We start from the raw sequence: 115,343 nt of genomic DNA, 5'->3' as shown, positions 1-115,343 counted from the left end.
ACAGCGGCGTCATGCCACAGTTGGTGCTTGGATAGAGTTTATCGGCATCTACAAACTGCAGCGCTTTACGCAGCGTGGCAGCCACTTCTTCCGGTGTTTCGATGGTGTTGGTGGCGACATCAATCGCGCCAACCATGACTTTTTTACCACGAATCAGTTCAATCAAATCCATCGGAACGCGTGAGTTCTGACACTCCAGCGAAACGATATCGATACCGGAACTCTGCAGTTTAGGGAAGATCTCCTCATACTGGCGCCACTCGGTACCCAGCGTTTTCTTCCAGTCGGTGTTGGCTTTGATGCCGTAGCCGTAGCAAATATGCACTGCGGTCTCACATTTAAGTCCTTCGATAGCGCGTTCTAAGGCGGCAATGCCCCAGTCATTCACCTCGTCGAAAAAGACGTTAAAGGCGGGTTCGTCAAACTGAATAATATCAACGCCAGCGGCTTCTAATTCGCGCGCTTCTTGGTTGAGAATTTTAGCGAATTCCCACGCCAGCTTCTCACGGCTTTTATAGTGATCATCATACAGCGTGTCGATCATGGTCATCGGGCCAGGCAACGCCCATTTAATTGGACGCTGCGTCAGCTGACGCAGGTATTTGGCATCATCGACAAAGACTGGTTTCTGCCGGCTCACTTCGCCCACCACGCCGGGTACGCTGGCATCATAACGATTACGGATACGCACCGTTTTGCGGTTTTCAAAGTCAACGCCGTTAAGGTGTTCGATAAAGGTGGTGACGAAGTGCTGGCGCGTTTGCTCGCCGTCGCTGACGATATCAATACCGGCCTGCTGCTGGTCGTCCAGACATAAACGCAGCGCATCCTGTTTGCCCTGAATCAGCTCATCGCCCTGCAATTTCCAAGGCGACCATAATGTCTCTGGCTGTGCCAGCCAGGAAGGTTTCGGTAAGCTGCCAGCCGTTGACGTCGGTAATAATGTTTTCATTAATCAATAACCTTATTTATTCGTTAATCAAAGAGCGAAATGATCAGACCACTGTTTCAGAATGCTGTGGTAAGGCTTAATAAACTGCTCTTCGGTAAATTTACCCTGCTCAATCGCCAGGCGGGTACGCTCTTCGCGATCGTAAACAATTTTGGTCAGCGAGTGATCCTGATGATACAGGTCTGGCTGATATTCAATGCCCGCCGGTGAGTTCGCATTGTAAATCTCCGGGCGGTAAATCTTCTGGAAGGTTTCCATGGTACTGATGGTGCTGATCAGCTCCAGGTTACTGTAATCACTGAGCAAATCACCGGCGAAGTAGAAGGCGAACGGCGCCACGCTGTTGGCCGGCATGAAATAGCGCGCCCTGAGTCCCATTTTGGCGAAATAGAGATCGGTCAATGAAGATTCATTTTGCTGATACTCAATGCCCAGCACCGGATGCTGGTTACCGGTACGACGGTAAATATTTTTGCTGGAGACGCTGAGGCAAATGACCGGCGCTTTGCGGAAGTTGGCTTTATACGTCTCTGAGTTGACAAAATGGCGGAAAATATTGCCGTGCAGCACGCCGAAGTCATCTGGAATACTGAAACCGGTACGGCCTTTATTATGCTCGGACAGCAAAACGCTGAAATCATAATCACGCACGTATGAAGAGAAGTTATTGCCGGTGATCCCTTCAATGCGCTCACTGGTTTTTTTATCAACGATGTTGGTCTTCAGGATCTCAATCGCCGGAAAGCTTTTGCCCTCGCCGCCTGCACCCAGATTCATTTCCACAGAAATGATATCCAGTTCAACCGCATAGCGATCGCCTTTCGGGTTGTCCCAGTTCGCCAGCGAATTGAAACGGTTATTCATCATGATCAGCGCATTGCGCAGATTCTCTTCACGATTGCTGCCGCGCGCCAGGTTGGCAAAATTGGTGGTAATGCGCGTATCTTTGGAGGGATTGTAATTCTCATCGAAGCGCGTGCTTTTTATACTAAAGGTAAAATCATTTTTCATCGCGAGCGGGCATCCTGATTTCTGCTTGCAACCTGACGCTGTTCTCTCCTTTACCGGAGTTCTCAAAACGTTTACAGGTTTGCAAATTCAGCAGTGGTCATATTGTCGAAAATATTTAACATGACCTTAGTTATGCCAGAGTCCCTGCGTGAGGAAAAGTGATTAAATTTCAAAGCAAGATGAGCTAACTTCATGTTGCCTGCACCAGGCTCGCGCTGAGGGTAAGTAAGCAAAGGTTGGGCAAAAAACCTGCAAAATCAGGCGCTAATCTGCGCTATCACACTGCCCATCCTTAGCCTGACAGCTGACGGCGCGATTGTCAGGTGAAAAAACTTCACCATCACCGTTTTCCATCCCCTTTACCGCTGTCCATCCAGATTTTCAGCGGTTAGAATAGCTGACTTCATATAATTGGCATTATATGAAGTCAGGATCCTCAGGATCATCACCTTTGGTTAACATGATGCAGTGTGTCTGCTCCATGCCGTGCATAAAAAAACCGGCACCGCTACGTTAAATCTGGCGGGTGATGACCCTGCTACATGCACAGAATTCACGTAGCGACGTCATAAATTAATGAGTAAAACGGACACCCTGCCCGGGATTACCGCCAGCCCGGCTCTGATGAACAGTATTGATGAGGATATTGCTGAACGCCTGAAAGCGTTTGTTAGTGATAAAGAAGCGTTTTCTGACAATACGTGGCGACAGTTGCTGAGCGTTATGCGGATCGGCAGCCGCTGGGCGACTAAACATGACCGGCAATTCTTGCCGATGGATCCTGCCGATCTGCGTGATTACCTGCTGTGGCTTCAGGCATCGGGACGCGCCTCTTCTACCATCGCGACCCATGCTGCATTAATTTCCATGTTACACCGTAACGCCGGTCTGGTGCCGCCCAATGTTTCGCCGCTGGTGTTTCGCGCAGTGAAAAAAATTAATCGCAGCGCGGTGATAGCCGGTGAACGTGCCGGTCAGGCCATCCCCTTTCGCATTCGGGATTTACTTAAGCTGGATCAGCGCTGGGCGGGCTCTTACCGCCTGCAACAGCAGCGCGATCTGGCATTTTTGCATGTGGCTTACGCCACGTTATTACGCATCAGTGAGCTGAGCCGCTTGCGGGTGCGTGACATTTCGCGCTCGGCCGATGGCCGTATCATTCTCGATGTTGCCTGGACCAAAACCATTGTGATGACCGGGGGACTGATTAAGGCACTCGGCGATCTCTCATCACAACGGCTGACCGAATGGCTGGTGGCATCCGGGTTGATCGCTGAACCCGACGCGTTCATTTTTGGCCCGGTGCACCGCGCTAACCAGGCGCAGATTGTCTGCGATAAACCGCTCTCGACTCGCGCGCTGGAGGATATTTTCGTCCGCGCCTGGCGTGAAGCAGGACCGGGCACCGGCGTGCAACCCAATAAGAATCGCTATCGCGGCTGGTCGGGACATAGCACCCGGGTCGGTGCCGCCATCGATATGGCCAGCAATAAGTACAGCACCGCGCAGATCATGCAGGAAGGCACCTGGAAGAAGCCGGAAACGGTGATGCGCTATATTCGCCACGTTGATGCCCATGCCGGGGCGATGATCGACCTGATGCAACAACATCTGTGAATTAATATCAGTAAGCCCTGGCGCTGGGAATTGCTGGCAGTGTGCTAAGTGGTGCTATCAGGTGCGCCCCAGACACCGGGACTGGAAGCCGGGACTGAAAGTGGTTATGAACGCAGTTATTGGGGGCTGACGCTCGGTGGAACGAAAACTCACGTTAAGCAATGTTTTCTTCCTCTGACGCCTCTTTTAATGGCCGCAGATGTCCTTTTGTCACCAGTTCTGCCTGTATGAAGGAATAATGGCCGAGCATATTGATATGCCCGTTGCAAAGCGGTGAGATGCGTGCGATATCTTCATCATTCAGCATTTCCCCCTGTGCCCGGAGATGATCCAGGGCTGCCTGCATATAAATAATATTCCCTAACACGACGGCGTTAGTGACCAGTCCCAGTGCGCCCAGTTGATCTTCCTGTCCGTGGGTATATCGCTTTCTTATCTCACCTTTCTGACCGTGATCCAGTTGATAAAAGAGTTCGACGCCCGGGGTGTATCCATTCGGTTTATTGACGACGGTATCAGTACCGATGCGGAAATGAGTAAAATGGTTATCACTATTCTTTCAGCTGTAACCCTGGCCGAGCGCAAGAGAATCCTTGAGCGTACAATTGAAGGGAGGCAATAGGCGAAGCTAAAAGGTATTAAATTCGGCCGCAAGCGCACTTTAGAAAGGCACGCCGTTATGGAACTTCATCAGAGAGGTATGGGTGCAACTAATATCTCTCATCAGCTCAGTATTGCACGCTCTATAGTCTATAAAATTCTCGAAGATCAAAAGTGCTTATGATGCTTTCTGTTTATCATTAAAATGATTGGTTTAAAACATCAAACTCGTCTTTAAGGCATTGAGCCATCGTAAAATGAAAATTTAAACAAGGTAATTAGTCTATAGATTTGAAAAACTTGATTATTTATAAGAAGAAACTTATCCCCGGTGACGAACGGGCTAAAACAGCACAATCCTCAGGCACTCCTTAACCGTTACATGTCCGACCAGATATGACCATCATCATTTTAGATGATTGAATTTAAAATTTTAATCTCAAAAAATCGTCAAAAGCCCCTTTCTTCTTCAAAAAAATTGCACAAAGGAAATATTCAGTTACATATATTTACTAAAAACAAGTTTAGGTTAGCATTACATTACACAAGACAAGAGCGTTCCTCTTATCGCTTTTGATGTATGTTCAGGGATTACGAAACTGGGTTCTGAATCATTCAAGGGTGTGAACGGAGTTAAAAGTAATGAAGCATGGACAGTTGAGAACTTATTTTAGAAGTGGTCCTTTCGTAATTACTTCATTAGCTATGTTTTTTTTAATATTTAATTCTTCGTCATGTGTGGCGTATGAGGAGATAGACCTCCCCGATGCCAGCGTTCTTTCTGACCCCCCCGATATCTATATTAAGGGGAGCGTTATTTATTATAATGGAAAAATCACAGGCACATCTTATTCTGAATTCCTAAGGCTTGCTAGAAATTCCCCAATCAATACGATATCTATAAATAGCATTGGCGGTGATATCAGGAACGCTTTAGCGATAGGTGATTATATATATAAAAATGGAATCAGTGTTGATGTGCGCAGCGTTTGCGCCTCTGCCTGTGCTAACTATATTTTTCCAGCCGGAAAGAAAAAACATCTGGGTAACGATTCGTACCTTCTATGGCATGGTGGTATCAACGGCCCTGAGAGAGAAATTGCAATATCTGGAAACATAACAAAGAGTGATTTTTTCTCGCTTCGGGAAATTAAAAAGTTACAAAAAGATGATATTGAGTTTTACAGAAAAATTGGTGTGGACAATAAGCTATCTTTTTGTCCTCAGTTAAACTCTGATTATAGATATAAGTTCCCGGAGAAATGGTTTTCATACACTCCGGCAGACATGAAAAAGTTTGGCATAACAAACATACACTATGCCAATTCATCTTCTCAATGGGTTGTTTCAATGAGAAAAAAGCACGTTATATTCGCAAGCTACTGTAATTAGGAGAAATAATAATGCGTGAACTTTCTTTAAATGAAATGAATGTAGTCGCAGGTGGGTTTTCAATTGGCAGCTGTTCTATTGGTGGTTCTTTTTCCACGTCTAAAGATGGACATGGCGGCTCAACTACCTCGGCTAGCTTTCACGCGGGCTGTGGTTTAAACGCACCGGATACCGGGTCCTCTGCATCCGGGAATAATAAAGGGAACAGTGGTAAATCCAGCAACAAGGGGAAAAGTGGTCAGATGGGTGGTGGTAAAAACCGCTGATTACAGAGAATCTGCTCTCCAGGCGGCCATTATGGCCGCCTTATTATGACAACTACTGGCTTTTATTTCTTCAGGATACTCATGGACTCCCTCTATCGTGCAGCGGCGCTCAGTCACCGGTCACGACTCTGGAATGGTCGGGCATTGCTGGCCCGCGGCCTTCCCGCTTGGGTGCATCTTGCCCTCACCGCGCTCTTTTTTATCGTGCTTGCAATGTTTCTCTGCATCGGCAGCTATACCCGTCGGGTGACCGTTAGCGGGGAGCTGGCCTCCCTGCCCGGCCCAGTCCGGGTCACCGCCCCCGGACAGGGGTTTATTATCAGCCGTCTGGTCAGTGCAGGTGACAAGGTAAAAAAAGGGCAGCCTCTTTATGAAATTGACGTCAGCCATACGACGCGATCCGGCGTGGTCAGCCTTCAGCAGCGGCAGAATACGCAGGCCCAGATAAAAAGCGTTGAGAGCATCATTAATCACCTGCGTGAAAACAAACGCGTCACGCTGGAAACCCTGGAGCAACAGAAAGCCAGTTATGCGGCGGCGCTGTCGCACTCGGCTGACGTACTGAACCAGGCCGAAGAGGGGCTGAAGGAAATGAAGCAGAATATGGACAGCTATCGCCGCTATCAGCGCGCGGGCCTCATCAACCGGGACCAGCTCTCCCAGCAGGCCGCTCTTTACTATCAGCAGCAGAACGACCTGCTGACGCTGAGCGGTCAGCGTGAACAGAATGCTCTGCAGCTGCTGGCTCTGACGGGCGACATCCGCACGCGCGCCGCTGATTTTGATAACGATATTTTCCGCATGGAGATGCAGCGCAGCGACCTGGTTCGCCAGGAGACCCTGGACGACGCGGCGGGAACGCTGGTCGTGACTTCGCCGGTGGACGGGCGGGTAGATATCGCCGGCCTGACATCTGGACAGTCGGTCAGCGTCGGCGACGCCCTGGCACAGGTTATTCCTTTCGCAACTCCCCGCTGGGAACTGGTCATGTGGGTGCCGGACAGCGCCGTGCCATTCATTAAGGCAGGCTCACCGGTCAACATACGGTATAACGCTTTTCCGGCAGAAAAGTTTGGTCAGTTTCCCGGACGGATCACGCAGATATCTTCAGCCCCGGCGACCCTACATGAAAGGGCATCCTGGTCCGGCGCGCCTGCCGTAAACGCCAGCACATCCGAGACCTGGTACCGACTGACCGTCACGCCTGATGTGACGCACTTTGTCTGGCAGGGACACCGCCTCCGGCCCGGAAACGGGCTGCGCGCGGAATGCACGCTGTTTCTAGAGAAACGAAAACTGTGGCAGTGGGTACTTGCGCCACTCTATGACATGCGGGACAGCACGCAGGAGGCGGTGAGTGAACAGTAACGGACCTGAAGGGCTATTACGCCGTCTCAATTTCTCACTGTACCGGCGTGTCCCCCTGATTCTGCAGACTGAAGCTGCCGAATGCGGGCTGGCCTGTATCGCGATGGTGGCAGGCTGGCACGGCCATCACGCAGATTTGTTTGCCCTGCGCAGCCGGGGTGGCATCTCGTCTCGCGGCGCCACGCTGAGCACTCTGTACACCATTGCCGGGGAGGTGGGACTGGCGGGCCGGGCTTTATCACTTGAGCTTGATGAGCTTTCGGACCTGAGGCTGCCCTGTATTCTGCACTGGAGCTTCAGCCATTTTGTGGTGCTGGTCAGCCTCAGTGGCGACCGGGCCGTGATCCACGATCCGGCCCGTGGACGGCTAAGCGTCAGCAGGAAAACGCTGTCGGAAAACTTTACCGGCGCGGCGCTGGAGCTCTGGCCCGGCCGCGGCTTCTGCCGGAAAAAAAAACTGCCCCGCGTCAGGCCTGCCGAACTGATGAGCGGTATACGCGGCTTCGGCACTGCCCTGGTCAAAATCTTCTGTTTGTCCGCGATGATCGAAAGCATCAGTCTGCTGTTGCCCGTGGGTACGCAGATTGCCCTGGATCACGTGGTTCCCGCCTCCGACCGGGGGCTGCTTGAACTGGTCTGCCTGTCTCTGGGAGCACTTATCCTGCTTCAGACCGGACTTAACCTCATCCGTGCGTGGACGGTGATGGTGACGGACACGCTCACCGACGTCCAGTGGAAGGAAGGCCTGCTCCGGCATCTTCTGGGACTTCCTCTTCCGTGGTTTGCCCAGCGTCGTACAGGCGACATCCAGTCACGTTTCGGCTCGCTGGATGTGCTGCGCGACACTTTTGTCCACGATGTCACCGGCTGCGTCATTGACGGCATCATGCTCCTCGGGTCTTGCGTACTGCTGGCAGGCTACGGAGGCCCGCTTCTGTGGGGTGTGGTTACGTGCTTTGTGTTGATCGCCATAACAATGCGGGTGGTTGCCTTTCCTCGCTACCGCCAGCTGACGGAGGAGCAACTGATAAAAAACGCGGCGGCCGGATCTCACTTTACCGAATCGCTGTGGGGTATCGCCACGCTACGCGCGCAGGGTCTGACATCGCAGCGCCGCCGGAACTGGCTGACACTTGAAGTAGACGCCGCAAACGCTGCCGTCAGCCGTCGGCGCTTTGACATTCTTTTCAGTACGGTCAGCGGTCTGACGAACGCGCTGGACAACGTGGTTATCCTCTGGCTTGGCATTGGGGCCGTAATGACTCATCAGCTCTCACTCGGGGCGTTTGTGGCCTTCGGGGTATTTCGTGAAATTTTCACCTCCCGGGCACTGTCGCTGACTGACATGTTCCTGCGTCTCGGCATGCTCTCCCTGCACGGAGAACGTATTGCAGACATCGCCCACACTGAGTCCGAGCCGGCCGCCCCCGCTGCAGACCTGTACCCTGCGGGTGTCGCCATCGCGCTGGAGGCAAAAGGACTCATGTTTCGTCATGATGCACAGTCACCGGCCATTTTCAGGGGGCTCAATATCACGGTGGCTGCCGGAGAAAGCGTGGCCATCACCGGCCCATCAGGGTGCGGAAAAACCACACTCATGAAAGTGCTGAGCGGCCTTATCCCGCCGGGTGAAGGCTGCGTGCTGGCCGGAGGACGGGATATCCACTCCGCCGGCGTGAACAACTACCGCCGCGCCGTGGCCTGCATACTGCAGGAGGACCGTCTGTTTGCCGGGTCATTACGCGAAAACATGACCGGTTTCAGCGACTCACCTGACGAGGCGTGGCTTCATACCTGCGCCCGCCTTGGCCATATCCATGACGATATCATGGCCCTGCCGATGGGCTATGACACCCTGACAGGCGAGCTGGGCGAGGGGCTCTCGGGCGGCCAGCGTCAGCGCATTTTCATCGTTCGCGCACTCTATCGCCGTCCCGCCATTCTTTTCATGGACGAGGCAACCAGCCATCTGGACGAACATAACGAGGCGCTAATAAACGAGGCCATACGCGGCCTGAGCATCACGCGGGTTATTATCGCTCACCGTTCATCCACAATTGCCTCGGCCGACCGGACAATTCACCTCGGCAGCATGCCGGAATAAAGGAGTATGCCCATGCGCGACACGCTGATTATCACGCTGATGCTGATTGTGATCCTGACCTTTATCCCCGTCAGTTGTTTCACTGGTGCCACCCTGCTGGCCCTGCGTCAGCGTAAAGGGTGGGGCTGGCTGATTGTGGCGGGCGTCCTGACGACTGTCGCCGTGGTGGACGCCGCCATCAGCAGCCTTGTGTTATAGAAATAACCGACGGAAAGGCAACGGGAAGTCGTGGTCAAACGCATTAGGCCATAAGCTTCGCCAGCTTGCCTTCGACGCTGCCTCATAGTTCATAGTTAGGCCCCTTAATTGCTTTTGTGATGGGGCTGATGACCAACTCCGTAGTGCTGTGGAACACAGTTTATATAATGGCTGCACTGGATCAGCATCGGGCATAAGGCGAAACGCTTAATAACAACGAGAATGGCAAAAATCGGTCAGTGGCCCTGGCGTTGACATGATGAATATATCGCACGGTTTCCCCGCTTTATTGTGGATAATTAATATGCTGGGTCATCATTCCTTTATGCAGGCAATATGAGTAAAAAAGGCCATTTAATGCTACTAAAAGGGGCAATCGAGGAAGACAATATTGCTTAACGTGAGTTTTCGTTCGACTGAGCGTCAGACCCCTCATTACTCACTTCACACTGGCTGAAGGTTTTTTCTTTAACATCATCCGTAAGGTCCGCTTCAAAAAAAATATTCAGGTAATATTGGTTGGCCTCAATCCCTCTCCGTTCTATACCCAATGCTCTTCTGACACTGCTTCTGGCTCCATCCGCAGCGAAAAGCCAGCTGGCAGAGATGACATGCAATACACCATGAGAATCTTTGGCTATGGCAGTAACGTTATTCTGATTTTCTGTTATTTCTATCAATTCCCAGCCTAAACGGAGATTTTGCTGCCGGGCCAATAAAGCCTCATATAATATTGGTTCAATCAGCGTTTGTGGACATGCCGTCAATTTACAGGGTGACGGATCTGCTTCCGAATGTAATCGCTTAACATCCGCTTCGACAAGCGGGGTTGATTCAAGCATTGAAACTCCGCGCCTGGCTCCGCCAAATTTGCCCTGCTTCCACGCGGATACTGATACTTTTTCAATTGCATCCTGAAGGCCCACACTACGAAACAGCTCCATCGTCCTTGCAGAAAAGCCTCTTGCTCGCGGTAACGCTGACAGTGATGAGCCTTTTTCTATCAGGATAAATGGGACATTGAATTGGGCGTTCTGATGCGCCAGGGCATTGCTGAGCAGGATGCGACGCTCGCCTTGATGACTGCGTCAAAATTTACCGTCGGTTTTGTCCTTGAAGAACAGCAGGAGAGCTCGCTATCTCAGTTAAATAAAAACAGTCCTTTCTTCATAACAGATAAAGATTATATGTACGAATGTGGGCTGGAAATGATAACAAGAAATTTATTCATGCACGGCCAGAATAACTCTGTGTAGGCTGGGATTTTTGTGCGTTAATTCGTTCCTGTTTCACGGGAAGGGTAATGCACAAATGGGCTTAATCTCGTCATCATTTGTAGCCTGCCTGGTTTTATGATTTCAGCATCATTTAGTTTAACAATTCGTTCACGAATCCAAAGACATGCCGTGGGGCAACAGAACGCTAAAGAATAACGATTTGCCTGGTTTACCCGTGGGCGGCCTTCTCAACTGCCCTGCCACCTAAAGGTGCTGTTAATGACGCGGTACCTTTGCCAGTTCCCTGACAAAGTACCGCGCCGCCTGCTTCACCTCACTGCCATACCTTTTAGGGTATCAAACAGGCCAATCTTAGTATTGGAATCAACGCTCACCCTGCTTCTAAGATAAATTCAGCCCGGAAACTGGCGGATTATTAACCGATAGTCAGAGGTGAACAACGATGAATAAACCCATTGCAAAATTAAACGACACCCCGGTACGCCGCGGTGGTGATGTCCTGCTGGAAGTGGTACAAAAACTCATTAGCTGATTCAGTGTTGGCTTCATGACTGCGCTTCTCACGCATAATCTGACAATAGACTACGTCAGTGAATCACAATTTAGCCGATATGGCATAGCAATTCGCCATATTGATCCCTATAACGCCGCTGAGGCTGGAATGCCCGCCTGATTACGCAGCGGGTTCCTCACCATAGTGTGACTGCGCGTACCCGGCAAAGCGCCGTATCTCCGGGTTAGCCGCGCCGGTTTTCCAGCACAGGTAGAGTGCCGTCGTGACATCCTGCTGCGCCAGCGGCAGCAGTGCCACATCCTGCCGCAAAAATCTATCCGGAGCGTGGGGGATGAAGGTCACGCCCAGGCCCAGCGCGGCGAGGTCAACGGCGGTGGCTACATCGCGCGCGCGGAGCACGCTGGCGGGAATCTGCCTGGCGGCCGCATAGAGATTAAGTACCGCGCCACCCAGCCCGATGCCTTCCGGATCTTCCTGCAAAATCAGCGGCTCCGCCGCTAAATCAGCCAGCGAGACGCAGGCCTGCTGCGCCAGCGGATGGTCGTCGGCCAGCACCGCACACAGCGAGGTTTGATGCAGAATTTGCCGGCTAATCTGGCGACGTTCCGGCAGTGGCCCGCGCAGGATGCCGATATCCAAATCGCTGCTCTCCAGCAGGCTTAGCTGTTGGTTGACGCTGTACTCCACGGGTTGCAGCGCGATCTGGGGAAAATCACGTCTGAAGGCACGGATAATTTTGACCAGCGCCGGCTCCAGCATGGACGTGCCCACATAGCCAATGCGTAACATGCCGCGTCGTCCGGCGGCCACCTGCTTAATCGTGTCCTGCAGATGCTCCACACGCTGCACCGTTTGCTGGACTTCCCCGAGCAGCAATGCGCCTTCGCGCGTCAGACTCACCTTACGCTTGTCGCGCGCAAATAACTTCACGCCCCACTGCTGCTCCAGTGCCTGAATATGCTGAGACAACGCCGGTTGCGTCAGGTTAACCGCCGCCGCTGCCCGTGCAAAATGCAGCGTATCGGCGAGTGCCAGAAAAGAACGCAGCTTACGGTAATCCATGCCACACCTGATAAGGATTCGTTATTAATAAAAGCATAATACCAATTAGACCCTGATTAGCGAGCGCATTATCTTTGCCAGCAGGACGGCGACGGCAGGAACGCGCCGGAAAATTTTTGCCTTTCACAGGAGGCCTTATGCGCATCATTGTCGGCGTAACCGGTGCCACCGGTGCCCCACTCGCGCTGCGATTACTGCGGCAGCTGGCGGACATTCCGCACATCGAAACGCATCTCATTTTGTCACGCTGGGGAAAAGTGACGCTGGAACATGAAACCAACTATTCTCTCAACGAAATCAAACAGCTGGCCGATGTGTTTCATCCGGCCGGTGACCAGGCCGCGACTATCTCTTCGGGCTCATTTGTCACCGACGGGATGGTGATTATTCCCTGCAGCATGAAAACGCTGGCCGGTATCCGCAGCGGGTATGCGGAAGGGCTGATTGGCCGCGCGGCGGATGTCGTCCTGAAAGAGCAGCGCAAACTGATTCTGGTACCGCGCGAAACCCCGCTCAACACCATTCATCTGGAAAACATGCTGGCGCTGTCACGCATGGGCGTCAGCCTGATTCCCCCTGTGCCGGCCTGGTACAACCATCCGGCCACGATCGCCGATGTGGAAAATCATATCGTGGGTCGCGTGCTGGATCAGCTTGGTATCGACACTGCTGGCGCCACGCGCTGGCAGGGTTTGCATCCCGCCAGTGATGACCTGACACTCTCAAACTAAGGAACAGCCTATGTCAAACACATCTCCCTCTTCGCACAGCAGTGAGGTTTACGATCTGCGTTCTGCCATCGAACTGCTGAAGCAATTTGATGGTGAGTATATTGAGACCGATGAACCGGTGAATCCCGAAGCGGAACTGTCCGGTGTCTATCGTTACGTTGGCGCGGGCGGCACCGTGATGCGTCCCACACAGACCGGACCGGCGATGGTGTTTAATCACATCAAAGGTTACGCCAACTTTCGCGTACTGATTGGCTTGCTGGCTTCACGGCAGCGCGTGGCGCGCCTGTTAGGGGTGCCGAAAGAAAAGCTGGCGCATTTGCTGCGTTCATCGGTACACAACGCCATTGCACCGGTGGAAATAAGCCAGCAGCAGGCGGTTTGTCAGGAAGTGGTGCACCTCGCCACGGACGACGGTTTTGATATCCGCCGCCTGCTGCCCGCGCCAACCAACACGCCTGAAGATGCCGGCCCCTATTTCACCATGGGGATGTGTTATGCCGCCGATCCGGAAACCGGCGAACACGACGTCACTATTCACCGCTTGTGCGTGCAGGGCAAAGATGAGATCTCGATGTACTTTGTACCGGGCCGCCATCTTGATCAGTTCCGCATCAAGGCTGAGCAGGCGGGCAAAGCGTTGCCGATCACCATCAGTATTGGCGTCGATCCGGCCATCGAAATTGGTGCCTGCTTTGAGCCGCCGACCACGCCGCTCGGTTTTGATGAGCTGGCGATAGCCGGGGGTTTGCGCGGTCGGGCGGTTGAGCTGGTTAAGGGTGTCGCCGTAGAGGCACGCGCCATTGCCCATGCAGAGATCGTGATTGAGGGTGAACTGGTGCCGGATTATCGCGTACAGGAAGATCAGCATACCCATAGCGGTAAAGCGATGCCGGAATTCCCGGGTTATACCGGTGAAGCGCAGGCGGCAGTGCCGGTGATTAAAGTCAAAGCCGTGACGCACCGCAAAAATCCCATCCTGCAAACCTGCATCGGACCGAGCGACGAGCACACCAATCTGGCCGGAATCCCGACCGAAGCCAGCATTCTCGATATGGTTGAGCGTGCGTTACCGGGTCTGGTGAAGAATGTACATTGCCCTTCGCCAGGCACCGGGAAATATGTTGCGGTGCTGCAAATCAATAAGCGCGGCCCGCAGGATGAGGGACGCCAGCGTCAGGCTGCCCTGCTGGCTTTCTCGGCCTTTTCAGAGCTGAAGCACGTGTTCCTGGTCGATGAGGATGTTGATGTGTTCGACTTAAATGACGTGATTTGGGCGATGACCACGCGTTATCAGGGCGACGCAGATACTATCTTTATTCCGGGCGTGCGCTGTCACCCGCTCGATCCGTCACAGGATCCGGCCTTCAGCAACTCGATTCGCGCCCATGGCATTACCTGTAAAACCATTTTTGACTGTACGGTACCGTATGACCTGAAACACAACTTCCAGCGCTCGCAGTTTATGGAAGTTGATGTTTCACGCTTCATTCCAGGTTTTAACCGTTAATCACTCACCGCCCGCCAGGCCTGCGCCTGATTGCGTCCGCTATGCTTGGCCTGGTAGAGCGCCGCATCAGCATGCTCGATCAGGTTGCCGGCCTGATCGTCATGCCAGGTGGTCGCACAGCCCGCGCTGAGCGTCACCTGCGCGTCGGGCAGTGCGGAAGCGGCGTGAGGCAGATGCAGGTCAGCAATCGCCTGTACTGCCTGACGCGCAATATTCAGCGCCGCATGCTGATCGGCACCGGCGAGGATAATGGCAAACTCCTCGCCGCCATAGCGCGCGACCATGTCGCTCTGCCGCAGCTTGAGGCGTTTGAGCGCGTCGGCCACCTGGCGTAAACAGTGATCGCCTGCCACGTGCCCGTAGCGATCGTTGTAGTGTTGAAGTAGTCAATATCCATTAATATCAGTGACACCGGTGCTGATTTTTCCCGCAGATTATGCAAAGCATTCTGCAAAAAGCGGTCAAACTGTCTGCGGTTAGCCAGACCGGTCAGCCCATCGAAAAACGCCAGCTGATCAAGATGATGATTGGCATCGGCGAGGTCGTTTTTTAGTTTGAGCAGCGCTTCCTGATAATGCTGGCTATGCCGAGCCTGACGAATGACAAACAGTCCCAGCAGGATAATCGCGACCAGCAGCGCCACGTTCAGGGAAATATCCTGCAGTCTTCCTTTCACCCAGCGCAGATATAGATTGCGCTTGTCGTAACCGGCCGCGACCACCAGCGGATAGCGTTCTGAGCTGGCGAAGCCGAAGATGCGCACCTGGCCATCCAGCGCCGCGTTCCACTCGCCGCTGCCGCGATCGGCTTTCACCAGCATCTGCTGGAACAGATGGCTGGCGGAGAGACTTTTGCCGATATAGCTGTCGGGCATCGGACGGGCATAAAGCACCGTGCTGTCTGCCAGCATCAGTACCAGCACGTCGCGCGGCCCCAGTTCGTAGTAACTGTAAAAACGGCGGAAATAATCCACTTTAATGGTGGCTAACAGGATGCCTTTGAAATCACGCGCGGCATCGCTGACGCGCAGGGAAACCGGAATAACCAGATCGCCAGTGCTGCGGCTGCGGATCACCGGGCCAATGTGCAAACTGTCACGGCTGTTGTTGCGGTGATAGCGGAAATATTCACGATCAGAGTTGTTGGTGCCCACCGGCACGCTGCGCGTGGAGGTGGCGATCCAGCGGCCCTGCTCATCATAGTAAAACAGCCCATGCAGCTGCGGCAGACGGCTTTGCAGATCGCGCATAATCTGGCTCAGATTGGCGGCGTTGAGTTTTTCCAGCGGCTGCGCCTGCAGGTCGCGCTGCACTTCACGCAGGGCCAGTTCGGTCTGGAGCACGGTATCTTCCGCCTGACGTGACTGTGACAGGGAAAGATTGACCGCCATCTCTTCCGTCTGGCGCACCGCGCCGTGCCAGTCTTCGCGCAGCGTCCACAGGGTGAGCGCAATGATCGCGCATATCAGCAATCCGCCGGACAGCAAAATACTGCGCAGCAGCGAGGAACCTGAAATGATTGCCGCTTCATTTTTCCTTTTAAACGTCATGTTTCACCCTGTTGCCGTGTCAACGCTAAGTTAAGCACATAATCAGCGACGGGATTTTCAGGATTAAAGGCGGTAATGATGTCATGCGTGGTGATGGCCGCTGGACGACGGGTGGATGCTGCACAAATCGCCAGCGATCAGCCCGTTTCTCACTCGCTGCTCAGAGTGATGACTACCTTACCAAAAGGCCCGCGGTCCAGATGGTCCAGCGCTGATGGCAGGTCAGAAAATGCGTACACTGAGTCGATCACCGGCTTTATGCCGGTCCGATCAACTGCACGAATCAGGCGCGTGAGTGCGCGGCGGCTACCGGTGCCGATACCATGAAGGGTCACGTCTTTCATCATCAGCGGCATTGCCGGTGAGCTGAAGTCAAAGCCCTCAAGCGCACCGATCTGGCAGATGTGCCCACCGACCGCCGCCAGCTGCACGGATTTCCCCAGGTGATCGCCACCGATGACTTCAAGGATATGATCGGCGCCGTGATTGGCGGTGATGCGGTAAATTTCTTCCACCCAGTCTTCCCGGTGGCGATCCACATAATGGTCGGCACCCAGCGCTTTCGTCCGGTCGGCGTTGCTGGCTCTGCCGGAGACAATCACCTGCGCGCCATGCGCTTTGGCAATCTGCAAACCAAACAGGGCAACCCCGCCGGTACTGGGAATCAGTACAATATCGCCAGCCTGCACGCCGGCACGTTCGACCAGCGCAAACCAGGCGGTGAGACCGGCACAGGGCAATGTGGCAGCCTGAATCGGGTTAAGCGTCGCAGGGGCGGTAACCAGCCACGCTTCCGGCATAACCACATATTGAGCCAGCACGCCGGGATAATAGCCGCCCAGCGTTTTATAGGCCGGCGTGCGCGCATCGCCGGGACGCACACCGTCGATCCAGTCGGGCGTAAACGTTGAAATAACCCGGTCACCGATGCTGAAGCGGCTGACACCTTCCCCCTGGCCAACAACGACGCCGGCCAGATCGGACCCCGGTGTAAAAGGAAACGCAAGCGGCAGGCCCCGGCCATTCTCAATTACCATCTTGTCCCGGTGATTCAGGGCGACGGCTTCAACCTTCACCAGCACCTGCTGCGGGCCCGGAACCGGCATTGCGACCGTTCTCAGTTCGAGGTTATCGCGCCCGATGGCGTCTGTTTCCCAGCGCCGCATGTGTTTTGTCATCGTTAAGCCCTTCCAGGTAATTAATTTTGTTGGTGTTGTTAGTCTCCGGCTTCTGATTATGAATAACAATACTCTATAATCGACACAGGTTGTTGAGCCGGGAAGCAACAATGAAAGGCAGCGAATATAGCGAACTCCGGGCATTTGTTTGTGTCGCGGAGGAACGCAGTTTCAGACGGGCGGCGCAGCGCCTGAGTGTATCGCCCTCCGCGCTGAGTCATACCATCCGCGCGCTTGAAGAGCGTTTAGGTAGCCGGTTATTGAACCGGACCACCCGCAGCGTGGCGCCGACGGAAGCAGGACAGGCTCTGCTCAATCGCCTGATGCCGGCGATGGCGGAGATCGCCTCGGCCGTCAGGGACGTCGGTGCCTGTCAGGACGAGCCGCGTGGACGGGTTCGCATCAATCTGCCGCGTATTGCTGCCCGCATGTTGATTGCGCCCATGCTGCCGTTATTCAGGGAGAACTATCCGCATGTCTCTCTTGATGTGGTCATTGATGACAGCCTCACAGACATTGTCGGCAAGGGATTCGATGCCGGCATCAGATCGGGACAACTCGTGCAGCAGGATATGATTGCCGTGCGGCTGACGCCCGACATGCGGATGATTGTGGTCGGTTCCCCGGACTACTTTTCACGCCATCCCGAGCCACAACATCCGCAGGATCTGCGCCAGCATCAATGCCTGACCTATCGCTGGGCCGATACCGGGGTGCTGCAACGTTGGGAATTTCATGGGCCGGCAGGCGCGCACAGCGTGAATGTTGAAAGCATTGTCACCGCCAACGAAACGGATTTTGTGCTCGACGCGGCGTTAAAAGGAACCGGGCTGGCCTATATCAGCGATCAGTTCGCACAACCCTGGATTGAACGCGGCGAACTCAGGCAGGTGCTGAGCGAGTGGTCTGCGGTATTTTCAGGACTTCATCTCTATTACGTTAACAATCCCCATATGTCGGCCTCGCTGAGAGCGTTTATTGACCAGTTAAAATCCTTTGTCGCGACGAGGCGTTGAATCAGCAAGCGCCATGCTGCTCGTCCCGCTACAAATATTAAATCATGCTAATCATTATCCTTGCTTTCGTTCCGGTTGTTACCGCCGGTACTTTCTCCCCTGTAACGCGCCTTATCCCCTGCCGCCACGCTTTTCTGAAGATCTAAATTTGTAGCAAAAATTTATTCAATCATTAAATTATATTTATTATATTAGCAAAACTTTAATGTGGACTGGTTGAGGATTACAGTGCATTTAACAAGGAAATCAGTGATTAGCAGCGCTATCTCTGATGGCGTTCTGACAAAAAGAACCCACAGAATGTGCAGGATACTTAATGGTATCGATCAGCGCATCAGCATTACACCAGCAAGCGGATTGATTGACTTCCTTAAAGGGATGGAGGTGACCAACGAACAGTACCGGCGCAGTGGAATCGTTAAGGAAAAACGCTCAATTTTTCTCTATAACGAAGGGCTGCTGAATCCGGAAAGCACGCTGTTTCTCGCCCGCAAAGACCAGGATATCCTCGGCACGCTAAGCGTCATCGCCAATCACAATAACCGTCTGCCGTGCAGCAAACTTTTTCGTGAAGAGATGGCCGCCCTGCAGCTGGAAAAGCGCAAAGTGGTAGAGCTTGGCACGCTGTCGGTACGCTATCAGGCAGACAGTGAAAACATCGTGTTTATGCTGTACCTGAAAATCATGATCTACACCATTTTCATTGAACAGGTGGATGACATCTTTATTCAGGTTAAAGAGAAGGTTGCTGCGTTTTACGAGCGCAATTTCCTGTTCAAACAGGTCGGCGGCACCAAAAAGCACCCGGATTACAGTGACCTTAACGCCACGCTGCTGCGCGTGGACGTGAAAAGTATCCGCGACAAAATTTATGAGCAGCAATGTTATGGCCCGATGGGCTGGCTGCGCATGCTGCGTGAACTTGGTTTACTGCAGCACTACCGCACGCTGAGCCAGCAGTGCCACAGCTGCCCGCGCTTTACGCCAGATCAGCGGGACGCGGAGCTCTATCAATATCTGTGTAATCTGTGACGGCGCCAGCCGTCTCTGCACCGTTTTCGATTTTCACACAGATCACTTGCCGGCATTGCTATCCAGGTCGTGCTGCAGGAAGAGTTCTTTTAGCCATTCGATGAAGACCCTGACTCTGGGTGATAGCTGTCGGTTACGCGGATACAGGACAGAGACGGGAGACGGTTCAGGTGGAAAGGCTTTGAGCAATTCGACGAGCGTCCCCGTCTTCAGATCATCTTCCACGTGATAACGCGGCACCTGGATGATGCCGAGTCCCATGCGCGCCACGGATACAAAGGTATCAGCCGCATTAACCGTAATTGAAGTTTTGATCGTCGTGGTGATGCGCTTGCCGTCCACCCTGAATACCAGCGGCAGGATGCCGCTACTGCCCGTGGTGCGGAATCCGATCATCCTGTGGCCGGAATGCAGTTCATCCGGATCCGACGGAAGTCCGAACCGGGAGACATAACCGGGCGAAGCGACCGTGACCTCTTCCAGCGTGGCGACGCACCGTGCGATCATATCGCTGTCCTGCGGCGTTCCGACACGCAAAACACAATCAATTCCCTCACGCACCAGATCGACCAGCCGGTCACCCTCGCTCAGATAGATTTCGATATCAGGATAAGCTTCGAGGAAACAAGGTAGCTGCGGCAGAACAAAATGTCTTGCCAGCGAGCCATGAACATCGACACGCAGCAATCCCTTCGGCCGGGCGCCGGCAAACGCGCCCTCGGCATCCTCGATATCGTCCAGTATAGAAACGCAGCGCTTGTAGTAGGCTTCACCGTCCAGCGTCGGGCTGACGTGACGCGTGGTGCGTTCCAGTAGCTTAATGCCCAGGCGCGACTCAAGTTGCTTAATCGCGTCCGTTACGGTCGAGCGTGGCAGGCCGAGGTCTTCCGCCGCCCTTGTGAAGCTGCGGCGCGCTACCACACGCGTGAAAACTCGCATCGTATCAATTCTGTCCATGATATTGTTCGTCACTATCGGATTCTGATGCCAGATAATGACTGATTATCCGGAAATGATACAGTGCTAGATTTTCTCCGTGTTCAGGCGCGATACCGCGCGAAAATCGGAGAATATCTATGTCCACTTCAGAGAAAGTAGCAATCGTAACCGGTGCATCCCGCGGAATTGGTGCCGCCATTGCCAGGCAGCTTGCTGCGGACGGCTTTGCCATCGTGGTGAACTATGCCGGCAACGCAGAGGCCGCTGCCGCCGTGGTTGAGGAGATCGAAGTCGCCGGTGGCAGAGCTATCACCGCGCAGGCGGACGTTGCTGATGCCATCCAGGTCAAACGCATGTTCGATTTAGCCGAATCTGCGTTTGGCGCTATTGATGTGCTCGTCAATAATGCCGGCGTAATGATGCTGTCTCCGCTGGCCAGCGCCGACGATCAGAGTTTTAGCAAGCAGATCGACATCAATCTGAAGGGAACGTTTAACACCCTGCGCGAAGCGGCAAACCGCCTGCGTTCTGGCGGGCGCATCATCAACTTCTCCACATCGGTTGTCGGGCTTAAGCTTGAGAATTATGGCGTCTATGCCGCGACCAAGGCGGCCGTCGAAACACTGACAACCATCATGTCCAAAGAGATGCGCGGACGCAGCATCACCGTCAATGCCGTCGCGCCCGGTCCGACTGCGACCGACCTCTTCCTCAACGGGAAAAGCGATGAACTGATCGCGCGCATGTCCAAAATGAATCCGCTGGAACGCCTCGGCACGCCTGAGGATATCGCTAATGTCGTTTCTTTCCTCGCCGGACCACAGGGCAGCTGGATGAACGGACAGATCCTGCGCGCCAATGGCGGAATGGTCTGAGCCGCAAACTGCAGAATTAGTCAAAGGAGTACTGTTATGTCTCAGAAGATTATCCTTGTGACCGGATCGTCAAGCGGCTTCGGTCGCCTGACTGCCGAAGCGCTGGCTCGTGCTGGCCATACCGTTTATGCATCGATGCGGGATATTGCGGGCCGTAATGCCGCAAATGTCCGCCAGTTAAGCGAACTTTCCACGCGGGAAGGAATTGACCTGCGGCCGCTGGAACTTGATGTTCAGTGCGACATATCGGTTGATGCTGCCATTGAAACGGTAATATCCGCCGCCGGGAAGCTTGATGTGGTGGTACACAATGCTGGCCACATGATGTTCGGCCCGGCCGAAGCCTTCACGCCAGAGCAGTTCGCCCAGCAATATGACGTTAACGTGCTGGGAACGCAGCGCGTTAACCGGGCCATACTGCCGCATATGCGCTCCCGCCGTGAAGGCCTGCTGGTCTGGATTTCCAGTTCCAGCGTGACCGGCGGCACACCGCCCTATCTGGCCCCTTATTTTGCCGCCAAAGCGGCGATGGATACGCTTGCCGTTCAGTATGCGCGCGAGCTCAGCCGATTCGGCATTGAGACGACAATCATTGTGCCGGGAGCCTTTACCAAAGGGACCAACCATTTTGCCCATTCAGGAAGTCCTGCCGACACCGGGCGTGTCGCGGAGTATGAAGCAGGTCCTTATGCCGGTTTCGGCGATGTTGTGCAAAAGGCCTTTGCGGAGATAGTGCCGGAAGATGCCGATCCCGCGCGCGTTGCAGCACAGATTGCCGATGTTGTCGGTATGCCGTTTGGTACGCGTCCATTTCGTGTGCATAACGATCCGTCCGAAGACGGCGCGAATATCGGCTTTGCGGTCATCGACCGTTTGCGCGCCGAAATGCTACATCGGGTTGGATTGTCCGATCTTCTGACGCCAGCGAAAGCACCGTCGTGTGAAGGGTAACAGTCGTGACCGGCGGGATCGCTCGCCGGTTGCTTTACCATGCAAACAGGAGCGCCGGAAATGCACACCGTTGTCATCCTTATCTGTGGCTTTGCTTTATTAAATATCCTTGCTCGTACACCCTACCAACAATTCAGAATCCCTTAGCCTTAGCTTGCATTCTGTTGAGCCTCAGCCCCTGGTTTGAATAAATGGCGCTAGTCAGCCTTACCGGCACGTTAGCCGAACCCGGTGCCATTACATCAATCATTAATAGTATGTTGTAATTAATGTGTGTCATTGCCGCTTACATCTGGCATTGCTGCAAATCCGGCTGCAGCTCCTATGCTGTAGGGAGTCATTAACGTGCGGATATGAGGTATGCATGAGTTTACTGTTTAGCGCGACGCAGCTTGGCGAGTTGTCGCTGGAAAATCGCATTGTGATTGCACCGATGTGCCAATACTCAGCGGAAGAAGGTCAGGCAACGGCCTGGCACCGCATTCATCTCGGCCAGCTGGCGCTCTCCGGCGCGGGACTGCTGATTATCGAGGCGACGGCGGTGGAAGCCATTGGCCGTATCACGCCGGGCGACCTGGGGTTATGGGACGACGCGACAGAAGCCGCGCTGGCCAGCGTGCTGCAGGACGTGCGGCGCTACGCTACCCTGCCGATTGGCATTCAGTTGGGTCACGCCGGGCGCAAAGCGTCCTGTGCTGCGCCATGGCAAGGTGGTGCGCAGCTCTCTGAGGAACACGGCGGCTGGCAGACCGTCGCGCCGTCTGCGCAGCCGTTTGGACAGGATGAGCGTCCGCCGGCCGCACTCAGCAAACAGGATCTGGCGCATCTGAAACAGGCCTTTGTTGATAGCGCCCTGCGCGCGGTACGCATCGGCATTCAGCTGGTCGAACTGCATGCTGCGCACGGCTATTTGCTGCACCAGTTTCTGTCGCCGCTCAGCAACCAGCGTGACGATGAATACGGCGGCTCATTAGAGAACCGTCTGCGTTTCCCGCTTGAGGTGTTCAAGGCGCTGCGCGCTGCGCTGCCGGCGGAAATACCGGTTGGCGTGCGGCTTTCGGCCACCGACTGGATCGAAGGCGGCTGGGATAATCAGCAATCGATTGTTTTCAGCCAGCAGCTCGAAGCTGCAGGTTGTGCCTACATCCACGTTTCCAGCGGTGGCCTGGCGCCACAGCAGCAAATCAGCGTCGGCCCTGGTTATCAGTTGCCGTTTGCCCGAGAGATTCGCCAGCAGGTCTCGATTCCGGTAATTGGCGTGGGGCTGATTACCGAACCGAAACAGGCCGAGCAGGCGCTGCAGGAGCAGGATGCCGATTTGATCGCGCTGGCACGCGCGGTGCTGTATGACCCACGCTGGCCATGGCACGCCGCCGCCGAACTGGGCGCGCAGGCCAAAGCGCCGCCTCAGTATCTGCGTTCCGAACCGCACGGCCTGAAAGGCACCCTGATCAGCAACCAGTAGCTTCCCTGACCGGCAGCCGCCCGGTTGCCGGTTCTGCTCTGGGAAATTTCACAGATTTCAGCCCATTGTGCGCGACTGCACTGTTTTCGTCTTATGCTTTCCCGGCCAATTAACCAAAAGGAAGATGAGATGAAATTGCAGCATTATTTACTGGGCGGCGCGCTCTGTGCTTTCAGCGTGAGCGGCCTGGCCGCTGAGATGAAAAATCCACTGAGCGTGCATGTGCTGAATCTGCAAACCGGCGTACCGACCGCAGGTATTGAGGTCGAGCTGGATAAGAAACAGGGTGACGAGTGGGTGAAACTGGCGCAGGGCACCACCAACGAACAGGGGCGTATTCCGGCGCTTTACCCGGCGGGCCAGAAGGCGCAGACCGGGATTTACCGCGTCATTTTTAAAACCGGTGACTATTACAAAAAAAACGCTCAGCCGACCTTCTTCCCGGAAATTCCGGTGATGTTCAACCTGGATAATGCCGATCAGCACTACCATATTCCACTGCTGCTCAGCCAGTACGGCTACTCCACCTATCGCGGCAACTAAGCAAAAAAGGCGCTGCGGACGGTATATTTATACCAGTACGTTTTGTTGAACCGTTGCCTCGTTAAGCGATTGAATCAGGCAGGAGAATCTCTATTCCGTTGCTCCTGCCTATTACAGGGTAAGCCTGTTTTTTCGGCTGGTGTGATTGCTATAGCGTGCTGGCTGACGCATTAAAAACTGCCTGACTCAGCTTTCGCGCTGAGCTGGGTTCTGTGAAATCCAGCGCTCTGTTTTCGCTCTGCTTTCATCGGTTGCCGGATTAAAGAGCATCATCGTTAAATCCGGCCTGCCTTCAACAGAAAAGGTCGAGAACTCCAGGGCAATCGTCCCCATTTGCGGATGATGCAGCACCTTAAACCCTTCGCCATGCCCGGCCACATCGTTGTTACGCCACAGGCGGGCGAAGTCAGCGCTTTGAGCGGATAGCTCCTCAACCAGTCGATCGATTTCCTCTGAAGCACCCAGGCGCGCGGCATCCGCCCGAAAGGCGTTGACGATGAGACGGGCCACGCCCTCCCAGTCGTCTTGCATCCCCCGCGCTTCCTGGTCGGTAAACAGCAGGCGCAGAATATTGCGCCGCGCGGGCGGAAGTTGCCCGTAATCCTTCAGCACAACCGTCGCCGGGTGATTCCATGCCACCACGTCCCAGGTGGCGGTTTTGATAATCGCCGGAATCGTCAGGCTTTCCAGTACGCGTTGCAGCCGTGGGGTTATGCTGTCGCACCGACTTACCCGGTTTTCTGGCGGATGCCCAAACGCGAGGATAAACAGATGATCGCGTTCGGGAGACGTAAGCCGCAGCCCGGCAGCAATGCGGTTAAGTACCTCACGCGAGGGCGCTCCCCCGCGGCCCTGCTCAAGCCAGGTGTACCAGGTCGGGCTGATATTCGCGAGCTGGGCAACCTCTTCGCGGCGCAGGCCCGGCGTACGGCGGCGGCCGGGCAAAAAACCAAACGAAGCCGGGTCAATTGCCAGACGGCGTGCCCTTAAAAACTCACCCAGCGGATTTTCAGAAAGCAGCGTCATAAATCACCCTGTTAATGTTTATACCCTGATAACTTCACTACTTTAATAGTAAAAGATCCGCGCTTACGCTGTCGCACTAAATCACTCAGGAGACAGGCTATGCGTATTTTTATAACGGGTGCGACGGGCTTTATCGGCTCACGCGTTGTATCGGCCCTGCTGGCTCGCGGCCATCAGGTGACCGGTCTTGTACGTTCAGAAGAAGCAGCTCAGCAGTTAAACGATAAGGGCGCGACAGCCCAGCGCGGTACGCTGGAAGATCCCCAGGCATGGATTGCCGGCATTGACCAATGTGATGCGGTGATTCACACCGCTTTCGATCATGATTTCAGTCGTTTTGTCGATAATTGCGAAAAAGACCGCCGCGTTATTCGCGCGATTGGCTCTGTGTTGCAGGGCAGTCAGCGTCCGCTGCTCATCACTTCTGGTACCGGAATGGGTGATGACGGCAGCGGCCAGCCCGCTCTTGAGCAGAATTTCAACCCGGCACACCCTAACCCACGCGTCGCCTCGGAGCTGGAAGGCACTAAGCTCCTTGAATCGGGAATCGATCTACGTGTGGTGCGTTTACCTCAGGTTCACAACACCGAACGTCAGGGATTAATCAGCTATTACATCGCTCTTGCCAGGGAGAAAGGCGCGGCAGCTTATATCGGCGGAGGTGAAAACGCCTGGTGTGCGGCACACGTTGATGACGTGGCCGGGCTGTACGTAAAAGTGCTTGAGCAAGGCGAACGCGGCAAACGGTATCATGCGGTAGCAGAGGAAAGTATTGCCTCACGGCTGATTGCTGAAACCGTGGCAGCAGGGCTGGGTATTCCTGCCGTTTCGCTGAAAGCCGATCAGGCCGCGGAGCATTTCGGCTGGTTCGCCGCTTTCGCCAGGCTGGATCTGCGTGCCAGCGGTGCCTGGACGCGGCAGCAGCTCAACTGGCAGCCCAAAGGACCGGGTCTTATCGCTGATTTAAGCAGAGTGAATTATTCAACCCAGTCGTAGCCCCAGCGCCGGGTAGCGGCGCAATTCAACGCGCAATTTACAACGGCGCGGTGGCCAGATTCGCGCGATAAATCGCGCCGCTACGAATACATCTGAACCTCACGACTCTCGCCACTCAGGCCGCAGCAAATTGCGGTAACACACCCAGCCAGCTCAGCGTCCATGCCAGCACATTCAGCGCGCCGAAAAGCAGCACCAGACCAATCGCCAGTGACGTACGCGGCCGATCGGCGAAACGCTGTTGCGCACGCCGCGCCAGCAGCGCCGGAATAATCACCGCCCACAGCGTGGCAAACAGACCGGCAAAACCGATGGCCGCGACGAAGCCATGTGGCCACCATAGCGAAGCGAGCAGCGGCGGCAAAAATGTCAGGCAGGCGGTTTGCAGCCGCGCGCGCGGGGAATGCCCCCAGCCGAGGCGGTCGGCGATGAAATCAAAAAGGCCTGCCGTCACGCCGAGAAACGAGGCTATCACCGCAAAATGTGAGAACACCGACATCATCAGCGACAACGCGCGCACGTGCAGATGATCGCGCAGCGCGGCCATCAGCGCGGCAATATCTCCACCCTGCTGCACGATGTCAGGAAACACAGCGCGCGGCAAATTCCCCATGGTGCAGACAATCCAGAACAGGTAAAGCGCCAGCGACATCAGCGTGCCCAGCACCAGCGCGCGTGTCACCGGCGACTCGCGGCGCTGATAATAACTCACCAGTCCGGTGATGTTACCGTGATAGCCAAAAGAGGCCAGACAGAACGGCAGCACGCCCAGCGCGTAAGGCCAGTAGCTGTCTCCCGGCGCGGCGGCAGCGAACAGCGAGGGCACGTCTACCTGGGTTAACAGCCCGCCGAACAGCAAAATCAATAGCAGGATTTTTGCCAGCACGCAGAACGTCATCAAACGACTGACGCCGGTGGTGCCGAGCCACACCACGGCGGCGACACACAACGTCAGCGCGATTTTGGCCCCGGCGGTTGAGAGCGGCACGCCAAGCTGATTCAGCGAGTGCTGGTAAACCGGACCGCTGGCTGAGATATAGGCGTAGGTGAGAATGCCCAGCACAAACAGGATGCTAAGGCCATTGATGCTGGCCCAGCCGCGCCCAAGCAAATCGCGCGTCAGCGTATCGTAGCCCGCGCCTGGCGGATAATGCAGGCTGACACGCATAAACAGCAGCCCGGAGAGCAGCATTGCGCCCCAGCTTATGCCCAGCAGCAGCAGCGCCCAGCCAAACCACGCCCCGGCCATCACGATCGGCAACGTAAACATACCGGCGCCCACTACCGTCCCACAGATGATCATGGCGCCCCACCATACCGAGGGCTGGCGGCGCGCCATTACGCTCTCCGTCATCACACTTTTCCTTGCACAACATAAAGGCGGCGATGATACACGGGATCGCTAACAAATGTGAGGCGCGGGCGGTGACTGACGGGAAGACAGCTGTCAACAGGTGACAATGTCACACAAAAGCGCACCGGTCAGGGTGCGCCAGCCGTGATTTTGCGGAATTAACGATAGAAAGCCGGACGTGGTGGCATGGTAATCGGGACAATGTCACCGTTGTTCTGTGCCGCGACACAGGCATCGGCCGCCACGGCGGCGGCATAGCCGTCCCACGCCGACGGGCCTGTCATATTGCCCGACAGCACGTTGTTGATGAAATCCTGCAGCTCAACGTCATACGCAGCGATAAAACGCTTTTTCCAGTCGGTCAGAATGCCAGTGGATAGCTGCGCCGCGTGGCGGGTCTGTACCGACATTGGTTCAGGCAGGCGGGCAATGCCGCTCTCGCCAACCACCTCACACTGAATGTCGTAACCATAGGCACAGTTCACGAAGATCTCGACATCAATGCGGATGCCCTTGGCGGTTTCCAGCAGCACAATCTGCGGATCTTTCAGGTGCGATGACGCGTGGCGGGTCTTGCGTGGGTAAATCACCTGCGCGCTGACGTAATCATCGTTCAGCAGCCAGCGCAGCACGTCGAGTTCATGGATCAGCGTATCGGTGATCGCCATATCGGTGGTATAAGCATCGCCGACCGCCGGATTGCGGTGCGCGCAGTGTAGCATCAGCGGCTCACCCAGGGTGCCGCCGTCGATAACCGCTTTCAGCGCCCGATAGCCGCTGTCGTAGGGGCGCATAAAACCCACCTGCACCCGCTTTTTGCCCGCGGCAATTTCCGCTTCGACAATATTCATACAGCCCTGCGCGGTCACCGCCAGTGGCTTCTCGCAGAATACCGCTTTGCCGGCTTTGATGGCTGCCAGCACAAACTCTTCATGCGTCGGGCCCCACGAGGTAACCAGAATGGCCTGCACCTCCGGCGCGGCGATCAGATCGTGCGCGTTGTCGTAAATCTCTGCCCGCAAGCCGAGCTCGCTAATCACCTGCTCACAGTTGCTGCGATTGATATCATTAAGCGCGACCACGCGCGCATGCTGCAGCACCTGGCTGCAACGACGAATGTGTTCACGGCCGATAGCGCCAGTGCCGATTACACCAATATTGAGTGTCATGCGAGGTTCCTTCAGCAAAATGCCGGATTGGTTAGTGGTTGAGATAATCAATGCTGCTGCGGATTTCTCGCGCAATATCCTCAGCGCTCCAGCTCTCCATCACCGAAGAAAACGGCTCGAAAGCATAAACACCGCGATAGCCCATCTCTTCCAGGCGCTGCACCTGCTCGCGGGATTTCAGCAGGTCATCCGCGCTCAGCATGATGCGCTCTTCGTCGGTGAGTTGATGAGTCGGGCGCGCATCCGTTACGCCAGAGAGATGCACCAGGCCGATGTGATTCACGTCTACGCCACCGGCGAAATCATGTTCGGCGCCTTCGTACAGGTGATGATGGAAGGTATCCAGCACGATGTTAAACGGCACGCCGGCCTGAGCGATAAGCTGCTGCGCCAGCGCGGCGGAGCGCAGTGAGCTCTGCGGAAAACCGAGTGGTTCAACCAGCCCGGCAACACCATATTCGGCAAACAGCGGCGCCAGGGTTTGCAGTGCCTGTACGGTTTGCTCATTACTCACCGGCGTCCCATCATTGAGCGGACAGAGCACCAGCGCTTTCGCCCCGGTGGCGCGCGCATCGGCTAACAGCGCGCGCGTTTTTTCCAGCACCGCATCATCTAACTGATTGAAGGGATACACCGCGTTGATGGTTTCGATCTCAAGCTGATGCTGCGCAGCCAGGCGACGCACTTCCTCACCGCCTGCGCCGTCGGTCACGCTGCCGCTTTTCATATCGTTGCGTATTTCAACTTTATTTAATCCCAGCTGTTCCACCAGCGCGAAGAATTCCGCCATGCTGAGATGAGGGGCAATTTTACGGTTAACACAGAATCGGTCACTGCTTATTTTGTAGGTCATGATCTTTCCTGGATAATAATCACTGGGTAAGGTTCTGTTTGCTGCAGGGTACTGACATGCCCTGATAGTAAGTTATCTTTTTTGCCCGCTCTGCGGCTTCTTTGAGTGATTTACATCAGCCTGAGCGCCCTCACATTTAGTCTTTACCGTCATACAGTTCATAGAAATAGTGTTCGACCTGTTCCAGGCTGCGCCCTTTGGTTTCCGGGATAGCGCGCAGTACAAACAGGGCGCCGCCGATCCCGATCACAGCGAAAGTCAGGAAAGCGCCAGCCAGGCCAAAGGCGGCCAGCAACAGCGGGAAGGCCATGGAAATGGCGAAGTTGGCAATCCACAAGGCAAAAACGGCACCGCCCATGCAAATGCCGCGCATGCGCGCCGGGAAGATTTCCGACAGCAGCAACCAGGTGACCGGTGACAGCGCGCCCTGCTGAAAACATAAAAACATCAGCATTCCGGCCAGTACCAGATAGGCACGCAGCAGATTAACCGCACCACCGGCGTGATACTCCGGCATTAGCAGGCACACCGTGGCGATAAAGAACAGGCAGGCGGTACAGCCCATCTGCCCTATCAGCACCAGCGGACGACGACCAACCTTACCGATTATCACGATCCCCACCAGCGTCATGATTACCGAGATCACGCCGTTGGCGATGGTGGCGAACAACGCCGCATCGTTGCTCAGGCCGGTAGCAGTGAGCATGGTTGGCGCGTAGTACATGATGGTGTTCACACCGGTCAGCTGCTGGATGGCGGCAATGCCAATTCCCAGTAAAAACACTTTGCGCAGCCATGGCGTGCGCAGATCACGCAGGCGACCTTTGCCTTGCTGGCGATGCTCTTCGATGGTCTCTTCAATCTCCTCCAGTTCCCACTCTACGTCCTCCGCCGCCCGGGTTTTCTCCAGCACCCTGCGCGCGCCAGCGGTGTTGCCGCGCATGACGTGCCAGCGTGGACTTTCCGGCATAAAGATCATCCCGATCCACAACAGCACGGCGGGTACGGTGGAGATGGCCAGCATCCAGCGCCAGGTGTGTTCGCCGCCCCAGATTTCATTGAAGGTGGCATTGGAGACATAGGCCAGCAGCTGGCCAGAGACAATCATCAGCTCCTGCAGCGTCACCAGTTGACCGCGTTTATTCGCCGGGGCAATTTCCGCGATATACACCGGCACGGTGGCAGCCGCCCCGCCAACGGCAATACCGAGAAACAGGCGTGACGCAATCATCGTCACCACATCAGGTGCGAAGGCAGAGCCGACCGCGCCGAGGGCAAAAATAAAGGCCAGCGTGATGATGATTTTGCGGCGCCCGAGGGCATCCGCGAAGTGCCCTGCCAGCAGTGCGCCAAAGGCAGCGCCGAACAACAGCGAACTGGTCACCAGCCCGGTAGTGAACGGCGTGAGATGCAAATCACTGCGCATGAACAGCAGCGCACCGGATACCACGCCGGTATCGTAACCAAACAGCAGCCCGCCGAGTGTCGCCACCAGCGCGATGATTTTTACGAAGGGTTCGGTTTTTGTTGTGCTGTTGGGGCCGGACGCGGTGTTGGTGGAGAGATAAAGTTCTTTTTCCATAATACCTCCTGGTAAAAAATGCGTTAGGAAAAGCATCAGAACAGAGCAGCGCGTCCAGGCTATCGGCATTTTTATTTCATGTTAATTTATATTTGAAACCTGCTTTTCAAATTGTGAGTTCAAGCCTTTTGACTGGTTTATTTTGATGGATTTACATCAGCCTAAATAAGGAGAATGGAGATTGGGCGAGGTGGTTATTGAAGCGCAGCAGATCGGCCCCTTTACGCCGAGAGTCGCCACGCTTTGTGATCAATCGCGCAACAACTGCACAAACCTTCTTGTATGGTAGTCGCTCTTTAACCTCTTCGGGATTTGTCATGGCCTCTTCAACTGTTGCTCAATCTGATACCGCTGAAGCTCACCCTAAATCAGTGATCCGCCGCGTCGCCAGCGCCTCGGCGATAGGCACGGCGGCAGAGTATTACGACTTTTTCGCTTACGGTACGGCAGCGGTACTGTTCTTTGGCCATCTGTTCTTTCCCAGCCACGATCCGCTGGTCAGCACACTCGCTGCCTTCGCCACTTATGCGGTTGGCTTCCTCGCTCGTCCCATTGGCGGCATGGTGTTTGGGCACATCGGCGACAAAGTGGGACGCAAAAAAGCGCTGGTGGCGACCATCCTGATCGTGGGCCTTGGCACGTTCTGCATTGGTCTGCTGCCAACCTACGAAAAAATTGGCGTCTGGGCCCCGGTATTACTGATTGCCATCCGCTTGCTGCAGGGGTTTGGCGTCGGCGGCGAACAGGCGGGCGCGGTATTAATGACGGCCGAATATGCGCAGCCTTCCCGGCGTGGTTTCTTTGCCAGCTGGGTGCAGATTGGTGCTCCGGTCGGGTTTCTGCTGCCGCTGGCGCTGTTCGCTGTGCTTAATGCCGCGCTGAGCGCGGAGCAGATGATGGACTGGGGCTGGCGCGTACCTTTTCTGCTCAGCGCGCTGCTGGTGATTGTCGGCCTGTTTATTCGCCTGCGCATTGATGAATCGCCGGTCTTCGCCGCCATTCGTGAAACCAAAGCGGCAGAATCCAGGCCGTTAAAAGAGGTGCTGCGTGGTAATCCGCGGCTGGTGGTCAGCGGTGTGGCAGCGAAACTGATCGAAGCCTGCGCCTTCGCCCTGTTTACCGTCATCATCCTTGCCTGGGGTAAGGCTAATCAGCTTGATGCCGGCATTTTGATGAACAGCATGATCGTCGCGGTGATCCTCGAAGTACTGGCGATTCCGCTGATGGGTGCCCTTTCCGACCGCATCGGTCGTAAGCCGGTTTACCTGATCGGCACGCTGCTGATCATGTTCTCGATCGTGCCCTTTTTTCTCGCGCTGGCGCACAACAGCTACTGGCTCACGCAGCTGGCGATGATCGTGGCGCTGACGCTGGGTCACAGCATGTGTTATGCCCCGCAGGCGTCATGGTTCCCCGAACTGTTTCCCACGCACATTCGCTGCAGCGGTATCGCGGTGATCTGGCAGATCGGTTCGCTGATCGGCAGCGGCGTACTCGGACTGGTGGCGGTGAAAATTCTGCAGGTGACCCACGGCCATTGGTATGGTCTGGCGCTGTATGTTGCAGTGCTGGGTGTGATTTCTTTGTTCGGCCTGCTGCGTTTGCCGGAAACGGCGCCAGCCCGCCGCCAGGGTGAATATCACCCGTGGCAGCAGCATTAACGGTTAACGGCGCGGCAGCGCCACGCACAGCAGGCCGCAGACGATCAATATGACGCCAGCGAGACTGCTCCAGCGGAAGGTTTCATGCAAGGCTGGCAGGGAAATGGCGGCCAGCCACACCAGCACATAGCTCAGACTGAGCAGCGGATAGAGCCGGTTGAGCGGCAGCAGCCGCAGCGCCAGCAGCCAGCACAGCATTGAGCAGCCGTAGGCGGCCAGTCCGCCGATTAACGGTATCAGGCCGTGCTGCCACGGTAGCGCGGTCCATGTATCCAGCGGTGGCAGCACGAGCATCGCCGTGCGCAGCAGCAACTGCGCCAGCGACACCAGCAGCACGCTGGCCAGCGCCAGCAGCCAGCCCTTCACAGATGGCTCCCCATCAGCGCAACCCCGGCAACGATCGCCAGCGTACCCAGCCACTGCCGCCGCGTGTAGGTCTCACGCCAGATGACGCGCGCCGCCACCGCCACCAGCACAAAATTCAGGCTCAGCATCGGGTAAGCCACGCTGACCGGCACGGTGCGCAGCACCACCAGCCACAGCAGCATCGCCGTCCCCAGCAGCAGCAGGCTGAGCCCCAGCCAGCCGAACAGGCGGTGCCCGCCGCAGTGGGCCGCCTGTTTCTGGCACAGCTGGGCGGCACAACTGAGCAGGCTTACCAGCAGGATCAGCAGCAGATTCATGGTGTCGCGTTGTAGCCGTAGTAGACCAGCCGTCCCTGCTGATAGACATCGTCCGGCACCGGCAGATGCGCATCCGCTTGCTTTTCGTCAGAATTCAGCAGCAGCACCAGCGCTACCGGACCTTTTCGGCGATGCAGGCGCAGCCAGTCGGCGAAGGCTTCCCCGTCGACGTAGCGCGTTTTTGCATCGGGATAACCCAGTCCGTACTCCAGCTCACCTTTTTCATCGAAGAAAGTGATATCGCTGCGGCGCAATTCCCATGCGACCGCAGAAGCGATGCCGGAATTGTCCACCACCAGATAGCGGCTCTGCGCCAGCTGTGGCCGCACGGCACTGACGAAGCTCTGCGGCTGTTTGTTATCACGCACCTTTTGCGGGATAGCCAACCCGACCAGCAGCGCCAATGCCAGCGGGCAAAGCGCAGCAAGTTGCCAGCGGCCTGTTTTCAGGCTTAACCAGCCCATCACCGCCCAGCCGGCAAATGCCAGCGCAGCGCACAGTACCCGCAGCAACTCATCGCGCGCGTACACCGGATGGTGCGCCAGCCCCCAGGGTGCCAGCACCACTACGACCAGCAGCGTGGCGCCCAGACCAAACAGCAGGTTAATCCAGCCATTTACCGCCAACGCCTGTTTCAGGCGTGCGGTGTTACCGTGCGCATAATGCGCCATCAACAACGCCAGCGGCGCAAAGCACGGCAGGATATAGGTCGGCAGTTTGCCTTTGGCGATGCTAAAGAACAGCAGCGGCAGCACAACCCAGCTAAGCAAATAGATCGCGGCAGCGTGCTGTTGACGCTGTCGCCATGCGCCGCTCAGCGCGCCCGGCAACAGGCCGAGCCATGGCAAACAGCCTGCCAGCAGCACCGGCAGGTAATACCAGAACGGGGCTTTGTGCTGCGCATCGCTCTCCGCGAAGCGCTGAATATGTTCGACCCAGAAGAAGTAGTGCCAGAAATCGCCTTCCTGATGCTGAATGAACAGCGCCCAGGGCGCGCTGATCGCGGCCGCCACCAGCACAGTAAGCGGGCCCCAGCGCAGCAGTTCGCCAAAACGTCGCTGCCAGAGCACCCAGGGCACAATCGCGAGCACCGGCACTGCCAGCGCCAGAAAGCCCTTGGTCATGAAACCCATGGCACAGGCCGCGCCGAGCAGCACATACCCCGTCAGCCGCTGTGAGGTACTGTGCGCCTGCGCAGCAAACCAAAAGCTGCACATTGCCGCCACCAGCCACAGCAGCAGAATCGGATCGAGCACGGCGTAAGTGCCGATGCCGTAAACCAGCAGCGAGGTAAGAAAGATCACGCTGGCGGTGAGCGCTATTTTGCGGCTGGCGAACATCCGTTTGCCCAGCCAGTAGATCAGCAGCGCACTCAGCGTGGTACAGATAATCGCACCGGCGCGCACGCCAAAATTATTATGCCCAAATATCAGCTGGCCAAAATTATTGATCCAGTAACCGGCAATCGGCTTCTCGAAGTAGCGCAAATCAAAAAAATGCGGCACCACCCAGTTACCGCTCAGCAGCATCTCGCGGCTGATTTCGGCATAGCGGGTTTCATCCGGCTGCCAGAGATCACGGAATGGCACCGGGATCAGATAATAGAGAGCAAAAAGCGCTATCAGCAGCACTATGCGGGTGCGGCTGCGCATCGGTGTTTCCATACTCAGGTCCTGTAAAATGTTAACTCTGGCAACCCAGCCAGCCTTCCCGGCCGGCAATGTGCCCGCGCACCACATGGCCCTGCGGCAGCGTACTGAGATCGTCCGGCAGTAGCTCGCTCAGCGGACAAAACCGGATGCCCTGCTGCTGCGCGCGCGTCAGCAGATCGGCAAAGGCGGGCAAACCGACGATGCCTTCGACCTCTGCATGAATGGTATAGACCGGCGTACCGCTGGCGGCATGCATCTGCGCGAGAATAAAGTCGTTAAAACCCTCTGCGCTGACCTGCTGGCCCACCACTTCATCCCACGTCGGCAAGGTTACCGGAATTTGCACCGTGCCGAGGCTGCCATCGTTGAGGCGCGGAATGAACGGCCCGCTGCCGCGGCAGTCGCTGTTATAGCGAAAGCCAAACGGCTGCTTGGCATCCAGTACCCGGCTGTCGGCGCGCCAGCCTGCCACCGCAGAGCAGGTGACACTGTCACCCAAAATGGCTTCCAGCGCCGCTTTACCGCGCGCAATCTGCGCATTCAGCTGTTGTGGTGACCAGACGCCAGCCCAGGTCTGCCAGGCAAAGTGATCCCACGCATGTAACCCCACTTCATGGTGATCTGCCGTGGCACGAATAATCGAAGCCAGCCCTTTACCTATTTCGCGGCCCGGCCAGGCGGTACCGGCCAGTAAAATATCCCAGCCGTACAGCGAGGCCGCGCGCGAACGCAGCATTTTCCACAGAAAGCGCGGCTTCATCAGGCGCCACAGATGGCGCCCCATGTTGTCCGGCCCGACGCTGAAGAAGAAGCTGGCCTGCAGCTGATGCAGGCTGAACTGCTGCAGCAGCGCCGGTACGCCCAGTTGCGTGCCGCGCCAGGTATCGACATCAACACGCAAACCCACTCGCTTCATGGCTTTTCCTGTAGCTCAACGGTGCGCAGGAAGAAGTCCAGCGTGTTGTCGATGGTGGTATCCATCGCCACGGTTGGCGTCCAGTCGAGCAGTCGGCGGGCATTCTTAATCGACGGCTTGCGGTGCTCCACGTCCTGATAGCCTTTGCCGTAATAGCTGCTGCTCTCTACCTCACGGAAACCGGCAAACGGCGGGAAACGATCGCGCAGCGGGTGGCGCTCAAAGCTGGCCAGCAGGTGTTCCGCCAGCTCTTTAATACTGGCTTCGTTCTCCGGGTTACCAATGTTAACGATTTGGCCATCGCAGTTGTTGTGTTTGTTCTCGATAATGCGGAACAGCGCTTCGATGCCGTCGCGAATATCGGTGAAACAGCGCTTCTGCGCGCCACCGTCGATCAGCTTGATCGGCGAGCCTTCCACCAGATTAAGGATCAGCTGGGTGATGGCGCGAGAACTGCCGATACGCGCGGCGTTGAGGTTATCCAGACGTGGTCCCATCCAGTTAAACGGACGGAACAGCGTAAAGCGCAGCCCTTCTTTTTCGCCATAGGCCCACAGCACCCGGTCCAGCAGCTGTTTCGATACCGAATAGATCCAGCGCTGTTTATTGATCGGTCCGACCACCAGGTTGGAGTGATCCTCGTCGAAATGCTGATCGGTGCACATACCGTACACTTCGGAGGTCGACGGGAAAATGATGCGCTTTTTATACTTCACGCAGTCACGAATAATCTTCAGGTTCTCTTCGAAATCCAGCTCGAACACGCGCAATGGATTACGGGTATATTCGATCGGCGTGGCGATCGCCACCAGCGGCAGCACCACGTCACATTTCTTGATGTGATACTCAATCCATTCAGAGTGGATGCTGATATCCCCTTCGACGAAGTGGAAGCGCGGTTCATCCAGGAAGCGGCTGATGGCATCGGAACCGATGTCCAGGCCATAAACCTCAAAGTTATCATCCTGCAGCAGGCGTTCGGTGAGATGGTTGCCGATAAAGCCGTTTACGCCGAGGATCAGCACCCGCGTGCGGCGTTTCACCGCAGCAACCGGCTGCGAATAAAGCAGCGCACCCGGCACCATGCCCAGACTCTGCGCCAGCTGGCTGCCGTTCATGTAAACACCGTTGTCGCTCTGCCCGGTGACCACTTCGAGCGCGCCCTCGCCGCAGGCAATCAGGAACGGCTCAACTGACAGCACCGTGCCCGGTTTGGCGCTGGGCGCATCCTGGTGAACCCGCCCTTTCCACACCACGAATTTCACCGTGCCGGCATACGCAAACGCACCAGGCCAGGGATCGGTGACTGCACGCACCAGGTTATTCACTTTAGCCGCCGGCAGCTCCCAGTTGATGCGGCCATCCTCCGGCGTGCGGCGACCAACCACGGTCGCTTCCGCGTCGTTCTGCGGCGTGGCGGCAATCTCACCGCGCTTCATCGGCGGCAGCGCGCCTTCCAGCAGCTGGCCGGCGCAGGCCACCAGCTTACGGTGCAGCGTCAGCGCATTATCCTGCGGGTCAATCGCCACGCGCTGCTGCGCCACAATGTCGCCGGCATCGGCACGTTTCACCATGCGGTGCAGCGTTACGCCAGTCTCCGTCTCGCCGTTGACCAGCACCCAGTTAAGCGGCGCACGACCACGGTATTTAGGCAGTAGCGAACCGTGCAGGTTAAACGCGCCGACCCGCGCGCAGTTCAGGATCGTGTCGCTCAGCAATGCGCGATAATAAAACGAGAAGATAAAGTCCGGCTGCATGGTGCGGATGCGATCCACCCACAGCGGATGGTTAGCATCTTCCGGCGCATAAACCGGAATGCCCTGCTCAGCCGCGAGGCGTGCCACCGAAGGAAACGCATGGCTCTCCGGCGAGGTGTCCGCATGGGTGAAGATGGCACTGATTTCATAGCCTGCGTTCAGCAGCGCAGTGATGCCTGCACAGCCCATTTCGGCATAGGCGAAGACGATAGTTTTCATTGCTTAATTTCCTGTACAGAAGGGGCATCTTGTTGCGGATGGATAACACGTTGAATGAAGTAGCGCGGACGGGCGCGTACGTCGTTATAAATACGACCGATGTATTCGCCCAGCAGGCCCATGCCGACAAACTGCGCGCCGACAAAAATAAACAGCACGGCAAATAGCATGAACACACCGTCGCCGGCCCAGCTGGCACCGAGGAACAGGCGCAGCACAATCAGGATCAGAGAAAAGGCGAAACCGGCCAGCGCGATTAAGCTGCCGACAATACTCAGCAGACGCAGCGGCGTGGTGGTCAGGCAGGTTACCAGGTCATACATCAGGTTGATCAGCTTCATGAAGCTGTATTTGGAGTCGCCAAACTCACGCTCGGCATGCGTAACCGGCAGTTCAATGGTGCGGCGCGCGAAGGTGTTCGCCAGAATCGGGATAAAGGTGCTGCGTTCGTGGCAGTTGAGCATCGCATCAACAATGTGACGGCGATAGGCGCGCAGCATGCAGCCATAATCGCCCATGGCTTTGCCGGTCACTCGCTGAATCAGGTGGTTAATGGTGCGTGAAGCGCGGCGTCGGAACCAGCTGTCCTGACGGTTCTGACGCACGGTGCCGACCACGTCATAGCCCTGCTGCGCGGCTTTGACCAGATTGGGGATCTCTTCCGGCGGGTTTTGCAGATCGGCATCCAGCGTAATGATCACATCACCGGAAACATGGCTGAAACCGGCCATAATCGCCGAGTGTTGTCCGTAGTTGCGATTCAGCAGCACGCCGACCACGTGACTGCCCGGCATATCCGCCGCATCGGCGATCATCTGCGCGGAGCGGTCGGCGCTGCCGTCATCCACCAGTAAGATTTCATAGTCAAGGCCAAGCGTGCGGCAGGCAGCGTCGGTACGGCGCACCAGCTCCGGCAGGCTCTGTTCTTCGTTGTACACCGGGATCACCACGGAGACTTTGCGAATCGGTTTTTCTTCCAGCATCTCAGGCTCCCGCAAGGTGGCGTAAGGCAGCAATCACACGCGTTACATCGTCATCGTGCATGTCGGGGAACAGGGGCAGCGAGCAGATACGTTCACTGTTCCATTCGGTGGCAGGCAGCGAGAGCTGCGGATAGCGTTCACGGTAATATTTGTGCGTATGCGCGGCGCGGAAATGCAGGCCGGTGCCGATGTCATGGATTTTCAACTGCTCCATTAGCGCATCGCGGCTAATACCGCAGCGCGCTTCGTCCACGCGAATGATAAACAGATGCCACGCATGCTGATGCGGCCACGCCGGCTGCACCAGCGGCAGCAACGGCGTATCTGCCAGCTCGTGCAAATAGCGCGCGGCGATGGCCTCGCGACGTGCATTGATGGCCGGCAACTTTTGCAGCTGCACCAGCGCAATCGCGGCGTTGATGTCTGGCAGGTTGTATTTAAAACCGGGCATGATCACTTCGGCCTGCGGTTTGCGGCCATGGGTATGGCGATCGTAGGCATCGACGCCGAGGCCGTGGAATTTCAGGCTGCGCAGGCGGTCAGCCAGCTGCGCATCATCGGTCACCACGATGCCGCCTTCGGCGCAGGTGATGTTTTTGATGGCGTGCAGCGAAAAGATTGCGGTGCCCTGCTGCCCGACGTGCCGGCCTTTGTAGTAACAACCTACCGCGTGGGCCGCATCTTCAATGAGCGGGATATTGTGGCGCGCGCTGACGGCGCGAATGGCGTCGATATCCGCCGGCGCACCGGCATAGTGAACCGGCACGATGGCGCGGGTGCGCGGCGTAATGGCCGCTTCGATCTGTTCTGCGCTCACCATCAGGTTATCGCGATCCACATCGATCATCACCGGCGTGGCGCCCAGCAGCGTAATGATATTGAGCGTGGAAACCCAGGTCAGCGACGGGGTGATCACCTCGTCGCCGGGCTGGATACCCAGCGCCATCAACGTAACGTGCATGCCTGCTGTGGCGGAGCTGACGGCAATAGCGTGCTGGTTGCCGGTGAGCTGGCAAAACGCCTGCTCCAGCGCAGCATTCTGCGGTCCGGTGGTAATCCAGCCCGATGCAAATACCGCCTGCACCGCGGCCAGTTCTTCCTCACCCAATGCCGGGCGCGAAAACGGAAGGAAACTCATAAGATAACCTTACTGTTGTGCCTGAAAACATGCTGAAAAATAAAACAAGCGTTATTACCGCGCATGACAACCTGATGAAACACGCTGTAACCTTTTGTTTAAACGTTACTTAAACGAGTGTGTTCGCAGGGCGGCTGTCATCTGCGCGCAATAAAACTTAAGCAGGTCTGTTTTATCGCTATAAGAAACCAAAATACGGGGGAAAACTTAACTGAACATTAAATGGCAAAGCGGCACGCTGACTTTTTTACGTGATGTTGAAGATTGGTAGAAGATTGCGCGCCGGGGCCGGAAATCAGCATCGGGTCAGACATCATTGGTCTGCTGGTCGACACACGGCAATTAAAATCGCCATTTTTCAAAGCATTAACTAAGAGACTATACTGTTCTTAAGGTTATCCTAAGGTTGGCTGCTTATTCTTCCCTGGGATAGTGACGCCAAAGGCTGTACAGGAGAATGATGATGAGAACCGCGACTGACAGACTTTCACAAGCAGCACTGCGCCGGCATCACATTGGCGTGAAAACAAAAGGATTGCGTTTCCGCGGTGAGCTGTATGTGTTTCGCTATAACGCCGGGCATTATGACGTGTTTCGCAACAGCGAATGGGTGATGTCGCTCGCCACCAGCAATGTGCTGGAAGCCATGCAGCAGTTCAAACAGAGCCAGTAAACTCGCTGGCGCATAGATAAGGTTATTATCTGTCTCCGCTGGCGTATTGATTAGATTGTTGCCCGCCTCAGCTGGTCCATCGATTGGATTTTTGCCTGTCTTCGCATCGATTTGGTCATTGCCAGCTCACAGCATTCAGGCATCCCCCGCTTATATCTCCTCTGTTCTCTGGAACCCGCTCGTAAATCCTGCTGCAAATCGCTGCAACGCCGCTTTGCTGCTCGCCACGCCGTCTCCGCCGGCGTATTGTGCCTCTCGCACACCGGCCAGGGTTGGCGACAGATCGCGGTGCGCATCAATGCGCACCTTACAAAACCTGTAGGGTCGCCATTCATGGCGACCTGTCGTCAAACAGCACAGAACTGGTAGCGGCGCGATTTCGCGGTGCGCATCAATGCGCACGCTGTGAAACCTGTAGGGTCGCCATTTATGGTGACCTGCCGTCAAACCGCACAAATCCGTAGCGGCGCGATTTCACGGTGCGCGTCAATGCGCACCCTGCCAAACCTGTAGGGTCGCCATTTATGGCGACCTGTCGTCAAACAGCACAGAACTGGTAGCGGCGCGATTTCGCGGTGCGCATAAATGCGCACGCTGTGAAACCTGTAGGGTCGCCATTTATGGTGACCTGCCGTCAAACCGCACAAATCCGTAGCGGCGCGATTTATCGCGCAAACAGGTTACGCGGCACCTTTATGGCATCCTGCCGTGCAACCGGGCAAAAAATCGCCCCCACGGTAACCGCGCCATGATCTGCACGGTCGCCATTGATGGCAACCGAGAAACCCAACGCTGCATGGACAGCAGGAGAAAACCTCATGGAAATCGCCTACTGGCTGATCGGTACACTGCTGGCGCTCTGTGTCGGCAGCTTTCTCAACGTAGTCATTTATCGCCTGCCACAGCAGGTAATGAACCCGCAACCCGGCATTACCCTGCTGCTGCGGCGCTCGCACTGTCCACACTGCCAGACCACGCTGCGCGCGATCGATATGCTGCCGCTGCTCAGCTGGCTGCTATTGCGCGGACGCTGTCGCTACTGCCACCACCCGGTGAGCCTGCGCTACCCGCTGACGGAGCTGCTCACCGCCGCGATCAGCCTGGCGCTGGCCTGGCTGCTGCCGCCCGATAGCCGCCTGCCTGCCGCCCTGCTGCTCGCCTGGATTCTGCTGGCGCTAACCCTCATCGACATTGAGCATCTGCTGTTGCCGGACGCTATCACCCTTTCACTGCTGTGGCTTGGCCTGCTGTTCAAAGCGCTGCACTGGCTGCCCGGAACGCTGCATGACGCGGTGTTCGGCGCAGTTGCGGGATACAGCGCACTGCGGCTAATGGGTGGACTCTACCAGCTGATAAAAAAGCGCCCCGGTCTCGGTGGCGGAGACGCCAAACTGCTGGCTGCGCTGGGTGCCTGGCTTGGCTGGGCGCTTTTACCCTTTGTGCTGTTACTGGCTTGCACAGGCGCAATTTTGTTTGTTCTGCTGGCCCGATTAGGCTGGCAACGCGAGCTGTATCACGTGCTGCCCTTTGGTCCGTGGCTGGCACTGGCGGGCATAAGTCTTTTTATTCACACGATTATTTAATCGCCTGTTCATATCGCGGCGCTAAAATAAGTGGCCAGTTTCTGTCCAACGTCCTGATTCCTATATGAAAAGAATAAACAATTCTAAACAAAATTAATCATTGTGATGTGCGTCAAAAGGCTCTATATTGGCCGCGTTTTTTGAGCCACTGATACTTTTTTGTTCAACTAGTCAATCGGCCAGCCTGTTCGAGCCCCGGTTGAAGGAGAGATATGATGACGGATAAAGTCCGTATTGATACTTTTGGTGCCAACTCATTCAACGGAAACAACGACGCATTCTTAGCCCGTCAGGCTGAGTTTGAATCAAACGTCAGGAGTTACCCGCGCAAGTTGCCTTTAGCGATTGCCAAAGCCAATGGCGTGTGGATTACGGATGTTGAAAACAAACAATATCTTGACTGTCTGGCTGGCGCAGGGACGCTGGCACTTGGTCATAACCATCCTGATGTTCTGCAGAGCATCCAAAATGTCATTACCAGCGGCTTGCCGTTACATACTCTTGATCTGACGACGCCTCTGAAAGATCAGTTCTCCGAATCTCTGCTCTCGCTGCTGCCAGGTCAGGGTAAAGAGTACTGCCTGCAGTTCACCGGTCCATCCGGTGCTGATGCCGTTGAAGCGGCGCTGAAGCTGGCGAAAAAAGTCACCGGCCGCAGCGGCGTAATCAGCTTCTCTGGCGGTTACCACGGGATGACGCACGGCGCGCTGTCCGTGACCGGCAACCTGTCGCCGAAAGAAGCGGTTGACGGCATGATGCCAGAAGTGCAGTTCATGCCTTACCCGCACCTGTACCGTTGCCCGCTGGGCCTCGGCGGGGAAGCTGGCGTGAAAGCCCTGACCTACTACTTCGAAAACCTGATCAACGACGTTGAAAGCGGCGTGCGTAAACCTGCGGCCGTGATCCTCGAAGCAGTTCAGGGTGAAGGCGGCGTGAACCCGGCGCCAGCTGAGTGGCTGCAGCGCATCCGCAAAGTGACCCAGGAACACGGCATTCTGCTGATCCTTGACGAAGTCCAGGCTGGCTTTGCCCGTACCGGTAAGTTCTTTGCCTTCGAACACGCGGGCATTGAGCCAGACATCATCGTGATGTCTAAAGCGGTGGGTGGCGGTCTGCCTCTGGCCGTGCTGGGTATTAAAAAGCAGTTTGACGCCTGGTCACCTGGCCACCACACCGGTACCTTCCGCGGCAACCAGCTGGCGATGGCAACCGGTCTGGCGACGCTGAAGATCCTGACCGAGCAGAACATCGCCGGCAAAGTGGCAGAACAGGGTGAATGGCTGAAAGCCCAGCTGAACGCGATGGCGAAACGCTTCCCGGTTATTGGTCACGTACGCGGCCTCGGGATGATGATCGGTATCGAAATCGTTAAGCCACACGAGCCAGCTGACCACATGGGCAGCTTCCCGGCCGACGGCGAACTCTCTGCACTGCTGCAGAAAAAATGCTTCGAAGCCGGTTTGATTCTGGAGCGTGGCGGTCGTCATGGTGCGGTACTGCGCCTGCTGCCATCACTGCTGATCAGCAACGAAGAGCTGGCCGTGTTCCTGGATAAATTTGAGCAGGCGCTGCTGGGCGCTGGCGTCAAACCTGTTTGACTGGAAGAGTAAATGTCTGAAGTAAACCCGATTCTGGCCGCCTCGGCCCCGAGCATTGAGGCGTACCAGCAGGCGATTGCCCAGAGCAGCGCCGCGGTTGTGCAGTGGCTGCAACAGCCTGAGATGTACCAGGGCAAAACGGTTGCCGAACTGCGCGAGCGTATCACGCTCGACTTCAATCCAAACGGCCTGGGCAACCAGGCCGCGATTGAACGTGCGATTGAATATTTCCTCAAAGACAGTCTGGCGGTGCACCATCCGCAGTGCGTTGCGCACCTGCACTGTCCGAGCCTGGTGGTAAGCCAGGCGGCTGAAGTGCTGATCAACGCCACTAACCAGAGCATGGATTCGTGGGATCAGAGCCCTTCTGCCACCATTATTGAAATTAAACTGATTGAGTGGCTGCGTGCGCAGGTTGGCTATCCGGCCGGTGATGCGGGCGTGTTCACCAGCGGCGGTACGCAGAGCAACCTGATGGGCCTGATGCTGGCACGTGACGCTTTCTATGCACGTCAGGGCCATTCCGTGCAGCAGCACGGCATCACTGGCGATCTGCGCAAGATTAAAGTGCTGTGCTCAGAAAACGCCCACTTCTCCGTGCAGAAGAATATGGCGCTGCTGGGCCACGGCTATCAATCTGTGGTGCAGGTGAAATCGGATCAGTTCGCCCGTATGGACGTGAATGACCTGAAAGCCAAACTGGCGCAGGCTGAAGCCAACGGTGAACAAATCCTGGCGATCGTCGCGACGGCAGGCACCACCGATGCCGGCGCCATCGATCCGCTGCGTGAAATCGCAGCCATCGCCGCTGAGCACAACATCTGGGTGCACGTGGACGCGGCCTGGGGCGGTGCGCTGCTGCTGTCTGAAAAGTATCGTCATTACCTGGATGGTCTGGAGCTGGTGGATTCCGTCACCCTCGACTTCCACAAACAATACTTCCAGACCATCAGCTGCGGCGCGTTCCTGCTGAAAGACGCGCGTCACTATGAGCTGATGCGTTATCAGGCGGCTTACCTGAACTCCGAGTTCGATGAAGAAGCCGGCGTGCCGAACCTGGTGTCCAAATCACTGCAGACCACGCGTCGTTTCGATGCGCTGAAACTGTGGATGGGTCTGGAAGCGCTGGGTCAGAAGCAGTACGCCGCGATTATCGACCACGGTGTGAGCCTGGCACAGGACGTTGCGCAGTTCGTTGAATCTGAGCCGCGTCTGGAGCTGGTAATGCAGCCACAGCTGGCCAGCGTGCTGTTCCGCTATCGTCCAGCCCAGCTGAGCGACAGCGCGCAGATCGCCCTGTTCAACCAGCGTATCGGCGATGCGCTGCTGGAGTCTGGCCGCGCTAACGTCGGTGTGACCGAGCACGCAGGCATGACCTGCCTAAAGCTGACGCTGCTGAACCCGACCGTCACGCTGGAAGACATCAAGCTGCTGCTGGTGCTGGTAGAAAAAACCGCTGATCAACTGCTGAGCGCCTGATTAGGCGTGAAGTGAACAAGCCGCTAACCGGCAACAGTTAGCGGCTTTTTTTATAGCTTAAAAACAGATCGCCGCACGCTGGCTCACTGCGGAATGCGCGCAATCACCTTGATTTCAAAATCATAGCCCGCCAGCCAGTTAACGCCCACCGCCGTCCAGTTGGGATAAGGCTCATCGCCGAAGAAGCGCAGCCGTACTTCGTTCACCGTGACGAACTGCGCTTCCGGATCGGTATGAAACGTAGTGACATCAACCACGTCATCGAAACTGCAACCGGCGGCCTTCAGCACCGCCGCGAGATTGGTGAACGCCTGATTAACCTGACGCGTGAAATCGGGCTCGGCGGTGCCATCATCACGGCTGCCCACCTGGCCGGAAACAAACAGCAGTTCGCCGGAACGAATCGCCGCAGAGTATTTATTGATGTTGTACAACGCCTGACGGCCCGCTGGAAAAACAGCATCGCGTTTGTTCATAATCGTACTCCTGAAGATGAGAGAAGAAAGCGGGTTAGCTATGCCCGTTTTCGCTTTAACATACGCCGCGTATGTATTACTATGTTTTACATACGCGGCGTATGTCAATGCAAAAATTTAAGGAACAGCGATGGCAGCCAGACGACGGGCAGACCAGGTGGAAGAGACACGCGGCAAACTGATTGCCGCTGCACGACGCGCGTTCGCGCAGAAAGGTTACAGCGAAGCGTCAATGGATGACCTCACGGCAGCCGCCGGGCTGACGCGCGGTGCGCTGTATCATAATTTCGGCGATAAGAAAGGGTTATTGCAGGCGGTTATTGACCAGATTGATGGTGAGATTCTTGAGCAGATGCGCGCAGCCGGACAGCAGTATCACACTCGCTGGCACGCGTTTCTGGCGGAAGCCATTACCTATATCGAGATGTCGCTGGAGCCGGAAGTCCAGCGCATCATGCTGCTGGATGGCCCGGCGGTGCTGGGCGATCCGTCGCGCTGGCCTAATCAGACCGCCTGTCTGCGCACCACCGCCGCCATGCTGGCGGAGCTGATTGAGGAAGGTACAGTGAAACCGGTCGATACCGAAGCGGCGGCGCAACTGGTCAACGGCGCCGCGCTCAATGCCGCGCTGTGGATTGCCGCTGCCGATGAGCCGGTCGCGGCGCTGCCGCGTGCGGTGCAGGCTTTCCGACTGCTGGTTTCCGGGCTGCTGGTTAACCCGGCGTCGCATTGAGTTCGCGTATCCAGCTGAGAAACGCCTGCAGCGGTGCCGGGATCAGCCGGCGATCGTTGTAATACAGCCACAGGCCGGGAAAGCTGAGCCACCAGTCGGCAAGAATCGGTTGCAGACTGCCGTTGGCCAGCGCCGGCTTCAGCCAGTCCTCAAACAGATACACTACGCCGGCACCGGCGATGGCCGTTGACACCGTCAGCTCCATCGCCGCACCGATGCTGCAAATCAGCGGCCCCTGCGGCTGTAACGTGATGCGTTCCGCGCCGCGGCTGAACTCCCATTCGGCCGTCACCCCGGTGGCATAACGACCATACAGACAGCGATGCTGCATCAGGTCGCGCGGATGCTGCGGCGTACCGTAAGCCGCCAGATAGGCTGGCGCCGCGGCCGCGGCAAAGCGCTGCACGCGCGGACCAATCGGCAGCGCCACCATATCCTGTTCCAGATGATCGTCGTAACGGATACCGGCATCGCAGCTGTCGCGAAAAATGTCCTGCACATTACTTTCCGCCACAATCTCCAGCCGGATGTCCGGATAGCGCTGCAAAAATCCCGGCACAATCGCCGGTAATACCAGCCGCGCCGCGCTGACCGGCACGTTCAGCCGCAGCGTGCCGCCCGGCGTGTCACGGAACGTGTTCAGGGCATCCAGCGCCGCATCCACTTCGTTCATGGCGGGCAGCAGCCGTGACATCAGCGCCCGGCCCGCTTCGGTCAGCACCACCGTTCGCGTGGTGCGATTGAACAGCCGAACGCCCAGTTGCTCTTCGGCGCGCCGCACCGCATCACTCAAACGCGACGGATTGCTGCCGCTCATGCGCGCCGCCTCGCGAAATCCACCGGCTTTTGCCACCGCCACTACCGCATGCAGCGACGCCATATCCAGCGCCATTGTGCGTCACTCCGTACAGTCTGTCCTGATTTACACGGATAGTCGCACAGCACCGTTGTGATTACAATTTAAACACTATCCGATGAAGGAGGTTTACATGTCACAGACTACAACTACTTATACGCTGGGCGACCGTCAGGTTGCCCGTCTCGGCTACGGTGCCATGCAGCTGGCCGGTCCCGGCGTATTTGGCCCGCCAAAAGATGAAGCCCGCGCGCTACAGGTGCTGCGCGATGCCGTGGCTGCCGGTGTGAATCACATCGACACCAGTGATTTTTACGGGCCGCACATCACCAATCAGCTGATCAAAAAAGCGCTCTATCCTTACCCCAGCGATCTGGTGCTGGTGACCAAAGTGGGTGCCCGACGTGATACCAAAGGCGGCTGGCTGCCCGCCAGCACGCCGGAGGAACTGACGCAGGCGGTTGAAGATAACCTGCGTAATCTGGGGATCGACGTGCTGGAGGTCGTCAATTTACGCTCGATGCTGAGCGTTCATGGACCGGCAGAGGGATCGCTGGAGCCGCAAATCGAGGCGATGATTAAGTTGCAGCAGCGTGGCCTGATTCGGCACATTGGCCTGAGCAACGTGACCGCCAGTCAGGTGGCGCAGGCACAGCAGATGACGCCGATTGCCTGCGTACAGAATCTGTATAACCTCGCCAATCGTCAGGATGAGGCGCTGATCGATCAGCTGGCGGCGCAGGGCATTCCCTACGTGCCGTTCTTTCCGCTCGGCGGTTTTTCGCCGCTGCAGTCGGAACAGCTCAGCGCGGTGGCCAGCACGCTCAACGCCAGTACGCTGCAGGTGGCGCTCGCCTGGTTGTTGCAACGCTCAGATAATATTCTGCTGATTCCCGGCACCTCCTCGCCGCAGCATCTGCAGCAAAATCTGGCCAGCGCGGCGCTGACGCTGAGCCCGGAGGTGGTTGCGCAACTGGACAGCATTGGCCGGGCGTAAGGCACACGCCGGGGCTATCCCCGCCCGGCGATGCCCGCTTCCACCAGGCAGGCTTTGAGCACACCGAACGCATCCTGGCACTGGCGCTCATCCACGCAGGCGTAACCGAGCAGCAGACCGCGTCGCTCCTGCGGATGCATATAGTATTGCGACAGCGGCCGCACCTTCACGCCGCGTCGCAGCGCCAGCGCGGCAATCGCCACATCATCACAGCCCGGGGGCAGATTCAGCACCAGATGCAGCCCGGCTTCATGATTGACTACCGGCATAAAAGCCGCGCCCAGGTAGCGCTCAATCAGCGTCATCATAAAGCGCCGGCGCTGACTGTAGAGTTTGCGCATGCGGCGGATATGCGTCATGTAGTGGCCTTTCTGGATGAATTCCGCCAGCGCACGCTGCACCAGCAGATGCCCGCCGCGATAGAGTTCGGCCGCCGCCACGCGCAGCGGCTGCGCCAGCGCTTTTGGTACCACCAGATAGCCGAGACGCAGCGCGGGATAGAGCGTTTTACTGAAGGTGCCCATATAGATAACCGGCGCATCCGGCTCAAAGCCCTGCAGCGAGGGGAATGGCTGGCCGGCAAAGCGAAATTCGCTGTCATAGTCATCTTCCACCAGCCAGCTTTTGTGTTTGCGCGCCAGGTCGAGCAGCTGTCTGCGCCGCTCCAGACTGAGATGCACACCCAGCGGATACTGGTGTGACGGTGTCACAAAAATCATCTTCGGCGCTTTGCTGCGCGGTGCCAGCTCCGGGATAATGCCCTGTTCATCCACCGCTTTGGCCTGAATTTTTAGCCCGTTAATGCGTAACAGGTTGCGCGTGCCCCAGTAGCCTGGCTCCTCGATCCACACTGGATCGCCCGCGTCGCACAGCACGCGCGTCACCAGATCCACCGCCTGATGAATGCCTTCAGTAATGATGATTTGATCGGCGTCGGCACGCACCGAGCGCGCCACGCTGAGATACTCAGCCAGCGCCTGGCGCAGCTGCGGACAGCCGCCGTTACTGCTGTAAATCAGCCGCTCGATGTCGGGTTCGCGATTCAGGCGCGACTGAATCTGGCTAAACAACTTATGCGGAAACTCACGCACATCCGGCGCGCCGGGCACAAAGGCACCCCACTGATAAGGCGAGGCATTGGCGTGACCGAGCAGCGTGGCGCCGCGTTTTGAAATCGCCGCCGGTTTACTCATCAGGGGTTCACTGAGCGGCAGCGCCGGCGTGCTGTTGAGGCTCCCTTCCGGCAGGTTTTCTGCAATCCAGGTGCCGCTGCCGGTGCGCGCGCTGACATATCCCTGCGCGACCAGATTTTCATAGACGTTGAGCACCGTATTACGCGACACCGCCAGCTCGCGCGCTAAATCACGCGTCGCCGGCAGGCGTGAGCCGCGCGGGAAAATGCCCTCTACAATCGCCGCCTGCATGCAGTGCAGCAGGCGCTGCTGCAGCGTGCCTTCCGCGACAAACTGTAGTCGTTCCAATACATGATCGGCGTACAAACTCCGCAATTGGCTCCATCCTTCTCAGTGAAATTGGCTCTGGCAACCGCGCTCAGTGCAGGCATAAATAAGCGTGTTTGTCGTGATTTGTAAAGACGCTTATCGCTAAGGAAAGGTTATGGAAGGTAAAAACAACCAGTTGCAACAACGCAAAGATGACGCGCTGCCGCGAGGCACCGGTAATCTTTGTCAGTGGTATGTCGATCAGGCCGAAAACGCCACGCTGCGTGACGTTGAGGGCAATAGCTGGATTGATTTTGCTGGCGGCATCGCGGTGCTCAACACCGGCCACCGTCATCCGCGTATCGTGCAGGCCATTGCCGATCAGTTAGCAAAATTCACCCATACCGCATTCCAGGTCACGCCGTATGAGAGCTATGTGGCGCTGGCGGAACGCATCAATCAGCGGGTGCCAATTGCCGGTAAAGCCAAAACCGCCTTTTTCACCACCGGCGCTGAAGCGGTAGAGAATGCGGTTAAAGTGGCGCGCGCCGCTACCCGTCGTCACGGCATCATCACCTTCGGTAACGCCTTTCACGGCCGTACTTTCATGACCATGGCGATGACTGGCAAAGTGGCCCCTTACAAGCGCGATTTTGGCCCGATGCCGGCCTCGGTGTTTCACGCCCGCTACCCTAACGCGGTCACCGGCATCAGCGTTGAGGACGCTATCGCCAGCCTGCACGACCTGTTCAGCCACGACATCGCGCCGCAGGATGTGGCCGCCATCGTACTGGAACCGGTGCAGGGTGAAGGCGGTTTCCACATCGCGCCGGCAGAGTTTCTTACGCAGCTACGTGCACTGGCCGATGAGCACGGCATTCTGCTGATTGCCGATGAGGTACAGAGCGGATTTGCCCGCACCGGCAAGCTGTTTGCCATGGAGCACTACAGCGTCCAGCCCGATCTCATCACCATGGCGAAAAGTCTGGCGGGCGGTATGCCGCTGTCGGCGGTGAGCGGTCGCGCTGACATCATGGATGCGCCCGGTCCGGGCGGGCTGGGCGGTACTTACGCCGGCAATCCGCTGTCGATTGCCGCCGCGCATGCGGTGCTGGATGTCATCGAGGAAGAAAAGCTGTGCCAGCGTGCTAGCCAACTGGGCGCTACGCTGAGCGAACTGCTGCACCGCGCGCGCCGCGCTAACGCGTCGATTACCGACGTGCGTGCGCTGGGCTCAATGGTAGCGGTGGAGTTTGCCAGCGCGCAGCAGGCGCAGGCGCTGCAGCAACAGGCGATGACGCGCGGTCTGCTACTGCTGACCTGTGGCCCGCAGGGCAACGTGATCCGCTTCCTCTATCCGCTCACCATTCCGGATGCCCAGTTCCGTCAGGCGCTGGATATTCTCGACAGCCTGCTCAGCCAGTCTTAGCGTTCCACCCATTGTCCGATCGCTTACCTGCCGCGCGCAGGCAAGTTTCACCTGCATAACAGGCGGGGTCTGCCCCGCCTGAGAGACGATCTGGAGAGATATTGATGACTGCTCAGAATGCCGATGTACTGGCACAAAGCCTGAAACCCCGCCACGTGCGCATGCTGTCGATTGCCGGAGTGATTGGCGCCGGGCTGTTCGTCGGTTCCGGCCATGCGATTGCCGAAGCCGGACCGGCGGTGCTGCTGGCCTATATCGCCGCCGGCGCGCTGGTGGTGCTTATTATGCGCATGCTGGCGGAGATGGCGGTCGCCTCACCGGACTCCGGTTCCTTCTCCACTTACGCCGACAAGTCTCTTGGCCGCTGGGCTGGGTTTACCATCGGCTGGCTTTACTGGTGGTTCTGGGTACTGGTGATCCCGCTGGAGGCCAACGCCGCCGGCACCATTCTGCACGGCTGGTTCCCGCAGGTGGCGGTGTGGGAATACACGCTGGCGATCACCAGCTTCCTGACCATCAGCAACCTGTTCAGCGTGAAAAACTACGGTGAGTTTGAGTTCTGGTTCGCGCTGCTGAAAGTGGTGGCTATCGTCGCCTTTCTTGGTGCCGGCAGCCTGGCGCTGTTTGGCCTGTTGCCCGGCAGCAGCACGCAGGGTATTTCACATCTGTACGACACTCACGGCTTCATGCCTAACGGTATCAGTGCCGTGCTCGCCGCCATTCTTACCACCATGTTCTCTTTCATGGGCACGGAAATCGTCACCATTGCCGCCGCCGAATCCAATGAGCCGCGCAAGCAAATTACCCACGCCACCAACTCGGTGATCTGGCGTATTGCGCTGTTTTATCTGCTGTCGATCTTTCTGGTGGTGGCGCTGGTGCCGTGGAATACGCCGTCGCTGATGAAAGCCGGGTCTTACCAGACGGCGATGGAGATGATGAACGTGCCGTATGCCCGGCAGATTGTCGATGTGGTGGTGCTGATCGCGGTATGCAGCTGTCTCAATTCTGCGCTTTATACCGCGTCGCGCATGCTCTATTCCCTGTCGCGTCGTCAGGATGCGCCAGCGGCGGCCTCGCGCACCACGCGCAGCGGCACGCCGTGGGTCGCAGTACTGATGTCTACCGCCGCAGCATTTCTGGCGGTGATCGCCAACTATCTGGCGCCGAGCGCGGTGTTTGAGTTCCTGCTGGCCAGCTCCGGCGCCATTGCGCTGCTGGTTTATCTGGTCATTGCCGCTTCGCATCTGGTGCTGCGGAAAAAGCGCGAGGCGCGCGGCGAGCAGCTCAGCTATCGCATGTGGCTGTTCCCGGGTCTGACGTGGGCCACCATGGTGTTCATTGTTGGCGTACTGACGTCAATGCTGTTCAATGCACAGCATCGTTCAGAAATTATCGCCACCGGGCTGTTAACGCTGCTGGTGCTGGTCGCCAGCCAGATTGTGCACCGCAAGCGCGCGGCGCGTAAAAACAGCGAGGAGATGGTAGCGCTGCGTTCGTAACGCTCGCCTTAACGGGCACGGAAGCCCGCCGTTACTCCACATCAATACTGATCGACTCATCCGCCACGTTAATCGTCACGGTGCAGTGCGTCCACACCGGCTGCCCTTCAGTCATCTCATGTTCGATAAAGTATTGCTGAAAGTCTTTCAGCGCAGCACTGAGATCGCCAATCGCGCGCGCGTCCGGCTCGAACCAGTCCGGTTCGCCGTTTTCATCAAGGTAGTTAAACTGAAACTGCCCGCCCTCCTCATCGGCAAACAGCTCCGCCTGCACCACCAGCACCTGCGCGCCGTCGGGGCCACAGCTAAAAATGATCTGGCCAATGCGGCGATAAAGGTCTTCGTATTGCATAGTGAGAACTCCTGTAAGAGGCGGGACGCGCGACAGCGCCGCGGCGGCATTCATCTTAGCCAATGTCTTGACATTATGTCTGAGGATCAGAGAATGAACGCCTGCGAATAACGGACTACAAGAAACGGAGTTTATCATAGCCTGTTCAGCGCGTTACCTCTCTGTTACCCACATTAAACGCGTCGCCCGTCTGCTGTCTGCCGTGCTGTTGCTGGCCAGCTGCGCCTCGGAGCCGCCAAAATCGCTGGTCACCCCGTTTACGTCGCCGACTAAACCACCTGTTCCGGCTAAACCCGCAGCGCAGACTGAACCAGTGCGCGGCGTCTGGCTCACTACGGTGTCGCGCCTCGACTGGCCGCCGATATCTTCCGTCACAGCCAGCCCGGCGCTGCGTATTCGCCAGCAGCAGCAGGCGCTGACGGCCAAACTGGATAAGCTGCACAGCCTGGGGATTAACACGGTATTTTTCCAGGTGAAGCCCGATGGCACCGCCCTGTGGCGTTCGCGTATCCTGCCATGGTCCGATACCCTGACCGGCAACATCGGGCAGGATCCGGGTTACGATCCGCTGCAATTTATCCTCGACGAGGCGCACAAACGCGGTATGAAGGTGCATGCGTGGTTTAATCCTTATCGCGTGTCGACCAATACCAAACCTGCCACCGTGACGGCGTTAAACAACACGCTCCAGCTGCAGCCGGCCAGCGTGTTTGTGCTGCATCGTGACTGGATCCGCACCGCCAGCGACCGCTTCGTGCTCGATCCGGGCATTCCGGCGGCACGCGACTGGATCACCAGCATCGTGGCGGAAGTGGTGTCAAACTACGCCATTGATGGCGTTCAGTTTGATGACTATTTCTATACGGAAACCGCGACATCGCCGCTCAATGACAGCGCCACCTTTCGCCAGTACGGCGCGGGCTTTGCCAGCAAAGCCGACTGGCGGCGGCACAATACCCAGCTGCTGATCGAGCAGGTTTCCCGCACGATTAAACAGCTCAAGCCTGGCGTTGAGTTCGGCGTCAGCCCGGCGGGCGTATGGCGTAATCTGTCGCACGATGCAGCCGGCTCCGATACGCGCGGTGCGGCGGCTTATGATGAAGCCTATGCAGACACGCGCCGCTGGGTGCAGCTTGGCCTGCTGGATTACATCGCGCCGCAGTTGTACTGGCCGTTTGCCCGTCAGGCCGCGCGCTATGACGTCCTGGCGCGCTGGTGGGCCAATGTAGTACAGCCCACGCACACCCGGCTGTACATCGGCGTGGCGCTGTATAAGGTGGGTGAAGCCTCGAAAAGTGAGCCGGACTGGACGGTTCAGGGCGGCGTTCCCGAACTGAAAAAACAGCTCGATCTGAATGAATCGCTGCCGCACATCGACGGCACCATTCTGTTTCGCGAAGATTATCTTAATCAGCCGCAGACGCAGCAGGCGGTCGATTATTTACGTCAGCGCTGGGGAAAATGAATTATTCAGGCCAGCAGAGGAATACTGCTGGCCTGAAGCGTTAGCGCGGGTTATCCGGATCGAGTAATTCAATACTGCGCGGCACGCCGTTCACGCGGACTTTCAGAAAACGGCGGGTGATCCACTTCCCCGCGGCATCCTGCTCCTGCCGTTCAAAAAACGGCCCACGCAGCAGCAGTTCTTTATTATTGTTGTAGCCAAAGCCGACATCTTTATTGCCCACCCAGTGCTGTTCAAAGGCGACGACCGGCTGGTTGTCCAGCGCCGTAGCTTCTTCCGCACTGCAGGCGGTAAAACTTTTGCGGAAAATAAAACACTGACCGGACTGATAGCGATCGCGCCCGTTGGTTTCCACCAGCGCAATCGAGAAGCCGGTATAGGCCGGAATTTTAACGTACAGTTTGGTGTGTGCGCCTTTGCCCTCGATATGCACCTTAATTACGGGCGAGGAGCCTTCGCTGTACCAGCTGCCAATGGTGTTATCGTCGTTGCGCGCCTGCAGATAAATATGCGCCACGCCTTCCGGTGTCCGGTAGCTGTAATCAGTTTGCGTTTCCGACTGGGAAACATACTGCGCGCTGCCGATAATGCGCACGTGAATTTGTGAAGTGGCGTCGGAAAAATTAAATTCACCGACGTAAAACCATTTCGCGTCTTTGCCACGGTTATCCATGTGATGCTGCGAGGTGGTGAAGTCATAACTCAGCGATCCCTGAATGATCGCGCCGAGATCGGAAATCTCCATCACGCCACGATCGCCCTCCGCCAGCAGCGTCCAGGGCTCAATGCCCTCTTTGCTGAAGTCAAAGCCCGCGCTGTCACGGTGCACGCTTTTCTGGATAATCATCGCGCGGCAATAGCCCATTTTCATGGGATTTTGCGTCGATTCAATCACCAGCCCTTCAATCGTCCACTGACCATTGGTGAGATCGCCGGCAAATTCGGAGTGCTCGATCCAGCCATTACGAATAAACGATTGCGTACAGCGCGGCAGATCGAATACCGGCTGTTTGGTGCTGCGCTGCAAATTAAAGTTGGAGAGTTCAATGGCGGTAGAGTGATCCCAGGCGCCTTTTTCCCGATCGGACCAGCGCGCATAGACAATACTGCCCTGACAGCCACGTGAATAAAACTGATCGATTTTACAGTCCAGCGTATCAATCAGTTCCAGCGCCCGCCCGCCGAGGTAGCGAAACTCCATGCTGCTGACGCGCAGGAATTGTCCTCCAATAATGCTGTTAGTAAAGAAGCCGACATTATTAAACGCCGTGCCGCCGTCTTCGCCGCTATCAGAACTCATGCCTTTCACCACAAAGCCGGAAATTTCCACATAGCGTGCGCGTACGCTAAAGAAATGGGTTTTGCGCGGTTTCGGTCCCCAGTTAAATTTCAGCGTGGTGGTGGGGAAATAACCGAAGTTGACCGGCGCGCCGGAAATTTTAAAGCGGTTAATCTCTCTGTCGCTGCCCAGCACTTCCGCTAAATCAAAGCCGGACAGGCTGAACTCACCGGCGGTAAAGCGAATTCCCGCGGAGGGTAAAACACGCTGTGACCATTTAAACATGCGGATCACCGCATCAATACAATCGGTGGTGCCATCGGCTATTGCGCCAAAATCCACCACCGTGACCGCGCTATAATCGAGGACCACTCTTTTCCAGCGCTTTTTACCGGACGTCACGAAATTCAGCCCGCCGTCATCGGGCGTGCTGTTGTCGGTGGCATCGTAGACAAACACGCCGCCGCCCATCCGACTGCCACGGCTGTATTCCAGCACCGACGCAATTTCGCCAATCGAAACAGGTTCCTGTTTACGTAAATCGTCAATGGTATGTAATTGAATCACCGTCCCGGTGGCAGATGGTGTGGTAGTGCTGGTGATGCCAGATGTATTCGCCATGGTGTTCCCCATAAATTATTAACGTAATACGACAGAGCATCAGCAGTATAAGTGATTGAAAATTAATATATTGACCTGTGCCAGTTTATACGGGAGCTTTTCAGCGGGGTGATTTGCCGGAACAGAATAACGATATGATTCCGGAAGGAAAGCGAAGCGACAAAAATACTTTTTACAGATTTATCGCAGAATAATTGTGGTAATCGCCGGTACGAACGTTCTGATTAATTTGACTTACGAAGAAGAATGGCTTGAATTATCGAAATATTTCCCGCGATCATCAGTTTAATTTTTTACGCGAGATAACGCGCCAGTGAAAATTTTCGACTGGCGCGTTGCCGTCAAAATGTCGCGTTCAGGCCAATATTCCAGCTCAGCTGGTGATAGGCGCTGTTACCGCCGATCGCTGAAACCCCGGCAAAGGCGTTGACCGTTTCACCCAGCGGCACGCTGGCCCCCAGCGACATATCCAGCCAGTTTTTATCACCGGCGTTGACGCTGCGTACAAAGCCGGTCTGCGTTGACTTCAGCCCGGCGCGCACCGCGTTCTGCGTATCGCCAAACTGGTGGTTATAACTGAGCTGCGCCCACGGATTCACCGGCCACAGTTTGCTGTCGATACGCCAGCCAAGCGCGCCGATTTGCGAATGCAGGGTTTGATCGGAAAAGCGCATGGCGGTGCTGCTGTCGCCGTTTTCGCTGTAGCCCCCTGCCCGCACATAATCCAGTGCGTAGCTGGCGACCGGGCCGGTGGAAAGGTGTTCGCCTATCGGCAGATCCCAGCCGGTTTGCACCCGTAGCCCGAGCATTTTTCCGCTGCTACTGCCCTGTTCGGTGCGCGTTGCCGGGCCGATATTGATGCGACGTTCGATGCTGTCAAAATCGAGATCTGCATAGTGCACATTCGCATTGATCCAGCCCTGCTCCAGCAGCGTCAGCTGGCTATACAGCGCCAGCAAATTGCCGCGCAGCTTGTAATCATAGTGCGCCGAAGGATGCTGGTGCTGCGCGGTGCTGGACAACAGCAGACCTGCCTGCCAGTTATCTGTGAACTGATAGCCTAATCCCAGCGTCAGGCTGCCGGTATTGGCGTCACCGTTGAGCAGGCTATCGCCGCGATAATCAATATGCTGACCGGCATAGCCGCCGAACACGCTAACCTGACCGGCGCTGGCCGGCTGCTGACGCTGCTGCTGTAAATGGCCATCGAGGGTGTTCTGCATATCCCGCGACAGCATCAGCGGCGCCCGTGCCAGCGCCGCCACCTGCGCGGGTGCGTCGAGGATCGATTGAATGTAGTCGGCGATCATGGCATGTACCGCCGGGCTGGGATGCAGCCGGTCGGCAAACAGATAAGCCTGCGCGTTACTGAAACCGGGCGTTGACGAGGTGCATTCGGCGGCGGAGGTGCCGACCGGACAGGCCATCCCCAGCGTATTGCTCAGGCCATAGCGTTGCGGATCGACAATTACCTCGTTGAACAGGCCGGCGATGTCGGCACGCACAATGTTGCCATTCAGCGCCACCAGCCCGGCCTCTTCCTGCTGGTTATAGCCATCGGAGAGGGCCGTCACCTGCTCGCTGAGCACCTGCCAGGCCGAAAACAGCTGCTGCGCCAGCGCGGCACGCAGCGCCGGGATGGTCGATACCTGTGCGGCGGCCTGATCGAATGCGTCGCGCACCGCCTGCTGGCGCGCAGCCACGTCGGGCGTGGCATGGCTGTCCAGCGAGGCAAACGCCGCGACCATCGCCGACTGCGCCGCCGGCCCCAGCACACTCAGCACCGCCTGCACCATGAAAGGCGTGGAGCCGAGTTGCGGCACGTTTGGCACGATCACCGCCCCCGCACCGGCATCCAGCAGGGTTTTGATTTGCGACACCGCCGCGCTGGCGCTGTTGCTGATGGTCGCGCGCGCGGTAAGCGGATTGGTCACCGCCGCCGCGATATCGTTAGCGCCCACCCAGTGAATGTACAGTCCGTTGCTATCTGCGCGTCCGCCGGTGGATTGCAGATAAGCAGCCAGCTGGTCTTGCGTATTGAGGCTGGCATCCAGCGCCGGCACGGTAACGCCGCCGCCCTGTGCATAGTTGCTGCCACCGCGCGACGACGGCTGCAGCGTTTGCCCGAACTGTGCAGCGAGGATCTCGTCATACAGTGGATGTTGCGCGCCATCATAAGTAAAACGCCCGACATTACCGCCATCGCTCAGGCTATCGCCGAAAACCGTCAGGTTATCCCACGCCAGGGCGCTAAACGGCACATACAGGCAACTCAATGTGGCAAACGCGACCGCCGATCGCGTCAGGTTGCGACTCTTCATCATTCACTCCGAATCAGGCCAGAAATCATGTCTGACCGCTAAAGGTGCCGGCGCGTCAGGATGCCGGCGTGCAGGCTGTAAACCGCTTAAACAGCGGAAAGGACAGTGATAACAAGGATGCTTAAGGTGTAGTCAGGCAGGCGCGCCTTTACCAGGCAGAGAGCGGAAATTTGCGGGGTGGATCGGCACATCAGGGATTGCGGACTGGCGACCGTAGCGTGAGGAACGGTGCTTTGAGTGACGAAGCGGCGGCGTTAACTGAAGCCGAAATAATTTCGATTGTTGCAGCCCGGTAATCCAGCGCCGACAGGGCTGCTGGAAAGCTTTCAATAGCACCCGAACCAGGAACAGAATTTACCCGAATAACGGGTTTTTCTGCCGCGTCTGAGTAAGCTGGTTATGCATCTTTGCTGAGCACGCATCTGTAAATATCCGCGATCCCCTGGAGCACAAACCTTCATCCATCTTTACTCTATAAGGCCACTGGTTGATCGAATTGGGATTTCGACCTGACAGAAGATCGATGTGATCACTACGCCAGGTCAGATGATTTGCGGTGATATTTTTGACGCTCACAAACAGCGTTGCCCGCGTATTTGTAAGGCTTTTTTTGGGTGTCGGGGCTGCGCCCTGACAGGATCGCTTTTGGAGTGCCGATTATGGCGGTGCTTCAAAAACATATCTTGTCTGCTGTTGGAGGGATTCAAGGCAAAAAAAATCCCGCCAGCTATGGGCGGGAATGATTACCATACAATTATATCAAGCCAAGTGATTCAGGAAGTTGTTTAATATAGACTGCACGATCTCCTTGATATTCTTTTGATACCAGATAAAAAGTACTTACTACTTTCTTTTTATCATCAAGACTTATAAGTTGTAGTTCAGCCGTAATACTTTCCATCATTCCCACAGCAATATCAGGATCCAAAGACTCTTCATCAGAGAACTCCAGAAAAATAGCCATGTCAGCTATTCTCTTTACCAGACGAGCATAACTATTCATGGATAATTTTCACCTCTATGTTTTTATGCCTAATTCATCAAACTGAAAAATCCTGGCTCGATGGCCGTGATTTTTATTCAGGGCCTGGGGTCGGAAGGCGGTGATTTTCGGGTTTTATGTTCATCTATCCTGGCAAAGATCCATGAGCCAAAACCAGCGGCTACTCCAGCTATTCCACTCATGACTATAGTTTTATATATTACATCTAAGCCAATTTGTAAATTGCCTGTATGTAAATAATTAACGATTAGCCGTAAAACAATTCCTAAGCAAAAAAACAGATAACTCCATATAACATGCTTAAAATAAGAAGATAAAATGTAGGTTTTTTATTCATTTATTATTCCCCGCCCTATCAATTGCATCTTTAGTTGCGTCCCCCAAAATTTCTGATGTATAAGCACCACCTATTTCCGCCCAAAAACCAGACGAAATCCCTAAAGCAGGTTTAAGTAAACCGGGCGCATATTCACCAAAGTATCCTCCGGCCACCGCACCTGCAACGGCTCCACCAACAGCCCCAGCATCTGGCCCGTCCGTAAACACAGCACTACCGGCCGCAATTCCCGTATTCGCCCAAATTCCCCGTCCCGGAGCCATAGCACCAGTAGCAGCGGCTGTCGCAGTACTCCAGTAATCATAAGTCTTACCTTCATTGCCTGGACTGCTCATATAAAGCAACTGATAACTACCATTCGCGATACCGGCAATAACAGCGCTCACTGCCACCTTACCTAAAGATGCAGCAGATCCGAGATAAGCCGCCCCGGCAGCCAGGACGCCATTTTTATAAGCTTCAACGATTACTTTCGGAATATTGGCACCTTCCGGTAAATCACCTTTTGCCAGTTATCCAGCCCAGCCTGATTCTGTTCCTGGGAGATATTATTATCCTGTACGTACTGCCCCCATGATCTCACCGCCATCCTGTAGTCTGTGATCCCTTTCGGTAACTGGAATCCATCACTCAGCGCATTATTCTCAACCGCATTCTTCCCTGCCTGAGCGCCGGCCAGCGCACTGGCGCCGCCGCCGCCGGTCACGCCGCCTGCCAGACCTGCAGCCAGGGTACTCAGTGCACTGATGATCTGTTTATCCGACTCCTGCAGGTCGCTGACCTGTTTACCCGGATACATCGAATGCATGATCAATTTACCCATCAGCTCTCCGCTGACCGCACCGGTCGCGCCTGCTGCCGCGCTGGTTCCTGCCGCCCGCGATCTTATTACACGAACCATTGCACTGGTGCCACGGCTGGAAAGGCAGATCGATGCGATCCGACAGACGCTAATGGCGAAGCAGAAGTTTATTTCTGAGATGCTGGATAACGTGATGGGTAAACGGATTAGCTAACAGGCGCGGAACTGAGGTGCTCGAATATCCCAGCCCGCTGACCGCAAGCAATTAACGAGGAGCTGGTTATGGCTGGCACGCATCATAAGTCAGGGACCGACACGCCCACAGCTAAATCAAGACGTTATACCGTGGAATATATCCACGACCATCTGAAGCACCGGCCTTCACCGTCGATCACCCTGCACGGCCACTGGATGGCCGAGCTGGGATTTTGCGACCGGGCAGAAGGTCGAGGTGATCACCACGCCGGGGCAGATGATCATCCGGCTGGCGGCAGCTGAGTGACAATATAAAATTCCCGGCTCGATGGCCGGGATTTTTATTCAGGGTTTGGGGTCGGAAGGCGGTGATTTTCGGGTTTTATGTTCATCTATCTTGGCAAAGATCCATGAGCCAAAACCAGCGGCCACTCCAGCTATTCCACTCATGACCATAGTTTTATATATTGCATCTAAGCCAATTTGAAAATTACCTATATGTAAATAATTAACGATTAGCCGTAAAACAATCCCTAAGCAGAAAAAACAGACAACCCCATATAACATGCTTAAAATAAGAAGATGAAATGTAGGTTTTTTATTCATTTATTATTCCCCCCCCTATTAATTGCATCTTTAGTTGCGTCCCCCAAAATTTCTGATGTATAAGCACCACCTATTTCCGCCCAAAAACCAGACGAAGCCCCTAAAGCAGGTTTAAGTAAACCGGGCGCATATTCACCAAAGTATCCTCCGGCCACCGCACCTGCAACGGCTCCACCAACAGCCCCAGCATCTGGCCCGTCCGTAAACACAGCACTACCGGCCGCAATTCCCGTATTCGCCCAAATTCCCCGTCCCGGAGCCATAGCACCAGTAGCAGCGGCTGTCGCAGTACTCCAGTAATCATACGTCTTACTTTCATTGCCTGAACTGCTCATATCAAGCAACTGATAACTACCATTCGCGATACCGGCAATAACTGCACTCACTGCCACCTTCCCTAAAGATGCAGCAGGTCCGAGATAAGCCGCCCCGGCAGCCAGGACGCCATCTTTATAAGCTTCAACGATTACTTTCGGGATATTGGCACCTTCCGGTAAATCACCTTTTGCCAGTTTATCCAGCCCAGCCTGATTCTGTTCCTGGGAGATATTATTATCCTGTACGTACTGCCCCCATGATCTCACCGCCATCCCGTAGTCTGTGATCCCTTTCGGTAACTGGAATCCGTCACTCAGCGCATTATTCTCAACCGCATTCTTCCCTGCCTGAGCGCCGGCCAGCGCACTGGCGCTACTGCCGCCGGTCACGCCGCCTGCCAGACCTGCAGCAAGGGTACTCAGTGCACTGATGATCTGCTTATCCGACTCCTTCAGGTCACTGACCTGTTTACCCGGATACATCGAATGCATGATCAACTGACCCATCAGCTCTCCGCTGACCGCACCGGTCGCGCCTGCTGCCGCGCTGTTGCCTGCCGCCCACGATGTTACCGCACCTAGCACTGCATGAGCCATCGCTTTTGCGGCCTGATTGTCGGCGGTATATTTGTGTATCTGCTCGGCCAGATACGGTGCCGCCGCGCCGCTGGCTGCCTGCGCCAGATTGCCACCCGCCAAACCCTGAATCGCCGCAGTCGCCGCCTGAATCCCCTTCTGGATATCGCTGCCGGTGCCCCAGAGTGCCATGGCCTTCTTATAATCACTGCTGTTTTCCAGCGCTTCCTGATACGCTTTCTTTTCAGCCGCAGGAGCGTCGGCATCCGGCTGGTTTATGTTGTTTTTTGCCAGTTCCTTCTTACCTGCTTCCGTCGCCTCAATCTGCCCCTGCGTCCGGGCGATATCAGCAACCTGGCTGCCTATTTCACCGATCAGCTGAGCCGTCTGCAGGCGTTTCTGCTCTTTCTCTTTGTCGAAAATCGGGCTGATGCTGTCATTAGCGTGCTCGGTGTCGCGGCTAAGTGCAGCAACATCCTGCTGCTGATTTGCCTGGTCGCGCACCACTATCGTTCCCTGGGCAACGGCTGACTGCGTGGTTCCCTCTGCGTGGCCACTGCTGCCTGCGCCCGCCAGCATACTGGTGGCCATGTTCCCTTTGAACTGGCCGCTGAAGTTGCCCGTCGAACTGAGGCCAATCCCCTGGTGTTGAGTTTTATAATCTGCCTGATTATGCAAGTCCGTGAAGCCAAGCGTGCCGGTATCAAGACGGTTTTTATCCGCGTCAGCCTGGCTGGCAATCACCGCACCATTGAGCTGGGTGTGACTGCCAACGGTAATATCAAACCCGCCCTGACCGGCATAAATGCCGCTTTGCTCCAGCACACTGTCGTAATTGCTGTGCATTTTATCCTGGCTGGCGTTGATATAACCGGAACCGGTCATCGAGCCAAAAGTGAAACTGCCGCCGGCACCAAAACTGATCTGCTTCGAATCATAGTTATCACTATCCTGCAGGCTGGTAATAGACAGGTTGCGACCAATGTCAGCAGTCACGCTGTTACCGTTAACCAGCGCGCCAGTCAAAGTGGTGTCACGACCGCTACTGATGTCGACAGCACCGCCGCTGTCGAGGGTGGTTTCGCTCCAGACGGTGCCATTCCCCTTTTCATGGCCTTTCGCCCCGTTAACGCTGGCGAAAATACTCAGTCCTGCGCTGCCATTGCCCACGCCGAAACTTAGCCCGATACCGCCACCGCTGCTGCTGTTTTTACCGCTGGTTTGTTGCGTGCTTGCCACGCCCGTCAGGTTGATGTCGTTCGCTGCGTGCAGTGACGTATCACCACCAGCCTTGAGCTGGCTACCGGCAATCAGCAAATCACCGCTGCTGGCACTATTGCCGTTGCCGGTGGCATCAATACTGAGGTTTTTCCCGGCATTCAGCGTAGAACCGCTGACGGCGTCGGACTCCTGATGCTGCTGAGATTTTGATTTTTGAGTGGTCAGCGAAATACTGATGCCAACGCCATTGTTAGGATCGCCATTGGCCTGCGCAAGCTGGCTGGCCTGGTTCGCCTGAACACCGGAAAGCACCGCTTTGGTTGCCTGTAATGCGGCCAGACGCCCATCGCTCTCTTTTTTGGCGGACTGTGCGGCAGAGACAGCACTATTCACCGCCTCGGCTACTGCGCCTGAAAGCGCCAGCGTCAGTCCACTGGTGCGCTGCTCAAAACGTTCGTCGCGCGTACGTACATCGTGGCCGGGCGTGATTGCTACGCTGTCACCTTTCAGGGCCATGTTGCCGCCGGCAATCAAATCCGCCCCCTGCACCTGCAACTGCTGGCCTGCGGTGATTGAAACGTTCCCGCCGGTGCTGCCAACGGTACTGACACTCTGACTTTGCGTCGTGCCTTTTTCCTTCAGATCGTGCAGCGATTTACTGCTGCCGATGCTGATACCCAGCCCACCGGTTCCCATCAGGCCGCTTTTTTTCGTCTCGGAGAAACGCCAACTTGACTCCGTGTTGGTAGCGGCAGAGATCCCGACATTGTTACCGGCGCTGAGCGCCACGTTATCATCACCCGCAACCTGCGATCCTTTTACCAGCAGATCGTGGCCCGCGCTCACGGAGATATTGTTGCCACTGAGCAACGTGCCTTTTTCGTGCGTAGCGCTGTCTTCCTGAATGGTGTGGGTGGTCTTCTTGCTGAACAGACCTTTTTTGGTTTTCGTCTCTTCGCGATAGTTATAATCGCTTTCGGTGGCCGTAGTGAGGTTAATATCATGCCCGGCTCGCGCGGCGATATCCTGTTTTGCCGTAATCTCACTGGCTGCGCTGTTGATGTCATTCCCTGCTGCCAGCACGATATTACCGCCACTGCTGATTTCGCTGCCGGTTTGACGAACCTGCTCGTTGATCGTCACTTTTTTGCCGCCCCGGCTCTCGCTGTATACGCGACTCTGCTGGGCATTCAGGTTCAGATCGCGCCCTGCGCTCAGGGAGGCGTTTAAATCGGCCATCAGCTGCGCTGCCTGCGAGTTAATATCGCGACCGGCGCTCAACGCTAAATTTCCGCTGCTCTGGATGGTACTGCGCGTAGCGTTAATGCTGTCGTTTTTGCTATTGCCCTGCGTCTGATGGCTACTGTTATCCAGCGTATTCAGATTGATATCATTTGCGGCGGCCAGCGTCGTATCGCCTTTTGACACCAGTGTGCTGCCGCTCAGATTCAGGTCGTGACCGGCACGCGCGGTGAGATCGCCACCCGCGCTTACGCTACCGTCCTGGCTGGTGGTCACCACCGCGCTGCCATTTTTATTAAGGCGATCGGTATGGAGCGCATTGGCGGCGATATTGATATCGCCCCGCGCACCCAACTGTAAATCACCGCCAGCAGCGAGCGTCGCGCCCGTGTTATTGATGTTGCCACCCGCGCTGAGGCTGGCATTTTTGCTGGCTGAGATACTGGCCACATCCCCTAACTGGGTATCACTGAAGCTTAACGCGGGCGCATTTTTGATGCCGTTAAGCGCCAGGCTGCTCCACTGCTGAGCCTGCGTAACGTTATTGATATTTCCCGCCGCCGATGCGAGCGAAACGGTTTCGGCCGAAATCGATGCACCGATATTATTAATATCGCCAATCGCGTTCAGTTGCAGATCGCCGCCCGAAGCCAGTAAACCGGCGTGCAGGTTATTCAGTGTGCTATTGCTGTTGGCTGACAGCAGCGTCTCGGCTTTGATAGTACTACCGTCGTTATTGATCTGTCCGGCATCCAGTTTCACCGCCTGACCGGCAATCACGCTACCTGCCGCGATCTCACTGTCGCCTGGCGCCAGATAGAGTTTCGGGGCCAGCACGGTTTGACCATTAACCGTGGTTTTTTCCCACCACACAATACTCGTAGTCAGGGCCGCCACCTGTTCCGGCGAAAGGCTAACCCCCAGTTGCAGGCCCAGGCCCGCCTGTTGCCGGGCCGCGCTGTCCATCAGGTATTGCATCTGCTGCAGATCGGAGCCGGTACCACCCACATAGCGATGCCCGGTCTGGCTCAATATGGCGTTACTTACGTAGCGGGTATCGAACGCGGCATCACCGAGGAATTTATAATCCTTATCGGGTGTAAGCTGCAGACGATTCAGCAGATAGGCAGAACCGAGGAATTTATCTTTGTCGGTATAGATTGCCGCCGTTTCGACTCGTGGGCTGCTGCTCAGCGTCGGCTGCGTTACCGCCTGAGCCGATTGTTGAGCTGCCCCGGAAGTCGGGTTCCTGAGAAACGCATTGAGGCCATCAAACAGGCTGCCGTCGGTTTTACCGACCTCTGCCAGCTGTGGGTTAGTGGTAATCAGGTAGGGACTGGCAGGATCTTTACTGGCGACAAACAGGCCGTTGTTACCGGCAGGCAGTGGATAATCAGTTAACGCCGCGCCCTGATTACCTATTTGCTGTAGTGCGCCTGTCAGCGCATCCTTCCACTGCGGAGACCCGACGGCGATAGTTTGCCCGGCGGCAAGCTGCTGGTTCTGCACACCACCCACGGATTGCAGTGGCGCAGTTCCAGCGATACCCGGTTTGCTAATGGCATGCACCATGCTGCCAGCGTTAGCCACGGTATCCGTATTGCTCAGGTTATTCGTAAAACGGGCGCTGACGTTGCCGCCAGCCTGAATCACGGCACGCAGACCTTCTCCCGTCTGGCTGGTTTCATAAACGGGTGCGCCCTGCAGGGTATAAACCACCTCGGAGCCCAGGCCACTCTCGTATTTCACACCATGTGAATTCCCGTTACGTAAATCAGCTATGATCGAAGGTGCAGTATCTTCTTCGCCGTAAAGGTTAGTATCAATCCGCCCCGTATTAGGATTGCCATATTTGTAGACCAGATACTGGCTTTGAATACTGTTTTCCCAGGACTGATTATTCAGATTGTTGCCGGTGAGCACGATATCCTGACCGGCGAGTAAATTACTGGCTTGATTGTCGAGGGCATCGGCTGTCACTACCAGATTCCGGTTAGCAGCGATTCGCCCTGCACCGCCAGTGGCGCTGGCCGTGACGGTGGTAGAACTTACGAGAAACTTGCGAACCGCCGTACTAAGTTTCGGAGCCAGCGTGGTGTAAGGCCGGTATTCGGTGTGGCCGTTTCCTTTACCATTACTTCCCCCCGTCTGATAACCATGCATGCCGTGATAAACGCCGATCTCATCGTCATCAAGCTGACCAAGCTTCACTTTCATGGTGGCTTGTCCCAATCCGGCGGGGGCATTCGTAGCGGACGCTGAAGTTACAGAGGTATTCATCCCCTCACGCTGATTCAGCAGATGCCCGGTACGGATGGTGATATCTCCGAGCGAGGTTTCAATATTGCCTGAGGTATTGATCACTTCATCGCTTGCGTTACCCGCCGCATCACGCTGCAGCCACAGGCTATTATTCGCCAGGATATCGCCACGATTATTTTGAATGCTGCTGGCCAGCAGTTGCATATTATTTCCGGCATACAGCAGCGCACGGTTTTCTATCCGGCTGCCTGCCGTCATCAGCAAATTCCCTGCTGTCCCGACGAAGCCATAATTCACTAACTGGCCGCGACTGGTGAGACGCATATCCCCGCCAGCCTGGACGCTTCCGCTATCATTAAGCGTCATGTTGCTGGCATCGACGTTCAACGCGCCGCTGCCGCTGCGTAGCTGACCATTATTAATGAAATTATTGCTGCTGAGTTGCAGGCTGTTGCCCTGCAGCGTCCCCAGAACGGTGAGATCGCCTTGCGTACTGAGATTCAGCGTTTTACCCGCTGCCAGCGTGCCGCTCTGCGTGAACCCCGATCCCAGTTGCAGGGTCATGTTGCCCAGCGCCAGCAGGCTGCCAGCCGCATTCAGCACCGGCGTATTGAGGGTCAGATCGCCTGCGCTATAGAGTTTGCCGGTTGCCTGGTTATCAGCATTCTGTAAGGTCAGGGCCAGCGCACGGCTGGCGAATACGCTACCGCTGTTGTGCAACACACCGCCGCGCACCTGTAAATTATCGCCCTGCAGCTGTCCCTGATTGGTCATCTGGCTGGCATTCACCTGGCTATCACCCAGACCGGTAAACGTCCCGCTGTTCACCAGGTTGTTACCACTGTAAGCCAGCCCCTGCGCCTGCACCAGGCCGCTATTCAGTACCGTCGGTGCCGACAGCGTTAATGGACCACCGGTAAGCAATCTTCCCGGGTTATTCAGGCTGTCGCTTAGCGTTATCGTCGTAATGCCATCGCCCTGAATCTGTCCCTGGTTCAGTAAAGATTGCGCGTTGAGTTGCAGAGCACCCTGGCTGCGCAGAACCCCGCCCTGATTCGCAATCGCCTGTTCAACGTCGCCATTCAGGTTCTGCTGGGCATACAGCTGACCACGGTTAGTCAGGTTGCCGCTGTTTATCACCAGATTTCTGGCTTCGATATCACCGGCACTATCAATCGAGCCCGCTTTCAGAGTGCTGGTTCCCGCGCTCAGCAAAGCAGCGCCTTTTAGCTGCTGCAACTGTCCGCTGAGGTTGGCTGTCAGCTCGTCTGTTGCTGTAGCACTTCCCTGATTAAGCAGCGAATTGCCCTGCAGCTGCAGATTTTTTGCCGACCATTTGCCTTCATTGTTCAGGCTCGCCGCCTGAATGGCCGCCAGACCACTGGAAACGATATTACCCTGCGCCAGCGTGTGCAGATTGCCGGTCGCCGTAAGGCTGGTGCGCGCTGCGGACTGGATGCTGCCGTTGACATCAATCTGGCTGGCACGGGCATCAATGCTGTTCGCCTGCCAGCTGCCCTGCTGGTTAATACGTTGCGCATTCACGTTCAACGCGCCCTGAGTCAGTAACCGGCCCGACTGGGCATCGGTCAGATCCTGCTGTAATTGCAACACCAGGGATTTCAAGCCGATCAGATTGCCGCTGTTGCTTACACTGTCCGCTTGAATCGCCAGCGTATCGCCCTGCATCTGACCCTGATTACGCAACTGCGCGCCAGTCAGCGAAAGTTGTTCACCACTCAACAGCTTGCCACTGTTATTAAGCTCGCGGCTTTGCAGCGTAGCGGCGCTGTCCGACAGCAGGCTACCTGCGTTGTCCAGCGTCTGCTGCAACGCAACATCAAGCCCTTTGCTACCGAGGGCGATACCGCTGTTATTCAGCGTATTGCCGCGCAGTTGCAGCGAGCTGCCCTGCAAACGTCCGGCATTTTGTGTGCTTTCAGCGTCCACTTTCAGCGCACCGCCTGACAGAATTTGCCCGGATTGCAGGATATTAAGCGCATTACTCCGCAGCGTGACCGATTGATTGCCCTGCATCAGCCCACTGTTAGTCAGTTGTTCGGTATCAAGTTCGAGGGTTTGTCCACTGAGGTTACCTGCGTTGCTCAGCGCGGAAGTGTTCAGCGTCAACCCATCTGAGGCCAGCAGTGAGCCCGCAGGCGCGTTATCGAGCGTGTTTTTTACGCTGATATCCAGCGTTCGCGCAGAGGTTTGCCCCTGATTGCGCCACGCATCGCTGCGGATCGCCATCGCGCCCAGCGCGTTAAGAGTGCCCTGCTGCTGTAATGTTCCAGCGGTCAGATCCAGGCGATTATTTGCGCTCAGCGCGCCCGCGTTATTGATAATGTCTGCGGCAATGGTCAGGTCCTGCGCGCCGGTCTGCGCCCGGTTGTTGAGCGTACCCGCCTGCAAAGTCAGCTGGCCGGGTGTAAACCACTGGCCTGCCAGATCGGCCTGATCGGCAACGTTGAGCGCGATGGCGCTTTTGCCCTGCGTGCGCGCGTTGTCACCACTGCTTAACTGTTGCGAATTAAGTGTCAGCGCCTGGTCGGCGGAAAGCGTGCCGTTCAGCTCAATATTTTGCCCATTGAGCTGAATGTTTTGCGCACTGGTCTGTAACGAACCTGCGCGGGTCGTCAGTTTTTCCGTCTGGAAATCGAGGTTGTGCTTCGCGCTCAGCGTTCCACCGAGGTCAGCCTGGCTGGAGTGCACCCGCAGAGCGCCGTCTGTCAGGATGTTACTGCCATTGCCAGCGGTAAACTGATCCGCATTAAGCATTAAGTCGCCCTGCGCGCCCAGCAGACCGTTGTTATCCAGCAGGCCGACATCCAGCAACTGCCCGGAGCCAGATTGTGCCGTACCGTTATTTGTTAATACGCGGCCAGAAAGCATTTGCTGGCCGAGCGATTGCAGCAGACCCGCGTTGGTCAGATGATCAAAACTAAAGTGCGTATTACCATTCGCCGCCAGCGTACCGCTATTGACGAAGTCAGTTGCACTGAAAGCCAGCTCGCGCCCGGCAATCAGCGTGCCAGCCCACTGGCTTTGATCATTAACCTGGAATGCAATGTCATTACCGGCGGATAGCTTGCCCTCACTGAGAGCGTTGAGGCGGTCTGCACGTAAAGTGACATTACCACCCGCACGGCTTTGTCCATCCAGCTGCTGCTGTGCGCTGGTCAGGCTAAGGTCCTGCTGAGCCGTGAGCATTCCGGTTTTGCTCAGGTGCAAGGCACCGCCGCTCAGCTGAACATTATCTCCGTCCAGCTGACCACTGATCGTAGCCTGCTGGCTGGCCGTCAGTGAGACGTCACCGTCACCGTGCAGCCTGCCTGTGCTGCCAAGCGTGAGGGTATCGCCGTTTAACATCAGGCTACCGCCGCTGGCAATCTCGCCTTGCAGTATTTGCTGACGGGCGCTGAGATTGATGTTGCGCTGGCTGCTAAGCCTGGCGTCTGCTGCGGTTTGCAATGAGGTGCTGCTTAGCGTCAGGCCGTTTTTACCGCTTACAGAACCGTTCAGGGTGAAATCGCCACCCGCTAAATTCAGCTCGTCACCGGCGAGTAAAGTCCCCGTTGCGCCATTCAGCGCCTGCTGCGTGGCACTGATATGCAGCGCACGCGAAGACCCAATCAATCCCTGATTGTCCAGCGATGCGGTATTGAGTGTTTGCCCGCCTGCCGACTGTAAGCGTCCCTGGTTGCGTAAGGTATTTGCCGTAATAGTCTGGTTTTTCTGCGCCTGAATCAGGCCGTTATTCAGCAGCGTCTGCGCCGTCACACTGATGTCACCGTTAGCTGCAACGGTACTGTTTTGATCTACCGTGACGTCGCTTGCCGCCAGGCGCAGATTGCCGCCGCTGGTCAGTTTATTGTTACGCAGCTGCGCATTGCCCTGGCTGTTCAGCGCTACGTCACCGGTCGCCTGTTGCGTCCCCTGCAGCTGCATATCTCGGGCATTCGCGAGCAGCTTGCCGCTGGCGCTGGCATTCCCCAGTGTCAGGGTGCCATTCGCGTTTAATGTAATATCACCCTGGTTGGCCAGCAGGTTACCGATGTTGACCCCGACGCCTTTGTCGCTCGACACCAGATGAATCCGGTTAGCGTACATACCGCCAAGCGCACCGGTATCGACCGCCACTGACGGCACTGGCCCTTCTCCGGCGATTGGCGTAACCGAGCCGTCCTGCGCAACGCGGTTGGCACCCGCCGTGATAGCGAGATCGCTGGCATGAATATCCGCATTAATTTTGGTGGCGCGCGCAATGAGCGATACCGCATCAGCGCGGCTGCCATCCAGCCCTTTGCCCTCAACCGTTACGTCGCCTTTGGTGACTTCCAGCGCGGCAAGATTGCCGCTGGCATCCAGCTGCGGTTTTCCGGTAGTGAGCGTCACGTTGGGCGTATTAATAAAGCCACAGCCGTTACAGGTTATGCCGTAAGGGTTGGCCACGATCACATTCGCGGCTTTACCCGCGACTTCGGTATAGCCCTGCAACTGCGAACGATTAGCTCCCACTACTTCATTGATGATCGCCCGGGCTTCGTGCCCGGCTTGCAGGTTAGGGTTATTCTGGATCAGTCCGCCCAGTTGGGTCTGGGTAAGTTGTCCGCTGGCATTATTGAGAATCAGCCCCTGCTGCCCGACGTTGTACTGCTGGTACTGGTTATGGGAAACACCTGCCTGATTCGGCGTGGCGATATTGACCACCGGCACGCCGTTACCCGCGGCATCCATGCGCGTGCCCGGCGTAACCGGGGTAATTTCCGCGGCCACAACCGGCAGCAGTGGCTGTACCGCCACCAGATAACAAATGAAGTAGGTCAGCGCGCGACGAAACGGGGAAACCGGTTGACGATCATCCATAATCATTGCCTCTTAAAAAACCAGCCCGACCCGGGCATAAATGCTAACGTGATCCGGTTGCAGATAGCCGGGATAACTGAGCGGAAAACCGACCGTGTATTGGGTATAAAAGAAACGGCTGCGGGTGCTGATCCCCACTGCGCTGCCCCATATCGTGCCAACAGACTCGCGGTTCTGCGCATCGCTCTTCAGCCAGCCGCCGTCCACCGCCGCCAGGGCGCTGACGTCACCGACCAACGGCAAGGTGAACAGGGTATAATCCAGTTCATTACGCAAATAGCCACCTGCGTCGCCTGACAGGTATTGTTCTTTGAAGCCCCTGACTGAGCTTTCGCCGCCGAGCGTCAGGCGTTCGCTGCCGTATAACCGATCCGGTGACCACTGGCCGTATACGCTGCTGAGCCACCATAACTTGTCCGAAACCGGTCGCTGAAAGCTGCCGCTCAGGCTCCACTTGCGAAACTGCGCCCGCGGTAAGTCCCCGCTTTTGTCGGCATCACTTTCCGCATCAAACCACGGCGTACCGCGGCTAAAGGTTGGGTTGAGCGTTGCCACGCCACCGAACACCTTTTGCGTATGGTTGAATCCGATCTGGGTACTGGTGATTTTGCGACTGCTACTCTGCAACAGGGTATTGTTGAGATAGTTGTGACTGGTGTAGTGATTCAGGCCGAGCTGCAAACTGGTTTTGATTTCACCGTTGCGAAACAACACCCATGAACCATTCAGGCGATGCGCAATATTGTCGCCGTTACTCAGCCAGGTGAAACCATTGTTATCAAAGTGACTGTGATAACTGCTCCAGCTATAGCTATAGTCGAGCAGGCCGTAGCCATACGGCACGCTGACACCCGCCTGCACATTCTGCGCGTCACGCCACTCGCTGAATGCGCTGCTGCGACCGCCGCTGATAAACCAGCGATCCGCCAGCCCCAGCAGGTTGTTGCCGGTCAGCGATGCGGTTAACTGACCGACACCGGTGCTTTTTTGTCCGCTATTATCAAATCCCAGCGCGGCGCTGAGCGGAAATTCTGCCGCTGTCGTCAGGTTCACCACTGAATAACCGGGCTGCGGCGCAGGCTGAATTTCAATCTGTACCGGGGTGCGACGCAGGCGATTAATTTGCTCCATACCCTGCTCAATATCGCGCAGGTTAAGTATTTTTCCTTCAATATGAGGAAAAGCCATCTTTAACATCGTCGGCTGCGCCCCGTCGAGGCGAATAGCGAATAGTTTTCCTTCCAGCACCGGAATAATTAACTGCCCATGCGACAGATCCTGTTCGGCTAAAAACGCCCGGCTGGTAATGTAACCACGTTGCATATACCAGTCAGAGACCGCATGTACCAGCGCATTAATTTCACTCAAATTCAGACAGCGATTGATATAAGGTGCCGTCAGCGCCTGTTGCTGACGATCGGATATCAACGTGACGTGCTGCAGACGGATATGCTGGATCGGAAAACAGGGTCCGGGGCCCGCCGGGGAGGCGTCCGGCGCATTCAGCGGTGCCACAGCATGCCACAGTGCATCGCGCTGCTGCTGATCCTGTTCCAGTCGCTGCTGTTGTTGGTTTTGCAGATAATCGCGGTCGCCAGGTGTCAAAGGGGCAGCGATAATCTGGCCTGACGCTATAATAATAGACAGCGCCAGCAATATCCTTATTTTTGCCATCATCAAAGACTTAAGTAAAATTAATTGTAAAGGTTTTGTAAGCTTCTTTGCGCAGAATATCACCTAAACAATCAGACAGTTCCGCTTACCAGGAAAAAACAATAAACATCATGCAGTTTTAATTAAGTGATAAAAACAACTTTACCTAACGCAAATAAGCAACAGAAAATCAGCAGCGGCCATTTAATCATTAATATCGCGCGATGGAGGCATCACTCCAGATTAAGCGGGATGAATGAGATGAGGCCTGCCCGGTAAGGAAACGGTGCCGTATTGATAAGCGCCACGGCAATCTGCGCTGACGCCGCAGTGTTGCGTCATGCGGACTTTTACTGTTGCTGAAACCACGCACCTGCCTCACCCGATCGCCATTACTGGCGATCGGGAGGATGCATGCCAGCATCCGCTCGTGTATCAATCTCTCATGGCGGACATCAGCGCAGTTTTGCCACCGCAGATTTCAGCCGCGCGCACGCCTGCTCCAGCAACGCATCGTCAACCGCGTAGGCAATGCGTAAATAACCCGGCATGCCGAATGCCGATCCATGCAACACCGCAACCTGTGCATCCTGCAACAGCCAGCTGGCCAGCGCGCTATCATCCTCGAGCCTTTCTCCCTGCGGCGTCACGCATCCCAGTAACTTTTGGCAGTTGGCAAAAATATAGAATGCTCCCTGCGGCGCCCGGGCGTTGAGGCCATTGCTGGTGGCGATCATTGTCAGCACCTGCTGACGTCGCCGATCAAGCGTAGCGAGCCAGCCTGCCAGAAATTCGGTCGGTTGCTGCAACGCGACAACCGCTGCTGCCTGCGAGATGCTGCTGGGATTAGAGGTACTCTGCGACTGCAGAATCTGCATCGCGTTAATCAGCCATGCCGGACCGGCAGCATATCCGAGCCGCCAGCCGGTCATGGCATGGCTTTTTGAGACACCGTTGACTGTCAGCGTGCGGTCAGCCAGCTGCGGGGCCGCCGCGGCAAAAGTGCTGAATGGCGTGGCGTCGTAGCGTAACGGCTCGTAAATATCATCCGCCATGATTAACACCTGGGGGTGATCAGTCAGCACCTCAGCCAGCGCCTGTAACTCCTGCGCACTGTAAACCGCACCGGTCGGGTTACCCGGTGAGTTCAGAATCACCCAACGCGTTGCCGGCGTCAGCGCGGCAGCCAGTTGTTGCGGCTGCAGCTTCCAGTCGTGCTGTTCGTCACAGGCCACGATCACCGGTTCGCCTTCCGCCAGCGTCACCATATCCGGATAGGAAACCCAGTAAGGGGCAGGAATGATCACCTGCTGGCCAGCATCCAGCGTAGCCAGCAGCGCGTTGAAGATCAGCTGCTTGGCACCGCTGCCGGCAATGATCTGCTCAGCGCTAAAATGCAGTTGGTTATCACGGGCAAACTTGGCGGCAATCGCCGTTTTGAGTTCGCGCGTACCGGAAACGGCGGTGTATTTGGTTTGCTGCTGCACAATGGCGGCAATACCGGCATAGCTGATGCTGTCCGGCGTGGCAAAATCGAGTTCTCCCTCGCCGAGGTTGATTATCGCTTTGCCGGCGGCTTCCAGCGCACGCACCCGATCGGAAATCGCGGCGGTAGGAGATGGACGGACGCGCTGCATGCGACGGGCCAGTAGCTGACTATTCATAAATCCTCTTTTGTATATCCTGAATCAACTAATACAATTAATCACCCCATCCCAGCAGGAAGAGTGCCGTGTTACCTATTTTCATTGTTGATGATGCCCGCGTTCCGGCGCGCTTTGGGCTGCTTGCCAGCCTGTATGCCAATCAGCTGGCGTTACCGTTATGGAGCCTGCGCCCGGGTTTCACCGGCGATTTTCCCGATAGCCATCAGCATGTCGCGGCGGCAGGTTACTGCGTCACCAGCGGACTGTATCGAAGCGATACACTGCAGCACGAAGTCCGCGATGTAACCCTGCTGCCTGCGAACGAAGCCGTAATCGTCATGGCGCAGGCGGATGAAGCGCGCATTGCTCATTTGCCAGGCCAGCGCCTCAAGGCGCTTTCCTGTGAGACGACAATGCGGCTGCAGGATGGCAGCGACACCCTGCTGCAACATACCCTGACTTCACCGCCCCCCGGCCGCCACGCGCTGCGTATTGGTCTGATAGCGCGCGAGCACGATCAGCGTGACAGCTATCCGGCCACTCTCGATGCGCTTTACGCCGCAGCCCGGGCGCTGGCGCTCGATGTGGATATTCACTTTTTCGCTCCCGCCGCACTGTCAGATGAGCTGTCCGAACTCGACGAAGTGCACGGCATTCTGCTACCGGGAGGTGCCTCGACGGCAGCGGTGCGCGGTCAAATCGCCGTGGCGCATGCCAGTCGGCAGCGCAACATTCCCACACTGGGCCTGTGCCTCGGCATGCAGAGCATGTGCACGGCTGCGTTACAACGTCACCCAGAGCTCAGCCAGGCCATGCTGGCAGAAGTGGCACCGCAGGCCGCGGTGCACAGCTTTATTCCTTTTGCCGATGGTCGCCATCGCTGTGGCCTGCTGCCATACCCGGCCGCAGAGCCGTTTAACCTGATGCATTACAACCATCGCTATCGCTTTAATCCGCAACTGCTGCCGCCGCTGCTGGCAAGCGGCGTGCAGGTTATCGCCCAGACTGATGACATCATCGAAGGCATTGCGCTGGCCGATCACCGTTTCTGGCAGGGGGTACAGGGGCATCCGGAGCTACAGTCGCGCCCGGATGCACCGCACCCGCTGTTTACGGCCTTTCTGCAGGCGCTGGTGACGCCAGCGTAACCCCGCTGCGTCCGTCGCTGGCCAGCCGTTGCATGACGCTGGTCAGCGCAACCAGCGCGTCTGGCGAGATCGGCTGCAGCGGTGCGCGCACCGTGCCGCCATTGAAACCGCGCAGCGCCATTGCCGCTTTCACCAGCTGCGGCTGGCCGTGCTGGCGTGCCAGCGTACGATAGTCAAACCACAGCTGATGCAGATCGCGCGCGGTGGCGGCATCGCCCTGTTCCAGCGCACGATAGCAGGCAAGGATGAGCTCCGGCAGCGCGCCGCTGTTGGTGGTACTGATGCCATCGAATCCGGCCATCATCGGGCCGGCAAAGGCCAGATCGGAGGCACAAAATAGACGCAGTTTGCCGCGCAGCCGGTTGGCAATCTGATCGATGGCGGTTGGATTCAGATCGCCCTGTTTGATGCCCACCACACCCGGTATCGCCGCCAGTTGCTCCAGCAGTGCCGGTGACAGGGTGATACCAATGCCTGGCGCGTTGTAAACCAGAATGCCGGTTTTCGACAGCGGTGCCATCTCAGCAAAATAGGCAAGAATTTGCGCGTCGGTAATTTCGCTGACAAAAGGCGCGGTGACCATCGGCAAACCGCCCAGATCACCGGCCAGCTGCGTCAGCTCGCGGGCATCACGCGGATCTGCACTGGCGCTGCACAGCATCACCGCCACGCGATCCTGCACGCAGTCCATCACGGCATGAAACAGCGCACGGCGTTCTGGCACTGACATCACCGGAAATTCGCCATAAGTGCCGCCAATTAACAGGCCGTCGTAGCCAAGGCCGATGACGCGTTCGATATTTTCGCGCTGGGCGCCGAAGTCAATGTCGCCGCTGGCGCTGAAAGGCGTCACGGTAATGTTAAAGATACCGCGCAGGCGTTCACGGCATTCGCTGATGTCTTTCATCGGGTTTCCTTATAAGCAGGTTAATGGGCGAGCCAGCGAACCGAGCTGGCGATAGCCGGTTTCCGTCACCACCACGGTTTCGCTAACGCCAACCGTAAACTCGCCGTAGATACGCAGCGCCGGGGGGATGTGGAAGGTCATGCCTGGCTGCAGTTCGGTGTTGACGCCACTGTACAGGCTGAGAATGCCGCCCTCGCCCCAGTCCGGCGCGAACGAGACACCGATGGAGTAGCCGGTGCGTTTTTTAAAGTTGTCGGTGAAGCCCGCGCGATCGATCACCTGCTGGCAGGCTATGTGCGGTGCGGCACAGGTTGCGCCCGGCCGAATGGCATCCAGTGCCGCCTGGAGCGCCTCCTGACACACTTTCTCCATTTCCAGCGCAATAGCAGGAGGCCGCCCCAGCCATGCCGAGCGCATCAGCGCGGCGTGATAGCGATCGTGCGCGGCAGCCATCTCCAGAAAGACCGGCTCATTATCCTGCAACACGCGACGACGCCAGGTTCCGTGAGGCACACCGCTGCGTGGGCCACTGGAAACCAGCGGCTCCATCCCGACATACTCGGATCCGGCCGCAATGGCGGCTCCCATCATGGCCGCGACCAGCGCATTTTCATCCGCCCCGGCGCGCACTGCAGCCATACCGGCCTGCATGCCGGCGTCAACGTAGCGCGCCGCCTGAGCGATCTTTTCCACTTCCGCCGTCGATTTCACTGCGCGCAGCGGCTCAATCACCCCGGCAGTATCGGCGAGGCTGCCGATACGACTTTGTAGTGCCTCATACACGGCTACCGGCAAAAACCAGCCGCGTTTGTCCAGCCCGACACGCTTACTATGCCAGCCGCGCTGCTGCAGCAGGGCAACGAGAAAATCAACCGGGTTATCGCCATCCTGATAGATGGCGGCATCTGAGATAAAGGTGTTGGCGATAAAGTTAAAGTATTCGAGCTGGCGGATAACAAACACCGGATCCCCTTCTGTTGGCAGCACCAGCGCCTGAAAGGTGTAATAGCCCGGTGTTTGCTGACCGGTTAACCAGAAGATATTTTCTGGTCCGGTCACAATCATCACATCAACGCCGGCCGCATTGAGACGTTCGCGGGTGCGCTGGATGCGTTGTGCGTACTCCTGTGCGCTAAAGGCGGATTCACTTCCCTGGATAACATTATTCAGCTGTTGCATAACCAGACTCCTGGAGAAAAGTGGCGCGCGCGGCATCAAAATGCACGCCCAGGCCGGGTAAATCATTTATGAATACAGTGCCCTGCTGATAATGCAGGCCGCTCACCGCATCGTTTATCAGGCCATCGGCACCGTACAGCTCTGCGAAACGCGGCTGCATGGCTCGACACACCTGTAGCGCCGCCGCTGTTGCCGCATGGCCTTCGTTCATCTGACCTATCATGAAAGGGATGCTGGCCGCCTGCAGGCGCCGTGCCGCCGCGAGCGTCGGCGCAATGCCGCCCAGCTTGACCAGCTTGAGATGGCCCCACAGCGCGCCGTTCGCCGCCATCAGTTGGCCGATGGCTGCCGGGCTATTCAGGCTCTCGTCCAGCATGATCGGCACGCCATAACCGCTCAGTTGCTCCAGTGCGGCATCGTTAGCCGGTGCCAGCGGCTGTTCGACATAGCTGAGATTCAGCGCCTGCAGCGCCGGAAAAGCGGCGTGCGCCTGCGCCAGTGACCACTGACCGTTGACATCAATCGCCAGCGTGATGGCCTCACCAAAGCGGGCGCGCAGGGCGCGCAACCGCGCCAGATCGGTGGCAAAATCCGCCACGCCGGTACGCAGTTTGAGCTGGGTAAAGCCACGTGCAACGTACTGTTCAGCCTGCGTCAGCATTTGCGCTTCACTGCCCCAGAACAGCGTCTGGTTGGTCGGGTAACCGGGGCTGGCCGCAGCGGCACCGAGCCAGTGCGCAAGGCTCACGCCGGCCTGCTGCGCCAGTAAATCATGCAGCGCCATGTCGAACAGCATGCGCGCCGGCGCCAGCAGCCCCGCCCCATCCGCATGCACACGCTCCAGCATCGCCTGCGGTGCCAGTGCCCAGTTCCAGGCTGCCAGGGCGCTGGTGATATTTTCCAGCACCCGATCGGCGCTGTAGCCGTGCAGATAATGAATGTTGAGCCGCACCTCGCCAGTGCCGCAGCGCGTACCATCGTCCAGCCGCAGCCACAGCGTATCCAGCGCGCTGATTGCGCCCGAGGACGCGGTGTGCAGCGTGACTGCGTCATAGCGCAGCTGACCGCGCCAAAGCGTTGCTTTCACGTTGCAGACTCCTGCGGCAGCATCGCCAGTGCCACGTCGAGGTAGATGGCTGCGGCAGCAATAAATTCTTCAACAGGCACGAACTCATCTGGCTTGTGAGCTACCGCCAGGCTGCCGGGTCCGATCACTACACCTTTCGCCCCGAGCGAACGAAAATGCACTAAATCGCATCCCCCCTGAAAACCAAACGGGCCCGGTTCCGCCTGCCCGTGGCGACGACAGGCGGCGAGGCTGTGCTGCACAATCGCTTCGTTACTGTCGGTCTCGGTGGCCCCGCCCGTGGTGGCCTGCCAGGCGATGATTTCCGCCTCCACGCCGGCAGTGGCTTTCGCGTGGTCGAGCAACTGCTGCAGTTCGGCCTTCACCGCCTGCTCGTCCTCACCGGGCACCATGCGGCGGTCGAGGAGCAGCTCGCAGCTGTCCGGCACCACGTTATCAGCGTGCCCCCCGTGGATGCGCGTCACCGTCAGGCTGGCATTGCCCGCCAGCGCGTGGCAGCGACAGCGCACCTGCTGCTGATGCGACTGCTCAATCAGACCCAGTAATCTGGCGGACTGATAGATGGCGTTTATCCCCAGCTCTGGCGTGCCCGAGTGCGCCGTTACGCCCTTCACCCTGACGCGCGGTCGCAGGCTGCCTTTATGGGCAGAAAACGTGGCGTTGCCGGTGGGTTCGCCGATCACCGCAAAATCGATAGCCGGCGGTGCCTGCCGGACATAAAACTTCGCGCCTTCACTGGCGACCTCTTCATCGGCGGTGAATACCCCCATCAGCGTGCCGGACCAGCGGTGGCGACTGGCGGCCAGCAGGCGCAGCGCTTCCACCATCGCCACCAGCGGTCCTTTGGCATCGCAGGCACCACGACCGTACAGGCGTCCCTCGCGCTCGGTAAGGGTAAAGGGATCGCTACGCCAGCCGCTGCCGGCAGGCACTGTGTCCAGATGAGTATTGAAGGCGAAGCAGGGTCCGGCACCGTTGTGCAGAACCGCGATGACGTTGGTGCGCCCTGCCGCATATTCACTGAACGACAGGTCAAAACCGGCCTCGCGCAGCCAGCCTGCCACGCACTCTGCCGCTTCGCGCTCCTGACCGGGTGGATTTTCTGTATTGATGGCAACCAGCGTGGCGAGGTCGCGCTTCATGCGCACGCTGTCAACCGGGTGAATAGTCATTATGGCTCCGCTGTTAATGTAGGATTTGATCGAGAAAACGCTGGGCGCGTTCGCTAACCTGGCGGTTGAAGAAGTCGCTGGCGCTGGCGCGCTCCAGGATTTCGCCCTCTTCCATGAACAGAATCTGACTGGCGGCACGGCGCGCGAATCCCATTTCATGGGTGACGACCATGCTGGTCATGCCTTCGGCGCTCAGTTCCGCCATCACATCAAGCACTTCGCGGATCATTTCCGGATCGAGCGCTGACGTGGGTTCGTCGTACAGCATCAGTTCCGGCTTCATCGCCAGTGCCCGGGCAATAGCCACGCGCTGCTGCTGACCGCCAGACAATTCGTCGGGGAAATGATCGGCCCGATCGTGAATACGCACCTTCGCCAGCAGCGCTTCTGCCTGTTTGCGTGCCGTGATGCGGTTGACGCCGAGTACCGTCATCGGTGCCAGCATGATGTTTTCCGCCGCCGTCAGATGGGAAAACAGCTCGTAGTTCTGAAACACCATGCCAATACGCTGGCGCAACTGGTGCGGCGGCACTTCTCCCCGGCTGATATTCTGGCGGGTGAAGAACACATCGCCGCTATCGGCGGGTGACAACAGATTGACGCAGCGCAGCAGCGTAGATTTGCCGGAACCGGAAGGCCCAATCAGCACCACCGTTTCCCCACGCTGAACGCTAAGCGAACAGTTCTTCAATACCGGCTGACGGCCAAAGCTCTTGTCGATGCCAATCAACTCCAGCAGCGGCAGCGGTGGTTTTGTCTCGTTCATGACAGATCTCCTGCGGTATCCGCCGCTTTGGTTAACCGACGGTGGCGCGCCCGGGCCTTTTGCCATTTTCCACGCCGCTGTTTCGGGTCGAGCGTGCGCTCCAGCCACGACTGAAACAGCATGAACAGCGAGGTCAGCAGCAGGTAATAGAGGCCCGCCGCGCAAAGCGCCTCGAAATAGCGGAAGCTGGCGCTGGCGGTCTGGTTCGCCACCAGCAACAACTCCTGCACCGCAATCACGGAGACCAGCGCGCTGGACTTCAGCATGCTGATCATCTGATTGCCCATAGGTGGCAGCACGATGCGCGCGGCCTGCGGCAAGACAATCTTGCGCATGATCTGGGCGTGGGTCATTCCCAGCGCCATACCGGCGGTGCGCTGGCCGCTTTTTACCGCCTGTAAGCCGGAACGTAATATCTCCGCCATGTAGGCGCCCTCATTAAGCGACAGCGCCAGCACGGCACAGGTAAACGCGGAGAAGCGCAGACCGAAACCAGGCAACACGTTGTAGACAAAGATGATCTGGAACAGCACCGGCGTACCGCGAAACAGCCAGAGATAAAAAAACGCCAGCCCTTTCGCGGCACGAAATGGCGCTTCCTGTAGCAGCGCCAGCACCAGTCCCAGCACTACGCCGCACAACAGCGAGCACAGAGTAATCAGCAGCGTCATCCACGCGCCCTGCAGAAATTCGCGGGAGAGGAAGTACTGCCACATTAAATCGATCGACATAGCTTTCTCCGGTCAGCGGATTAAAAAATGGCAACGGAGTCCGGGAAGTTCCATTTCTCAATCAGTTGCTTGTAAGTGCCGTCTTTCACCAGGTTTTGCAGTCCCTGTTCCAGTTGCGCTTTGGTGGCGCTGTCGCCTTTACGGACCGCAAAAGCGATGTGGGTATCGGCTTCAAATTCAGCGCCTGCCGCTTCAAACACGCCGGGCTTCTCACTAAACAACGCAACGGTACCCGGCGTTGAGAGGAACTCCGCATCGGCGCGCCCCTGCGCAACAGCCACTGCCGAGTCCGTTGCCGCCGGGAACGTCATGACATTGATCGCGGCTTTTTTGGCGGCGAGGCAGTTCTGGTTATCCACCCGCGCCTGGCTCTCTTCGATACCGCCAAGGGTGACCGCCACGTTTTTGCCGCACAACGACAGATCGCGCCCGGTGATGCCGGCCGGATTGCCTTTACGCACCACAACGCGACTGCCGATTTTGAGGTAAGGAACAAAATCCACCTGCGCCGCACGCGCCGGATTGACGTACATCGCTGAATTAATGATGTCGAGACGTTTGCCCTGCAGTGCCGGGATCAGCCCTTTGAACTCCATTGGCATGGCTGCGGGTTGCAGATTGAGCGTCTTACTCAGCGCGGTTATCAACTCGATATCAAAACCGGTGAGCTTGCCGTCTTTCACAAACTCGAACGGCATAAAGGTGGCTGCGGTGCCGTAGGTCAGTTTGCCTGGGGCAACGCGATCGCTTGCCGCCTGGCTGATGATGGGCATCAGGGCCAGCGTGGCAAGCGCAAGTAACCGACCGGTAGAGCGAAATGAATTGCTGATCATCTGTGTCTCCTGGTAAACGTTTAAATTGGTTTTTATGATTCATAAAATACAATCATGGTGATAAAAAAACGTCTTCTCCTGGTGCACTCTGCACGCTTATCGTGCATGCATTGCTTTATATCGCAGCATTTTCCTCAACATGTTATTGTACCTTTAGTCGACAATAATACATTTCAGGAAATCCCGTTCTATGCAGCCTGACTCCTCCGCCAGCAGCCGTCGTATTGCACGTCAGCTACTTGACCTGATCTATGAAGCAAGATTCGATCCAGGTCAGCACTTACGTGAACAACCTCTGGCAGACGCGCTGGGCGTTTCCCGCACGCCGGTGCGGGCAGGACTTAAAGAATTGACCCGACTGGGCGCGGTGGAAGCGCGGCCCAATCAGGGATTTTTTCTGCTAAAAGGGGCAGATGAGTTACAGCAGCTGAACATTGAACCCCCGCAGAGCAGCGACCAGACGTTGTACGAGTTACTGGTACGCGATCGTATTGCCGGTGCCCTGCCCGAATCGTTCACCCAGACGGAAATCAGCCAGCGCTATGACGTTGATCGCGGCATTCTGACACGCACGCTGGTCAAGCTGTCGGAAGACGGATTAATCGCGCGCAATGCGGGACATGGCTGGCGTTTTCAGCAAACGCTTAACTCGGAAGTCGCGCTGCGCAACAGTTATGGATTTCGTCTGATGATTGAGCCAGCCGCCCTGCTCAGCCCGCAATTACGCGCGGACCGTGCCATGCTGAAGCGCCTGCGGGCACAGCATCTGCGATTGATTACCCATCCGGACCTCACACAGGTACCGGCGCGCGATATTTTTGAGACGGATGCCGCTTTTCATGAATCGCTGGCCGAAGCCAGCGGCAATCTGTTTGTGCTGCAGGCGATTCAACAGCAAAACCGCCTGCGCCGCCTGCTGGAATTTGGCAGCTACCAAAACAAACGGCGGGTGAAAGAGTGGTGCGAAGAGCACGTGGCCATTATCGACGCGCTGCGTGAAAACCGACCGCAACAGGCAGCCGAATTGATGAAAACGCATCTGCAATTCGCCTTCGATCAGGTATAGATGCGTAAACCGGGCGCATAACCGGCACTGTTTTTGCACATTACGATCCTGAAAATACAATCAGGAGGCAGTGATGGATTTGCAAATACAAGGGCGCGTGGCGCTGGTATGTGGTGCAGGCAGCGGTCTGGGTCAGGCGATCGCGCTGGCACTGGCGCAGGAGGGCGTGCGCGTGGCGGTAACCGGGCGCAACAGCAGTAAGTTGCAGGCAACGGTGGAGCGCATTACCGCTGACGGCGGTGAGGCGCAGGCGTTCCAGCTGGATCTGGCGGCACCCGACACCTTTGACAGCGTGCTGGAGGCGATTCGCCAGCGCTGGGGCGCAGTGGATATTCTGGTGAATAATTCAGGTGGGCCGCCACCCGCGAAAGCCGCGGGTACCGCCAGTGAACTCTGGCGACAGCAGTTTGCGGTGATGGTGGACGCGCTGATTCAACTGAGCGACAAGGTGCTGCCGGCCATGCGCCAGCGCGGCTGGGGACGCATTATCACTTCCACCTCGTCCGGCGTGGTCACGCCTATCCCCAATCTGGCGCTGTCCAATGCGCTGCGCATGAGCCTGCTGGGCTGGTCGAAAACGCTGGCAAGCGAGGTAGCCGCGGATGGTGTAACGGTTAACGTCCTGGTGCCGGGACGCATTGATACTGAGCGCGTCAGTCAGCTTGATGCGCTGAAGGCGCAGCGCGAAAACAGCACCGCCGCTGCCGTCGCGGCCCAAAGCCGGCGCAGCATACCGATGGGCCGCTACGGCGCGCCACACGAATATAGCGCCACCGCCGCTTTTCTCGCCAGTGAGCCTGCCAGCTACATTACCGGCAGCGTGATCCGCGTCGACGGCGGCCTGATCGATGCCGTTTAGCCGCTGATCGCGGTTTTAAGAGATGGGCATGCAATGACGACTGCCCATTTAACCGGTCACAATGCTCTTCTTTTACCTTAACGTCATCGCTAACGGTTTTGCTGGCTGAGCGTTGCCGCTGTGCCACTGCATCTGCTGAATTCACACCCCGGTTAATCAAAAAAAGACCACCGCACCGCCACACCACGGTGCACCCTGGCGGGTTTTGCACCAGCAGATCTCATAATCTGCGCTTATTACGGCATCAAATCTCCTGCTGAATCAAAGCTTCATGATTCTGGCATGCGGGTTGCTATGTCTTTGGTAGAGATGTTGGACCAATTAAGGCAAAGCGATGCATGACCCGACTGAACTCCATCCCATCATTCCCACGCGCAGCGATACGCTGATTCTTGATGCGCTCACGCGCTACATGGCGCATGCCGGCGCGCAGCCGGGCAGTCGCCTGCCGCCGGAGCGCGAGCTGGCGGAGAAACTGGGCGTCAGCCGTAATACGGTGCGCGAGGCGCTCAAGCGCTGGGAAGCACTCGGCATCATTGTGCGCAAAAAAGGCAGCGGCACCTTTCTGCAGGCGGAAGTCGGTCTGCATGACAGCTTTCTCTCTCTGCGCTTTAAAAACGACTCCGCCAACATGCTTCATGCGCTGGAAGTGCGCCGCATCATTGAGTCCGAATCCTGCGTGCTGGCCGCGCAGCGCGCCAGCGCCGACGACCTGCTGGAAATCGAACGGCGGCTGGAAGAGATGGAGCGTGTGCACCTGGCTATCGGTTCCGCCGGGCCGGAGGATTGGGCTTTCCACACCAGCATTTACCGCGCCGCCGGTAATCCGCTGCTGTTGCAGATGCTTAACGGCGTCTACGACACGCTGCACGCCTTTTTCGAGTCCCCGCCGGAGCAGGCGCTGTTTTCAGACTCGTTTCCCCTGCACCGTGAACTGTTTAACGCCATCCGCGCCCGCGACAGCCAGGCCGCGCGCGCCCTTTGCCACCAGATTCTTGATATCACCGAACGCGACATGAAGGACGTGATCCATGCCAAACGCTAAACCTATTGCGCAACAAACACTGCTGACCCACGACCAGCGCCACGAACAGGGCGCCGTAACGCCACCGATTTATCAGTCTTCGCTGTTTACCTTCAGCGATTACGACAGCATGATCGCCCGCTTTCGCGGTGAGAGCGACCAGCCGCTCTATTCCCGCGTTGATAATCCGACGGTCAAAGCGCTACAGGATAAAGTTGCCGCGCTGGAAGGCGGCGACGCCTGCCTCGCCTTTGCCAGCGGCATGGCAGCCATCAGCAACGCGATTTTGAGTGTGGTTCAGCCAGGCGCGAAAGTGGTCTGCGTCAATCATGTCTATCCCGATACTTACCGCTTTTTGCGCGGCTTTTGTCAGCGTTTCGGCATCACGACGCAGTTTGTTGATGGCGACGATGAAGCGGCGATAGCCGCCGCGCTGCCCGGCGCCAGCCTGCTCTATCTGGAAAGTCCCTCCAGCTGGGTGATGAGTGAACAGAACCTGCGGCAGCTGGCCACGCTGGCGCGCGATGCGGGCGTCGTCACGTTGATTGATAACAGCTGGGCTTCGCCCATTTTTCAGCAGCCGCTGCTGTGTGGTATCGACATCGTGGTGCACTCCGCCTCGAAGTACATCAGCGGCCACAGCGATGTAGTGGCCGGCCTGGTGATTGCCAGCCACCAGCACATCAACAACATTGCCCGTCACATTAGTCCGTTCCTTGGCGGCAAACTGTCTGCGAACGAAGCGTCTTTGCTGATGCGTGGCCTGCGCACGCTGCCGCTACGCATGAAGCAACATCAGCAAAGCGCCCTGCAGCTGGCGGAAAAGCTGCGCGACCATCCGCAGGTCAGCGCGGTTTGCCACCCCGGGCTCAATCCCCCTGAATGGTCCACGCTGCGCGGTTACAGCGGGCTGTTTTCCTTTGCCGTGACCGAACAGGTCGACATACCGCAATTCTGCAACGCCCTGCAACTGTTCCACATGGGCGTCAGCTGGGGAGGTTTCGAGAGCCTGGTGATGCCGGCGATTTCGGTCATTAATCAGGCCAGTGAATTTAATTCAGCCCAGGATTTTGGTGTCTCGCCGCGCCTGATCCGTATCTCTGTTGGCCTCGAAGAGACCGACGATCTTTGGACCGATCTGAATCAGGCACTTGCTGCCGCCACTCACCGTTAATCACGCTCCGGAGAACCAGCCATGACAACACGTTTCGCCCTGAAAGCCCTGGTACTCGCCGTGGGTTTAGGCAGCGCCTTTTGCAGCCTCGCCGCCAAACTCACCGTGGTGGAAGTTATTACCAGCCCGCCACGTACTGCGCTTCTGCAAAAAATGCTCGACGAATACAAGACGCAGCATCCCGGTACCGAGATTGAGCTGATTTCGCTGCCGTGGGGTCAGGCATTTGAAAAACTGGGCACCATGTTACAGAGCGGACAGGTACCGGATGTGGTGGAGATGCCCGATACCTGGCAAGGCTTATACGCCAGCAACAATATGCTGGAGGATCTTGAACCCCGCCTGAAAAGCTGGCCTGACAGCGCCCAGCTGACGGACAAAACGCTGGCAATGGCGCGGGCCGCGAACGGCAAAGCCACCATGGTACCGTACGGTTTTTACCTGCGGGCGCTGTTCTGGAATAAAAAACTGTTTAAGCAGGCAGGACTGAGTGAGCCGCCGAAAACCATGGACGAGTTTGCCCGTGATGCGAAGCGTATTAGTCAGTCAGGTAACGGTATCAGCGGCTACTGCATGCGCGGCGGTGTTGGGGGAACCAATGCGTGGATGATGTTTATGGCGGCGATGAACGGTTCGCCTGCCTTCTTTGATAAAGACGGCAACAGTACCTTAACCCAGCCGGGGGCGATAAAGGGAGCACAACTGCTGGTCGATTTGTATCAGCAAGGTGGCGCGCCCAAAGACAGCGTGAACTGGGGCTTTAACGAGATTGTCTCGGGCTTCTATTCCGGCAAATGCGCGATGCTCGATCAGGATCCGGACGCGCTGATCGCGATTAAAAATAGCATGGCGGCTGAGGATTTTGCTGTGGCGCCCATGCCGGTCGGACCGTCCGGTAAAGCCTTCCCGACCATCGGCTATACCGGCTGGGCGATGTTCAAACAGGGTAAACAAAACGATATCGCCTGGCCGCTGATTACCTTCCTCAGTAATAAAACCAACAACCTGGCGTGGGCGAAGTTTGTCGGCACGCTACCCATCTATAAAGGTGCGGAACAGGACCCGTTCTATCAGACGCCGCAGTTTGCCGGCTGGTTTAAGGAGCTGAACGATCCAAATTATGTGCCGCTCACCATGCCGACCCACCTTAAAGGCTGGGGCTATTTCAATTCGGTGATCGTGAAAGAGAGCAGCCAGGAGACGTTACTGGGCGAAAACGATACCAAAGATATGGTGCAGGACTGGGCCAGCTATCTGAGTAAAGAGCAAAAAGCCTGGCTCGCCAGCCAGTAATCTCGTGTAAACCGGAGCCCTGAAATGATGCCTGAAATCTCTCTTCCTGCCAGCCCGGCGCGCCGCCGCTGGCGCTGGACCCGGCTTGCTGAGCCATGGTGGTATCTGTCACCGGGCCTGTTGCTGATCGCCCTGTTCATCTTCGTGCCGATGGCGATCGGCATTTCTTACGCTTTTCAGAGCATGAACCTGCTCAATCCGCTGGAGAGCGGCTGGGTTGGCTGGGCGAACTTTGCGCAGATGCTCGACGATCGCCGCTTCTTTCGCGCGCTCGGCCATACCCTTAACTGGACGCTGAGTTCACTGCTGCTGCAGTTCTTTTTCGGCCTCGCGCTGGCGCTGCTGCTTAACCGCGAGTTTCGCTTTCGCCGCTGGGTGCAGGCGCTGGTGTTTTTACCGTGGGCGGTGCCGGCGTTTCTTTCCGGCCTGACCTGGTCCTGGCTGCTCAACCCGGTTGTGGGTCCGCTGCCGCAGTGGCTCAGCGACGTGGGCATTCTCGGTGAACCCTACAATATTCTTTCCGATCCGCAACTGGCGATGTGGGGGCCGGTGATTGCTAACGTCTGGTTCGGCATCCCGTTTTTTGCCATCACGTTACTGGCGGCACTGCAGTCGATTCCTAAAGATTTGTATGAAGCAGCAGCCATTGACGGTGCCAGCGGCTGGCAGCAGTTTCGCCGGGTCACCCTGCCGTTTCTCGCCCCGATGATCGCCATTACCGTGATGCTGCGTACCATCTGGATCGCTAATTTTGCCGATTTGATCGTGGTGATGACCGACGGCGGTCCGGCCGGTTCAACCTCGATTCTTTCCAGTTACATCTTCACCACCGCTTATCGCAAACTGGATTTTGGTTATGCCTCGGCGATGGCGGTGTGTCTGTTACTGCTGATGACCTGCTATGCGCTGGTATTGCTGCGCATCCGCCATCAGTTACTTAAGTAAGGAGTCTGCATGCGCCTGTTACCGTTGATCGGTCATCGTCTCAGCATCGCCGCCTATTTGCTGTTTGCGCTGTTTCCGTTGTACTGGATCATTAAAATTGCCGTCACGCCGGACAGGTTACTGTTCAGTCAGGGCGTGACGCTGTTACCTGGCGGTTTCACCCTGAGCCACTTTGCGAAGGTATTGACCGACAGTGATTTCCCCACGTTTTTTATTAACAGTCTCATTGTCTCCTGCAGCACTGCCGCGCTGACAACCTTGATTGCCGCGGCTGCCGGCTATGCCTTTTCCCGCTTTCAGTTTCGCGGCAAGATGGTGATGGCGGCCCTGCTGCTGTTTACGCAGATGTTTCCGCTGGTGATGATCATTGCGCCGATTTACCGGGTGATGGCCCCGCTGGGACTGACGAATAGTCTGCTGGGGCTGATTCTGATTTACAGCGCCTTCAATGTTCCGTTCGCCACCTTCCTGATGCAGTCATTTTTTGATGCCATCCCGAAAGATCTCGAAGAGTCCGCCATGCTGGAAGGCTGCACCCGCTTTCAGGCGCTGTACCGCGTGCTGATGCCGCTGACGCTGCCCGGCATGGCGGCGACGCTCGGCTTCGTTTTCACCGCCGCGTGGAGTGAGTTGCTGTTCTCACTGATGCTGATCAACAAAAACGAAGTCATGACCTTTCCGGTCGGGCTGCTCAGTTTCGTCTCCAAATTCGCCGTTTCGTGGGGCGAAATGATGGCTGCCGCCGTGCTGGCATTAATTCCAGCCTGTCTGTTCTTCGCTTTCATTCAACGCTACCTGGTTCAGGGACTCACCGCCGGTGCGGTTAAGGGGTAAATAATGGCTGAAATTACGCTGGCGCAAATTGAAAAGCGCTATGGCAACGTTGAGGTTCTGCGCGACATCAATCTGACCATTAAAGATGGTGAGTTCGTGGTGCTGGTCGGCCCGTCCGGCTGTGGTAAATCCACCCTGCTGCGCACCATTGCCGGCCTGGAGTTAGCGACGGGCGGTAATATCCATATCGGCAGTCAGCTGATGAACGAGGTGGCGCCGAAAGACCGCGATATTTCGATGGTGTTCCAGAGCTACGCGCTCTATCCGCATCTGACAGTCGCGCGCAACATGGGCTTCAGCCTTGAAATTCAGAAACGACCGCGTGCTGAGATTGAGGAGAAAGTCCGGCGAGCGGCGGAGATTCTCAGCCTGACACACCTGCTTGATCGCCGGCCAAAAGAGCTGTCGGGTGGACAACGGCAGCGCGTGGCGATGGGCCGCGCCATTGTGCGTCAGCCGCAGGTGTTTCTGTTTGATGAGCCACTTTCCAACCTCGATGCGCAACTGCGCGGCCAGATGCGCGTGGAGATCAAAAAGCTGCATCAGCAAATGCACAACACCATCGTTTATGTTACCCACGATCAGGTTGAGGCCATGACGCTGGCTGACCGCATCGTGGTGCTCAACCACGGCGTCATTCAGCAGGTGGGCACACCACTGGAGCTGTACGACACACCGGCCAATAAGTTCGTCGCCAGTTTTATCGGTTCATCGTCGATGAATTTTATCAACGGCGTGATGACCCCCAGCGGCGTGCGTATCAGCGACAGCGCTCAGTTGCCCCTGAATATGCACTGGGCAGCACAGGCCGCTGGCCGCGACGTCATTTACGGCATCCGTCCGGAAAACATCAGTCTGGCGCAGCCGGGTGAGCAGCATGCGCTGCCCCTTGAAGTGTCGCTGGTGGAGCCGACCGGCCTGTCCGAACTGATTCACGGTTCACTGTTTGGCCACCCGCTGATGCTGTTTACCACCCACCGTTCCGGCGCGCGCGCCGGTGATATTTTACCGGTCACGCTTGACAGCGAACGTGCGATGCTGTTCGACGCCGCATCACAGCGCCGCCTGTAATTGCAGGTTTAGGTGGTCATTTACGTTCAAAACGACCAGCGCACCCCGGCATTGTAGCGCCAGCCTTTGACGCCGTTGCCGGAAATCTCTTTGCGGTAATCCGCCTCGGCATACAGCGCCACGTTGTTGATAAGGGTCGCCGTGCCGCCGAGGCCGACGTCCCACATCTGGCCAAATTTGCCGCTGCTGAAGCTCTGGCTCAGGTCGCTGTCGCTGGCGCCGACCCCGACCTGCGCCGTACCGCCCCAGCCGCGGTAGTAGTTAGCGCGCAGATACGGCGTGTACTGGTTCTGACTGCTGTCCTGCCAGCTGCGCGCCACGCGTGCGCCGAGCCGGCCAATGGTTTGATCGTAATCGTTATAGGAGACGCGCGCGCCGTCAGCATCGGTAAAACTGTCCATGTTCATACGCAGCCAGCTAACCTGTGCCTGCGGTTCCAGGCGCACATCCCCCGCCAGCATCAGCGGATAGCCAGACTCGACTGACGCCGTCCAGCCGTGCCCTTTGGGTTTGGCGACCGCTTTCTGCCGCGCAATGTCGGTTTCGCCACGGTAGCCGCTCCAGCTCAGCGAGCCATCAACATACCAGCCACTGCTGCGCAGCCAGGTGCCATAAAGTGACAACGTATCGCTATCAAAGCTGGTGGAGCTGTACCCGTCAGCGGCATGCGGGCGAATGCGCGTGTTGCCGCGCGTATAGGCGACGCCGCCACGCACGCTATCTTCAGCGCCATCGGCGCGCAGCAAATTGCCGCCGAGCTGTACGGCGCTGTAGTTGAGGTCGAAATCATAACCCCAGGCATCCAGGCCGCGATTGCTTCGATACTGCAAATCCGACCCAAGGTAGCGGATAAACATCTCTGCGTTGTCCGCCGGCTGCTGGCGCAGTTCGCCGAGACGCTTATGCAGATCGTCAGTGACTGCCAGCGAGTAGTACGCCAGCCCGACCGGTGCGGAGATCCAGGACGGCACCTGCGGCGTAACCGCCGGACGCACCGCCTTAACCGCACTGCCCGCCTGCGGCTGGCACAGCGAGCCATCGCTGCAGATGAAATTGTTTGCCAGACGATAGTCCCATACGTTGCCGCCCGCGCTACTGCCCGGTGCAAAGCTGTACAGACCATACTGCCACGGCCCGGCTGCCACATAGCCATTGCTCAGCCTGAAGCTGTCGGCGCTGGCGCTGCCGGTCACCTGCACCAGCGAAATGCCTTCGCTGGCCGCGATGACATTGTCGCGATTGCTGTCCAGCAGCCCGCCGCCCTGCAGCCGGTCATCCACCCAGGTGGTGCCGCTGGCGTTACCGTTAACAAGCAGCACGTCGCTGTGGGTGGCTGTCGAATTGAGTTTCAGGCGGCCCTGCGCGGAGGCCAGACTACCTTCGATGGTCAGGGTATTTGCCGCCACATTGCCACCGTTGGTCAGGTCGAGCGTGCCGGCATTATTCACTACCAGCGAATCATTGCTGGCCCCCTGCAGCCGCGCGTTGACGCCATCGCCGGCGAACAGTGTGGATCCGGCATCGATATTAATGGTGCTGTGCGCCAGTTTAATGTTGTCGCTCAGCGTCCACTGCGTATCGATGAAGTTCAGCGTGCTCCAGCCCGCGCCGAGGTTGGTGCCTTTGGTGAGGTCGTCCTGCCGGAACGAACCGCCGCGCGCAGTGAGCTGGCTGAGGTTCAGCGTGCTATCCGCGCCGCCGCTGGTGATATGGCGGGTCTGGTTCAGGCTGATAGCCTGCACTGTCGCCTGATTGGCACTGCCGTCACCCATACTCAGGCCGCCATCCAGCGTGCCGCCCGTAACCAGCAGCGTATCGCTGCCGTTGCCGGTGTTCACTTCGCCCGTGACTTTGCCCGCCAGCAGTGCCACCACATCACGGGTCGCGCCGCCCGCCACTACCACCTGATCGGCGTACGGCGCATCCAGCGTGCCCTGGTTGATAAACACCGTCTCGCCGCCGCGCAGATCAATAAGCGGTGCGACGCGGCTTTGTGAACGGATGGTGCCCTGGTTGATCACCTGGCTGGCGCTGCGGGTGACAATCGCCGAACCGCCATCGGCATCGCGGATATCAATCAGGCCCTGAGCGATCACCCGTCCATGGGTGTTGGCACGCACGCCGGTGCCGCTGCCGTTGACTTCAATGCGGTAGTCGTGCCCAATCACCAAATCGTTGCCCGTGGTAGATCCATCTGCGTTTTCAAAGCGATAGCCGGTACCGCCTGCGCCGACGTGAATCTGCGCGCTGCCCGCCGGATCGAACGAGGTGGCAGAGCGAATGCCGGTGCCACCGTTAGCCTCGAAGCGCACATTACTCAGCGAAATATCACTGATGCCGGCGCGATTGTTCAGCGCAGTACCGCTGCCGTAAGCGCCGATGATGATGTCGTTGGCTTCAAAGCGCTGCGCACCGCTGTCGAGCAGCAAACCATCGGCTTTGCCGTAAGCCGCCAGCGTGCTGGCCCCCTGCCCGTCGCCGTAAATTATCATCGCGCCGCCGGAGCCCACGCGCAGCGCGGCGGTGCCGTCATTCACGCGTAAGGTGCTGTCGAGCGGTACATACTGGCCATAACCGCTGCTGACATCCACGCCGGTGCCGCTGGCGACGCTAACCGAGCCGCGGTTGATAAAGTTACCGCCATCATGCACCCGGGCCCCGGTACTGTTGCGGCCACGCAAATCCACTACGCCCTGCTGCTGATTAAACAGGCGCGCGTCGCCGCTGACATCAAACGCCGTGGCGTTGCGCCCGGTGCCGGTGATGAGCGAGGCAGCGTAGACCTCGGTGCCATCGCCTGTCGCCTGCGCGCCGAGGGTGTTTTTGCCGTTCAGCGCGATAAGGCTGGTAATGATCCCCTGCGCGCGATCGCTGGCGCGCAGCACGGTGGCACCCTTACCGGTGACCTGATAAACATCGGTGCTGGATACCAGCGCATCCGTCCCGCTGACCACGATGCCGGTGCTGTCCCTGCCGCTCAGCATGACGTTGCCAAAGCCCTGGTTGTACAGCCACGCGCCGTTGCGGATTTCATACAACGTCGAGTTACGACTGCTGACATCAACCGGGCTGCCGTTGACGATCAGGCGTGAGCCGGGATCAAAAGCCTGATAGCCGATCTGCTGTGCGTCATGGAACACCACGCGGCTGTTCGTGCCCAGCGTAATACGACCGCCGGCAAAGGCTTTCGCGCCGACCACGTTATCGCCGTACAGATTAATCGTGCCGTTCTGGTTAATCCGCCCCAGCTGGTGATACGAGACCGCACCGAAGGTGGTGGTTTGCTGGGTGCTCTGGCCGCTGTAGAGATTAAGCGTGCCGCTATTGTTAATCTCCGTCAGGGTTTTGCCGTCGCCGGCGCCTGGATAACCATCGGCGAACAGTGCCCGGCCGTTACGTAAAATGTTGATATCGCCGCGGTTGTCGACCGTGGCGCCATACTGCGCGTAGATACCCGTTACGCTTTCACCCCGCAGGGAGATAGCGCCACGATTCACCAGCCGCGCATGATTCATCACGGTAAACGGCTGCTGGTTATTGGCGCGGCCGTCTATCGCCGCCTGATTGATCAGTAAAGTGTTCGGGTCGAACTGCGTATTAGGGTTAACAACGTTACCCTGCAGCGTATAGCGATTACCGTCAGCGATGGCGACGCGGGCATCAGACCCGTTGAGGTGAATACGCGTTGCGGCATCAATGGTGGCGCGGGCGCCATCAGTGATAGTCAGTCCGCTGGCAAAGCTGGCGATGTTCAGCGTCGCGCCGTGGGTATCAATGTTGGTGCCCGCGCCGCTGCCGTACACACCGGTTGCAAACGGGCTATTCATCGACAGAGTCAGGCCGCGCCCGTCAAAATCCGCTCCCTGCTCGAGGCGAAAAATCGTGCCGTTCCACACGGAAGCGCTGTAGCGGCCGTTGGCCGGCAGATTAATGCGCGCATCCGGGCCGATACGGTAGAAACTGATCTGTCCGCTATCCAGCATGCTGTCGCTGCCGCTGGAGGTGGGAATGGCGCGGGCGCTAACGTTGACCGTTGCCTGGCCTTCAGCACGAATCCCGATGCCCGCTTTACCGCTGAGCCGGATTGGACCGGTGATATCAGCACTGGCGTGACCGCCCGGTTCGCCAGTTACCCACACCGCCGTATTGTTGGTGCCGCCAAAGCGGTCGGCGTCACCCGCCACGTTGATCGCCCCGCTGGAGAAGGCGTGCGCCTGATTGCCCGCCGTGGCGATCACTTTCAGGCCGGTGCTGTTATAGCCATTCAGATTGAGGGTGCCGCGGTTGCCCACCTGGCCGCCGCTGCCGGAATCCATCGCCAGCATGGCGATATTTTCGCGCGGTAGCGCCTGCGCCATACCGTTGACATCGATAACACCGTTATTCAGTGACACCGCATTGGGCCCGGCCTCGATGCGCATGCCAACGGCGTTCTCGACTTTTGAGCCGATAACAATACGACCATCATTGATGGCACGTGAGTCGAGCAGGCCGGAAATGGCGCTGATGCCACCGCCGAGGCTGACCGCGACATCCTGCGTGACGTCGCCCTTGTGATTTTGCGGTGTGCGGCCGAGATAAATCGTGCCATCGCGCGCGTTGACGAAGCTGCCCTCGCCGCTGAAACTCACCGCCGCTGCTGAGGAGCCGTTCGCCACATCGTTAATGCCGATGTTAATATTGCCGTGGTTGACCGCACTGCTGCTGCCGAGGAATAAGCCGGCGGTGCCCCACGGCGCATCACCGATATGCACATTGAGCACGCCGTTATTGCGGAAGTCGCTGTCATAAATCGCTGACACCGCCGTGCCCGCATAGCCGAGGGAATCCTCCGCCACGCCCCGTCCATTGGCGGCGTTGAAAAAACCGCTGTTGATGACACCATTATTGATACCGCGCGCGCCGCTGATCAGCTCCAGCGCGCCCGCTTCGGATGAGAGCGCGTTACTGGTCGCCAGTTTTCCGGCGATAATCGTCGTTGCACCGTTGCTGGCGCGCATCACGGCGCTGGCGCTATTAGCCACTTCCAGCGTTTTGCCGCGATTGATTTTCACACTGGCTTTCGCGCCATCGGCGCTCAGCACCACCTGATCGCCGAGAGCGGCAGCCACTTCATCATCGTAATTACCGGTGCTCATGCGGTAAACCACACGACCGTCGCGCAGGCTGAACGCCTGGTTCAGCGCAGCGTTATAACTTTCCGGGCTCAGGTTGCCGCCGCTAATCTGGTCAATCAGCCAGTCGTTATAGTTCCGCAATTCATTGAGGTTACTGACGTAATAGGCGTTGCTGCTGCCATCCTTAAGCGTGACATCAAACAGACCGGCGTAGGTCACCACACCTCCGGCATCAAATGCCAGCCGATCGCCACCGTACGGCGGCGTGGCGGCGGTAAAGCGGATACGGTTATTGCTGTCCCAGTTAATCTGGCCGTTATTACTGCTGGCAAATAACTGACTCTGTTTGGCAGCCATTGACCAGCGATTGGTGCTGGCGTTAGCGGCTGCGCCTTGCTGACCAATATTGATATTTAACCGGCCATTAATGACTGTCGCTACGCGCGCATCAATATATTGCTTATCGTTCACATCATAATAATCTGGCACTACCGTAGCGCCATTAATTTCCGCCGGCGTAATCATTTCCGCACTGTTATAAACCTGATAGACACGATAACTGCCTGTTTCTTCATCCGGAATACCAATAGCATAATTTTGTGCGCCGAGTTGCAGGCGGGGCTCGCCGATTAAATTGTCATTAATAATACGCCCAACCTTTTGTAGTTCACCCAGCGTGACGCTGCTCATGCCACTTTCTCCAACGGTAAAGCGCGGTATACCGCTTAGGGTCTGGGTTGAACCATTACATAAGCAATAAGCGCCAACTTTATTGTCGTTGCGTTCGGGAGTGAAAGGTTTTAATACCACCGCCGATACCGGTGTGGCAGACAGCATTAAGCCCTGCGCAGCAAGCAGGCTCAGTAACAAGGGATTTAATTTAAACACACTATTTTCCTCACCAGAGAAAAGACAAATGCCGCACAGCGAATGCGCAGTGCGGGGGAAATAGCGAAGCGAAATATATTGTCGTAATAGCTTACGGCTGGAAATCCGTTGAAATGAGTATTACCGCGATCAGGTTAAAACGTCCAGTTTGACTTAAGGAATTGTGATGACGGCGATAAGCTTTAAGAATTGCGCTAACGGCCTGAGATAATTATCTGGAACTAAAAATGCAAAAAATGGCAAAAATCAGATGGCGGGAAATAATACCCGGCACGCCAGTGGCGGCCGGGCATGATGACAATTACAGTCGCGCTTCGACCGGCACCGCCACCTTTTTATCTTTCGGCTTGAGGCCAAACATGAATGAGGCGAAGCGTGAACGTTTGACGATAGCGTAACACACCGCGCTCAGCGCAATGCCGAGGGCAAAATCGATCAGGACATACAGGACTGACAGGTTATCCGGTAACCAGACATCCAGCAGCCATGAGAAAATGATCACCACCGGATAGTGCAGCAAATAGATGATCAGCGCGGAATCCACAATTGCCGTCAGAATGCGACTCTCTTTCACGTTGATGCGTTCGAAGCTAAATACCAGCCAGTAGGACAGCATCACCGACAGCACGCTGCCCAGCATCACCGGCACATATTTCATCACCCCGGTGATGTGGTTGTGCGCGACGACATAGCAGGCGGCCCACACCGCCAGCACCAGCGCGGCCACCAGCCAGCCATTCATCAGTTTACTGTTGGCGTAACGGGCAATTTTCTCGCGGTTGACGTATAACGCAAAACCGGCGGTGTAGTAGACGAGGAAGCGTGCGGTCACCGGGATGAGCTCGACAAATTCACCGCGGCCTTTCACCAGGAACTTCAGCACGAAGCAGGCGTTACCCAGAATCACCAGTGTGGCGATCAGCATTGGCAACGACATTTTGCCCAACTGACGGGCGCTCCACTGATAAAACGCGCCGGGTACCAGCAGCGACATCACCGACAGCGACACGAGGAACCACAGGTGGTGCATCATGGTATAGCTGTTTAGCCAGCCTTCGAGGCTCAGCGGGGTGTTATTCATCTGTCCCGCAATAAAATACATCAGCGGCGGAATAAACAGATAGGCTGATATCAGCGGAATCAGGACGCGCTTACGGCGATTATCCGTAAAGAATTTCTGCCCTTTTCGCAAAATAATCAGCGCGGAGAACATGCCCGAAAGAAAGAAGAACACTTCCATTCTGAAGGTGTGCACCATGCTCAGCAGTGCCGTAAATATTTCCGAGGGATCGCGCTGCGCGACATAATACCAGCCATTCTCTCCCGGCAAACTCCGTGAGGCGTGTAATAACACCCCTTCCAGAATTAGGCCGGCACGCAGCAGATCCAGGCCAATATTACGGCTGGATAAAAAGGATTCTGTTTTCACATTGCACATCCTGAAATGAGTTGTAACGCAATCATAATGATTCAGTCAGAATGCTAACACCGGATTAATCTGTATACATTATGTTTAGAAACGTTTCGGAATTTCGCCATAGTGTAAAGAATGTCACTGTGCAATGGCCATAAAGCTTAAGCCAGAATGTTCTGATGGTAAAAGTTATCGTCAGGCAGCGCCTATTCGCAGCTAACTGCCGGAAAAACAGCGAAAACCCACTCTTTTACAACAGGTTGTGGATTAACGGTTCGACTCGCAGTGCGAAAATTCGCTAATCAAACCGCGTTATGTCCTGAAGCAACCGTGATGTTTTAAGCAGGCGTCAATGCGGGATTTTCTGGCTGAAGGGAGGCTATTAGGCAGGGCTGGTTTTTACCTGATTGAATTTAAATAACTTTTATTCAGCAAGCGGCTTTTTTCTCAGAGTTGACCTAATTTTCACCCCGCAACCGTGCTTTCGGATTGTTGACCCGCAATCTCCCCTGTTAAGGTAATTCGCTTACGGTTAACAACCGATTCTCCATGTAACCTTGAGTATCAAAAGGCGGAAATTTGTTATGCAACGAGCGCTATCTGGCATCGTCACTTTGCTGATTACCACAGCCTGTCTGTGCAATACCGCATTCGCCGAAAGCGGCAAGCCCGATAATAACTTTATTATTGAAGCCTATGGCGGTTCCAGTACGCGCGGTGCCATGGCGATAAAGGAAAATGGCAAATTGCGCGCAATCTATATTAAAGACAATGAGATTGCTCTGATTAACCAGTGGCTACAGGAGAAGTATGGCGATGGCATTCGCGTAGTGAATAAAGGCGCGTCCTCATCGCAGGCCATGGACCTGTTAAATGGCAAATATTTCTACAAGAATAATAAAAGCTGGCGCGAAGAGATGAAGAAATCGCCGGCAAAAATCATTTTGCTGAATTTTGCCACCAATGATGCACGCCATTTCCATTTCCGCGATATAGAAAAGGATTACCAGGTTAGCCCGGACAAATATACCCAGGTGATGACACAGCTGATTACTATTGCCCGTGAAGAGGGTAAGCAGGTGATATTACAGGAGCCGCACCCGATTTGTGGCCGCGCGGAGAAGTGGCACGTTGCACCTTACGTCACCAAACTGGACGCGCTGGCTAAAGCAGAATCGGTGCCGCTGGCGCGTCAGTATCAGCGCATCCTGCAGATGAAAGACTGGCAGTCGCTGATGTCACCCGATTGTATTCATCCGTCCGAACAGCTGTACCGCATGAAAGCAGAGGAAACTTTTTCGGTGCTGGTCTCCCACTTTAATACCGAGCTGGCTGCTGCCGGGCATGGCAAAACCCCGGATGGCGAGCAGGTGGCGAAACGCTAAGCCGGTGATTGGCTGACCGGTGAAACGGCTTAACGCGATAGTGTAGCGGCATATTAACGGTAGTCTTTACCACCACGCTGTGTTATCCCTCGGGTTGTCGCGGAGGGATAACAATGAATATCAGTTTACTGAGCCAGTGTCCGCAGTTGCTGGATACGGTGGCAACTATGCTTCATCAGGAGTGGTCCGGGTTTTCTCACTGGCGCGACCGGAGCGCCATTCGTCAGCGCCTGCTGATGCGCAACGCGCAGCCGGCAAAAACGTTTACGCTGGTCGCGTTGAATGCAGAAAATGAAGTGCTTGCCACCGCCAGCACGATTCTTCACGAGCTTGATGACATCCATGAACGCCAGTTCTGGATGGGCGAAGTACTGACTGTCGCGGCACACCGCGGTAAAGGCGTGGCCTCTGCTCTGGTATTGCGTTTAATTGAAGAAGCTCGCCAGCGCGATATGGCAGAGTTGTGGCTGTATACGCCGGATCAGCAGGCGTTTTACCATCGCTATGGCTGGCAGGAAATCGAGCAGCGCATCGTGTCGTCAGAACAGGTTAGCGTGATGCGAAGGGGAATCTTTTAAGGTAAAGAAGATGTTGGTACGTAAAAACTATCCAGAACTGGGCGAAGTAAAAGCGCCTTACGTGCACGCCGTGAAGCATGGCGACACGCTTTACGTTTCGGGTCTGACTGCCTTCGCAACAACGGCGCAGCAGGCGGATATTGCTGCGCAGGCAGAAGTGATTTTTCAGCAGCTACATACACTGGCAGCGCAGGAAAACACCTCACTGAAAAACCTGATAAAAGTGACAATCTTTGTCACCTCATTCACCGATATAAATGCATTGCGCGACGTGCTTTACCGGCATTATGGCGAACACCTGCCCGCCAGTTCACTGGTGCAGATTAGCCAGCTGTTTTGCCCCGATCTGAAAATCGAAATTGAAGCAATTATTGCTCTGTGATGAAGTTGTAATTCTTTGTTTTATCGATGCTTTGATTTAAAACGATTCTTGTATGGTCACCTGTTGCCTACGCAAGTATTCCCTGGTCACCATAAATGGCGACCCTACAGGGTAATTGCACGGTTTTGTAATGTGTTTTACGTCACCATAAATGGCAACCCTGGCGGTAACGGCACAGTTTTGTAACGTGTTTTAGGTCACCATAAATGGTGACCTGACAGGGTATGGCACTGTTTTGTAGGGTGCGCATTGATGCGCACCGGCATTAACAGGGTGATTTTTAAACTGAACGGCATTGCGCGCTTTATGGCGGCCCGTTTTACGCTGGCCGCCACTGCGGGCGTGATTAACTTACCTGGGCGATTGCTGGCTCAGCTTCTGCGGTGCCGCTGCGCCTTTCCGCGCCAGCGAAGCCGGTCGGCGTCTGGCCGGTGAAGCGGGTGAAAGCGATGCTGAAGGCGCTGGCAGAGCGGTAACCCACCCGTTCAGCCACGTCGGCCACTGACAGGCGGCTGCTGCGCAGCAGATTTTTCGCCAGCGCCATGCGCCACGTCAGCAGATACGCCATCGGCGCCATGCCCACTGCATCGCGAAAACGCACGAAAAACGCCGAGCGCGATAGCGCCGCGTGTTTCGCCAGCTGGGGTACCGTCCAGCCATGGGCTGGCCTGGCGTGGATAGCGCGAATCGCCCCGGCCAGCCGCTCATCGGCCAGTCCACGCATCACGCCAGGCGATGCATTCGCCGCTGGCATTGCGCGCAGCGCCTCGATCAGCAGTAATTCCAGCAAACGTTCCAGCACAATCTGCCGTGCCGGACGCTGTGCACGGCACTCATCCCTGACCAGCTGCACCAGCGTGGTCAGGCGCGATGCGCCACGCACATGAATAAACTGTGGCAGTAACGAGACAATCAATTCCGCGTCGGGTGCGGCAAACTGGCAGTAACCAATCAGCGTCTGAACCTCGGCTGGCTGCTGCCGATCGCCAAGCCACACTTCGCCGGGCGCAAGCATCTCCGGCACAGAATCAGGCGCATCTGCGGCCGGTGGCTGCTCGCTGGTCATGCAAAATTCCCACGCAGCCGGAATCAGGACAAAATCCCCCGGCTCAAGCGCAACCGGAGGATGACCCTTCATTTCCAGCCGGCTGCGCCCCTCCAGCACCACGCAGTAAAACGGCTGGCCGGTCTCACTGCGCTGCACACGCCATAATCCATTGGCACGCGCGCGTTTGGAATAAGCCGCCCCGGGCTGTAACAGTGACACCATTTCGGCGAGCGGATCGATCATAATGGACTCCTGCAAATGAAACCAGGACTGTACGTTGTAGTGAGTCCGGTAGTGGTACTCTATAGTGAGCTCTTACCCAACGCAATGCAGGAGTGAACCATGAAAACCATTTTAATCACCGGCTGCTCTTCTGGTTTTGGTCATGCTACCGCGCTCTGGTTTCTGGAGCGCGGCTGGAAAGTCATCGCCACCATGCGCACCCCGCGCGCCGAACTGTTTCCTGAATCCGCCCATCTGCGCCTGCTGCCACTGGATGTCACCGATGCCGCCAGCATCAGGCAAACGCTGGCTGAAGCAGGAGAGATTGATGTGCTGGTCAACAATGCCGGCATCGGTTTATTAACTTCGCTGGAAGGCGCGCCGATGTCCTCGGTGCGGGAAGTGTTCGAAACAAACACGCTGGGCACCATCGCCATGACGCAGGCGGTCATCCCGCAGTTCCGTGCGAAAAACAGCGGCATGGTGATCAATGTGACCTCGACGGTAACGCTGAAATCCCTGCCGCTGCTGGCGGTTTATACCGGCAGCAAAGCGGCAGTCAACGCCTTTACCGAGTCGCTGGCGCTGGAACTGCAGCCCTTTAATGTTCAGGTGAGACTGGTATTACCCGGGCTGGCACCCACCACCGACTTCGGCAAAAACGCCCGGCCGCGCATGGAAAACACCTTGCTTGAGCCTTACCAGCCGATGTTTGATGGCATCATCGCCGGCATGCAGCAGCCCCAGCCAACCACTAAAGCACAGGACGTTGCCGCTGCCGTGTGGCGTGCCGCGACCGATCCCGCCGCACCGATGCGCATCCCGGCCGGAGAAGATGCCGAAGCCTCGATGAAGCAATACGGTTAGCGATCTTTACGCTGGGCCAGCGCCTGCAGTGCCGCCAGACCGTCGCGCGTCAGCCAGCTTTGCAACGGGGCAAACAACGGTTCAGGCAGCGCCTCAGGCGCGAACCAGTGCCAGCCTGCGCACTTATCCGGTTCCCGCAGCTGCGGCTCGCCGCTGGCGTCCGACGCCACCATCAGCAGCGTAATATAGTGCCGGTTGACCGCCGGAAACACATCGCTGACGAAGGCGCCGTTGTGTACGCTGTGCAGCTGTAGACCGGTCTCCTCCAGCACTTCCCGCCGTGCACAGGCTTCCGGTGATTCACCAAACTCCAGATGGCCGCCCGGCGCCGACCAGTCACCGGCACCGTGGCTGCCTTTACGCTGGCCGAGCAACAGCTTGCCATCGCGGAAAATTAATACGCCAACACCGACCTGGGGGGACATCATTGCTCCTGATTTATCGATCCTCTCACTCTGCACGGTTTATAAAACAGCGTATTCCGTCTGACAATGGTTTCCTGCCGTTATCGCTGGGGTTTGAGTCGCAGCGCCATCAGCATCAGTAGCAACACGCCCGCCGCCATGATCTGCCACGCACTGTCGAGTGATGCCGCGCGATCGCGCACAATGCCGGCCATCAGCGGCATCAGCGCGGCCAGTATATAGCCGCCGCCCTGCACGAACGACAGCAGCGCAGTGGCTTCTTCCGGCGTATGGGCATGATCAAGCGTGACAATCAGCGATAGCGGAAACAGCGCACCAATCCCCAATCCCAGCAGCAGCGTCGGTAACCAGGCGCGTTCGCCGCCCAGCCACAGCAGTGCGATCAGCCCCAGCAGGATGGAAGCCAGCACCAGCAGCAGCGGCCAGCGGCGATCGCGGCAGCGATGAATCAGTGCGGAGAGCATAAATCCGGCGGCGACTTCGGTCAGGGTTAATGCGCCCAGCACGTAGCCGCTCTGCGCCGGCAGCCAGCCGTGTTGCATGTAAAATGGCGGTAGCCACGCCAGCACCAGCGTGTAAGCACCGGTGCCGATGCCAAAAAACAGCATCAACAGCCAGGCACGCGGCGTGCGGTGTACGCCGCCAGCCGGTGGCGTGTTTACTCTTGTGGTCACAGGCTGCAGGCGCAGCCACAGAATCAATGCGATCAGCGCCGGTAGCGACGGCAGCATCAGGGCGATCGTCAGTCCGGCATGGCTGGCGAGCGGTGCGGCGCTGGCTGCGGCCACTGCAGCTCCGGCCATAATACCGGTGGTGAACAGTGCCATTAACGTACCGGCACGCGATGCGAAGTGGCGCTTGATGAGCGCGGGCATCAGCGCCTGAATCAGCCCGATGCCGCAGCCGGCCAGCAGCGCGCTGGCGGTTAGCATGGTGGCACTGTGATCAACGCCACGCGCGCCACCCGCGAGCACCAGCACTATCAGGCCAGCGGTAATGCCGCGCGCTTCACCCAGCCTGCGCAGCAGCAGCGGCCCGGCCAGCGCCGCCAGCCCCATCATAATGACCGGCAGCGTCGTCAGCAGGCTCAGCTGCGTGGCACTGAGCCCTGCATCGTGCTGCAGTTGCAGGAACAGCGGTCCGATGGCCGCCATCACCGGACGCAAATTCAGCGCCACCACAAAAACCAGTAAAGCAAACATGCTAATAGCAGGTAAGGTACGATTCACATTCTGTCTCCATACGTCAAAGTATCTTAACGTTAAGATACTTTGCGAAAGAACGATAGCGGGTGCGCACAAAGCGACACATTGCCCGCCGTGAACTGATGAGAATTAACATGACTGACCACGTAGATTTTGTCGTTGCGCAATGGGCCAGCGCCATGCCGGAGCTGGACGCCTCTTCCATGGCGATTTTTGGCCGCATGCTGCGCCTGATGAAGCTTCTGGCGAAACAGCGCGCTGAGGCGCTGGCGCCCTTTGGTTTTCGCGACGGCGAATTTGATGTGCTGGCGACGCTGCGGCGTGCCGGCGCACCTTACCGCCTGTCGCCCACGCAGCTCTACAAATCGCTGCTGGTCACCTCCGGTGCCATGACCAACCGGCTTAACCGGCTGGAAGAAGAGGGATTGATTGCGCGTGTTGCCGATGCCGATGATAAGCGCAGCACGCTGGTGATGCTGACGCCGGCCGGGCTGGCGAAGATTGAGCAGGCGCTGCAGGTGCATACGCAAACGCAGAACGCGCTGCTGGCCACGCTGGACGATCGGCAGCAGCAGCAGCTTGCCGCCCTGCTGCGTCAGCTGTTGCAGGCAGCCGAACAGTAAGCCGAACGGGATGTGGCAAAAAATGAATTAATTCAGCGCGTTTTTCGCTATGTTAAGCATCCCACACCGCTTATTTTCGGACTGGCTATGCGTAACAAATATGCCCCTGCGCAAATCTTTATTCACTGGCTGACGCTGGTACTGGTGGCCACCGCTTACTGCACCATGGAGTTTCGCGGCTTATTCACGCGCGGATCCTGGCAAGGCTACACCATGATCGTCGGACATTTCAGCGCCGGCAGTTGTGTACTGTTGCTGATGCTGTCACGCATTGTGCTGCGTTTTCGCCATCGCAGCCCGAAAATCGAACCCCAGCCGCCACACTGGCAAACCGGACTGGCGCATCTGATGCATCTGGCGATTTATCTGTTCTTTATCGTGCTGCCGATTCTCGGCATCCTTTCGCGCTTTTACATGGGCCGTAACTGGTGGATTTTCGCGATTCCGATGCCGGTCAGCGCCAGCCCGGATCCCGACTTTGCCGATATGCTGAGCGACTGGCACGAAACCCTCGCGCCCTACGGCTACTGGCTGATTGGTCTGCACGCGGCGGCTGCGCTGGTGCATCATTATCTGATTAAAGACAATACGTTGCTGCGCATGATGCCGTCACGGCGAAACGGATGAAAGGAATAAGACGGTCGCCTGATGTGGCGACCGTCCTGATTTACGCAGCGTGCCGGCGATCGGTCACCGACCTCAACTGAGGTGAAAACGTCCCACGGTATGCGCCAGCTGTGCCGCCTGGTCTTCCAGCGAACTGGCGGCGGCTGACATCTGCTGGACCAGCGCGGCGTTCTGCTGGGTGGTGCCATCCATCTCGTTCACCGCGATCGTTACCTGGCTGATGCCGCGCGCCTGCTCGTCTGACGCGGTAACAATCTCGCCGATAATGGTGCGCACCGAGTTTACCGCCTGCGTCATCTCCTGCATGGTTTTACCGGCATCCTGCACCAGCTGCACACCGCTGCCGACGCGCTGGCCGGACTCTTCAATCAGCGCAGCGATATCCTTCACCGCATTGGCGCTGCGCTGTGCCAGATTACGCACTTCCGATGCCACCACGGCAAAACCGCGTCCCTGTTCCCCGGCGCGTGCCGCTTCAACCGCGGCGTTGAGCGCCAGAATGTTGGTCTGGAAGGCGATGCTGTTGATAATGGCGGTGATGTCGCCGATTTTCTTCGCGCTGTCGTCGATTTGCGCCATGGTCTGCACCACCTGGCCCACCAGTGACTCACCGCGGCTGGCGATGTGCGTGGCGTTATCGGTCAGCGTCGTCGCCTGATGCGCGTTAGCAGCGTTGTGTTTCACCGTCGCGGTAATCTGCTCCATGCTGGCGGCAGTTTGTTCCAGCGCGGCCGCCTGCTCTTCGGTACGTGACGCGAGGTTGAGGTTGCCGCTGGCGATTTCACCCGCGCCCTGGCGCACCGACGCGCTGGCATCCTGAATCTGCCCGACAATCTCGCGCAGCTGGTTTTGCATGGTGTGCAAGGCGAAGAACAGACTGCTATTGTCGCGCGCTTTCAGCGGGATGGCGTTATCCAGTTTGCCATCGGCCACCGCCAGCGCAATGGTGGCTGCGGTCAGTGGCTCACCGCCAATCGGCTTCAGCACTTTGCGACTGAATACCAGCCCAAGCAGTGCGCACACCACCAGGATGCTGATCACCATTAAAATCACCGCGTTAATCAGCTGACGGTGCGCCGCTTCCATCACCTTGCTCACCGGGGCCACCACGCCGAGATACCATTTCTGATCGCTGTTACCGATCACCACCGGCCGCCAGGCCACCAGCGCATCCTCGCCCAGAATAGCGTCATGCTGTTCGGTGACCGTGCTGCTGAAATTATGTGTGTCGCCCTTCCAGGCTTTGCTGGTCTGGCTTTTGTCCGGATAAGACACCACATTGCCCGCGCTCGAGAGCAGCATGGCGTAACCGCTGCCTTCCCACGGTTTGATGCTGTTCACTTTTTCCTGCAGTGACGCCAGTGAGATATCGGACGTCACCACGCCCCACAGTTTGCCCTGGCTGATAATTGGCGCGGCCACCGAGGTCAGCAGCGTTGGCACACCGTTATAGGCATAGCTATAAGGTTCGATCAGCGTATCTTTCTGGCTTTTCTGCGGCAGCAAATAGTAATCGCCCTGGCCTGGCGTAAAGATTGAGGTCAGCGGATGCAGGGCAAAATTGCCACCCTGGTCGCGATCGACGAAATAGGCGTAACGTCCTTTAGGTGCCGCGCCAGCCTGAGAGGCAAACTCAGCATCGCGTCCGTCAAATGCGTTTTCTTCGAAGATGACCGAAATAGAGAGATAGTCCGGATTATCACGCAGTGCAGAGACCAGCAGCTTATCGGCCACTTTGCGGTCCTGCACGCCGGCAGCCGGCAGGGCAATCAGACTGTGGCCGAGGTTGTGTGCGACATCGCGTGCGTAACTCAGCTCCTGCTGGATTTGCAGCGCCTGACTCTGCGCAATCTGCTGTAAGTAACTTTCCGCCAGCGATTTTTGCTCATTGCTGGACTGCCAGCTCAGCACGCCGATAGTCACGGCGAAGCCGAGGGTGATGGTTAAGGCGCCCGTCAGCAGCATTTGTGTGCGGGTGCTCATTTTTTTCTTATTAGATATGGTTGTGGCCATGTCGGCGCTCCTGGTGTTGACACTTTATTACTGAAAAAGAATCACGCCCTGTGCACCTGCATCCCTGTAATCACTCTATCGGCGCACAATCCGGGAACTTGATGGCCTGGCAGGTCCGATCAGAAAACCAACAACCGCTGTTGTGGCGTCGGGTCGCCATTAAAAACGCTGAGACGATGCAGTAAAAAAGAGGGAATTTGATCTGGCGCAAGATCGCCACTTCGTTGTGCTGTCAGGTTATTGCGTACGGGCGCAACGCGCCGCATAACAAGAGGAATGCAACATGGCAGGTAAATTGAGTCTGGCAGGGTTAATGGTGGTCTGGCTGGTGTATGTGGCGTGGATGGTCAGTTACTACTCAGGCACCTTCTCTCTTTTCACGCACTGATCCTTTGCACTGATCCTTTGCACTGATCCTTTGCACTGATCCTTTGCACTGATCCTTAGCACGGTTCCCAGGCCAGCACAGAGGCTGGCCCGGATTCAGCAGCAGTACAAAGCGACGCGCGGTTCCTCAGGCGGCTTTGACCGCTCGCACCTTCTTCTCTTTTTCCGGCGCAGCGGTATCGCTGTCGTCAGCAGCAGTTTCGCCGCTGTCTTTCACCGCGTCCGGCAGTTTGCTGGTGCGCAGAATGTGTTGCACCGCGTCTTTCTGTTCGGCCAGCAGCATACCCAGCGCTTCGGCCTGGGCCTCATCCATCGCTGGCTGATGTTGCTGCAGCCAGTCGGTGAACGCGTCGGCCATATCGAGCATTTTGTCCCATGCATCTGCGTCTTTTTTATTGGCAAACGTCATCTTCTCTTCACCCTTTCTGACCACAACATATTTGGTTTCGACTGCCATGATGCACCTCATTTACTGTGTTTATATACAGTATAATTCATTCAGCTTTTTTAGCCAACGGTTTTCTGCTTGCCGTTTAAGCCAGCAGCTCTTCGAGGAATGTTGCCAGCGCTTTGCGCGGATCGTCCTCTTCAGACACGATCATCTCAATGCCCCACTGCCCCAGTACCTCTTTCGCCACCGGATTATTGCGGTTGGTGAACAGGTAGGATTTGGGTCGTGCGGTCGCCAGCCCGGTGCGGCCCCACATCTTGGTCAGGCGATAAAACAGCAGGCGGATATTGAAATCGCTGATGCTGTAGCCAACAAACAGCACGGAGTTACCCATAACGTCATGGGTCAGTTTGATATCCAGCGGCGAGTCAAAATAGAGCCGCTCAAAGTAGCTGCTCTCATCCAGCACAATGGAGGTATCATCGTCAAAATCGCCATGAAGTTTAATAATATGGCGCTTATCCTCGGTCAGCGACACCAGATCGGCGGCGTTAGCGACTTTGCTGTACGGCACGTTGTGCGCTTCATGCGCCATCTCCAGCCAGCGGTCGTAATTGGTGGTATAGATGCGCGAGAAATTGCCCTGGGTGATCATGGTGTGGATTTCAGAGCTGCGCACGTCGATATCCGGACGGTGCCACTCGCGATCCATCCAGCTGCGCAGCGGGCCGAGCGAGCCTTTGCGCTGTTTGTAATATTCCGCCAGCGACAAATGGGTGCCGTAGGTATTGAAGATCTTCGGATCGTAGCCCAGCTCATTAGCCAGATGTGCAATCAGCTCGTGCCACTCCGGCAGTCCGAGATTGCGTGAGATGCCCGCACCGGCGAACAGAATCAGTTTGCCGGCATCGTAAGCACGTTTGAGTTCCGGTTTCATGCCAGTCCCCGCGAAGTTTTCAGAAAGGTGGCAAAGCGATCCAGCGCCAGGCGGCGCATCGAGATTTCGTTTTTCAGTTCGCCCATTTCAGCGAATGTCTGGGTGTGCCCTTCCGGGATAAACACGCAGTCCCACTGAAATTCGCGTGGCCCCGCCGGCTCCCGGGCAATGGTGCCGCGCAGCTGGCCTTCAAACTGGTACATTTTGCGCCCGTCACAGTAGCCGAGGACGGTTTTGGCGGTCACGCCCGGGCTGTCCAGCCCGTTCACCAGTTTGGTAAAGCGTTCCGCGTTCAGCCGGCTCCAGAAAATGCGCGTCAGACCGGCGGGCAGGCCATTGAGCCCATCCAGATACAGACCGGTATGCTCGACAAACAGCGGGCGGCCAATGATTGAAAAGGCTTTAGTCAGTTTGTCACGAACCAGCTCAACCTCATTTTCGGTCTGAATCTCTTCAATACGGCGCGCAATGGGCACCACTTCGACACCCACCGGCTCAAGGATGGTACGCACCTCGGCCAGCTTGAGTTCATTAGCAGATAAGAAACGAATTTTCATTGCAATCAGTATGTTGAAAGTGGGTTAGTCCAACCTGGTGACGCGTATCCGGCTGCGGTTCCGGCTGTTATTGTCCGGCACGCTGTCGCCGCGCCGCGTGGTCATTCTACTCTGCGGCGACGTCACTGGCGAGGAACAATCGGGTCGTGCTGCGCGCGCCTTCGCCGGGATAGCGCATCGCTTATCGCTGGCGGCGTTAAATATTGCGCCTGAATGCGTTAATAGCGCTATTTGACGCCGCTTATGTCAAATATAAAAATCCGCGCTTAACGCGCAAATAATCTGAAAACAATTATGACAGTCGTCTCGCTTAAATATATTATGTGGCGTTTACACCTTCACGCGTCATGACAATAAAACCCGGAACCGTTTATGAACCCTTTGTTGAGTTCAGCCTGGTCGCGCATCCGTAATCTGCCCTTCATTCTGCAGGGTGATAGCCCGGAAAAAAAGCTCCGCCTGACGCTGCTGATTGCCGGCGTCGCCAGTATCGTGGCTGGTATCTTTATGGCAACACTGAATTTCAGTCGCGGTCATCATGACATTGGCTGTCTGTATATCGCCAGTATAGCGCTGGGGGGCTACATCATCATCGGCGCCTTCAGCGACCGGCTGGAGCGGCATCTGGCGGTCATTACCCATGCGTTATTATTTACCATCATCGTGCTGTTGCTGGTGGATAATCACCACGCTGCCGGCAAGCGTTCAGAATATAACTATCTGGTGGCCTTGATCGTCGGTTCGGCACTGGTGTTGCGCCAGCAATCCTTTTATCTGAGTAAAATATTTCCGCTGCTGTGCCTGCTGTGTTATCTGTTTTTTGTCACCACCGGTCTGATCTGGGAAAATAATCGTTTTCATCTCAATATTCCGCAGGAAGCCGTTTTTACCGTTTTCAATTGTGCAGTGCCGGTGACGGCACTGCTGTCGACCGTGTTTACCTATGGCGGCAATTATTCCGCCACCGATCTTATCAAGCGCGAACTCGCGTCCGCCATCGAGCGCCAGCAGCTGGAGCTCTATTATCAGCCGCAGGTCGATGGCGACAAAAATCTCATCGGTTTTGAAGCGCTGCTGCGCTGGAAGCATCCGGAGAAAGGCTTTATCTCGCCGGAGGTGTTTATTCCGGTAGCCGAAAAAAGCGGGCTTATTATTGATATTGGCAAGTGGGTGCTGGAGCGCATGCTGCAGCAAATCGTCGAGTGGGATCGCGTGCTGCAGCTGCCTCCGCTGGTGTTTTCCATCAATATCAGCCCGCTGCAGTTGATGCACCGCGACTTCACCCATGACACGCTGCTGACGCTGTCGCATTACAAAATCCGTCCCGAGCGGCTAAAGTTTGAAATTACCGAGACCACCTTTATTTACGATCAGCAGCGCATTGGGGATGTCATCAACCACTTCAGCCAGTTAGGGATCAAATGGGCGATCGACGATTTCGGCGTCGGCTACTCTTCGCTTAAGTCGCTGAGTGATTTCGCTATTGATGATATTAAGATTGATAAATCCCTGATCATGCACATTTTTGAAAACGAATCGGCGGCGATTGTGGTGCAAAAGACCATTGAGCTGTCGCGCGCGATGGGGCTGAACGTGCTGGCGGAAGGCATTGAGAGCGAGGAGTATTTCGAGCACCTGCGCAATAAGGGCTGCCATTTATTCCAGGGTTACCATTTTGCCCGCCCGCTGCCCGCCGCCGAAGCATTGCAGTGGATAAAAAAAGCAGGGTAAACCGGGCGAGCCTTCATTTTTTAAGCCGGTGCGCATCAATGCGCACCCTACGAAAGCCCGTGCGAGCTGTAGGGTCGCCATTTATGGTGACCACACCGTGCGCCTGACCACCCCGCCCTAATTCTCCTGATAAACAATCCCGGGCGGATTAACCTGCGAAATCTCCACTGCCTCGCCCTCTTCACCCCATCTTGCCAGCACCTGGTGGTACTGGCCGCCAGCAATAGCGCCGTTGATCGCCTGCTGCAGCGCGACGTCCAGGCCATTGCCCTTCTTCGTAGTGACCGCCACCCAGGCGCGAAACGGTCCGTGCCCGACAATTTTGGTTTGCCCGCGCGAAGCCACTTTCCACGCCGCCATGGCCTGCGGGCCGAATGACGCATCGGCCCGGCCAGAGAGCAGCGCCAGCGTGGCGGAGGCATCATCGTTGAGATAAATCGGCTGCACCGGGGCCAGGCCCTGCGCCCGATTCTTCGCATCCCAGCTCAGCAAGATTCGCTCCTGATTGGTGCCGGAGCCCACGATAATCCGTTTGCCGGCCACGTCTTCCCGGCGACGAATCGCGCTGATTTTACTGTCCGCTTTCACCGCGAAGGCGTGGTTATCCGCGCGATAGGTGGCGAAATCAAACTTCTGCTTGCGCTCCTCGGTCACCGCGATATTAAACATCGCCACATCATAGCGCCCTGCCGTGATGCCCAGCGGCCAGTCCTCCCACGCCGCCGGCACCAGCCTGAGTTTCAGTCCGAGGCTGTCGGCCAGCAGGCGCGCAATGTCCGGGTCGCTGCCGATCAGCGTTTTATTATCGGACGCCCAGAGGCCAATCGGCGGTGAATTACTGGCTGAAGTGGCGACGGTTAAATAGCCGGGGTGAACAAAATGAAACCCGGCGGGGATCTTCGCGATCGCCTGCGGATTGGCCGCCATGGTGATCGGCGTTTCGTTATGACTGGCGTCCAGCTGTTGCGCGCCTGTCGCGGGTACCGCCAGCACCGCACCCGCCAGCGCGACTATGATCACTTGCTTCATTACAGCACCCGGGCGAGGAAACGTTTGGTGCGCTCATGACGCGGCTGATTCAGCACCTGCTGGCTGCTGCCCTGCTCAACCACGCGACCGTCAACCATAAACACCACGTTATCCGCCACTTCACGCGCAAAGCCGATCTCGTGCGTGACAATCACCAGCGTGGTGCCGGATCGCGCCAGTTTTTTAATCACATCCAGCACTTCGCCCACCAGTTCCGGGTCGAGCGCCGAAGTCGGCTCATCAAATAGCATCACGCGCGGGTTGAGCATCAGCGCACGCGCAATCGCAATGCGCTGCTGCTGACCGCCAGAGAGATGCCGCGGCCAGGCATCGGCTTTGTGCCGCAGGCCGACCACATCCAGCAGCTCACCGGCGCGATCGATCGCTGCCCGGCGCGACAGCTGACGATGGGCAATCGGCGCTTCAATCAGATTTTCCAGCACCGTCAGGTGCGGAAACAGATTGAAGTTCTGGAACACATAGCCGACGTTGATGCGCTGCCGCAAAATCGCCTTCTCTTTCAGCTCATAGAGTTTATCGCCGCGCCGCTGATAGCCGATGTAATCGCCATCGATCTGAATAAAGCCTTCATCCACGCGCTCCAGATGATTGATGGTGCGCAGCAGCGTCGATTTGCCAGAACCGGACGGCCCGAGGATCACCGTTACCGAACCGGGAGCCAGCTCAAGCGACACCTCATCCAGCGCTTTATGCCGGCCAAACGTCTTGCTGACGCCGGTAATACTGATGGCGCCGGTGGTATGCAGATAGCGGTAATCAATGGCTTCGGACATGAGACAGCTCCTCGTTGACGGCAGGGTTCACGCTGCGGTTGCGCCACTGGCGCCAGCGCGAAGGTTGCGGTTCACGCGTGACGCTGCGTGCCAGCCAGCGCTCGACGCTGTGCTGCAGCAGCGACAGCACGGTGGTGATGATCAGATACCAGGCGGCTCCGACCATCAGCAGCGGGATCACCTGCTGGGTGCGGTTGTAGATCATCTGGATGGTGTAGAACAGCTCGGGCATCGCCAGCACATACACCATTGAGGTGCCCTTGGCGAGGCTGATGATCTCATTAAAGGTGGTGGGAATAATCGCGCGCAGTGCCTGCGGCAGAATGATGCGAAACGTGCGACGCGACGACGATAATCCCAGCGCCGAAGCGGCTTCAAACTGACCGTGATCGACACCGAGAAACCCGCCGCGAATAATCTCCGCGCTATACGCGCTCTGCACCAGCGTCAGGCCAATCACCGCCGCCGGGAACTGTCCGAGCACGTTGATGGTCTGGAAGTGCCCCCACGACAGAGCGGTGAACGGAATACCGAACGACAGCGTGTCGTACAGGTACGAGAAGTTATACAGAATGATCAGCACCACAATCAGCGGCAGCGAGCGAAACAGCCAGATATAGCCAAACGCCAGCGTGCTCAGCAGCCACGATGACGAGAGCCGCGCCAGGGCCAGCAGGCCGCCGAATATCAGGCTCAGCAGCGTACCGCACAGCGTCAGCAGCAGCGTTTGTCCCAGGCCATTTAGGATGACAGGATCAAAAAACCAGCGGGCAAACACGCTCCACTCCCAGCGCGGATTAAAGGCCACGGAATCGATCACCGCCGCAAGGATAAATAGCGCGATGATGGCACCGACGGTACGCGCCGGATAGCGTGCCGGCACCACGGTCAAAGGTTGTTGCTTACTCATGGTGGCTCTCCTTAGCTGGCCTGCGCCACGTTGTGCACATCAATCACTTTGAGAAAACGCAGCCGGCCATCGTGCGGCGGCTGGCCGTAAAT

General features: G+C 56.8%; 95 protein-coding genes and 3 pseudogenes (2 of these 98 cut by a window edge). 45 read left to right on the top strand and 53 right to left on the bottom strand.

Annotation, left to right across the window (positions count from 1 at the left end; translation table 11 throughout):
- Both KOL70_RS18765 and KOL70_RS18760 read right to left on the bottom strand, forming a co-directional pair.
- On the bottom strand, positions 1-952 hold the 5' portion of the coding sequence (locus tag KOL70_RS18765) for a methionine synthase (protein ID WP_021509410.1). 77 nt of this gene lie to the left of the window's left edge; the window shows 952 of its 1,029 coding nt (coding positions 1-952); the start codon lies at positions 950-952; its stop codon lies off the left edge, out of view.
- A 27-nt stretch (positions 953-979) separates the two neighbouring features.
- Positions 980-1,963, bottom strand: a complete 984-nt coding sequence (locus KOL70_RS18760; RefSeq protein WP_215481328.1) for a DUF1852 domain-containing protein — start codon at positions 1,961-1,963, stop codon at positions 980-982.
- A gap of 576 nt (positions 1,964-2,539) precedes the next feature.
- On the opposite strand from KOL70_RS18760, the gene KOL70_RS18755 reads away from it, so the two are divergent.
- On the top strand, positions 2,540-3,580 hold the full coding sequence (locus tag KOL70_RS18755; RefSeq protein WP_215481327.1) for a tyrosine-type recombinase/integrase: 1,041 nt from the start codon (positions 2,540-2,542) through the stop codon (positions 3,578-3,580).
- A gap of 154 nt (positions 3,581-3,734) precedes the next feature.
- Here the strand turns inward: KOL70_RS18755 and KOL70_RS18750 are convergent.
- A pseudogene (locus KOL70_RS18750) lies at positions 3,735-4,034 on the bottom strand (Tn3 family transposase); the annotation flags it as partial.
- Here KOL70_RS18750 and KOL70_RS23650 point away from each other — a divergent pair.
- From KOL70_RS23650 to KOL70_RS18715, 6 genes and pseudogenes are all read left to right on the top strand, one after another.
- Positions 4,032-4,364 (top strand): annotated as a pseudogene (locus KOL70_RS23650) (recombinase family protein); the annotation flags it as partial. The pseudogenes KOL70_RS18750 and KOL70_RS23650 overlap by 3 nt on opposite strands.
- A gap of 458 nt (positions 4,365-4,822) precedes the next feature.
- Positions 4,823-5,572: a hypothetical protein gene (locus KOL70_RS18735; RefSeq protein WP_215481325.1), complete on the top strand. Its 750-nt coding sequence runs from the start codon at positions 4,823-4,825 to the stop codon at positions 5,570-5,572.
- A gap of 11 nt (positions 5,573-5,583) precedes the next feature.
- Positions 5,584-5,838, top strand: coding sequence for a hypothetical protein (locus KOL70_RS18730; protein ID WP_141097320.1), 255 nt, complete (start codon positions 5,584-5,586; stop codon positions 5,836-5,838).
- 81 nt (positions 5,839-5,919) lie between these two features.
- Positions 5,920-7,206 carry an HlyD family secretion protein gene (locus KOL70_RS18725; protein WP_215481324.1) on the top strand — a complete coding sequence of 429 codons (1,287 nt, stop codon included), beginning with the start codon at positions 5,920-5,922 and terminating at the stop codon, positions 7,204-7,206.
- Complete coding sequence (locus KOL70_RS18720; protein ID WP_371824671.1) at positions 7,196-9,310, top strand: peptidase domain-containing ABC transporter; 2,115 nt, start codon at positions 7,196-7,198, stop codon at positions 9,308-9,310. The genes KOL70_RS18725 and KOL70_RS18720 overlap by 11 nt, the downstream gene beginning before the upstream one ends.
- A gap of 12 nt (positions 9,311-9,322) precedes the next feature.
- On the top strand, positions 9,323-9,508 hold the full coding sequence (locus KOL70_RS18715) for a hypothetical protein (RefSeq protein WP_215481323.1): 186 nt from the start codon (positions 9,323-9,325) through the stop codon (positions 9,506-9,508).
- Positions 9,509-9,903: 395 nt separating this feature from the next.
- Here KOL70_RS18715 and KOL70_RS18710 read toward each other — a convergent pair whose 3' ends face one another.
- The gene (locus KOL70_RS18710; protein ID WP_371824676.1) at positions 9,904-10,512 is read right to left on the bottom strand and encodes an FAD-dependent monooxygenase; all 609 of its coding nucleotides are present in this window, start codon (positions 10,510-10,512) and stop codon (positions 9,904-9,906) included.
- 33 nt (positions 10,513-10,545) lie between these two features.
- On the opposite strand from KOL70_RS18710, the gene KOL70_RS18705 reads away from it, so the two are divergent.
- Positions 10,546-10,764 carry a hypothetical protein gene (locus KOL70_RS18705; RefSeq protein ID WP_215481322.1) on the top strand — a complete coding sequence of 73 codons (219 nt, stop codon included), beginning with the start codon at positions 10,546-10,548 and terminating at the stop codon, positions 10,762-10,764.
- A 655-nt stretch (positions 10,765-11,419) separates the two neighbouring features.
- Here KOL70_RS18705 and KOL70_RS18700 read toward each other — a convergent pair.
- On the bottom strand, positions 11,420-12,322 hold the full coding sequence (locus KOL70_RS18700; RefSeq protein ID WP_215481321.1) for a LysR family transcriptional regulator: 903 nt from the start codon (positions 12,320-12,322) through the stop codon (positions 11,420-11,422).
- A gap of 137 nt (positions 12,323-12,459) precedes the next feature.
- Between KOL70_RS18700 and KOL70_RS18695 the strand changes: the two genes are divergently transcribed.
- Together KOL70_RS18695 and KOL70_RS18690 are read left to right on the top strand one after the other, a co-directional pair.
- Positions 12,460-13,053: a UbiX family flavin prenyltransferase gene (locus KOL70_RS18695; protein WP_215481320.1), complete on the top strand. Its 594-nt coding sequence runs from the start codon at positions 12,460-12,462 to the stop codon at positions 13,051-13,053.
- Between the two features lie 10 nt (positions 13,054-13,063).
- Positions 13,064-14,563: a UbiD family decarboxylase gene (locus KOL70_RS18690; RefSeq protein ID WP_215481319.1), complete on the top strand. Its 1,500-nt coding sequence runs from the start codon at positions 13,064-13,066 to the stop codon at positions 14,561-14,563.
- On the opposite strand, the pseudogene KOL70_RS23820 reads toward KOL70_RS18690, so the two are convergent.
- Both KOL70_RS23820 and KOL70_RS18680 read right to left on the bottom strand, forming a co-directional pair.
- Positions 14,560-15,473: pseudogene (locus KOL70_RS23820) on the bottom strand (GGDEF domain-containing protein); the annotation flags it as partial. The gene KOL70_RS18690 and the pseudogene KOL70_RS23820 overlap by 4 nt on opposite strands.
- A 788-nt stretch (positions 15,474-16,261) precedes the next feature.
- A complete protein-coding gene (locus KOL70_RS18680) occupies positions 16,262-17,290 on the bottom strand; it encodes an NAD(P)-dependent alcohol dehydrogenase (RefSeq protein WP_215481318.1) in 1,029 nt (342 codons plus the stop codon).
- 110 nt (positions 17,291-17,400) lie between these two features.
- Here KOL70_RS18680 and KOL70_RS18675 point away from each other — a divergent pair, with 110 nt between their 5' ends.
- Positions 17,401-18,306 carry a LysR family transcriptional regulator gene (locus KOL70_RS18675; RefSeq protein ID WP_215481317.1) on the top strand — a complete coding sequence of 302 codons (906 nt, stop codon included), beginning with the start codon at positions 17,401-17,403 and terminating at the stop codon, positions 18,304-18,306.
- 300 nt (positions 18,307-18,606) lie between these two features.
- Positions 18,607-19,338: a hypothetical protein gene (locus tag KOL70_RS18670; RefSeq protein ID WP_215481316.1), complete on the top strand. Its 732-nt coding sequence runs from the start codon at positions 18,607-18,609 to the stop codon at positions 19,336-19,338.
- Between the two features lie 42 nt (positions 19,339-19,380).
- On the opposite strand, the gene KOL70_RS18665 is transcribed toward KOL70_RS18670, so the two are convergent.
- Positions 19,381-20,295 (bottom strand): LysR family transcriptional regulator, encoded by a 915-nt coding sequence (locus KOL70_RS18665; RefSeq protein ID WP_215481315.1) that lies wholly within the window; start codon positions 20,293-20,295, stop codon positions 19,381-19,383.
- A gap of 119 nt (positions 20,296-20,414) precedes the next feature.
- Between KOL70_RS18665 and KOL70_RS18660 the strand changes: the two genes are divergently transcribed.
- From KOL70_RS18660 to uraH, 4 genes are all read left to right on the top strand, one after another.
- Positions 20,415-21,152, top strand: a complete 738-nt coding sequence (locus KOL70_RS18660; RefSeq protein WP_215481314.1) for an SDR family oxidoreductase — start codon at positions 20,415-20,417, stop codon at positions 21,150-21,152.
- Between the two features lie 36 nt (positions 21,153-21,188).
- On the top strand, positions 21,189-22,103 hold the full coding sequence (locus tag KOL70_RS18655) for an SDR family oxidoreductase (RefSeq protein ID WP_215481313.1): 915 nt from the start codon (positions 21,189-21,191) through the stop codon (positions 22,101-22,103).
- A gap of 364 nt (positions 22,104-22,467) precedes the next feature.
- Positions 22,468-23,568 (top strand): NADH:flavin oxidoreductase/NADH oxidase, encoded by a 1,101-nt coding sequence (locus KOL70_RS18650; protein ID WP_215481312.1) that lies wholly within the window; start codon positions 22,468-22,470, stop codon positions 23,566-23,568.
- 129 nt (positions 23,569-23,697) lie between these two features.
- Positions 23,698-24,111, top strand: coding sequence for a hydroxyisourate hydrolase (gene uraH, locus KOL70_RS18645; RefSeq protein ID WP_021509392.1), 414 nt, complete (start codon positions 23,698-23,700; stop codon positions 24,109-24,111).
- A gap of 186 nt (positions 24,112-24,297) precedes the next feature.
- Here the strand turns inward: uraH and KOL70_RS18640 are convergent, their stop codons facing one another.
- Positions 24,298-25,137, bottom strand: a complete 840-nt coding sequence (locus KOL70_RS18640) for a helix-turn-helix transcriptional regulator (protein WP_132463893.1) — start codon at positions 25,135-25,137, stop codon at positions 24,298-24,300.
- A 99-nt stretch (positions 25,138-25,236) separates the two neighbouring features.
- Here KOL70_RS18640 and KOL70_RS18635 point away from each other — a divergent pair, with 99 nt between their 5' ends.
- Complete coding sequence (locus tag KOL70_RS18635; protein WP_215481311.1) at positions 25,237-26,133, top strand: SDR family oxidoreductase; 897 nt, start codon at positions 25,237-25,239, stop codon at positions 26,131-26,133.
- Positions 26,134-26,248: 115 nt separating this feature from the next.
- Here KOL70_RS18635 and KOL70_RS18630 read toward each other — a convergent pair whose 3' ends face one another.
- The 4 genes from KOL70_RS18630 to KOL70_RS18615 all read right to left on the bottom strand — a co-directional run bounded on the left by KOL70_RS18630 (position 26,249) and on the right by KOL70_RS18615 (position 31,091).
- Positions 26,249-27,487, bottom strand: coding sequence for an aromatic amino acid transporter (locus KOL70_RS18630; RefSeq protein WP_215481310.1), 1,239 nt, complete (start codon positions 27,485-27,487; stop codon positions 26,249-26,251).
- Positions 27,488-27,645: 158 nt separating this feature from the next.
- A complete protein-coding gene (locus KOL70_RS18625; protein ID WP_215481309.1) occupies positions 27,646-28,656 on the bottom strand; it encodes a Gfo/Idh/MocA family protein in 1,011 nt (336 codons plus the stop codon).
- Between the two features lie 31 nt (positions 28,657-28,687).
- Positions 28,688-29,509, bottom strand: coding sequence for a TIM barrel protein (locus KOL70_RS18620; protein WP_215481308.1), 822 nt, complete (start codon positions 29,507-29,509; stop codon positions 28,688-28,690).
- 136 nt (positions 29,510-29,645) lie between these two features.
- A complete protein-coding gene (locus tag KOL70_RS18615; protein ID WP_058781499.1) occupies positions 29,646-31,091 on the bottom strand; it encodes a sugar porter family MFS transporter in 1,446 nt (481 codons plus the stop codon).
- Between the two features lie 317 nt (positions 31,092-31,408).
- Here KOL70_RS18615 and KOL70_RS18610 point away from each other — a divergent pair, with 317 nt between their 5' ends.
- Positions 31,409-32,752, top strand: a complete 1,344-nt coding sequence (locus tag KOL70_RS18610; protein ID WP_215481307.1) for an MFS transporter — start codon at positions 31,409-31,411, stop codon at positions 32,750-32,752.
- 3 nt (positions 32,753-32,755) lie between these two features.
- On the opposite strand, the gene arnF is transcribed toward KOL70_RS18610, so the two are convergent.
- From arnF to arnB, 7 genes are read right to left on the bottom strand one after another with little or no spacing between them, the layout of a single operon-like run.
- Positions 32,756-33,118, bottom strand: a complete 363-nt coding sequence (gene arnF / locus KOL70_RS18605) for a 4-amino-4-deoxy-L-arabinose-phosphoundecaprenol flippase subunit ArnF (protein WP_058759137.1) — start codon at positions 33,116-33,118, stop codon at positions 32,756-32,758.
- On the bottom strand, positions 33,115-33,435 hold the full coding sequence (arnE, locus tag KOL70_RS18600; protein WP_088517260.1) for a 4-amino-4-deoxy-L-arabinose-phosphoundecaprenol flippase subunit ArnE: 321 nt from the start codon (positions 33,433-33,435) through the stop codon (positions 33,115-33,117). The genes arnF and arnE overlap by 4 nt, the downstream gene beginning before the upstream one ends.
- Positions 33,432-35,087: a lipid IV(A) 4-amino-4-deoxy-L-arabinosyltransferase gene (gene arnT, locus KOL70_RS18595; RefSeq protein WP_215481422.1), complete on the bottom strand. Its 1,656-nt coding sequence runs from the start codon at positions 35,085-35,087 to the stop codon at positions 33,432-33,434. Before arnT ends, arnE begins: the two co-directional genes overlap by 4 nt.
- A gap of 31 nt (positions 35,088-35,118) precedes the next feature.
- Positions 35,119-36,003, bottom strand: coding sequence for a 4-deoxy-4-formamido-L-arabinose-phosphoundecaprenol deformylase (gene arnD, locus KOL70_RS18590; RefSeq protein ID WP_211727303.1), 885 nt, complete (start codon positions 36,001-36,003; stop codon positions 35,119-35,121).
- The gene (gene arnA, locus KOL70_RS18585; protein WP_021509380.1) at positions 36,000-37,979 is read right to left on the bottom strand and encodes a bifunctional UDP-4-amino-4-deoxy-L-arabinose formyltransferase/UDP-glucuronic acid oxidase ArnA; all 1,980 of its coding nucleotides are present in this window, start codon (positions 37,977-37,979) and stop codon (positions 36,000-36,002) included. The genes arnD and arnA overlap by 4 nt, the downstream gene beginning before the upstream one ends.
- The gene (gene arnC / locus KOL70_RS18580) at positions 37,976-38,962 is read right to left on the bottom strand and encodes an undecaprenyl-phosphate 4-deoxy-4-formamido-L-arabinose transferase (protein ID WP_021509379.1); all 987 of its coding nucleotides are present in this window, start codon (positions 38,960-38,962) and stop codon (positions 37,976-37,978) included. The genes arnA and arnC overlap by 4 nt, the downstream gene beginning before the upstream one ends.
- A 1-nt stretch (position 38,963) precedes the next feature.
- Positions 38,964-40,100, bottom strand: a complete 1,137-nt coding sequence (arnB, locus tag KOL70_RS18575) for a UDP-4-amino-4-deoxy-L-arabinose aminotransferase (protein WP_215481306.1) — start codon at positions 40,098-40,100, stop codon at positions 38,964-38,966.
- Positions 40,101-40,563: 463 nt separating this feature from the next.
- On the opposite strand from arnB, the gene KOL70_RS18570 reads away from it, so the two are divergent.
- From KOL70_RS18570 to KOL70_RS18555, 4 genes are all read left to right on the top strand, one after another.
- On the top strand, positions 40,564-40,773 hold the full coding sequence (locus tag KOL70_RS18570; RefSeq protein ID WP_021509377.1) for a hypothetical protein: 210 nt from the start codon (positions 40,564-40,566) through the stop codon (positions 40,771-40,773).
- An 818-nt stretch (positions 40,774-41,591) separates the two neighbouring features.
- On the top strand, positions 41,592-42,356 hold the full coding sequence (locus KOL70_RS18565) for an A24 family peptidase (protein ID WP_215481305.1): 765 nt from the start codon (positions 41,592-41,594) through the stop codon (positions 42,354-42,356).
- 215 nt (positions 42,357-42,571) lie between these two features.
- The gene (locus tag KOL70_RS18560; protein WP_021509096.1) at positions 42,572-43,954 is read left to right on the top strand and encodes a diaminobutyrate--2-oxoglutarate transaminase; all 1,383 of its coding nucleotides are present in this window, start codon (positions 42,572-42,574) and stop codon (positions 43,952-43,954) included.
- 12 nt (positions 43,955-43,966) lie between these two features.
- On the top strand, positions 43,967-45,433 hold the full coding sequence (locus tag KOL70_RS18555; RefSeq protein ID WP_125310943.1) for an aspartate aminotransferase family protein: 1,467 nt from the start codon (positions 43,967-43,969) through the stop codon (positions 45,431-45,433).
- A gap of 83 nt (positions 45,434-45,516) precedes the next feature.
- Here the strand turns inward: KOL70_RS18555 and KOL70_RS18550 are convergent, their stop codons facing one another.
- Complete coding sequence (locus KOL70_RS18550) at positions 45,517-45,909, bottom strand: RidA family protein (protein ID WP_215481304.1); 393 nt, start codon at positions 45,907-45,909, stop codon at positions 45,517-45,519.
- A gap of 130 nt (positions 45,910-46,039) precedes the next feature.
- Between KOL70_RS18550 and KOL70_RS18545 the strand changes: the two genes are divergently transcribed.
- Positions 46,040-46,642, top strand: a complete 603-nt coding sequence (locus KOL70_RS18545; protein ID WP_021509093.1) for a TetR/AcrR family transcriptional regulator — start codon at positions 46,040-46,042, stop codon at positions 46,640-46,642.
- Here the strand turns inward: KOL70_RS18545 and KOL70_RS18540 are convergent.
- Positions 46,623-47,534: a LysR substrate-binding domain-containing protein gene (locus KOL70_RS18540; RefSeq protein ID WP_215481303.1), complete on the bottom strand. Its 912-nt coding sequence runs from the start codon at positions 47,532-47,534 to the stop codon at positions 46,623-46,625. The genes KOL70_RS18545 and KOL70_RS18540 overlap by 20 nt on opposite strands.
- Before the next feature lie 97 nt (positions 47,535-47,631).
- On the opposite strand from KOL70_RS18540, the gene KOL70_RS18535 reads away from it, so the two are divergent.
- Complete coding sequence (locus KOL70_RS18535; protein WP_215481302.1) at positions 47,632-48,495, top strand: aldo/keto reductase family oxidoreductase; 864 nt, start codon at positions 47,632-47,634, stop codon at positions 48,493-48,495.
- A gap of 14 nt (positions 48,496-48,509) precedes the next feature.
- On the opposite strand, the gene KOL70_RS18530 is transcribed toward KOL70_RS18535, so the two are convergent.
- Positions 48,510-50,003, bottom strand: coding sequence for a PLP-dependent aminotransferase family protein (locus KOL70_RS18530; RefSeq protein WP_193750270.1), 1,494 nt, complete (start codon positions 50,001-50,003; stop codon positions 48,510-48,512).
- Between the two features lie 109 nt (positions 50,004-50,112).
- On the opposite strand from KOL70_RS18530, the gene gabT reads away from it, so the two are divergent.
- Positions 50,113-51,366 (top strand): 4-aminobutyrate--2-oxoglutarate transaminase, encoded by a 1,254-nt coding sequence (gabT, locus tag KOL70_RS18525; protein ID WP_215481301.1) that lies wholly within the window; start codon positions 50,113-50,115, stop codon positions 51,364-51,366.
- A 104-nt stretch (positions 51,367-51,470) separates the two neighbouring features.
- The gene (gene gabP / locus KOL70_RS18520) at positions 51,471-52,868 is read left to right on the top strand and encodes a GABA permease (RefSeq protein WP_058770212.1); all 1,398 of its coding nucleotides are present in this window, start codon (positions 51,471-51,473) and stop codon (positions 52,866-52,868) included.
- 31 nt (positions 52,869-52,899) lie between these two features.
- Here the strand turns inward: gabP and KOL70_RS18515 are convergent, their stop codons facing one another.
- Complete coding sequence (locus tag KOL70_RS18515; protein WP_215481300.1) at positions 52,900-53,220, bottom strand: hypothetical protein; 321 nt, start codon at positions 53,218-53,220, stop codon at positions 52,900-52,902.
- A 172-nt stretch (positions 53,221-53,392) separates the two neighbouring features.
- Between KOL70_RS18515 and KOL70_RS18510 the strand changes: the two genes are divergently transcribed.
- Positions 53,393-54,685, top strand: coding sequence for a family 10 glycosylhydrolase (locus KOL70_RS18510; protein WP_215481421.1), 1,293 nt, complete (start codon positions 53,393-53,395; stop codon positions 54,683-54,685).
- A 40-nt stretch (positions 54,686-54,725) separates the two neighbouring features.
- On the opposite strand, the gene KOL70_RS18505 is transcribed toward KOL70_RS18510, so the two are convergent.
- The 5 genes from KOL70_RS18505 to KOL70_RS23640 all read right to left on the bottom strand — a co-directional run bounded on the left by KOL70_RS18505 (position 54,726) and on the right by KOL70_RS23640 (position 61,069).
- Entirely contained in the window at positions 54,726-56,585 is a 1,860-nt protein-coding gene (locus KOL70_RS18505; protein WP_254185885.1) for a hypothetical protein, read from the bottom strand.
- Between the two features lie 341 nt (positions 56,586-56,926).
- Positions 56,927-58,909, bottom strand: coding sequence for an autotransporter outer membrane beta-barrel domain-containing protein (locus tag KOL70_RS18500; protein ID WP_254185884.1), 1,983 nt, complete (start codon positions 58,907-58,909; stop codon positions 56,927-56,929).
- A 751-nt stretch (positions 58,910-59,660) separates the two neighbouring features.
- Positions 59,661-59,909, bottom strand: a complete 249-nt coding sequence (locus KOL70_RS18495) for a hypothetical protein (RefSeq protein ID WP_215481298.1) — start codon at positions 59,907-59,909, stop codon at positions 59,661-59,663.
- A 333-nt stretch (positions 59,910-60,242) separates the two neighbouring features.
- The gene (locus KOL70_RS23645) at positions 60,243-60,632 is read right to left on the bottom strand and encodes a hypothetical protein (RefSeq protein WP_254185883.1); all 390 of its coding nucleotides are present in this window, start codon (positions 60,630-60,632) and stop codon (positions 60,243-60,245) included.
- An 80-nt stretch (positions 60,633-60,712) separates the two neighbouring features.
- Entirely contained in the window at positions 60,713-61,069 is a 357-nt protein-coding gene (locus tag KOL70_RS23640; protein WP_254185882.1) for a VENN motif pre-toxin domain-containing protein, read from the bottom strand.
- Between KOL70_RS23640 and KOL70_RS18485 the strand changes: the two genes are divergently transcribed.
- Together KOL70_RS18485 and KOL70_RS18480 are read left to right on the top strand one after the other, a co-directional pair.
- Positions 61,053-61,262: a hypothetical protein gene (locus KOL70_RS18485; protein WP_215481297.1), complete on the top strand. Its 210-nt coding sequence runs from the start codon at positions 61,053-61,055 to the stop codon at positions 61,260-61,262. The genes KOL70_RS23640 and KOL70_RS18485 overlap by 17 nt on opposite strands.
- Positions 61,263-61,330: 68 nt before the next feature.
- Complete coding sequence (locus tag KOL70_RS18480) at positions 61,331-61,546, top strand: SymE family type I addiction module toxin (protein ID WP_371824670.1); 216 nt, start codon at positions 61,331-61,333, stop codon at positions 61,544-61,546.
- Between the two features lie 42 nt (positions 61,547-61,588).
- Here the strand turns inward: KOL70_RS18480 and KOL70_RS18475 are convergent, their stop codons facing one another.
- The 4 genes from KOL70_RS18475 to KOL70_RS18425 form a co-directional block, all read right to left on the bottom strand.
- Positions 61,589-61,849: a hypothetical protein gene (locus KOL70_RS18475; RefSeq protein WP_254185881.1), complete on the bottom strand. Its 261-nt coding sequence runs from the start codon at positions 61,847-61,849 to the stop codon at positions 61,589-61,591.
- Entirely contained in the window at positions 61,846-72,333 is a 10,488-nt protein-coding gene (locus KOL70_RS23635; protein WP_254185880.1) for a hemagglutinin repeat-containing protein, read from the bottom strand. Before KOL70_RS23635 ends, KOL70_RS18475 begins: the two co-directional genes overlap by 4 nt.
- A 12-nt stretch (positions 72,334-72,345) precedes the next feature.
- Positions 72,346-74,010 carry a ShlB/FhaC/HecB family hemolysin secretion/activation protein gene (locus KOL70_RS18430; protein WP_215481296.1) on the bottom strand — a complete coding sequence of 555 codons (1,665 nt, stop codon included), beginning with the start codon at positions 74,008-74,010 and terminating at the stop codon, positions 72,346-72,348.
- Between the two features lie 431 nt (positions 74,011-74,441).
- Positions 74,442-75,650 carry a pyridoxal phosphate-dependent aminotransferase gene (locus KOL70_RS18425; protein WP_215481295.1) on the bottom strand — a complete coding sequence of 403 codons (1,209 nt, stop codon included), beginning with the start codon at positions 75,648-75,650 and terminating at the stop codon, positions 74,442-74,444.
- A 68-nt stretch (positions 75,651-75,718) separates the two neighbouring features.
- Here KOL70_RS18425 and KOL70_RS18420 point away from each other — a divergent pair, with 68 nt between their 5' ends.
- Positions 75,719-76,780 (top strand): gamma-glutamyl-gamma-aminobutyrate hydrolase family protein, encoded by a 1,062-nt coding sequence (locus tag KOL70_RS18420; protein WP_215481294.1) that lies wholly within the window; start codon positions 75,719-75,721, stop codon positions 76,778-76,780.
- Here the strand turns inward: KOL70_RS18420 and KOL70_RS18415 are convergent.
- The 7 genes from KOL70_RS18415 to KOL70_RS18385 are packed head-to-tail and all read right to left on the bottom strand — an operon-like array spanning position 76,743 to position 83,395.
- Positions 76,743-77,687: a dihydrodipicolinate synthase family protein gene (locus KOL70_RS18415; RefSeq protein ID WP_215481293.1), complete on the bottom strand. Its 945-nt coding sequence runs from the start codon at positions 77,685-77,687 to the stop codon at positions 76,743-76,745. The two genes, KOL70_RS18420 and KOL70_RS18415, sit on opposite strands and share 38 nt — an antisense overlap.
- Positions 77,688-77,696: 9 nt before the next feature.
- Positions 77,697-78,866 (bottom strand): Xaa-Pro peptidase family protein, encoded by a 1,170-nt coding sequence (locus KOL70_RS18410; protein WP_215481292.1) that lies wholly within the window; start codon positions 78,864-78,866, stop codon positions 77,697-77,699.
- The gene (locus KOL70_RS18405; RefSeq protein WP_215481291.1) at positions 78,850-79,953 is read right to left on the bottom strand and encodes a mandelate racemase/muconate lactonizing enzyme family protein; all 1,104 of its coding nucleotides are present in this window, start codon (positions 79,951-79,953) and stop codon (positions 78,850-78,852) included. The genes KOL70_RS18410 and KOL70_RS18405 overlap by 17 nt, the downstream gene beginning before the upstream one ends.
- Positions 79,950-81,125 carry a M20 family metallopeptidase gene (locus tag KOL70_RS18400; RefSeq protein WP_215481290.1) on the bottom strand — a complete coding sequence of 392 codons (1,176 nt, stop codon included), beginning with the start codon at positions 81,123-81,125 and terminating at the stop codon, positions 79,950-79,952. Before KOL70_RS18400 ends, KOL70_RS18405 begins: the two co-directional genes overlap by 4 nt.
- 13 nt (positions 81,126-81,138) lie before the next feature.
- Entirely contained in the window at positions 81,139-81,891 is a 753-nt protein-coding gene (locus KOL70_RS18395; protein ID WP_305798615.1) for an amino acid ABC transporter ATP-binding protein, read from the bottom strand.
- A complete protein-coding gene (locus KOL70_RS18390) occupies positions 81,888-82,622 on the bottom strand; it encodes an amino acid ABC transporter permease (protein WP_215481289.1) in 735 nt (244 codons plus the stop codon). Before KOL70_RS18390 ends, KOL70_RS18395 begins: the two co-directional genes overlap by 4 nt.
- 20 nt (positions 82,623-82,642) lie before the next feature.
- Positions 82,643-83,395 carry an ABC transporter substrate-binding protein gene (locus KOL70_RS18385; protein WP_369974301.1) on the bottom strand — a complete coding sequence of 251 codons (753 nt, stop codon included), beginning with the start codon at positions 83,393-83,395 and terminating at the stop codon, positions 82,643-82,645.
- A gap of 250 nt (positions 83,396-83,645) precedes the next feature.
- On the opposite strand from KOL70_RS18385, the gene KOL70_RS18380 reads away from it, so the two are divergent.
- The 8 genes from KOL70_RS18380 to KOL70_RS18345 all read left to right on the top strand — a co-directional run bounded on the left by KOL70_RS18380 (position 83,646) and on the right by KOL70_RS18345 (position 91,721).
- Entirely contained in the window at positions 83,646-84,521 is an 876-nt protein-coding gene (locus tag KOL70_RS18380; RefSeq protein ID WP_215481288.1) for a GntR family transcriptional regulator, read from the top strand.
- A gap of 73 nt (positions 84,522-84,594) precedes the next feature.
- Positions 84,595-85,380 carry an SDR family oxidoreductase gene (locus KOL70_RS18375; RefSeq protein WP_215481287.1) on the top strand — a complete coding sequence of 262 codons (786 nt, stop codon included), beginning with the start codon at positions 84,595-84,597 and terminating at the stop codon, positions 85,378-85,380.
- Between the two features lie 334 nt (positions 85,381-85,714).
- Positions 85,715-86,425, top strand: coding sequence for a FadR/GntR family transcriptional regulator (locus KOL70_RS18370; RefSeq protein WP_215481286.1), 711 nt, complete (start codon positions 85,715-85,717; stop codon positions 86,423-86,425).
- Entirely contained in the window at positions 86,412-87,578 is a 1,167-nt protein-coding gene (locus KOL70_RS18365; RefSeq protein ID WP_104187406.1) for a PLP-dependent transferase, read from the top strand. Before KOL70_RS18370 ends, KOL70_RS18365 begins: the two co-directional genes overlap by 14 nt.
- Positions 87,579-87,599: 21 nt before the next feature.
- The gene (locus tag KOL70_RS18360) at positions 87,600-88,871 is read left to right on the top strand and encodes a sugar ABC transporter substrate-binding protein (RefSeq protein ID WP_215481285.1); all 1,272 of its coding nucleotides are present in this window, start codon (positions 87,600-87,602) and stop codon (positions 88,869-88,871) included.
- A gap of 24 nt (positions 88,872-88,895) precedes the next feature.
- Complete coding sequence (locus tag KOL70_RS18355; protein ID WP_215481284.1) at positions 88,896-89,816, top strand: carbohydrate ABC transporter permease; 921 nt, start codon at positions 88,896-88,898, stop codon at positions 89,814-89,816.
- Positions 89,817-89,825: 9 nt separating this feature from the next.
- A complete protein-coding gene (locus KOL70_RS18350; protein WP_021509079.1) occupies positions 89,826-90,650 on the top strand; it encodes a carbohydrate ABC transporter permease in 825 nt (274 codons plus the stop codon).
- Positions 90,651-90,653: 3 nt separating this feature from the next.
- Positions 90,654-91,721 carry an ABC transporter ATP-binding protein gene (locus KOL70_RS18345; RefSeq protein ID WP_215481283.1) on the top strand — a complete coding sequence of 356 codons (1,068 nt, stop codon included), beginning with the start codon at positions 90,654-90,656 and terminating at the stop codon, positions 91,719-91,721.
- 26 nt (positions 91,722-91,747) lie between these two features.
- On the opposite strand, the gene KOL70_RS18340 is transcribed toward KOL70_RS18345, so the two are convergent.
- On the bottom strand, positions 91,748-97,528 hold the full coding sequence (locus KOL70_RS18340) for an autotransporter outer membrane beta-barrel domain-containing protein (RefSeq protein ID WP_254185879.1): 5,781 nt from the start codon (positions 97,526-97,528) through the stop codon (positions 91,748-91,750).
- A gap of 499 nt (positions 97,529-98,027) precedes the next feature.
- Positions 98,028-99,164, bottom strand: a complete 1,137-nt coding sequence (locus tag KOL70_RS18335; protein ID WP_211075112.1) for an acyltransferase family protein — start codon at positions 99,162-99,164, stop codon at positions 98,028-98,030.
- A 560-nt stretch (positions 99,165-99,724) separates the two neighbouring features.
- Here KOL70_RS18335 and KOL70_RS18330 point away from each other — a divergent pair.
- The 3 genes from KOL70_RS18330 (at position 99,725) to KOL70_RS18320 (ending at position 101,485) form a co-directional block, all read left to right on the top strand.
- The gene (locus KOL70_RS18330) at positions 99,725-100,525 is read left to right on the top strand and encodes an SGNH/GDSL hydrolase family protein (RefSeq protein WP_071813634.1); all 801 of its coding nucleotides are present in this window, start codon (positions 99,725-99,727) and stop codon (positions 100,523-100,525) included.
- 113 nt (positions 100,526-100,638) lie between these two features.
- Positions 100,639-101,103 carry a GNAT family N-acetyltransferase gene (locus tag KOL70_RS18325; protein WP_215481281.1) on the top strand — a complete coding sequence of 155 codons (465 nt, stop codon included), beginning with the start codon at positions 100,639-100,641 and terminating at the stop codon, positions 101,101-101,103.
- 10 nt (positions 101,104-101,113) lie between these two features.
- Positions 101,114-101,485: a RidA family protein gene (locus KOL70_RS18320; RefSeq protein WP_021509073.1), complete on the top strand. Its 372-nt coding sequence runs from the start codon at positions 101,114-101,116 to the stop codon at positions 101,483-101,485.
- A 346-nt stretch (positions 101,486-101,831) separates the two neighbouring features.
- Here the strand turns inward: KOL70_RS18320 and KOL70_RS18315 are convergent, their stop codons facing one another.
- A complete protein-coding gene (locus KOL70_RS18315; RefSeq protein WP_215481280.1) occupies positions 101,832-102,776 on the bottom strand; it encodes an AraC family transcriptional regulator in 945 nt (314 codons plus the stop codon).
- A gap of 99 nt (positions 102,777-102,875) precedes the next feature.
- Here KOL70_RS18315 and KOL70_RS18310 point away from each other — a divergent pair, with 99 nt between their 5' ends.
- Complete coding sequence (locus KOL70_RS18310; RefSeq protein ID WP_021509071.1) at positions 102,876-103,622, top strand: SDR family oxidoreductase; 747 nt, start codon at positions 102,876-102,878, stop codon at positions 103,620-103,622.
- On the opposite strand, the gene KOL70_RS18305 is transcribed toward KOL70_RS18310, so the two are convergent.
- Positions 103,619-104,047 carry an NUDIX hydrolase gene (locus tag KOL70_RS18305; protein ID WP_215481419.1) on the bottom strand — a complete coding sequence of 143 codons (429 nt, stop codon included), beginning with the start codon at positions 104,045-104,047 and terminating at the stop codon, positions 103,619-103,621. The two genes, KOL70_RS18310 and KOL70_RS18305, sit on opposite strands and share 4 nt — an antisense overlap.
- Before the next feature lie 80 nt (positions 104,048-104,127).
- Positions 104,128-105,276 carry a CynX/NimT family MFS transporter gene (locus KOL70_RS18300; protein ID WP_371824669.1) on the bottom strand — a complete coding sequence of 383 codons (1,149 nt, stop codon included), beginning with the start codon at positions 105,274-105,276 and terminating at the stop codon, positions 104,128-104,130.
- Positions 105,277-105,386: 110 nt separating this feature from the next.
- Here KOL70_RS18300 and KOL70_RS18295 point away from each other — a divergent pair, with 110 nt between their 5' ends.
- Together KOL70_RS18295 and cybB are read left to right on the top strand one after the other, a co-directional pair.
- Positions 105,387-105,875, top strand: coding sequence for a MarR family winged helix-turn-helix transcriptional regulator (locus tag KOL70_RS18295; RefSeq protein WP_215481279.1), 489 nt, complete (start codon positions 105,387-105,389; stop codon positions 105,873-105,875).
- A gap of 87 nt (positions 105,876-105,962) precedes the next feature.
- A complete protein-coding gene (gene cybB / locus KOL70_RS18290) occupies positions 105,963-106,502 on the top strand; it encodes a cytochrome b561 (protein WP_031280003.1) in 540 nt (179 codons plus the stop codon).
- 72 nt (positions 106,503-106,574) lie between these two features.
- Here cybB and KOL70_RS18285 read toward each other — a convergent pair whose 3' ends face one another.
- The 4 genes from KOL70_RS18285 to KOL70_RS18270 form a co-directional block, all read right to left on the bottom strand.
- Positions 106,575-108,515, bottom strand: coding sequence for a methyl-accepting chemotaxis protein (locus tag KOL70_RS18285; protein ID WP_215481278.1), 1,941 nt, complete (start codon positions 108,513-108,515; stop codon positions 106,575-106,577).
- A gap of 514 nt (positions 108,516-109,029) precedes the next feature.
- Positions 109,030-109,359, bottom strand: a complete 330-nt coding sequence (locus KOL70_RS18280; protein WP_058775925.1) for a YebG family protein — start codon at positions 109,357-109,359, stop codon at positions 109,030-109,032.
- Between the two features lie 76 nt (positions 109,360-109,435).
- Complete coding sequence (locus tag KOL70_RS18275) at positions 109,436-110,230, bottom strand: SIR2 family protein (RefSeq protein WP_010618046.1); 795 nt, start codon at positions 110,228-110,230, stop codon at positions 109,436-109,438.
- The gene (locus KOL70_RS18270) at positions 110,227-110,787 is read right to left on the bottom strand and encodes a non-canonical purine NTP pyrophosphatase (protein WP_010618047.1); all 561 of its coding nucleotides are present in this window, start codon (positions 110,785-110,787) and stop codon (positions 110,227-110,229) included. Before KOL70_RS18270 ends, KOL70_RS18275 begins: the two co-directional genes overlap by 4 nt.
- A 372-nt stretch (positions 110,788-111,159) precedes the next feature.
- Between KOL70_RS18270 and KOL70_RS18265 the strand changes: the two genes are divergently transcribed.
- Positions 111,160-112,518, top strand: coding sequence for a bifunctional diguanylate cyclase/phosphodiesterase (locus KOL70_RS18265; protein WP_215481277.1), 1,359 nt, complete (start codon positions 111,160-111,162; stop codon positions 112,516-112,518).
- Between the two features lie 117 nt (positions 112,519-112,635).
- On the opposite strand, the gene KOL70_RS18260 is transcribed toward KOL70_RS18265, so the two are convergent.
- The 4 genes in view from KOL70_RS18260 to KOL70_RS18245 are tightly spaced (at most 11 nt apart) and all read right to left on the bottom strand, a layout consistent with a single transcriptional unit that may run on beyond the window.
- Positions 112,636-113,547 carry an ABC transporter substrate-binding protein gene (locus KOL70_RS18260; RefSeq protein WP_215481276.1) on the bottom strand — a complete coding sequence of 304 codons (912 nt, stop codon included), beginning with the start codon at positions 113,545-113,547 and terminating at the stop codon, positions 112,636-112,638.
- The gene (locus KOL70_RS18255) at positions 113,547-114,341 is read right to left on the bottom strand and encodes an amino acid ABC transporter ATP-binding protein (protein ID WP_021509061.1); all 795 of its coding nucleotides are present in this window, start codon (positions 114,339-114,341) and stop codon (positions 113,547-113,549) included. Before KOL70_RS18255 ends, KOL70_RS18260 begins: the two co-directional genes overlap by 1 nt.
- On the bottom strand, positions 114,325-115,251 hold the full coding sequence (locus tag KOL70_RS18250; RefSeq protein ID WP_021509060.1) for an amino acid ABC transporter permease: 927 nt from the start codon (positions 115,249-115,251) through the stop codon (positions 114,325-114,327). The genes KOL70_RS18255 and KOL70_RS18250 overlap by 17 nt, the downstream gene beginning before the upstream one ends.
- Positions 115,252-115,262: 11 nt before the next feature.
- Positions 115,263-115,343: the final stretch of a GNAT family N-acetyltransferase gene (locus tag KOL70_RS18245; RefSeq protein WP_021509059.1), read on the bottom strand. It continues 432 nt past the right edge of the window; the window shows 81 of its 513 coding nt (coding positions 433-513); the start codon falls outside the window, past its right edge — the gene reads right to left on this strand; its stop codon occupies positions 115,263-115,265.

The organism is Pantoea sp. B270, from assembly GCF_018726825.1.
Taxonomy (GTDB): Bacteria; Pseudomonadota; Gammaproteobacteria; order Enterobacterales; family Enterobacteriaceae; genus Pantoea; species Pantoea dispersa.
This window is presented reverse-complemented; position numbering and strand designations above follow the sequence as displayed.

Bases quoted from the DNA above. Each gene is read 5' to 3' on its own strand.
- KOL70_RS18760 (WP_215481328.1), bottom strand. From the start codon at position 1,963: ATGAAAAATGATTTTACCTTTAGTATAAAAAGCACGCGCTTCGATGAG.
- KOL70_RS18755 (WP_215481327.1), top strand. From the start codon at position 2,540: ATGAGTAAAACGGACACCCTGCCCGGGATTACCGCCAGCCCGGCTCTG.
- KOL70_RS18735 (WP_215481325.1), top strand. From the start codon at position 4,823: ATGAAGCATGGACAGTTGAGAACTTATTTTAGAAGTGGTCCTTTCGTA.
- KOL70_RS18730 (WP_141097320.1), top strand. From the start codon at position 5,584: ATGCGTGAACTTTCTTTAAATGAAATGAATGTAGTCGCAGGTGGGTTT.
- KOL70_RS18725 (WP_215481324.1), top strand. From the start codon at position 5,920: ATGGACTCCCTCTATCGTGCAGCGGCGCTCAGTCACCGGTCACGACTC.
- KOL70_RS18715 (WP_215481323.1), top strand. From the start codon at position 9,323: ATGCGCGACACGCTGATTATCACGCTGATGCTGATTGTGATCCTGACC.
- KOL70_RS18705 (WP_215481322.1), top strand. From the start codon at position 10,546: ATGCGCCAGGGCATTGCTGAGCAGGATGCGACGCTCGCCTTGATGACT.
- KOL70_RS18700 (WP_215481321.1), bottom strand. From the start codon at position 12,322: ATGGATTACCGTAAGCTGCGTTCTTTTCTGGCACTCGCCGATACGCTG.
- KOL70_RS18695 (WP_215481320.1), top strand. From the start codon at position 12,460: ATGCGCATCATTGTCGGCGTAACCGGTGCCACCGGTGCCCCACTCGCG.
- KOL70_RS18690 (WP_215481319.1), top strand. From the start codon at position 13,064: ATGTCAAACACATCTCCCTCTTCGCACAGCAGTGAGGTTTACGATCTG.
- KOL70_RS18680 (WP_215481318.1), bottom strand. From the start codon at position 17,290: ATGACAAAACACATGCGGCGCTGGGAAACAGACGCCATCGGGCGCGAT.
- KOL70_RS18675 (WP_215481317.1), top strand. From the start codon at position 17,401: ATGAAAGGCAGCGAATATAGCGAACTCCGGGCATTTGTTTGTGTCGCG.
- KOL70_RS18670 (WP_215481316.1), top strand. From the start codon at position 18,607: ATGTGCAGGATACTTAATGGTATCGATCAGCGCATCAGCATTACACCA.
- KOL70_RS18665 (WP_215481315.1), bottom strand. From the start codon at position 20,295: ATGGACAGAATTGATACGATGCGAGTTTTCACGCGTGTGGTAGCGCGC.
- KOL70_RS18660 (WP_215481314.1), top strand. From the start codon at position 20,415: ATGTCCACTTCAGAGAAAGTAGCAATCGTAACCGGTGCATCCCGCGGA.
- KOL70_RS18655 (WP_215481313.1), top strand. From the start codon at position 21,189: ATGTCTCAGAAGATTATCCTTGTGACCGGATCGTCAAGCGGCTTCGGT.
- KOL70_RS18650 (WP_215481312.1), top strand. From the start codon at position 22,468: ATGAGTTTACTGTTTAGCGCGACGCAGCTTGGCGAGTTGTCGCTGGAA.
- uraH (WP_021509392.1), top strand. From the start codon at position 23,698: ATGAAATTGCAGCATTATTTACTGGGCGGCGCGCTCTGTGCTTTCAGC.
- KOL70_RS18640 (WP_132463893.1), bottom strand. From the start codon at position 25,137: ATGACGCTGCTTTCTGAAAATCCGCTGGGTGAGTTTTTAAGGGCACGC.
- KOL70_RS18635 (WP_215481311.1), top strand. From the start codon at position 25,237: ATGCGTATTTTTATAACGGGTGCGACGGGCTTTATCGGCTCACGCGTT.
- KOL70_RS18630 (WP_215481310.1), bottom strand. From the start codon at position 27,487: ATGACGGAGAGCGTAATGGCGCGCCGCCAGCCCTCGGTATGGTGGGGC.
- KOL70_RS18625 (WP_215481309.1), bottom strand. From the start codon at position 28,656: ATGACACTCAATATTGGTGTAATCGGCACTGGCGCTATCGGCCGTGAA.
- KOL70_RS18620 (WP_215481308.1), bottom strand. From the start codon at position 29,509: ATGACCTACAAAATAAGCAGTGACCGATTCTGTGTTAACCGTAAAATT.
- KOL70_RS18615 (WP_058781499.1), bottom strand. From the start codon at position 31,091: ATGGAAAAAGAACTTTATCTCTCCACCAACACCGCGTCCGGCCCCAAC.
- KOL70_RS18610 (WP_215481307.1), top strand. From the start codon at position 31,409: ATGGCCTCTTCAACTGTTGCTCAATCTGATACCGCTGAAGCTCACCCT.
- arnE (WP_088517260.1), bottom strand. From the start codon at position 33,435: ATGAATCTGCTGCTGATCCTGCTGGTAAGCCTGCTCAGTTGTGCCGCC.
- arnT (WP_215481422.1), bottom strand. From the start codon at position 35,087: ATGCGCAGCCGCACCCGCATAGTGCTGCTGATAGCGCTTTTTGCTCTC.
- arnD (WP_211727303.1), bottom strand. From the start codon at position 36,003: ATGAAGCGAGTGGGTTTGCGTGTTGATGTCGATACCTGGCGCGGCACG.
- arnA (WP_021509380.1), bottom strand. From the start codon at position 37,979: ATGAAAACTATCGTCTTCGCCTATGCCGAAATGGGCTGTGCAGGCATC.
- arnC (WP_021509379.1), bottom strand. From the start codon at position 38,962: ATGCTGGAAGAAAAACCGATTCGCAAAGTCTCCGTGGTGATCCCGGTG.
- arnB (WP_215481306.1), bottom strand. From the start codon at position 40,100: ATGAGTTTCCTTCCGTTTTCGCGCCCGGCATTGGGTGAGGAAGAACTG.
- KOL70_RS18570 (WP_021509377.1), top strand. From the start codon at position 40,564: ATGAGAACCGCGACTGACAGACTTTCACAAGCAGCACTGCGCCGGCAT.
- KOL70_RS18565 (WP_215481305.1), top strand. From the start codon at position 41,592: ATGGAAATCGCCTACTGGCTGATCGGTACACTGCTGGCGCTCTGTGTC.
- KOL70_RS18560 (WP_021509096.1), top strand. From the start codon at position 42,572: ATGACGGATAAAGTCCGTATTGATACTTTTGGTGCCAACTCATTCAAC.
- KOL70_RS18555 (WP_125310943.1), top strand. From the start codon at position 43,967: ATGTCTGAAGTAAACCCGATTCTGGCCGCCTCGGCCCCGAGCATTGAG.
- KOL70_RS18550 (WP_215481304.1), bottom strand. From the start codon at position 45,909: ATGAACAAACGCGATGCTGTTTTTCCAGCGGGCCGTCAGGCGTTGTAC.
- KOL70_RS18545 (WP_021509093.1), top strand. From the start codon at position 46,040: ATGGCAGCCAGACGACGGGCAGACCAGGTGGAAGAGACACGCGGCAAA.
- KOL70_RS18540 (WP_215481303.1), bottom strand. From the start codon at position 47,534: ATGGCGCTGGATATGGCGTCGCTGCATGCGGTAGTGGCGGTGGCAAAA.
- KOL70_RS18535 (WP_215481302.1), top strand. From the start codon at position 47,632: ATGTCACAGACTACAACTACTTATACGCTGGGCGACCGTCAGGTTGCC.
- gabT (WP_215481301.1), top strand. From the start codon at position 50,113: ATGGAAGGTAAAAACAACCAGTTGCAACAACGCAAAGATGACGCGCTG.
- gabP (WP_058770212.1), top strand. From the start codon at position 51,471: ATGACTGCTCAGAATGCCGATGTACTGGCACAAAGCCTGAAACCCCGC.
- KOL70_RS18515 (WP_215481300.1), bottom strand. From the start codon at position 53,220: ATGCAATACGAAGACCTTTATCGCCGCATTGGCCAGATCATTTTTAGC.
- KOL70_RS18505 (WP_254185885.1), bottom strand. From the start codon at position 56,585: ATGGCGAATACATCTGGCATCACCAGCACTACCACACCATCTGCCACC.
- KOL70_RS18500 (WP_254185884.1), bottom strand. From the start codon at position 58,909: ATGATGAAGAGTCGCAACCTGACGCGATCGGCGGTCGCGTTTGCCACA.
- KOL70_RS18495 (WP_215481298.1), bottom strand. From the start codon at position 59,909: ATGAATAGTTATGCTCGTCTGGTAAAGAGAATAGCTGACATGGCTATT.
- KOL70_RS18485 (WP_215481297.1), top strand. From the start codon at position 61,053: ATGATCAATTTACCCATCAGCTCTCCGCTGACCGCACCGGTCGCGCCT.
- KOL70_RS23640 (WP_254185882.1), bottom strand. From the start codon at position 61,069: ATGGGTAAATTGATCATGCATTCGATGTATCCGGGTAAACAGGTCAGC.
- KOL70_RS18480 (WP_371824670.1), top strand. From the start codon at position 61,331: ATGGCTGGCACGCATCATAAGTCAGGGACCGACACGCCCACAGCTAAA.
- KOL70_RS18475 (WP_254185881.1), bottom strand. From the start codon at position 61,849: ATGAATAAAAAACCTACATTTCATCTTCTTATTTTAAGCATGTTATAT.
- KOL70_RS23635 (WP_254185880.1), bottom strand. From the start codon at position 72,333: ATGGATGATCGTCAACCGGTTTCCCCGTTTCGTCGCGCGCTGACCTAC.
- KOL70_RS18430 (WP_215481296.1), bottom strand. From the start codon at position 74,010: ATGATGGCAAAAATAAGGATATTGCTGGCGCTGTCTATTATTATAGCG.
- KOL70_RS18425 (WP_215481295.1), bottom strand. From the start codon at position 75,650: ATGAATAGTCAGCTACTGGCCCGTCGCATGCAGCGCGTCCGTCCATCT.
- KOL70_RS18415 (WP_215481293.1), bottom strand. From the start codon at position 77,687: ATGAAAGACATCAGCGAATGCCGTGAACGCCTGCGCGGTATCTTTAAC.
- KOL70_RS18410 (WP_215481292.1), bottom strand. From the start codon at position 78,866: ATGCAACAGCTGAATAATGTTATCCAGGGAAGTGAATCCGCCTTTAGC.
- KOL70_RS18400 (WP_215481290.1), bottom strand. From the start codon at position 81,125: ATGACTATTCACCCGGTTGACAGCGTGCGCATGAAGCGCGACCTCGCC.
- KOL70_RS18395 (WP_305798615.1), bottom strand. From the start codon at position 81,891: ATGAACGAGACAAAACCACCGCTGCCGCTGCTGGAGTTGATTGGCATC.
- KOL70_RS18390 (WP_215481289.1), bottom strand. From the start codon at position 82,622: ATGTCGATCGATTTAATGTGGCAGTACTTCCTCTCCCGCGAATTTCTG.
- KOL70_RS18385 (WP_369974301.1), bottom strand. From the start codon at position 83,395: ATGCCCATCATCAGCCAGGCGGCAAGCGATCGCGTTGCCCCAGGCAAA.
- KOL70_RS18380 (WP_215481288.1), top strand. From the start codon at position 83,646: ATGCAGCCTGACTCCTCCGCCAGCAGCCGTCGTATTGCACGTCAGCTA.
- KOL70_RS18375 (WP_215481287.1), top strand. From the start codon at position 84,595: ATGGATTTGCAAATACAAGGGCGCGTGGCGCTGGTATGTGGTGCAGGC.
- KOL70_RS18370 (WP_215481286.1), top strand. From the start codon at position 85,715: ATGCATGACCCGACTGAACTCCATCCCATCATTCCCACGCGCAGCGAT.
- KOL70_RS18365 (WP_104187406.1), top strand. From the start codon at position 86,412: ATGCCAAACGCTAAACCTATTGCGCAACAAACACTGCTGACCCACGAC.
- KOL70_RS18360 (WP_215481285.1), top strand. From the start codon at position 87,600: ATGACAACACGTTTCGCCCTGAAAGCCCTGGTACTCGCCGTGGGTTTA.
- KOL70_RS18355 (WP_215481284.1), top strand. From the start codon at position 88,896: ATGATGCCTGAAATCTCTCTTCCTGCCAGCCCGGCGCGCCGCCGCTGG.
- KOL70_RS18350 (WP_021509079.1), top strand. From the start codon at position 89,826: ATGCGCCTGTTACCGTTGATCGGTCATCGTCTCAGCATCGCCGCCTAT.
- KOL70_RS18345 (WP_215481283.1), top strand. From the start codon at position 90,654: ATGGCTGAAATTACGCTGGCGCAAATTGAAAAGCGCTATGGCAACGTT.
- KOL70_RS18340 (WP_254185879.1), bottom strand. From the start codon at position 97,528: ATGAGCAGCGTCACGCTGGGTGAACTACAAAAGGTTGGGCGTATTATT.
- KOL70_RS18335 (WP_211075112.1), bottom strand. From the start codon at position 99,164: ATGTGCAATGTGAAAACAGAATCCTTTTTATCCAGCCGTAATATTGGC.
- KOL70_RS18330 (WP_071813634.1), top strand. From the start codon at position 99,725: ATGCAACGAGCGCTATCTGGCATCGTCACTTTGCTGATTACCACAGCC.
- KOL70_RS18325 (WP_215481281.1), top strand. From the start codon at position 100,639: ATGAATATCAGTTTACTGAGCCAGTGTCCGCAGTTGCTGGATACGGTG.
- KOL70_RS18320 (WP_021509073.1), top strand. From the start codon at position 101,114: ATGTTGGTACGTAAAAACTATCCAGAACTGGGCGAAGTAAAAGCGCCT.
- KOL70_RS18315 (WP_215481280.1), bottom strand. From the start codon at position 102,776: ATGATCGATCCGCTCGCCGAAATGGTGTCACTGTTACAGCCCGGGGCG.
- KOL70_RS18310 (WP_021509071.1), top strand. From the start codon at position 102,876: ATGAAAACCATTTTAATCACCGGCTGCTCTTCTGGTTTTGGTCATGCT.
- KOL70_RS18305 (WP_215481419.1), bottom strand. From the start codon at position 104,047: ATGTCCCCCCAGGTCGGTGTTGGCGTATTAATTTTCCGCGATGGCAAG.
- KOL70_RS18295 (WP_215481279.1), top strand. From the start codon at position 105,387: ATGACTGACCACGTAGATTTTGTCGTTGCGCAATGGGCCAGCGCCATG.
- cybB (WP_031280003.1), top strand. From the start codon at position 105,963: ATGCGTAACAAATATGCCCCTGCGCAAATCTTTATTCACTGGCTGACG.
- KOL70_RS18285 (WP_215481278.1), bottom strand. From the start codon at position 108,515: ATGGCCACAACCATATCTAATAAGAAAAAAATGAGCACCCGCACACAA.
- KOL70_RS18280 (WP_058775925.1), bottom strand. From the start codon at position 109,359: ATGGCAGTCGAAACCAAATATGTTGTGGTCAGAAAGGGTGAAGAGAAG.
- KOL70_RS18275 (WP_010618046.1), bottom strand. From the start codon at position 110,230: ATGAAACCGGAACTCAAACGTGCTTACGATGCCGGCAAACTGATTCTG.
- KOL70_RS18270 (WP_010618047.1), bottom strand. From the start codon at position 110,787: ATGAAAATTCGTTTCTTATCTGCTAATGAACTCAAGCTGGCCGAGGTG.
- KOL70_RS18265 (WP_215481277.1), top strand. From the start codon at position 111,160: ATGAACCCTTTGTTGAGTTCAGCCTGGTCGCGCATCCGTAATCTGCCC.
- KOL70_RS18260 (WP_215481276.1), bottom strand. From the start codon at position 113,547: ATGAAGCAAGTGATCATAGTCGCGCTGGCGGGTGCGGTGCTGGCGGTA.
- KOL70_RS18255 (WP_021509061.1), bottom strand. From the start codon at position 114,341: ATGTCCGAAGCCATTGATTACCGCTATCTGCATACCACCGGCGCCATC.
- KOL70_RS18250 (WP_021509060.1), bottom strand. From the start codon at position 115,251: ATGAGTAAGCAACAACCTTTGACCGTGGTGCCGGCACGCTATCCGGCG.